Origin of the sequence: Rhizobium sp. NFR03, assembly GCF_900111275.1 — a bacterium.
GTDB lineage: Bacteria > Pseudomonadota > Alphaproteobacteria > Rhizobiales > Rhizobiaceae > Ferranicluibacter.
In genome coordinates this window covers 510,215-623,919 of the sequence record NZ_FOGR01000003.1, presented here as the reverse complement: position 1 = coordinate 623,919, position 113,705 = coordinate 510,215, and the positions used below count along the sequence as shown (strand labels likewise).

General features: G+C 62.5%; 107 protein-coding genes and 1 tRNA gene (2 of these 108 running past the window's edge). 66 read left to right on the top strand and 42 right to left on the bottom strand.

Annotated elements, in window-relative coordinates; translation table 11 throughout:
- Positions 1–453 carry the 5' portion of a L,D-transpeptidase gene (locus tag BSG19_RS12680; protein WP_092988298.1) on the bottom strand. It extends 171 nt beyond the left edge of the window, so the window shows 453 of its 624 coding nt (coding positions 1–453); the start codon lies at positions 451–453; its stop codon lies beyond the left edge, outside the window.
- A 251-nt stretch (positions 454–704) separates the two neighbouring features.
- On the opposite strand from BSG19_RS12680, the gene BSG19_RS12675 reads away from it, so the two are divergent.
- Positions 705–1,226: a DUF992 domain-containing protein gene (locus BSG19_RS12675; RefSeq protein WP_092988296.1), complete on the top strand. Its 522-nt coding sequence runs from the start codon at positions 705–707 to the stop codon at positions 1,224–1,226.
- A gap of 81 nt (positions 1,227–1,307) precedes the next feature.
- Here the strand turns inward: BSG19_RS12675 and BSG19_RS12670 are convergent, their stop codons facing one another.
- From BSG19_RS12670 to BSG19_RS12660, 3 genes are all read right to left on the bottom strand, one after another.
- Positions 1,308–2,432, bottom strand: coding sequence for a pyridoxal phosphate-dependent aminotransferase (locus BSG19_RS12670; protein WP_092988294.1), 1,125 nt, complete (start codon positions 2,430–2,432; stop codon positions 1,308–1,310).
- Between the two features lie 139 nt (positions 2,433–2,571).
- Positions 2,572–2,985 carry a DUF2177 family protein gene (locus BSG19_RS12665; RefSeq protein ID WP_092988292.1) on the bottom strand — a complete coding sequence of 138 codons (414 nt, stop codon included), beginning with the start codon at positions 2,983–2,985 and terminating at the stop codon, positions 2,572–2,574.
- 107 nt (positions 2,986–3,092) lie between these two features.
- Entirely contained in the window at positions 3,093–3,458 is a 366-nt protein-coding gene (locus tag BSG19_RS12660; RefSeq protein WP_092988290.1) for a PilZ domain-containing protein, read from the bottom strand.
- A 275-nt stretch (positions 3,459–3,733) separates the two neighbouring features.
- On the opposite strand from BSG19_RS12660, the gene BSG19_RS12655 reads away from it, so the two are divergent.
- The 5 genes from BSG19_RS12655 (at position 3,734) to BSG19_RS12635 (ending at position 7,093) form a co-directional block, all read left to right on the top strand.
- The gene (locus tag BSG19_RS12655; RefSeq protein ID WP_139274762.1) at positions 3,734–4,087 is read left to right on the top strand and encodes a hypothetical protein; all 354 of its coding nucleotides are present in this window, start codon (positions 3,734–3,736) and stop codon (positions 4,085–4,087) included.
- A 186-nt stretch (positions 4,088–4,273) separates the two neighbouring features.
- Positions 4,274–4,363 (top strand) — tRNA-Ser (locus tag BSG19_RS12650).
- 485 nt (positions 4,364–4,848) lie between these two features.
- Complete coding sequence (locus BSG19_RS12645; protein WP_092988286.1) at positions 4,849–5,091, top strand: hypothetical protein; 243 nt, start codon at positions 4,849–4,851, stop codon at positions 5,089–5,091.
- A 138-nt stretch (positions 5,092–5,229) separates the two neighbouring features.
- Positions 5,230–6,237, top strand: a complete 1,008-nt coding sequence (locus BSG19_RS12640) for a transglutaminase family protein (RefSeq protein WP_092988284.1) — start codon at positions 5,230–5,232, stop codon at positions 6,235–6,237.
- A gap of 34 nt (positions 6,238–6,271) precedes the next feature.
- Entirely contained in the window at positions 6,272–7,093 is an 822-nt protein-coding gene (locus BSG19_RS12635) for a transglutaminase-like domain-containing protein (RefSeq protein WP_092988282.1), read from the top strand.
- A gap of 313 nt (positions 7,094–7,406) precedes the next feature.
- On the opposite strand, the gene BSG19_RS12630 is transcribed toward BSG19_RS12635, so the two are convergent.
- Positions 7,407–8,390, bottom strand: a complete 984-nt coding sequence (locus tag BSG19_RS12630) for a tyrosine-type recombinase/integrase (RefSeq protein WP_244529221.1) — start codon at positions 8,388–8,390, stop codon at positions 7,407–7,409.
- Positions 8,391–8,735: 345 nt separating this feature from the next.
- On the bottom strand, positions 8,736–9,782 hold the full coding sequence (locus tag BSG19_RS12625) for a porin (protein ID WP_092988278.1): 1,047 nt from the start codon (positions 9,780–9,782) through the stop codon (positions 8,736–8,738).
- Between the two features lie 616 nt (positions 9,783–10,398).
- On the opposite strand from BSG19_RS12625, the gene BSG19_RS12620 reads away from it, so the two are divergent.
- Positions 10,399–11,463: a porin gene (locus tag BSG19_RS12620; protein WP_092988276.1), complete on the top strand. Its 1,065-nt coding sequence runs from the start codon at positions 10,399–10,401 to the stop codon at positions 11,461–11,463.
- 122 nt (positions 11,464–11,585) lie between these two features.
- On the opposite strand, the gene BSG19_RS12615 is transcribed toward BSG19_RS12620, so the two are convergent.
- Together BSG19_RS12615 and BSG19_RS12610 are read right to left on the bottom strand one after the other, a co-directional pair.
- The gene (locus BSG19_RS12615) at positions 11,586–12,479 is read right to left on the bottom strand and encodes an alpha/beta fold hydrolase (RefSeq protein ID WP_092988274.1); all 894 of its coding nucleotides are present in this window, start codon (positions 12,477–12,479) and stop codon (positions 11,586–11,588) included.
- A 112-nt stretch (positions 12,480–12,591) separates the two neighbouring features.
- Complete coding sequence (locus BSG19_RS12610; protein WP_092988272.1) at positions 12,592–14,727, bottom strand: lytic transglycosylase domain-containing protein; 2,136 nt, start codon at positions 14,725–14,727, stop codon at positions 12,592–12,594.
- A gap of 319 nt (positions 14,728–15,046) precedes the next feature.
- Between BSG19_RS12610 and dapA the strand changes: the two genes are divergently transcribed.
- A complete protein-coding gene (dapA, locus tag BSG19_RS12605) occupies positions 15,047–15,931 on the top strand; it encodes a 4-hydroxy-tetrahydrodipicolinate synthase (RefSeq protein ID WP_092988270.1) in 885 nt (294 codons plus the stop codon).
- The gene (smpB, locus tag BSG19_RS12600; RefSeq protein WP_092988268.1) at positions 15,931–16,407 is read left to right on the top strand and encodes an SsrA-binding protein SmpB; all 477 of its coding nucleotides are present in this window, start codon (positions 15,931–15,933) and stop codon (positions 16,405–16,407) included. Before dapA ends, smpB begins: the two co-directional genes overlap by 1 nt.
- 212 nt (positions 16,408–16,619) lie before the next feature.
- Here the strand turns inward: smpB and BSG19_RS12595 are convergent, their stop codons facing one another.
- Both BSG19_RS12595 and BSG19_RS25720 read right to left on the bottom strand, forming a co-directional pair.
- Positions 16,620–17,198, bottom strand: coding sequence for a LabA-like NYN domain-containing protein (locus BSG19_RS12595; protein WP_092988494.1), 579 nt, complete (start codon positions 17,196–17,198; stop codon positions 16,620–16,622).
- 249 nt (positions 17,199–17,447) lie between these two features.
- Complete coding sequence (locus BSG19_RS25720) at positions 17,448–17,633, bottom strand: hypothetical protein (protein ID WP_139274761.1); 186 nt, start codon at positions 17,631–17,633, stop codon at positions 17,448–17,450.
- Positions 17,634–17,698: 65 nt separating this feature from the next.
- Here BSG19_RS25720 and rpoZ point away from each other — a divergent pair, with 65 nt between their 5' ends.
- From rpoZ to BSG19_RS12530, 13 genes are all read left to right on the top strand, one after another.
- Positions 17,699–18,103: a DNA-directed RNA polymerase subunit omega gene (gene rpoZ, locus BSG19_RS12590; protein WP_092988266.1), complete on the top strand. Its 405-nt coding sequence runs from the start codon at positions 17,699–17,701 to the stop codon at positions 18,101–18,103.
- Positions 18,104–18,404: 301 nt separating this feature from the next.
- On the top strand, positions 18,405–20,633 hold the full coding sequence (locus BSG19_RS12585; protein WP_092988264.1) for a RelA/SpoT family protein: 2,229 nt from the start codon (positions 18,405–18,407) through the stop codon (positions 20,631–20,633).
- Between the two features lie 138 nt (positions 20,634–20,771).
- The gene (locus tag BSG19_RS12580; protein WP_092988262.1) at positions 20,772–20,924 is read left to right on the top strand and encodes a DUF3563 domain-containing protein; all 153 of its coding nucleotides are present in this window, start codon (positions 20,772–20,774) and stop codon (positions 20,922–20,924) included.
- Positions 20,925–21,355: 431 nt separating this feature from the next.
- Complete coding sequence (locus BSG19_RS12575; RefSeq protein WP_244529220.1) at positions 21,356–21,955, top strand: DUF2062 domain-containing protein; 600 nt, start codon at positions 21,356–21,358, stop codon at positions 21,953–21,955.
- Between the two features lie 31 nt (positions 21,956–21,986).
- Complete coding sequence (gene acpS / locus BSG19_RS12570) at positions 21,987–22,406, top strand: holo-ACP synthase (protein ID WP_092988260.1); 420 nt, start codon at positions 21,987–21,989, stop codon at positions 22,404–22,406.
- 163 nt (positions 22,407–22,569) lie between these two features.
- Positions 22,570–23,313 carry a signal peptidase I gene (gene lepB, locus BSG19_RS12565; RefSeq protein ID WP_092988258.1) on the top strand — a complete coding sequence of 248 codons (744 nt, stop codon included), beginning with the start codon at positions 22,570–22,572 and terminating at the stop codon, positions 23,311–23,313.
- Positions 23,313–24,023 (top strand): ribonuclease III, encoded by a 711-nt coding sequence (gene rnc, locus BSG19_RS12560; RefSeq protein WP_092988256.1) that lies wholly within the window; start codon positions 23,313–23,315, stop codon positions 24,021–24,023. Before lepB ends, rnc begins: the two co-directional genes overlap by 1 nt.
- Before the next feature lie 105 nt (positions 24,024–24,128).
- The gene (gene era / locus BSG19_RS12555; protein ID WP_092988492.1) at positions 24,129–25,121 is read left to right on the top strand and encodes a GTPase Era; all 993 of its coding nucleotides are present in this window, start codon (positions 24,129–24,131) and stop codon (positions 25,119–25,121) included.
- 118 nt (positions 25,122–25,239) lie between these two features.
- Entirely contained in the window at positions 25,240–26,241 is a 1,002-nt protein-coding gene (locus BSG19_RS12550; protein WP_092988254.1) for a glutathione S-transferase family protein, read from the top strand.
- A gap of 75 nt (positions 26,242–26,316) precedes the next feature.
- Positions 26,317–28,635 carry a Tex family protein gene (locus BSG19_RS12545; protein WP_092988252.1) on the top strand — a complete coding sequence of 773 codons (2,319 nt, stop codon included), beginning with the start codon at positions 26,317–26,319 and terminating at the stop codon, positions 28,633–28,635.
- A 66-nt stretch (positions 28,636–28,701) separates the two neighbouring features.
- On the top strand, positions 28,702–29,697 hold the full coding sequence (gene galE, locus BSG19_RS12540; RefSeq protein ID WP_092988250.1) for a UDP-glucose 4-epimerase GalE: 996 nt from the start codon (positions 28,702–28,704) through the stop codon (positions 29,695–29,697).
- 199 nt (positions 29,698–29,896) lie between these two features.
- The gene (locus tag BSG19_RS12535; RefSeq protein WP_280142404.1) at positions 29,897–31,063 is read left to right on the top strand and encodes a nucleotide sugar dehydrogenase; all 1,167 of its coding nucleotides are present in this window, start codon (positions 29,897–29,899) and stop codon (positions 31,061–31,063) included.
- Between the two features lie 497 nt (positions 31,064–31,560).
- Positions 31,561–32,265, top strand: coding sequence for a sugar transferase (locus BSG19_RS12530; protein ID WP_092988248.1), 705 nt, complete (start codon positions 31,561–31,563; stop codon positions 32,263–32,265).
- A 228-nt stretch (positions 32,266–32,493) separates the two neighbouring features.
- Here the strand turns inward: BSG19_RS12530 and BSG19_RS12525 are convergent, their stop codons facing one another.
- Positions 32,494–33,189 carry a metallophosphoesterase family protein gene (locus BSG19_RS12525; protein ID WP_170865948.1) on the bottom strand — a complete coding sequence of 232 codons (696 nt, stop codon included), beginning with the start codon at positions 33,187–33,189 and terminating at the stop codon, positions 32,494–32,496.
- 357 nt (positions 33,190–33,546) lie between these two features.
- On the opposite strand from BSG19_RS12525, the gene BSG19_RS12520 reads away from it, so the two are divergent.
- A complete protein-coding gene (locus BSG19_RS12520) occupies positions 33,547–34,758 on the top strand; it encodes a polysaccharide biosynthesis/export family protein (RefSeq protein WP_244529219.1) in 1,212 nt (403 codons plus the stop codon).
- Between the two features lie 289 nt (positions 34,759–35,047).
- Positions 35,048–37,318, top strand: coding sequence for a polysaccharide biosynthesis tyrosine autokinase (locus BSG19_RS12515; protein ID WP_170865947.1), 2,271 nt, complete (start codon positions 35,048–35,050; stop codon positions 37,316–37,318).
- 152 nt (positions 37,319–37,470) lie between these two features.
- On the opposite strand, the gene BSG19_RS12510 is transcribed toward BSG19_RS12515, so the two are convergent.
- Complete coding sequence (locus BSG19_RS12510) at positions 37,471–38,484, bottom strand: NAD-dependent epimerase/dehydratase family protein (protein WP_092988239.1); 1,014 nt, start codon at positions 38,482–38,484, stop codon at positions 37,471–37,473.
- A 327-nt stretch (positions 38,485–38,811) separates the two neighbouring features.
- Here BSG19_RS12510 and BSG19_RS12505 point away from each other — a divergent pair, with 327 nt between their 5' ends.
- From BSG19_RS12505 to BSG19_RS12475, 7 genes are all read left to right on the top strand, one after another.
- The gene (locus BSG19_RS12505) at positions 38,812–40,101 is read left to right on the top strand and encodes a glycoside hydrolase family 5 protein (RefSeq protein ID WP_170865946.1); all 1,290 of its coding nucleotides are present in this window, start codon (positions 38,812–38,814) and stop codon (positions 40,099–40,101) included.
- A 53-nt stretch (positions 40,102–40,154) separates the two neighbouring features.
- Positions 40,155–41,417, top strand: a complete 1,263-nt coding sequence (locus BSG19_RS12500) for a polysaccharide biosynthesis protein (RefSeq protein WP_092988235.1) — start codon at positions 40,155–40,157, stop codon at positions 41,415–41,417.
- Between the two features lie 351 nt (positions 41,418–41,768).
- Positions 41,769–42,557 (top strand): WecB/TagA/CpsF family glycosyltransferase, encoded by a 789-nt coding sequence (locus tag BSG19_RS12495; RefSeq protein ID WP_210185388.1) that lies wholly within the window; start codon positions 41,769–41,771, stop codon positions 42,555–42,557.
- A gap of 257 nt (positions 42,558–42,814) precedes the next feature.
- Positions 42,815–43,933 (top strand): DUF1972 domain-containing protein, encoded by a 1,119-nt coding sequence (locus BSG19_RS12490; protein ID WP_092988231.1) that lies wholly within the window; start codon positions 42,815–42,817, stop codon positions 43,931–43,933.
- Positions 43,934–43,979: 46 nt separating this feature from the next.
- Positions 43,980–45,113: a glycosyltransferase gene (locus BSG19_RS12485; RefSeq protein WP_092988229.1), complete on the top strand. Its 1,134-nt coding sequence runs from the start codon at positions 43,980–43,982 to the stop codon at positions 45,111–45,113.
- On the top strand, positions 45,110–46,042 hold the full coding sequence (locus BSG19_RS12480) for a glycosyltransferase family 2 protein (RefSeq protein ID WP_092988227.1): 933 nt from the start codon (positions 45,110–45,112) through the stop codon (positions 46,040–46,042). Before BSG19_RS12485 ends, BSG19_RS12480 begins: the two co-directional genes overlap by 4 nt.
- Before the next feature lie 27 nt (positions 46,043–46,069).
- Positions 46,070–46,789 carry an acyltransferase gene (locus tag BSG19_RS12475; RefSeq protein WP_092988225.1) on the top strand — a complete coding sequence of 240 codons (720 nt, stop codon included), beginning with the start codon at positions 46,070–46,072 and terminating at the stop codon, positions 46,787–46,789.
- Positions 46,790–46,815: 26 nt separating this feature from the next.
- Here the strand turns inward: BSG19_RS12475 and BSG19_RS12470 are convergent, their stop codons facing one another.
- Genes BSG19_RS12470 through BSG19_RS12455 form a run of 4 tightly spaced genes read right to left on the bottom strand, consistent with a single transcriptional unit; the run spans position 46,816 to position 51,186 of the window.
- On the bottom strand, positions 46,816–48,003 hold the full coding sequence (locus BSG19_RS12470; RefSeq protein ID WP_092988223.1) for an endo-1,4-beta-xylanase: 1,188 nt from the start codon (positions 48,001–48,003) through the stop codon (positions 46,816–46,818).
- Positions 48,000–48,926, bottom strand: coding sequence for a glycosyltransferase family 2 protein (locus BSG19_RS12465; protein WP_092988221.1), 927 nt, complete (start codon positions 48,924–48,926; stop codon positions 48,000–48,002). Before BSG19_RS12465 ends, BSG19_RS12470 begins: the two co-directional genes overlap by 4 nt.
- Positions 48,927–48,929: 3 nt before the next feature.
- On the bottom strand, positions 48,930–50,282 hold the full coding sequence (locus BSG19_RS12460) for an O-antigen ligase family protein (RefSeq protein ID WP_170865945.1): 1,353 nt from the start codon (positions 50,280–50,282) through the stop codon (positions 48,930–48,932).
- Entirely contained in the window at positions 50,269–51,186 is a 918-nt protein-coding gene (locus BSG19_RS12455) for a glycosyltransferase family 2 protein (protein WP_092988490.1), read from the bottom strand. The genes BSG19_RS12460 and BSG19_RS12455 overlap by 14 nt, the downstream gene beginning before the upstream one ends.
- A 72-nt stretch (positions 51,187–51,258) precedes the next feature.
- On the opposite strand from BSG19_RS12455, the gene BSG19_RS12450 reads away from it, so the two are divergent.
- The 5 genes from BSG19_RS12450 (at position 51,259) to BSG19_RS26065 (ending at position 57,767) form a co-directional block, all read left to right on the top strand.
- Positions 51,259–53,319 (top strand): SGNH hydrolase domain-containing protein, encoded by a 2,061-nt coding sequence (locus tag BSG19_RS12450; RefSeq protein ID WP_092988217.1) that lies wholly within the window; start codon positions 51,259–51,261, stop codon positions 53,317–53,319.
- Positions 53,320–53,526: 207 nt separating this feature from the next.
- A complete protein-coding gene (locus tag BSG19_RS12445) occupies positions 53,527–56,067 on the top strand; it encodes a phage head spike fiber domain-containing protein (RefSeq protein WP_092988215.1) in 2,541 nt (846 codons plus the stop codon).
- Between the two features lie 94 nt (positions 56,068–56,161).
- Positions 56,162–56,365 carry a hypothetical protein gene (locus BSG19_RS12440; RefSeq protein WP_092988213.1) on the top strand — a complete coding sequence of 68 codons (204 nt, stop codon included), beginning with the start codon at positions 56,162–56,164 and terminating at the stop codon, positions 56,363–56,365.
- Positions 56,365–57,591: a hypothetical protein gene (locus tag BSG19_RS12435; protein ID WP_092988211.1), complete on the top strand. Its 1,227-nt coding sequence runs from the start codon at positions 56,365–56,367 to the stop codon at positions 57,589–57,591. Before BSG19_RS12440 ends, BSG19_RS12435 begins: the two co-directional genes overlap by 1 nt.
- Before the next feature lie 11 nt (positions 57,592–57,602).
- Positions 57,603–57,767, top strand: a complete 165-nt coding sequence (locus tag BSG19_RS26065) for a hypothetical protein (protein WP_170865943.1) — start codon at positions 57,603–57,605, stop codon at positions 57,765–57,767.
- An 81-nt stretch (positions 57,768–57,848) separates the two neighbouring features.
- Here BSG19_RS26065 and BSG19_RS12430 read toward each other — a convergent pair whose 3' ends face one another.
- The 3 genes from BSG19_RS12430 to BSG19_RS12420 all read right to left on the bottom strand — a co-directional run bounded on the left by BSG19_RS12430 (position 57,849) and on the right by BSG19_RS12420 (position 61,297).
- Positions 57,849–59,270: a family 16 glycosylhydrolase gene (locus tag BSG19_RS12430; RefSeq protein ID WP_092988209.1), complete on the bottom strand. Its 1,422-nt coding sequence runs from the start codon at positions 59,268–59,270 to the stop codon at positions 57,849–57,851.
- 235 nt (positions 59,271–59,505) lie between these two features.
- The gene (locus BSG19_RS12425) at positions 59,506–60,489 is read right to left on the bottom strand and encodes an acyltransferase family protein (RefSeq protein ID WP_092988206.1); all 984 of its coding nucleotides are present in this window, start codon (positions 60,487–60,489) and stop codon (positions 59,506–59,508) included.
- Positions 60,490–60,583: 94 nt separating this feature from the next.
- Positions 60,584–61,297, bottom strand: a complete 714-nt coding sequence (locus tag BSG19_RS12420; RefSeq protein ID WP_092988204.1) for a class I SAM-dependent methyltransferase — start codon at positions 61,295–61,297, stop codon at positions 60,584–60,586.
- Positions 61,298–61,576: 279 nt separating this feature from the next.
- Here BSG19_RS12420 and recO point away from each other — a divergent pair, with 279 nt between their 5' ends.
- The 5 genes from recO to BSG19_RS12395 all read left to right on the top strand — a co-directional run bounded on the left by recO (position 61,577) and on the right by BSG19_RS12395 (position 67,554).
- A complete protein-coding gene (recO, locus tag BSG19_RS12415; protein ID WP_092988202.1) occupies positions 61,577–62,365 on the top strand; it encodes a DNA repair protein RecO in 789 nt (262 codons plus the stop codon).
- A gap of 107 nt (positions 62,366–62,472) precedes the next feature.
- A complete protein-coding gene (locus BSG19_RS12410; protein ID WP_092988200.1) occupies positions 62,473–65,262 on the top strand; it encodes a DUF2339 domain-containing protein in 2,790 nt (929 codons plus the stop codon).
- Positions 65,259–65,465, top strand: a complete 207-nt coding sequence (locus BSG19_RS12405; protein WP_092988198.1) for a hypothetical protein — start codon at positions 65,259–65,261, stop codon at positions 65,463–65,465. The genes BSG19_RS12410 and BSG19_RS12405 overlap by 4 nt, the downstream gene beginning before the upstream one ends.
- Positions 65,466–65,567: 102 nt before the next feature.
- Entirely contained in the window at positions 65,568–66,629 is a 1,062-nt protein-coding gene (locus BSG19_RS12400; protein WP_170865942.1) for an acyltransferase family protein, read from the top strand.
- A 52-nt stretch (positions 66,630–66,681) separates the two neighbouring features.
- Positions 66,682–67,554, top strand: coding sequence for an MOSC domain-containing protein (locus BSG19_RS12395; RefSeq protein ID WP_092988194.1), 873 nt, complete (start codon positions 66,682–66,684; stop codon positions 67,552–67,554).
- On the opposite strand, the gene BSG19_RS12390 is transcribed toward BSG19_RS12395, so the two are convergent.
- Complete coding sequence (locus BSG19_RS12390; protein WP_092988192.1) at positions 67,444–67,926, bottom strand: VanZ family protein; 483 nt, start codon at positions 67,924–67,926, stop codon at positions 67,444–67,446. The two genes, BSG19_RS12395 and BSG19_RS12390, sit on opposite strands and share 111 nt — an antisense overlap.
- A 183-nt stretch (positions 67,927–68,109) precedes the next feature.
- Between BSG19_RS12390 and BSG19_RS12385 the strand changes: the two genes are divergently transcribed.
- The 6 genes from BSG19_RS12385 (at position 68,110) to BSG19_RS12360 (ending at position 74,682) form a co-directional block, all read left to right on the top strand.
- A complete protein-coding gene (locus BSG19_RS12385) occupies positions 68,110–69,348 on the top strand; it encodes an MFS transporter (protein WP_092988190.1) in 1,239 nt (412 codons plus the stop codon).
- A gap of 188 nt (positions 69,349–69,536) precedes the next feature.
- Positions 69,537–70,610, top strand: a complete 1,074-nt coding sequence (nadA, locus tag BSG19_RS12380) for a quinolinate synthase NadA (RefSeq protein ID WP_092988188.1) — start codon at positions 69,537–69,539, stop codon at positions 70,608–70,610.
- 30 nt (positions 70,611–70,640) lie between these two features.
- Positions 70,641–72,239, top strand: coding sequence for an L-aspartate oxidase (locus BSG19_RS12375; RefSeq protein WP_092988186.1), 1,599 nt, complete (start codon positions 70,641–70,643; stop codon positions 72,237–72,239).
- A gap of 41 nt (positions 72,240–72,280) precedes the next feature.
- Positions 72,281–73,189, top strand: a complete 909-nt coding sequence (gene nadC / locus BSG19_RS12370; RefSeq protein ID WP_092988184.1) for a carboxylating nicotinate-nucleotide diphosphorylase — start codon at positions 72,281–72,283, stop codon at positions 73,187–73,189.
- 111 nt (positions 73,190–73,300) lie between these two features.
- On the top strand, positions 73,301–74,014 hold the full coding sequence (locus BSG19_RS12365; RefSeq protein ID WP_092988489.1) for a sulfite exporter TauE/SafE family protein: 714 nt from the start codon (positions 73,301–73,303) through the stop codon (positions 74,012–74,014).
- A 218-nt stretch (positions 74,015–74,232) separates the two neighbouring features.
- Positions 74,233–74,682, top strand: a complete 450-nt coding sequence (locus BSG19_RS12360) for a superoxide dismutase family protein (protein WP_244529242.1) — start codon at positions 74,233–74,235, stop codon at positions 74,680–74,682.
- 17 nt (positions 74,683–74,699) lie between these two features.
- Here the strand turns inward: BSG19_RS12360 and BSG19_RS12355 are convergent, their stop codons facing one another.
- The 9 genes from BSG19_RS12355 to BSG19_RS12315 form a co-directional block, all read right to left on the bottom strand.
- Entirely contained in the window at positions 74,700–75,566 is an 867-nt protein-coding gene (locus BSG19_RS12355) for a mechanosensitive ion channel family protein (protein ID WP_092988180.1), read from the bottom strand.
- Positions 75,567–75,646: 80 nt separating this feature from the next.
- Positions 75,647–76,624: an NUDIX hydrolase gene (locus BSG19_RS12350; RefSeq protein WP_092988178.1), complete on the bottom strand. Its 978-nt coding sequence runs from the start codon at positions 76,622–76,624 to the stop codon at positions 75,647–75,649.
- Entirely contained in the window at positions 76,614–77,162 is a 549-nt protein-coding gene (locus BSG19_RS12345; RefSeq protein WP_092988176.1) for a tyrosine phosphatase family protein, read from the bottom strand. Before BSG19_RS12345 ends, BSG19_RS12350 begins: the two co-directional genes overlap by 11 nt.
- The gene (locus tag BSG19_RS12340; protein ID WP_092988174.1) at positions 77,159–77,779 is read right to left on the bottom strand and encodes an HD domain-containing protein; all 621 of its coding nucleotides are present in this window, start codon (positions 77,777–77,779) and stop codon (positions 77,159–77,161) included. The genes BSG19_RS12345 and BSG19_RS12340 overlap by 4 nt, the downstream gene beginning before the upstream one ends.
- Complete coding sequence (locus BSG19_RS12335) at positions 77,776–78,636, bottom strand: CAF17-like 4Fe-4S cluster assembly/insertion protein YgfZ (RefSeq protein ID WP_092988172.1); 861 nt, start codon at positions 78,634–78,636, stop codon at positions 77,776–77,778. Before BSG19_RS12335 ends, BSG19_RS12340 begins: the two co-directional genes overlap by 4 nt.
- A 161-nt stretch (positions 78,637–78,797) precedes the next feature.
- Positions 78,798–79,598 (bottom strand): hypothetical protein, encoded by an 801-nt coding sequence (locus BSG19_RS12330; RefSeq protein WP_092988170.1) that lies wholly within the window; start codon positions 79,596–79,598, stop codon positions 78,798–78,800.
- A gap of 157 nt (positions 79,599–79,755) precedes the next feature.
- Positions 79,756–80,025: a hypothetical protein gene (locus BSG19_RS12325; protein WP_092988168.1), complete on the bottom strand. Its 270-nt coding sequence runs from the start codon at positions 80,023–80,025 to the stop codon at positions 79,756–79,758.
- A 124-nt stretch (positions 80,026–80,149) separates the two neighbouring features.
- Entirely contained in the window at positions 80,150–80,620 is a 471-nt protein-coding gene (locus tag BSG19_RS12320) for a TIGR02301 family protein (protein ID WP_244529218.1), read from the bottom strand.
- A gap of 23 nt (positions 80,621–80,643) precedes the next feature.
- Complete coding sequence (locus BSG19_RS12315; RefSeq protein WP_092988166.1) at positions 80,644–81,099, bottom strand: NUDIX hydrolase; 456 nt, start codon at positions 81,097–81,099, stop codon at positions 80,644–80,646.
- Positions 81,100–81,244: 145 nt separating this feature from the next.
- On the opposite strand from BSG19_RS12315, the gene BSG19_RS12310 reads away from it, so the two are divergent.
- Entirely contained in the window at positions 81,245–82,045 is an 801-nt protein-coding gene (locus BSG19_RS12310) for an SOS response-associated peptidase (RefSeq protein WP_092988164.1), read from the top strand.
- A 46-nt stretch (positions 82,046–82,091) separates the two neighbouring features.
- On the opposite strand, the gene BSG19_RS26060 is transcribed toward BSG19_RS12310, so the two are convergent.
- The gene (locus BSG19_RS26060) at positions 82,092–82,268 is read right to left on the bottom strand and encodes a hypothetical protein (protein WP_170865941.1); all 177 of its coding nucleotides are present in this window, start codon (positions 82,266–82,268) and stop codon (positions 82,092–82,094) included.
- Positions 82,269–82,828: 560 nt separating this feature from the next.
- Here BSG19_RS26060 and cysS point away from each other — a divergent pair.
- From cysS to cimA, 5 genes are all read left to right on the top strand, one after another.
- Positions 82,829–84,286 (top strand): cysteine--tRNA ligase, encoded by a 1,458-nt coding sequence (gene cysS / locus BSG19_RS12305; RefSeq protein WP_092988162.1) that lies wholly within the window; start codon positions 82,829–82,831, stop codon positions 84,284–84,286.
- Positions 84,287–84,515: 229 nt separating this feature from the next.
- Positions 84,516–85,001 (top strand): GFA family protein, encoded by a 486-nt coding sequence (locus BSG19_RS12300; RefSeq protein WP_092988160.1) that lies wholly within the window; start codon positions 84,516–84,518, stop codon positions 84,999–85,001.
- Entirely contained in the window at positions 84,998–85,489 is a 492-nt protein-coding gene (locus tag BSG19_RS12295) for a GFA family protein (protein ID WP_092988158.1), read from the top strand. Before BSG19_RS12300 ends, BSG19_RS12295 begins: the two co-directional genes overlap by 4 nt.
- Complete coding sequence (gene pip / locus BSG19_RS12290) at positions 85,486–86,463, top strand: prolyl aminopeptidase (RefSeq protein ID WP_092988156.1); 978 nt, start codon at positions 85,486–85,488, stop codon at positions 86,461–86,463. Before BSG19_RS12295 ends, pip begins: the two co-directional genes overlap by 4 nt.
- Before the next feature lie 3 nt (positions 86,464–86,466).
- A complete protein-coding gene (gene cimA, locus BSG19_RS12285) occupies positions 86,467–88,083 on the top strand; it encodes a citramalate synthase (protein ID WP_092988154.1) in 1,617 nt (538 codons plus the stop codon).
- A 1-nt stretch (position 88,084) separates the two neighbouring features.
- On the opposite strand, the gene BSG19_RS12280 is transcribed toward cimA, so the two are convergent.
- The 3 genes from BSG19_RS12280 to BSG19_RS12270 all read right to left on the bottom strand — a co-directional run bounded on the left by BSG19_RS12280 (position 88,085) and on the right by BSG19_RS12270 (position 90,784).
- Positions 88,085–88,387 carry a type II toxin-antitoxin system RelE/ParE family toxin gene (locus tag BSG19_RS12280; RefSeq protein WP_244529217.1) on the bottom strand — a complete coding sequence of 101 codons (303 nt, stop codon included), beginning with the start codon at positions 88,385–88,387 and terminating at the stop codon, positions 88,085–88,087.
- Complete coding sequence (locus BSG19_RS12275; protein ID WP_175386282.1) at positions 88,384–88,659, bottom strand: ribbon-helix-helix domain-containing protein; 276 nt, start codon at positions 88,657–88,659, stop codon at positions 88,384–88,386. The genes BSG19_RS12280 and BSG19_RS12275 overlap by 4 nt, the downstream gene beginning before the upstream one ends.
- 127 nt (positions 88,660–88,786) lie before the next feature.
- The gene (locus BSG19_RS12270) at positions 88,787–90,784 is read right to left on the bottom strand and encodes a bifunctional 2',3'-cyclic-nucleotide 2'-phosphodiesterase/3'-nucleotidase (RefSeq protein ID WP_092988152.1); all 1,998 of its coding nucleotides are present in this window, start codon (positions 90,782–90,784) and stop codon (positions 88,787–88,789) included.
- Between the two features lie 305 nt (positions 90,785–91,089).
- On the opposite strand from BSG19_RS12270, the gene rarD reads away from it, so the two are divergent.
- On the top strand, positions 91,090–92,046 hold the full coding sequence (rarD, locus tag BSG19_RS12265) for an EamA family transporter RarD (RefSeq protein ID WP_092988486.1): 957 nt from the start codon (positions 91,090–91,092) through the stop codon (positions 92,044–92,046).
- A 65-nt stretch (positions 92,047–92,111) separates the two neighbouring features.
- Here rarD and BSG19_RS12260 read toward each other — a convergent pair whose 3' ends face one another.
- Positions 92,112–92,732 (bottom strand): LOG family protein, encoded by a 621-nt coding sequence (locus BSG19_RS12260; protein ID WP_092988150.1) that lies wholly within the window; start codon positions 92,730–92,732, stop codon positions 92,112–92,114.
- A gap of 254 nt (positions 92,733–92,986) precedes the next feature.
- Between BSG19_RS12260 and BSG19_RS12255 the strand changes: the two genes are divergently transcribed.
- The 4 genes from BSG19_RS12255 (at position 92,987) to pssA (ending at position 98,844) form a co-directional block, all read left to right on the top strand.
- The gene (locus BSG19_RS12255) at positions 92,987–94,885 is read left to right on the top strand and encodes an Ig-like domain-containing protein (protein ID WP_092988148.1); all 1,899 of its coding nucleotides are present in this window, start codon (positions 92,987–92,989) and stop codon (positions 94,883–94,885) included.
- 196 nt (positions 94,886–95,081) lie between these two features.
- Complete coding sequence (locus BSG19_RS12250; protein WP_092988485.1) at positions 95,082–96,968, top strand: ABCB family ABC transporter ATP-binding protein/permease; 1,887 nt, start codon at positions 95,082–95,084, stop codon at positions 96,966–96,968.
- A 182-nt stretch (positions 96,969–97,150) separates the two neighbouring features.
- Complete coding sequence (locus BSG19_RS12245; protein WP_092988146.1) at positions 97,151–97,849, top strand: phosphatidylserine decarboxylase; 699 nt, start codon at positions 97,151–97,153, stop codon at positions 97,847–97,849.
- A gap of 146 nt (positions 97,850–97,995) precedes the next feature.
- Positions 97,996–98,844, top strand: a complete 849-nt coding sequence (gene pssA / locus BSG19_RS12240) for a CDP-diacylglycerol--serine O-phosphatidyltransferase (RefSeq protein WP_092988144.1) — start codon at positions 97,996–97,998, stop codon at positions 98,842–98,844.
- 24 nt (positions 98,845–98,868) lie between these two features.
- Here pssA and BSG19_RS12235 read toward each other — a convergent pair whose 3' ends face one another.
- Entirely contained in the window at positions 98,869–99,771 is a 903-nt protein-coding gene (locus BSG19_RS12235) for a LysR family transcriptional regulator ArgP (RefSeq protein WP_092988142.1), read from the bottom strand.
- Between the two features lie 91 nt (positions 99,772–99,862).
- On the opposite strand from BSG19_RS12235, the gene BSG19_RS12230 reads away from it, so the two are divergent.
- Complete coding sequence (locus BSG19_RS12230) at positions 99,863–100,498, top strand: LysE/ArgO family amino acid transporter (protein ID WP_244529216.1); 636 nt, start codon at positions 99,863–99,865, stop codon at positions 100,496–100,498.
- Between the two features lie 3 nt (positions 100,499–100,501).
- Here the strand turns inward: BSG19_RS12230 and BSG19_RS12225 are convergent, their stop codons facing one another.
- The 6 genes from BSG19_RS12225 to alr all read right to left on the bottom strand — a co-directional run bounded on the left by BSG19_RS12225 (position 100,502) and on the right by alr (position 106,889).
- On the bottom strand, positions 100,502–101,248 hold the full coding sequence (locus tag BSG19_RS12225) for an SDR family NAD(P)-dependent oxidoreductase (RefSeq protein WP_092988140.1): 747 nt from the start codon (positions 101,246–101,248) through the stop codon (positions 100,502–100,504).
- 3 nt (positions 101,249–101,251) lie between these two features.
- Positions 101,252–102,772, bottom strand: a complete 1,521-nt coding sequence (purF, locus tag BSG19_RS12220; protein WP_092988138.1) for an amidophosphoribosyltransferase — start codon at positions 102,770–102,772, stop codon at positions 101,252–101,254.
- A gap of 139 nt (positions 102,773–102,911) precedes the next feature.
- Positions 102,912–103,529, bottom strand: coding sequence for a CvpA family protein (locus BSG19_RS12215; RefSeq protein WP_092988136.1), 618 nt, complete (start codon positions 103,527–103,529; stop codon positions 102,912–102,914).
- Positions 103,530–103,726: 197 nt separating this feature from the next.
- Positions 103,727–105,130: a DNA repair protein RadA gene (gene radA / locus BSG19_RS12210; RefSeq protein WP_092988134.1), complete on the bottom strand. Its 1,404-nt coding sequence runs from the start codon at positions 105,128–105,130 to the stop codon at positions 103,727–103,729.
- Between the two features lie 250 nt (positions 105,131–105,380).
- A complete protein-coding gene (locus BSG19_RS12200) occupies positions 105,381–105,686 on the bottom strand; it encodes a type II toxin-antitoxin system ParD family antitoxin (protein WP_092988131.1) in 306 nt (101 codons plus the stop codon).
- A gap of 57 nt (positions 105,687–105,743) precedes the next feature.
- Entirely contained in the window at positions 105,744–106,889 is a 1,146-nt protein-coding gene (gene alr, locus BSG19_RS12195) for an alanine racemase (protein ID WP_092988129.1), read from the bottom strand.
- Between alr and BSG19_RS26055 the strand changes: the two genes are divergently transcribed.
- From BSG19_RS26055 to BSG19_RS12180, 4 genes are all read left to right on the top strand, one after another.
- On the top strand, positions 106,888–107,037 hold the full coding sequence (locus BSG19_RS26055) for a hypothetical protein (protein WP_170865940.1): 150 nt from the start codon (positions 106,888–106,890) through the stop codon (positions 107,035–107,037). The genes alr and BSG19_RS26055 overlap by 2 nt on opposite strands.
- Positions 107,037–107,894: an AraC family transcriptional regulator gene (locus tag BSG19_RS12190; RefSeq protein WP_092988127.1), complete on the top strand. Its 858-nt coding sequence runs from the start codon at positions 107,037–107,039 to the stop codon at positions 107,892–107,894. The genes BSG19_RS26055 and BSG19_RS12190 overlap by 1 nt, the downstream gene beginning before the upstream one ends.
- A 94-nt stretch (positions 107,895–107,988) precedes the next feature.
- Positions 107,989–108,699, top strand: a complete 711-nt coding sequence (locus tag BSG19_RS12185; protein WP_244529215.1) for an AzlC family ABC transporter permease — start codon at positions 107,989–107,991, stop codon at positions 108,697–108,699.
- On the top strand, positions 108,696–109,028 hold the full coding sequence (locus tag BSG19_RS12180) for an AzlD family protein (RefSeq protein WP_092988125.1): 333 nt from the start codon (positions 108,696–108,698) through the stop codon (positions 109,026–109,028). Before BSG19_RS12185 ends, BSG19_RS12180 begins: the two co-directional genes overlap by 4 nt.
- A gap of 42 nt (positions 109,029–109,070) precedes the next feature.
- On the opposite strand, the gene BSG19_RS12175 is transcribed toward BSG19_RS12180, so the two are convergent.
- On the bottom strand, positions 109,071–110,573 hold the full coding sequence (locus tag BSG19_RS12175) for a replicative DNA helicase (protein ID WP_062600827.1): 1,503 nt from the start codon (positions 110,571–110,573) through the stop codon (positions 109,071–109,073).
- A gap of 311 nt (positions 110,574–110,884) precedes the next feature.
- Between BSG19_RS12175 and BSG19_RS12170 the strand changes: the two genes are divergently transcribed.
- The 3 genes from BSG19_RS12170 to BSG19_RS12160 all read left to right on the top strand — a co-directional run.
- The gene (locus BSG19_RS12170; protein WP_092988123.1) at positions 110,885–111,334 is read left to right on the top strand and encodes a MarR family winged helix-turn-helix transcriptional regulator; all 450 of its coding nucleotides are present in this window, start codon (positions 110,885–110,887) and stop codon (positions 111,332–111,334) included.
- Between the two features lie 152 nt (positions 111,335–111,486).
- The gene (locus BSG19_RS12165) at positions 111,487–113,022 is read left to right on the top strand and encodes an MFS transporter (RefSeq protein WP_244529241.1); all 1,536 of its coding nucleotides are present in this window, start codon (positions 111,487–111,489) and stop codon (positions 113,020–113,022) included.
- A gap of 44 nt (positions 113,023–113,066) precedes the next feature.
- Positions 113,067–113,705, top strand: partial view of an HlyD family secretion protein gene (locus BSG19_RS12160; protein ID WP_092988121.1) — the 5' portion only. 429 nt of this gene lie beyond the right edge of the window; 639 of the gene's 1,068 nt are visible here — the first part of the coding sequence; its start codon is at positions 113,067–113,069; the stop codon falls past the right edge of the window.

Sequence of the window (113,705 nt, the reverse complement as noted above, 5' to 3'; positions counted from 1 at the left end):
GAGGTAGATCGCGCGGGCGCCCAGCGGGTTGTTGGGGCCACCCGGCAAGCCACCGGCATATTTCAGGTTCCGGGCAGGATCGCGCCTGATCATGTTGGGCGTCGGCGTCCAGCTCGGCCACTCCGCCTTTCGCCCGATATAGGCATTGCCGGCCAGCGCATAGCCTTCGCGTCCGACACCGATGCCGTAGCGCATGGCGCGGCCGTTCTCAAGAATGTAATACAGCCGGCGCGCGGGCGTATCGACAACGATGGTGCCCGGCGCGTAGGCCGCGGGATAGGCGACTTCCTGCCGGCGCAACTCCGGCTCGATCTGGTCCAACGGAACTGCGGGAAGGGGAAAACGCTCGTCCGGAAGAGCCGCATAGTTCAGCCGTGCGATCGAACCTGTGTCTGCACAGCCAGCGAGAAGAGCGGAAAAGCCGAGCAGCAGGCCGCGGCGGGAAATGGACATGAACTGGCCCCGATTGTGGTGATTCTGTGGAGGCCAAAATGCCGAGTTTATGGTTAACAGCTGGTAAAGACGCGCCACCGCACGTTGTCTGCACGGCCTTCCGGTGAAACGTGACGGTCTGTCATGCTTTGTGACATACCGGTCACAGGGCTCGGCGGATCGTTTCGGCCTCTCGCGCGTTATGAAGGGCCAAACGCATTTCCGCCCTAACTCGGGTCGATGTCCGTATCTCGTTCTGACAGGAGAGAATCATGAACAAACCCCTCGCCAGCATCGTCTGCGCTGCAGCCATCGCTTCCGGCACCCTGCCGGTCATGGCAGCCGACCTCGCCCCCGCACAGTCCTATTCCGATTCCGGCGCCCGCAATGGCGTGAAGATCGGCTATCTCGATTGCACCATTGCCGGCGGCGCCGGTTACGTTCTCGGCTCGTCCAAGGAGGTCACTTGCGCCTTCAAGTCGACGATCGACGGCGAGCCTGTGGATGATTACTCGGGCGCCATGCGCAAGCTGGGCGTCGATCTCGGCTTCACCACGGAAGGCCGCCTGATCTGGGCCGTTCTCGCCCCGACGGCCGGCTATCACCACGGTTCGCTCGCTGGCCTCTACCAGGGCGCGTCGGCTGAAGCCACGGTTGGTCTCGGTGTCGGCGCCAACGTGCTTACCGGCGGCACCTCGGGCTCGATCCACCTGCAGCTCCTGAGCCTTCAGGGGCAGGTTGGCCTCAATGTCTCGGCTGCGGGAACCTCGATGACGCTGACCTCGGTCAACTGACCATCCTGAAAGACCGATAGAAAGAAGCGCGTGGCTCAGCTGCGCGCTTCTTTGTTTGCGGCGACGGGCACTTCAGCGTGTTCAGGCCCTGGAAAGCCTGTCGAGAACACGCGGCAGGGCATCCGCAAAAGCCTGCATCTCCACCTCGGGCCCCGCGCTGACCCGGATGCACCTGTTGAGCGGGGCAGCACCCGGCATGCGGATGAACACGCCGGCCTCGTCCATCAATCCATCCACGATAGCGCGCGCAAACGCCGCATCCCGGCCACAGTCGATGGCCACGAAATTCGTTGCCGATGGCAAAGCCCTGAGCCCCGCCCGTCCTGCGATGTCCGCAATCGTTGCCCGGGAGGCTGCAATGCGCGCAACCACGCTTTGCAGGTATGCCTGATCTTTCAATGCGGCTTCAGCCGCCGCCGTTCCCACGCGGTTCATGCCAAAGTGGTTGCGGATCTTGTCGAAGGCGGCTGCCGTTCCCGGCGTGGAGATCGCATAGCCGACCCGCGCCCCTGCAAGGCCGTAGGCCTTGGAGAACGTCCGCGTTCGGATCACGTTCGGCCGGTCGATGAGGGACGTCAGATCGGGAAGCGTGCTCGCTGGCGCCGTTTCGCCATAGGCCTCGTCCAGCACCAGCAATGTCGTTTCCGGCAACGCCTTCGCGAACTGAACGATGCTCCCGGCATCCCACCAGCTACCCATGGGATTGTCGGGATTGGCAAGGTAGACGAGCGGCGCATCCTCGCGCCGCACGGCCTCCAGCAGACCTTCGAGATTTTCCCGGTCGCTACCGTCGTAAGGCACGGTCACCAGCCGGCCGCCATGACCCGCAACGTGGAAATTGAATGTGGGATAGCCGCCGAGCGATGTCACCACCGGCATGCCGGGCTCGACGACCAGCCGCACGATCTGCCCCAGCAGCCCGTCAATGCCTTCGCCGATTGCCAGATTGTCCGGCCGCACACCGAGGTGACCGGCCAACGCCTGCTTCAGATCGAAGTTTTCCGGATCATTATATTTCCAGATGCCGGAGAGCGCTGCCGTCATCGCCTCGATAACGCTCGGTGCCGGCCCGAAGCCGCTCTCGTTCGCCCCGATTCGCGCCGTCAGTATCGCGTTTCGTTGCCGCTCGATGGCTTCCGGTCCGACGAAAGGCACTGTAGCCGGCAAGGAGCGGGCAAGCGGTGTAAAGCGGGAGAAAGCTGACATGGCGGGGTCCGGTGATCATGAAGGTCAGCCACCCTAGCAGAAACCGCGCCGCCGGAAACGATGCGCCGCCGCGATCACCAGCTATTAGAAGGCCGTCGTCCTTGTCGCACAGGCGCGAAGCGGAACGATCCGACCACGATCAGACGGAAGCATCACCCAGCCAGCGCACGGCCATCAGACCGCAAGCTGCGCCAAGCGCTGTGAGGAAGGTGCCCCAGATCATGTCCACGACGCTCAGCATTGCGGGCCAGTTCCGCAAGGTCGACAGGTTGGTGATGTCGTAGGTGCCATAGGCAGCCAGACCCAGCACCGCGCCGTAGCCAATCGCCGTCATCAACGATCCCGCCCGCAGGCCCGGGAGAACGGCGAGGATGACGATGGCAGCGGCGAAGAACAGGTAGAACACGGCGGCGACAGCCAGATTCGGCTGTGGCGACATCAGGTCGCCGAGCTGGTCGCGATAGAACGTCCGAGCGACCAGACCCAGCCACACGGCATCGACGACGAGGAAAGAGAGAAGGGTGCCGGCATAGGCAATCAAATAGGTCTTCATCGTCGCGCTCCTGTTTGGCACGTCTACGAAGGGCGCGCGAAACCGGATTACCGCCATTTTGTGTAATCAGTGGCTCACAATGACGAAGCAGGCCTGGAAACCGTGATTTAACGTGTGGCAATACTGTTATGTGCGAAATCCATGCGGATCAACTGGCGGATGAACTCCTGCGTGAGCTGCATGTTGAAGCGGACACCGAGTTCCGAGCCCACGCGGTGAACGACCGTGCTGCCGATCTCTTCGGAAAAGCCGACGATCTCCACGAAAAAATGCTGGGGCAGGGAGACCGCCGGATTGAAATCGATCATCGCGCCGCCGATCGAAATATGGCGCAGCAAGCCATTATATTTCGTCTTCGGCTTCAGATGTTGTCCGACAACGAGAATTCGGCACGGCCGCTCTACGAAAAAGTGCTTGTAGGTTGCAGTTGTCTGCCCCGGACGGGCCTCTGCCCTATGCATGATCATGGACATCAGATTGCTCCGGTAAAGGGTCACTCGATTGGTGTTCGACCAAGCTATAGGTCGTCAAGCTTGTTTCGGCCTTGCGGTCGCCACCGCCGCGCCCGCGCCCGGAACGAAATTTTCTCCTTCAATTTCAATGGGTCCACTTACGTTCGTTTGTACTGACACGTTGAATGGTAAGCTACGGGTTCCATTTTTCGGGTAGCTCCGTTAGAAAGGATGCAAGAGGAGATTTTCCAGCAGGGGTGCGGTGCTTGTCAGTGCTGCGTCTCAAGGTAGGGCCCATGAAAAAATTTCTCTTCCGGAACGAACTGACGTCGGGCGACAAGCTCTCGACAGCCGATCTGCAGAATTTGTTGAACGGCTTCCTCCTCTTCGACGAAGCAGATTATGTCCGCGCCAATCCTGACGTTCGCCAAGCCGTTCAGCGAGGCGAATTCCCTTCAGGTTTTGCGCACTTCCAGGAACGCGGCAACATGGAGCGCCGCTTTCCCGGCTTCAACGGCTTCAAATGGGACGATTACATCAAGGCCAATGCCGACCTTGCGCATTTTCGCAACGACCCCAATCCGGAAGCCTGTGCAAAAACGCACTTCAAGGAAAGTGGATATACGGAAGGCCGCCGGCTCGAGCCCTGACGGACAGGCGTCGCGCACCTGACGAAATGCGCTGCGACCCACGTCTCAAAGAAGAGAGCTGCGCACTCGCGTGTCTCTCTCCACGTCCAACACATCACCTGTTTACGACAGATCCACGAGATCATTGCAAGAAAGACCAAATAGCCCTTGATCCCCAAGTGGATTGATCCTATCAGGGGCCTCGACGGAGAGGTGGCCGAGTGGTCGAAGGCGCTCCCCTGCTAAGGGAGTATACCCGGAAGGGTATCGTGGGTTCGAATCCCATCTTCTCCGCCACTAAATTCTCCGACATAGTCAGCGCACAAATGCCATCGCGATATTCGCGGCCGCTTCCAGTGGTATACCTGAATTATACCGACTGCTGAGCAGCATGGCTCTATGCATCCTGTACGGCTTGAACGAAATAGGCTTTGTCCGTGTCCCGCTGCTGATTCTGACCTTGGCGCTGACGATCATGAAGCTGCCGGTGCAGAGCGGGGAGGGATAGTGCGCAGTGCTTGCCTCTGTGATTTTCAGCGGACCTCACCTCGTAGGGTCAGGATCTTGCCTGCTTGCGCTGCTGACGCTCGGCTAACGGCTCTCTCGGGCCGCTCACGACACCACTTGATCGTTTAGCCGGTTGGCGCCACATAAAGCGTGTCGCGCGAATCTGTGCAGCCGTATGCGGCCACGACATGCGTCAAGAGATAAGGACCTGAGCGTCTTCAGCGAATTCGAAAGATCGCGCACGCTTTTCGGGAGAGGCGAATAGGATCAGCGTGATGAGAGAGCCCAGACTTCTTCCGGATGCCATCGAGGCCGGTGCGATCGAGCTTGTCGATCGGGTTGCAACGCGCCATCGCAAGACCCGTAAATATGGCAGCGTCACGATCATCGTGCCCGATGTCGTTCATGACGGGATGCCTGCGGGAGATTATGAAGTGGTCATCCGCCGAAAGGTATCGGCACTTGGCGACCGGCTGAAGACGCTCGACAATCCCTGGATGCGGTTCTTCGATCAATAGAGTGGATGGGGACGTTGTTTCGCGCGGGCACTGGCGGAAGACGGTGGTCCGCTTATCGGCTCGGGAAACCATCAGAATTTCCTGATTCTCGGGAGCTTTCCCAGCGACGAATGCGGGGCGAGGTGCTAACGTCGGCTAATGGTTCTCTTCTCGGTTCACCACAAGACGTCCTATCGTTACAAACGGCCGGTTGGCTTCGGCGAGCACCGGCTGATGTTTCGACCGCGCGACAGTTTCGACCAGACGCTTCTGGAAGCATCGCTCCATGTGTCACCGGAGCCGAGCAACGTCCGCTGGATCCATGATGTATTCGGCAATTGCGTGGCACTGGTCGCCTTCGAAAAGCCGGCGCGGGAACTGACGTTCGAGACTCTGATCCGGCTGGAACATACGCCGCATGTGCCGATCGACTTCGAGATCGACGAGGAGGCGCGAACCTTCCCGTTCTCCTACGATCCGGAAGAGGCCTTCGACCTTGAACAGACGATGAAGCGGCATTGCCCCGACCCGGACGATCAGGTCGGCAAATGGGCGCGTCAGTTCGTGCGGGTCGGCCGGCCGACGGAAACCGGACATCTGCTGATGACGCTCTGTTACGCGATCCGCGAGGGCTTCGTCTATGCCCGGCGGCAGGAGCACGGCACTCAGCAACCTCTGGAGACCCTGCGCCTGCGCAAAGGCACATGTCGCGATTTCGCGCTGCTCATGATGGAGGCCGCTCGTTCGCTCGGTCTCGCAGCCCGCTTCGTGACCGGTTACATCTACGTCCCGAGCCGGGACGGGCAGCGCACGCTGGGCGGGGGGTCGACCCATGCCTGGTGCCAGGTCTACCTGCCCGGGGCAGGGTGGGTGGAATTCGACCCGACGAATGGCATTGTCGGCAACCGCGATCTGATTCGCGTCGGTGTGGCGCGTACGCCCCGGCAGGCGGTTCCCCTTTCGGGTAGCTACGATGGCAAGAAGGGCGACTTCGACAGCATGACCGTGCAGGTCAATGTCGTCAGCGAGGCATCGATGACGTCTGGCGACACGTCCTCCGCCGATCCTCACGCAGAAGCCAACCTGCCAATGTCCGAAGAGATGGAGACCCCGGAACGCGAGCGCTCGAAGCACACCGCGTCAGAGGCCATTTCCCGTTCAGCATGACCCTCCCGGCATCTCACACTGAAGGATAGAGCATTTGAAGATTAAAGCGGGTTTCCACATCAGCTATGAATGCCAACAGGACACCGCAATGTTGCTGGTGCTCAACATTCATCCCTCCCGGCGCGTGGACCTGCTGACGGATCAGGTTTTACAGTTCGACCGGCCGATCGAGGCCTGGGAATATATCGACGGTTTCGGGAACGCTTGCAGCCGGATCGTCGCACCGGCTGGAATAACCACGCTCTCGACTGCATTCGAGATCTACGACACCGGTCAACCCGATATCATTCCGTATGATGCCGTGCAGCATTCGATCAAGGATCTGCCCGATGACGTGCTCGTGTACCTGCTCGGCAGCCGCTACTGCGACACCGACCGCCTTTCGAACTTTGCCTGGCAGACGTTCTCTCATGTGCCGCTCGGCTGGCCGCGTGTGGCGGCAATCATGGAATTCACGCACAACCGCATCCGGTTCGATTATCAGCGGGCCGATTCGACGCGGTCGGCCTTTGGCGGCTTCACCGATCAGACCGGCGTTTGCCGCGACTTCGCCCATCTCGCCATCACCCTCTGCCGCGCCATGAATATCCCGGCGCGCTACTGCACCGGCTATCTCGGCGATATCGGCGTCCCGGTGGACGTCAATCCCATGGACTTCAGCGCCTGGTTCGAGGTCTATCTCGGCGGACACTGGCATACTGCGGATGCCCGGCACAACAAACCGCGCATCGGCCGCATTCTCATGGCAACCGGACGCGATGCGACGGACGTCGCGCTCTCCACTGCCTTCGGACCGGCGACGCTCGTGCGCTTCGACGTGGTAACGGACGAGATTCCACACGATTCTGCCCAATAGGCTGCGGGGCGGCGGAAGCGTTCTGACATATATCGCAAGGGTTGGGCCGTGCGAGGGCCGGCATGTCCATGCCTCGGTCGGACACCATCGAAACAGGACGACGGATTAACAGACGCATCTTGTCTGTTCGCTGCGGACAGGCGTGATGCCGTGTTCTCAGGACATTGGATTGAGGCTGAAGGTCGATCTGGTGATCAGCCTCCTTTTCCGTCGGCAAAACCCTCAATGCCGGCGTCTGGATGCGTGGCGGCTGCAATGATTGTGGCGGAGCAAGGCGGTTCGCGGCATGTCCTGTTGTGGAGATCGGGCCTCTTCAGCATGTCTGCTCCGAGGCCACCTGTTGCGGCATCCGCTTCGTCCTTGTGGCGGCAGAGGCCTTTTTATTCGCCCGCTCCAGGACCGGTACGCAAAGATCGAGGTCGTGGGAGGCGAGATGGGCATAGCGCATCGTCATCTGCAGCGTCTGGTGGCCGAGCCACATCTGGACACGACGGATATCGATGCCGCCACGCACCAGCCGCGAGGCGCAGGTGTGGCGAAGCACATGCGGCACGAGATCCGGATCATCGAGGAAGCCGGCATCCTGCTTGGCCAGCTTCCAGACCGTGCGGAACTGCTGCTGGTCGATCCCCGAGAACGGCCCCAGACCACGCGTCGTGGCATGGCCAATGGCTTTGCGCGCCCGTGTCGTCAACGGTACGGAGCGACTGCGCCCGGATTTGGTGATCCAGAACGTTGCCATGGAGCCTTGGAGGTCGTTCCATCGAAGGCCGAGAGCCTCGCCAAGGCGCGCGCCGCTATCGACCAGAAAGATGCAGAGCCGTTGATAGAGCTCATTGCGTGCACCAATTGCTGCGAAAAGCCTCACCTCCTCGTCATGCTCTAGAAATCGCACGCGCCCGGCGCGTTCTTTCTGGCGTGTGAAGTCGGGCAGAACGCTGACGTCGCCCATCTTGTGTGCCTTGCGCAAAAGCTTGCTCAGCGCCGACATTTTGCGGTTGATGGTCGCATTGCTGTTGCCACGTTTGCGCAACGCGTTCACCAGACGGTCGAGCATGTCCTGAGAGAAGCCGGTAAACTCCTTCTCCGGCATCATGTCGTAGAGATCGTGGATGAAGGCGACGACATTGGCCTTGTGCTTTCCACTTTCCCAGAGCGTATCGCCATAATGGCCGAGCAGGGTGACGAGCGTATGCGTGGCCGGCGGTTCGACGTCGCTCCCGGCGCGCAGCGTGTAGGAGAGTCCGGAAAACGAGCCGGCGCCATAAGGCTCCGCAAGGAAAGGTTTGCCGTTCATATCCATAAATGCCGTCTCCAATGACGCGCCGTGCGAGGGCGCCTATGCAGGTTCTTTCTGCTCGCCCGTTGAGAGCGGGGCAGGACGATGGACGCAGCCCGGCAGCGACGGCATCGCGACGCGATGCAGACCTTTCGGGCGGAGAAGCGGTGCCGCTTCAAATATTCGGGAGTTCACGCGACAGAACTTCGTCCGCGTGAATGGATAGAATATGCCTAATACAGCGCATACTTATTTTCAAAATTCCAAAACCACAAGGCCCGCAGTTCGTGAGAACTGCAGGCTTTATGATTTTGATGTCAGACCTTCGAGTGGGAAGGTCTGACGACGTCGCGGGTGCGTGACTTAGAAGTCGCGCTGCAGGCGGAGGAAGCCAGTCCAGTTGTCGTCGTCACTCAGAGCATCAGCCGCACTTCCATCAGCCTTTGTGTAGTTGACGGTAGCAAGCGTCTTCAGGCCTTCAGTGATCTTGTAACCAGCCGTTACACCGACCTTCCAAGCTTCCAGGTCGCTGTTGAAGCCGACATCACCGAAGTACTGAGCAGCCGGGGTGATCGTCAGCTTGTCAGTTGCCTTGATGGCGTATTCAGCAGCAACGGTCCACTCGGACGTGTACCAGTAGTAGGTGGGATCGGTCGCATAGATACCTGCAACACCAAGCGTACCCGGGCCGATGTCAGCCGTGACGATAGCGCGGAAGGCAGCTTCGTCGACGTTTGCATCGTAGCTGCCGATAAGCTGTGCGTTGAGGCCACCGATCGTGCCGCCAACGAGAGCACTGATACCAATGTTGTCGTTGCCCTTGCCGTCCGGGTTGAGGCTGCCTGGAAGCTCGCTGGTGTCAGCACCTTCGAGGTCTTCTACAGCAACGCCAACGCGATAGGCGCCGCCGTCATAGGTGTAGCGAATACCGTTGAGCGTTGTATCGTTGTCGCTCAGGACGTCCGTTTCGCCAGAAAGATCGTCATCCCACCAAGTGTAGTAGTTACCGACGTCGAAGCCAGCAAAGTTGATCCAGGCCGCGCTGAGGTAGGCGCCTGAATGGTCGCTCACGTTGACCGCGTTGGTTTGAGCGCGCAGAACGATGTAGGACGACAGCGTGCCGAATTCCGTATCGTTCTTGGCGTCGAATTCGAGCTGGGCGCGCGTAGCAGTGCTCAGTTCGTTGTCGTCGATCGCATCGTCGAAATTGAGCTGCGTACGGACGTAGCCGCCGATCTTCAGGCAGGTTTCCGTGCCCGGGATGTAGAAGTAGCCGGTGCCGAAAGCGTCGCAAACGCGAACGTATTCCATTGCTTCCGGTTCAGCAGCGACGATGGCGTCGGCAGCGTGTGCGCCGGATACTGCTGCGAGAGCGGCAGCGGAGCCGAGAAGAAGGCTCTTAATGTTCATTTCTGACCTCCAGTCAAAAATGAGTCTCGGCTTACCAAACGTCGCTCCCGCAGGCCTTTGAGGATTTTGCTGCTCCCGTCGAGCACATCGCACCTGGGCGGCGATCCGGGGCATGCCGATGTTTCTTCGACGTCTGCCGGCTGGAGGGGCGGCTTCCGGAAAACGATTCTCAGGGAATCATCTGCCGGAAACGATTCTCGAAGCCGGTCAGGTGACGCGCTGCATCCGCTCGAAGCACGCCATGTCATCAGCTGGATGCGCTGCAGCCTATGCGGAATGCCCTCCAGCCCCTGTTTTGCACCGCTTTTGACATGTTTCGCGCAAGCTGCGGCCGGGCTAAGCTCTTCGCAACAAAGGATTTTCTTAAGGTCTTCTTAAGACTTTAGCGCCCGGATGGCCATTTTGTGTCGTTTCAGCAACAGGACATGCGGAAGGGCTGACGAAAGGAGGCGGGATAGCAAGTTGGTGATTGCGCCATCGGCCGGGTCAGGTATTTTCAAATCCAGAAGCACGGGCGGTTGATCGCCAACTTCTGAAGTGTTGGGGATGGGGCAGGGAACGCTGTCCTTCAGCAAAATACCCAGACCCGTTTTAAACTTTTGACTGGAGGTCAGAAATGAACATTAAGAGCCTTCTTCTCGGCTCCGCTGCCGCTCTCGCAGCAGTATCCGGCGCACACGCTGCCGACGCTATCGTCGCTGCTGAACCGGAAGCAATGGAATACGTTCGCGTTTGCGACGCTTTCGGCACCGGCTACTTCTACATCCCGGGCACGGAAACCTGCCTGAAGATCAGCGGTTACGTCCGTACACAGCTCGAGTATGACGATGCTCGCGGCAACGACAACGAACTGAACGCCTTCACGCGTGGCCAGCTCGAAATCACTGCCAAGAACGACACGGAATACGGCACGCTGTCGTCCTACATCGTTCTCCGCGCTCAGACGGACAACGGCAACAACGTCAACAGCGACTCCGGCGCATACCTCGATGCAGCCTGGATCAACATCGCTGGCTTCGACGTTGGTAACTACTACACCTGGTGGGACGACGATCTCTCCGGCGAAACGGACTTCCTGAACACCAACGACACGACACTGAACGGCGTTCGTTACACCTACGACGGTGGCACGTTCCGCGCTGGTATCGCTGCTGAAGAACTCGAAAGCGCAACCAACACGTTCGGCGTTCCTCAGGACGGCGAAGGCAACAACGACATCGGTCTGAGCGGTCTGCTCGGCGGCACGCTCGGTGGCTTCAACGTTCAGGCTATCGGCAGCTACGACTTCAACGCTGAAGAAGCTGCTTTCCGCGCTCTCGTCACGGCTGAAATCGGCCCGGGCACGCTTGGCCTCGGCGGTATCTACGCAACCGACGCAAACTACTACTGGGATGTATCCGAGTGGACCGTTGCTGCTGAATACGCCATCAAGGCAACTGACAAGCTGACGATCACCCCGGCTGCTCAGTACTTCGGCAACATCTACCGCACCGGCAGCTCCGCTGCATTCAACGACGTCGATGCATGGCGCGTTGGTGTAACGGCCGGCTACAAGATCACCGAAGGCCTGCGTACCCTCGCTACCGTCAACTACACGGATGCCGAAGGTTCGAACAACCAGGTTACCGGCAGCGACGACAACCAGTGGACTGGTTTCCTGCGTCTGCAGCGCGACTTCTAATATCACTTGACCTCACGGTCATTGATGGAAAACCCGGCAGTGATGCCGGGTTTTTTCGTTTGAAGACGAGACAAGGCGCATGACGACAGTGCCAGTACGGCATTCGTCGCCTCGATCGCAGATTATCCGACCGCCGCCATGAACCTAGAGATCGGCTCGATGACGCCGGGGAGGTGGAGGAGGGGGGCATGCCCCTGGCCGGGCACCGTCAGCGCCTGCATTCCGGAATGGCGACGGGCCATATCCGAAACGGTGTTCTGCGAGAGAAGTGACGATGTCTCGCCGCGGATCACCATAAGTGGCTTCTCCCGCAGGCGATCGAAGAGGGGCCAGAGATCGGCAGGAGGCGTTTCCGCCGAGAGTTCGAGGAGCGGTGCAACGAGCGCGGGGTCGAAGTCGGGCACGATAGCGCCGTCCGTCTCGCGATAGAGGCTTTCGGCCATGTCGTCCCAGTCGGCTGCCTCCAGCGCCGGAAAGGCAGGTCCGTGCAGCATCTTCAACGCCATGGCGGCCGCGCGCCAGGATGTGTAGCGTCCTTCGTCGTTGAGATAGCGCGCGATGGCGAGTAGCCCGCCGATTTCGATCACGGGTCCGATATCGTTGAGAATGTTGGCCTGTGAAAGCCCGGGCGCCATGCCGGCCAGAAGGTGGAGGATCAAGCCGCCGCGCGACGTTCCGACGAAAATGGCCGCATTGATGTCGAGCGCGCTGCAGATCTCCAGAACGTCGCCCGCCTCGACGGAGAGCTGGTAGCGGCTCGGGTCCGCGTCCCAATCAGACCTCCCACGCCCGCGATAATCGATCGCGATGACGCGTCGCGGCATTTCCGGATCGCTTGAGACGGTTCGGGCAAAGCCATGAAAGTCGCGGGAATTACGGCTGAGCCCGGGAAGGCAGACAACGGGCAGGGGAATGTTGCCATCTGAGCGACGGCGAATGGCGGGATACTCCGCTGCAAACAGCGTCAGCCCATCCCGGACCCGAATGAAATGCTCGCCGATTCCGTTCCTGTCCATATCGCCTCCCTTCGCGGAGGTCCGTTTCGCTCCGCCGTTTCACACGTCTCTTCTTATAGGGGGGACCCATGCGAAGGCAAAATGAAGGCAGGAGAGCCGAAAGACCGGCCGATCAGGACGACTGGCGTCCCATGCGGAGATCCTCGACGATATCGGCGCTTTGCCCGAGGCGGGATTTATAGACCTGATAATTCTCCATGACCCGCTGCACGTAATTGCGCGTTTCGGCAAACGGGATGCGTTCGATCCAGTCGACCACCTCGTCGATCGATTTGCCACGCGGATCGCCATAGCGGCCGATCCATTCGGGCACGCGGCGAGGACCCGCATTGTAGGCGATGAAGGTCAGAATGTAGGAGCCGCCGAAATCATTGATCTGCTCGCCGAGATAATGGGCGCCAAGCGTCGCATTATATCCTGCGTCCGTCGTCAGCCGCTCCTTGGAGTAGGGGATGCCGTGGCGACTGGCGACGAGCTTTGCCGTCGTCGGCAGGATCTGCAGCAGGCCGCGGGCATTGGCCGGCGATACCGCAGCGGGGTTGAACGCGCTTTCCTGCCGCGCAATGGCATAGGCGAGCGCCTTGCCGGAGCCTGAAATGTTGGCCGTGCCCGGTATGACGCCGAGGGGAAAGGCGAGGGCTGCCACATCGATGCCGCGGCCGAAGGCGAGCTTGCCGACCTGAAGCGCAAGGCTGTGCGTCCGCGTCTTCTCTGCGCGGGACGAGAGAATCGCCAGCTCGCCCGGATTGGTGAGGTTGTCGGCAAGAGCGAGATAGAGCCCGTCCGCGCGCCATCCATGACCGGCTGCTTCCAGCCGCGCGATTGCGCGAACGGCTTCCCGGCTCTCGAACCGCGTTCGGTCATCGGCCGTCGGGCTGGGATAGGTGACGTTCAGCGTCTTCCGGCCGAGCTTCGCGCTGGCCAGCTGCCCGTAGAACGTGCCGGACAGCGCGGCTGCTTTGGCATAGTAGGCCTTGGCCTGGCCGGGACCGCCCTTCTCGGCGGCGCGACCGAGCCAGTAATAGGCGCGCGAAACCGAGATCGGGCGGTTCGATGCCTTGAGGATGCGCTCGAAATGGACCGCTGCGGTCTTCCCGTCCTGAAGACCGCGCAGCGCGTACCACCCGGCATGGAACTCCGCATCGACCACATCGGCGGCATCCGTGGCCGCATGCGCGGCGGCAACGCGGTAGGCGCCACGGAAATCTCCGGCATCGGCGAGTCCCCGGCTGATGATCCGCTGCTCTACCCACCATTCCCCCGTATCGATCAGCCGTTCGGGGTCCTTAGGCAATTGCGACAGTAGCTTTGCTGCTGCGTCGTACTTCTCCTGCTTGCGCAGTTGCTCGATCCGCACGAACAGAAAGGCCGGGTCGTTGCGCCAGGACGGATCGACGGCGGCAATCAGCGCGTCTGCATTCGCAGCCTTCTTCGACATGGCGATCCAGGCGCGATAGAGCGATTGCGCCTTGCCGAGATCGCTGAAGCGCGTCGCCTGCTCGAAGCGACCGCGATAGAGCAGCATTTCCATGCGGCGCTTGTGGTCCGCCGTCGTCAGCAAGCTCGGAAATTCCGCAAGAACTTTGGTTTCCATCGCGGCGTCCAGCGTCTTCGTCGCCCAGAGCCCGCGAAGTCGGGTCGCGGCCTGCTGCGTGTCGCCTTTGGCAACCAGCGCCCGCGCGAGGATCAACGTGCCTTCCGATGTCTCCGGCGCTGTGCTTCCGAAGGCCGCCAATATGTCCTTCGGCGAGGGGTTCTCCCGGTAGAGCGCCCGTTCGGAGCTGGCACGCAGTCCGCTCAGGCCGGGCCAGCCCTTGAGTTCCTGCTGAGCACGCGCGATTTCGTAAGAAGGAATACCCTTCTGTGTCGATTGCGCGATGGCCCAGGTCAGAATGTGCCGGTCGAGCGTATCCTCGCCCATGGCATCGCGCACGGCGATCGCACGTACGGGATCGCGATTGGCAAGAGCATCCAGACCGTCCTTGAGAGCTGCAACGGAAACAGGAATGCTGCTGCGCGGGATCGCGCCGGTAATGCCGCCGTCCGTCATGCCGCTGAAGGCAGCCGGCGCCTTGGGAACGGGAACAAACGCCTCTGCGGCGGACGAAACGGCCGTTGCGCGCGCGCGGGGAAGGGGGACGCTGGCTGGTTCCGCCTGCGCGGCGAGACCCGGAACAAGGAGTGCGCCGAGGCCAAGCGTGGAGACACCCAACGCGACGAGCAGCGTTCTGTGGATGGCACCACGCATGAAAACTTTCCCGCCCATGATCAACCCGCCGTTTTGCAATCCTACCTCATTTGGCAAGCGAGATCCTAACGAAAGATTAAGTCGGTCCAGGAACTGGAAATTGTCCGGAACCATCATTGTGTCGTCATCAAAAAATCAGCGTGAACTGCCTGAACCGCCTCAACCCCCGAGGCCACTTCATACGTTCCGCTCTGCATCGTCGCGACCAGTCAATGCTTGCCGCCGGAGATCGGTGCGATTAAGGTGCCGGCAATTTTCTAACCGTGAAATGCGGCCGAAGCATGGGTCTCCAGTGCCCGCGCGCCGTCAGGAGTCGTGCATGTTCAAGGGATCCATTCCCGCTCTCGTTACCCCGTTCACGCCAGCCGGCGCCGTGGACGAAGCTGCATTCGTCGATCACGTCCAGTGGGTCATCTCGGAGGGTAGCCATGGTGTCGTTCCCGTGGGAACGACAGGCGAATCCCCCACTCTTTCGCATGCCGAGCACAAGCGCGTTGTCGAACTCTGCATCGAGGCCGTCGGCGGGCGCGTTCCCGTCATCGCCGGTGCCGGGTCCAACAACACCCGCGAGGCCATCGAGCTTGCCCAGCATGCCGAAAAGGCTGGAGCCGATGGTATCCTCGTCGTGACACCATATTATAACAAGCCGACGCAGAAGGGGCTTTTCGCCCATTTTTCCGCGATCGCCGAGGCGGTCAAGCTTCCGCTCGTCATCTACAACATTCCAGGTCGCTCGGTCATCGACATGACGCCGGAAACCATGGGTGCCCTGCGCAAGGCCTATCCATCGATTGTCGGCGTGAAGGATGCGACCGGCAAGATCGAGCGCGTATCCGAGCAGCGCATCACCTGCGGTGCGGATTTCGTCCAGCTTTCCGGGGAAGACGCGACGGCACTCGGCTTCAACGCGCATGGCGGCGTCGGCTGCATTTCGGTTACGGCCAATGTCGCGCCGCGCCTTTGCGCCGCGTTCCAGGAGGCGACGCTGGCTGGCGATTTTGCCAAGGCGCTCGCCTATCAGGACCAGCTTATGCCGCTGCATAAGGCCATCTTCATGGAGCCGGGCGTTTGCGGCTCGAAGTTTGCACTGGACCGGCTGCGGGGCATGAGCCGTCATGTCCGCTCGCCGTTGATGTCATCGCTCGAGCCCGCTACCGAAAGCGCGATCGAGGCAGCGCTCGTGCATGCAGGGCTGTTGAACTGATGGCTCCGAAGGGCAGCGAGCGAACCGTTCGCAAGATCGTCGCCGAAAATCGCAAGGCGCGATATAATTACGAGATCCTCGACACGTACGAGGCCGGTCTGGTGCTGACCGGCACCGAGGTGAAGTCGCTGCGGGAGGGCAAGGCCAATATTGCCGAGTCCTACGCGACGGACGAGGGCGGCGAGATCTGGCTGATCAATTCCTATCTTCCGGAATATCTGCAGGCCAACCGTTTCAATCACGAGCCGCGCCGCCGCCGCAAGCTTCTCCTGTCGAAGCGCGAGGTGAACCGTCTTCAGGGCGCCGTGAACCGTGAAGGCATGTCGCTGATCCCGCTGAAGATCTATTTCAACGATCAGGGGCGCGCCAAGCTCGAGCTGGCGCTCGGTAAGGGCAAGAAGCTGCACGACAAGCGGGAAAGTGAAAAAGAGCGTGACTGGAACCGCCAGAAAAGCCGTCTTCTGAAGGACGGCTGACGCTCGCAGTCATGGAGATCGGCGCCCGGTGTGCCGATCTTTTGCAGTGTTTTGCGACGCGAAAGCGATTCCGCTATCATTGGAACGCCAGAGCATTTCCAGCCGAAGCGTCATCGCTTCGGCGTCGGATGATGCTTCGAAAACAAATGACCAGGGTCTTTATGGTGAGCCCGTGTTCACCGGACATACCCTACTGTCCTTCAATGCTCGTATCAGTTCAGGTCGTCCTGATGCGCCGGCTCGACGGCGCGCGATGGCCGTTCGGACGGGTCGCGTCCGATTTCAGCCTTGAGACTGAGAAGGTCGATGAAATGGTCCGACTGGCGACGCAGGTCGTCGGCGATCATCGGCGGCTGGGTCGACATGGTGGACACCACGGACACCTTCCGCCCCTTGCGCTGCAAAGCCTCCACAAGCGTCGTGAAGTCGCCGTCTCCCGAAAAGATCACGAGGTGATCCACGGTTTCCGATTGCTCCATGGCATCGATGGCAAGTTCGATGTCCATGTTACCCTTGATCTTCCGGCGCCCGAGCGAATCGGTAAATTCCTTGGCGGGCTTCGTCACGACCTTGTAGCCGTTGTAGTCCAGCCAGTCGATCAGAGGGCGGATCGACGAGTATTCCTGATCCTCGATCAGCGCCGTGTAATAATAGGCCCGCAGAAGATAGCCCCGCTTCTGGAAAGCTTTCAAAAGCTTACGATAATCGATGTCGAAACCAAGGCTTTTCGAGGCGGCGTACAGGTTCGCGCCGTCGATAAAGAGGGCTATTTTTTCGCGAGGATCGAACATCGGCATTCCTTCAGTCCGGCGAGGGCGCAAATCTTTTCCATCTATCATCAGACGGAAAAACAAGTGCATGCCGGGGGCATCATGATTATTGTCCTTATCGTACCGGGGATCGAGAGAAAAGTTCGATAGAGGACAAACCTCGTTCGAGCACAAATTTTCCCGGCTCACTAGTCACGATCGCTGATGGCCGCATCAACATGGAAAACGAAGCCCTAAATTTGCGGTAAACTGTTTTCTTTTCATGCAAGCCTAATGTTGCAATTGGACATTTGCAATTTCCGCGATATGGCGGCGTAGTAATACTACTGGTGTCGTCACCCCTTTATCGCGCGTGCCGTCATGAAAAACTTGAATTTTCAGGCCAATGGCTGTATCCGGCAACCAATCCGTTCTCGAGAGCCGGAATGCCGCTTCGGCGTCGATCGCTCTCGTCATCAATATCTGCGCGGGCGGGGCGGCTTTTGCCGCCTCCGGCGCTTGAAACCATCGAAGGATACGCAATGGCCCGCGTTACGGTCGAAGATTGCATCGACAAGGTCGACAACCGCTTTGAGCTCGTGCTCCTTGCCAGCCACCGTGCGCGCCTGATCTCCCAGGGCGCGGCGATCACCATCGATCGCGACAACGACAAGAACCCGGTCGTGGCGCTGCGCGAGATCGCCGACGAGACGCTGTCTCCGGGCGACCTCAAGGAGGACCTGATCCATTCGTTGCAGAAGCACGTCGAGGTCGACGAGCCCGAAGCAGATCCGGCGTCGATCACCGGCGGCAGCTCGGCCACCTTCGCCGACGCTTCCGAAGACGATGACCAGCCAGAGGCCGTGACCTTCGACCGTATGACGGAAGAAGAACTGCTTGCCGGCATCGAGGGTCTCGTTCCCCCGGAGAAGAGCGACGACTACTGATCGTTCGACCGGGATCGCAGAGCCTTGGAAGCGCCGGCATCGTCCGGCGCTTTGTCGTTTTCATCGTCATGAACGATCCTGCGGTCGCCTCGCTGAGGTGCCGCTGCGGCAATAGGGTGCGAAAATCTGTAACGCGGGCGATTTCGATCGTGGAAAATCTACGGTAGCAACACGACATACTGGAAGAATCGCTTTGGAAAGCATCCAGCATGCTTTCCGTTGCCGTCGCGTCATGATTTAAATGGATTTCCATTGAAGGAGTGAAGCCTCGGAAACACAGCCCCCGCGGAGCCGCACACGCATGATGCGCCAATATGAACTCGTTGAACGGGTTCAGAAATACAAGCCCGACGTCAACGAGGCACTGCTCAACAAGGCCTATGTCTACGCCATGCAGAAGCATGGCCAGCAGAAGCGCGCCAGCGGCGATCCTTATATTTCGCATCCGCTGGAAGTTGCGGCCATCCTGACCGAGATGCACCTCGACGAAGCGACGATCGCGGTGGCGCTGCTGCATGATACCATCGAGGATACGACGGCGACGCGGGCGGAGATCGACGATCTCTTCGGCGAGGATATCGGCGCTCTGGTCGAGGGCCTGACCAAGATCAAGAAGCTCGATCTCGTGAGCCGCAAGGCCAAGCAGGCGGAAAATCTGCGCAAGCTGCTGTTGGCCATCTCGGACGATGTTCGCGTTCTCCTCGTCAAGCTTGCCGACCGGTTGCACAACATGCGCACGCTCGACCATATGTCGGCGGAAAAGCGTGCGCGGATCTCCGAGGAGACGATGGAGATCTATGCGCCGCTGGCCGGTCGCATGGGCATGCACGATATGCGCGAGGAGCTGGAAAACCTCTCCTTCCGGCACATCAATCCCGATGCCTTCGAAACCGTGACGCAGCGGCTGGACGAGCTGTCGGCGCGCAACGAGGGGCTGATCAAGAAGATCGAGGACGAACTGGGCGATCTGCTTGCCGCCAAGGGTCTGACCGGCATCAACGTCAAGGGCCGGCAGAAAAAGCCCTATTCCGTCTTCCGCAAGATGCAGTCGAAGTCCCTGTCCTTCGAGCAACTCTCCGATGTCTGGGGCTTCCGGGTGATCGTCGAGGATATTCCCGCCTGCTACCGCGCACTCGGCATCGTGCACACCCGCTGGCGCGTCGTCCCGGGCCGGTTCAAGGATTACATCTCGACGCCGAAGCAGAACGACTACCAGTCGATTCACACCACCATCGTCGGCCCGTCGCGCCAGCGCATCGAGCTGCAGATCCGCACGCGGCGCATGCATGAGATCGCGGAATACGGCATCGCGGCGCATACGCTCTACAAGGATGGCGCAGAGACGCAGCAGGGCGACGTCAAGCTGTCGCCGACCTCTAACGCCTATTCCTGGCTGCGCCGCACCATCGAGGCGCTGGCGGAAGGCGACAACCCGGAAGAGTTTCTGGAGCATACCAAGCTCGAGCTTTTTCAGGATCAGGTCTTCTGCTTCACGCCCAAGGGCCAGCTGATCGCCTTGCCGCGCGGCGCCACGCCGATCGATTTCGCCTATGCGGTCCATACCAATATCGGCGACACCTGCGTCGGCGCCAAGATCAACGGGCGGATCATGCCGCTGGTCACGCGGCTCGCCAATGGCGACGAGGTCGAGATCGTCCGGTCGGGGATACAGGTGCCTCCGGCCGCCTGGGAGGAAATCGTCGTCACGGGCAAGGCCCGCGCCGCTATCCGCCGCGCGACCAAGGCCGCCATCCGCAAACAATATTCCGGGCTCGGCTATCGCATTCTGGAGCGTACATTCGAGCGCGCCGGCAAGCCGTTCTCCCGCGAGGCGATGAAGCCGATCCTGCACCGGCTCGGCCAGAAGGAGGTCGAGGACGCTATTGCCGCCGTCGGCCGCGGAGAGCTTTCCTCTCTCGACGTGCTGCGCGCCATGCATCCCGACCATCAGGACGAGCGGGTCACGCCGAAGCCCTCGACGGACGACGGCTGGTTCGCCATGCGCTCTGCCGCCGGCATGGCGTTCAAGATTCCGGGCCATTCCAAGGAGAGTGCCACCGCCATCGATGCCGGCGGGCCGGAAGATCTGCCGATCCGCGGCCTTTCGGGCAACGCTTTCGTCCACTTCAGCGCCTCCGGCGCCGTGCCCGGCGACCGCATCGTCGGCATCATGGAGAAGGACAAGGGGATCACCATCTACCCGATCCAGTCGCCGAGCCTGCAGCAGTTCGACGACGAATCGGAGCGCTGGATCGATGTGCGCTGGGATCTCGACCAGGCGAACAACACCCGCTTCATGGTGCGCGTGCAGGTGAACGCGCTGAACGAGCCGGGAACGCTGGCCGATATCGCCCAGTCGCTGGCCACCGGCGACATCAACATCCGCGCCATCACCATGGGGCCGATCGCCGCCGATTTCAGCGAGTTGCTGCTCGATCTCGAGGTTTGGGATCTTCGCCAGCTGAACCATATGCTGACCCAGCTGAAGGACCTGCCGGTCGTCTCCACGGTGAAGCGCGTCTTTCTCTGAGCAATGTGCCTGCGATATGGGCGGACGGCAATAACGGTATGCGCCGTCCGCATGGCTGCCCGCCGAACCCCGCGCTGGTGGAAAGGCAACGATACGCTTATGTTCTGGCTCGGGAGGTAAACGAAGAAAGGTTTACCAATGTTCAAGCAGATCAAGAAGCTTACCGGCGCCCTGCGCCCCCTGTCGGCCGCAGAACGCGAACTGAGCTACCTCAATGGCTCGTCCGACCGCATCGACCTGGAATATCGCCAGCGTCAGATCGACCGCGGCCTCTTCCGCAACGGCTTCTGAGCCCGTTCATTCGAACCAGGCAGACATCCGAGCCTTGCGCCTCGTGCAGGGCTGACCTGCGCAAGCTGCGTTCGAGCGGCGTAGGAAAGTAAAGCCTCAACCTTTTCCGGCAGGACGCGGCCATGATGGCGGCTCACCCGGAAATGCTCGAACGATGACGGTTCATGATGATCCGACATCGACGAGCGGTCGGGGATCGTCGTGCGGTGCGCCCTTTGCGGGGCCTGCGTCCGCCGCGATCTCCGTTTCACAGATGCATCGCCGGGACTTCGCGGATCGATCGCTATCGGCATTGCCGTCGCCGCCGTCCTCGCAGTTTTTAGTCCAGACCATAGGCAAGACAGGATGCTGGTGCCGGGCTCGGGATCGTCCGCAAGCAACGTGACCTTGCGGAAATGCTGCACCTGCGTCGAGATTGCTCCGAATTGCCATTGTACGGCCACACGGGCATCGTCTATCACGGCATCATGGTATTCAAACGTCGTCAGCCCGCATCGTTCTCAGCCCGGCTCCGCGAGCTGGTCTGGCCGCGCAAGGGGTTCACCCGCGGCCTGCGCTATCTGGCGCTGCGCATCCTGCGCCTGTCCTCGTCGCCCCATTCCATCGCCATGGGCGTTGCGGCCGGGGCCGCATCGTCGGCCACGCCCTTCGTGGGCTTTCACATTCTGCTCGCGCTTGCCGCAGCCTACCTCTTGTCCGGCAACCTAATTGCGGCCGGTATCGCAACGACGCTCGCCAATCCGTTGACGATCCCCGTCATTCTCGCGACGAGCTACGAGATCGGCACGGCGATCCTTGGCTCGGGCGCCCACGCGCCGCTCGATGGCGAGGATATGTTGCACATGCTGACGCATCTGCAACTTGCCGAGCTTTGGGGTCCTGTGCTGAAGCCCCTGTTGCTTGGCAGCCTGCCGCTGGCGGCCGGCAGCGCGGTCGTCTTCTACATCGGCTCCTTCTATGCGGCCCGGCTGTTCCAGTCCCGGCGCGTGTCGCGTCTCGCCGAAAAGCTCAAGGCGTCGCAAGCGGCGTAGTCCATCAACTCTTTGCATCCATCAGGTTTTCATGATCATCGGCCTTGGCAGCGACCTCATCGACATTCGCCGCATCGACAATTCGCTCAACCGTTTCGGCGAGCGCTTTATCCAGCGCTGCTTCACCGAGGTGGAAATCGCGAAATCCGAAGGCCGAAAAAACCGGTCGGCGTCCTATGCCAAGCGTTTCGCGGCGAAGGAGGCCTGTTCCAAGGCTTTGGGAACCGGGATCGGGCAGGGTGTTTTGTGGAAGGACATGGGCGTCGTCAATCTGCCCGGCGGCAAGCCGACGATGGTGCTGACCGGCGGCGCCGCCCTTCGCCTGGCGAGCATGCTTCCGCACGGCCATCGCGCCGTCGTGCACCTGACGATCACGGACGACGATCCGCTGGCGCAGGCCTTCGTCATAATAGAGGCGCTGCCCGTTGCTCCGGAAGACGTTAGCGGCTAGAGGATGGCCACGTCGAGGTTGGCGGCGCCTGACGGAGCGCGCGTTCGCAAGAGCGCTTGAGCCCGATCGGGCCCAGGCTCGACGCGGGCGCCACGGACCCTGCAGACCAACGGCATTCAAACGACAACAAGCGCCGGTCAGCGGCAAACAAGGATAGACGGGCGTGGCAGAAAAAATCGCAAAGAAGGAAAGTGGCCTCTGGGAGAACGTGAAGGTCATTATCCAGGCCTTGCTTCTGGCCCTCGTGATCCGGACCGTGCTCTTCCAGCCCTTCACGATTCCTTCCGGCTCGATGATGCCGACGCTGCTCGTGGGCGATTACATCTTCGTCAACAAGTTCGCCTACGGCTATTCGAAATACTCGCTGCCGCGCTCGCCCGATCTCTTCAGCGGCCGCATTTTCGGCAGTGACCCGAAGCGCGGCGATATCGCCGTATTCCGTTTCCCGCCCAATCCCGAGATCGACTACATCAAGCGCGTCATCGGCCTGCCCGGCGACCGGGTGCAGGTGCGCAACTCCATCCTTTACGTCAACGATAAGGAAGTCGCCCGCGCGCCCGACGGCGTCTTCCGTGCCGACGACCAGTACGACACCGGCGCCGACGTTCCTGTCTTCCGCGAGACGCTCGATAATGGCGTCAGCTTCGACACGCTGGACCAGTTTCCGGATTCGCGTGGCGATAACACCCGCGAATTCGTGGTGCCGGAAGGTCATTACTTCATGATGGGCGACAACCGCGACAATTCCGCCGACAGCCGTTTTGACGTCGGTTACGTGCCGGCGGAAAACCTCGTCGGTCGCGCCAGCCTGATCTTCTTCTCGCTCGGGCATGACACCTCCTTCCTGGAAATCTGGAAGTGGCCGGCAAACCTGCGCTACGACCGACTGTTCAAGGTCCTGAAGTAATGAAGCCGCGCGATCTGGGGTTGCAGGAGCGCGAGCGCCTGGAAGAAACCCTCGGCTATGTCTTCACCGACAAGGTCCGGCTCGACCGCGCACTGACGCATTCGAGCGCCCGCAATTCCGGCGGTTCGGACTATGAGCGGCTGGAGTTTCTCGGCGATCGCGTGCTTGGTCTCTGCGTCGCGGAGCTGCTGTTCCAGACGTTTAAAACGGCGAACGAAGGCGAGTTGTCGGTGCGGCTGAACCAGCTGGTCAGCGCGGAAAGCTGCGCCGCCATCTCCGACGACATCGAGCTCCACCGCTTCATTCGCGCCGGGGCCGACGTCAAGAAGCTCTCCGGCAAGCATGTACTCAACATCCGCGCCGACGTCGTGGAAGCCCTTATCGCCGCCATCTATCTCGATGGCGGGCTGGACGCTGCTCGCGGCTTCGTGCTCAAGCACTGGAAGGCCCGCGCGACGCGCGCCGACGGTGCCCGCAGGGATGCCAAGACGGAGTTGCAGGAGTGGTCGCATGCGAAGTTCGGCGTCGCGCCGCAATATCGTGTGGACGACCGATCCGGCCCGGATCATGATCCTCGCTTCACGGTGACGGTGATCATTCCCGGCGTTGCACCCGAGACGGGGATCGACCGCTCGAAACGGGCCGCCGAACAGACCGCCGCGACCCGCATTCTGGAGCGGGAAGGGGTCTGGGCAACGACCGGCCCTTGACCACGGACGCCTGATCCCTCCCGACACGAACCTTTTTCAAGCCTCTGGTCGCGGAAGCGATTGCGGTTCATACTCACGCCGGCAGACACGCCGGCCCTCAACGAATTGACGGATATGATGACCGAAGATCACAAGGATTCTGCCGCGAGCGGGCAGGACGCAGCAGTCGAAGCCGAAACGGCAACGGATGTTTCGCAGGATAAGGGGCCGACGCATTCCGGCTTCGTCGCCATGATCGGTGCCACGAACGCCGGCAAGTCGACGCTCGTCAACCGGCTGGTCGGCGCCAAGGTGTCGATCGTCAGCCACAAGGTGCAGACGACGCGCGCCATCGTGCGCGGCATCGCCATCCACGACCGCGCGCAGATCGTGTTCATGGATACGCCCGGCATCTTCAAGCCGCGCCGCAGGCTCGACCGTGCCATGGTGACCACCGCCTGGGGCGGTGCCAAGGACGCGGATTTCATCATGCTGCTGGTCGACAGCGAGCGCGGGCTGAAGGGCGATGCGCAGATGATTCTGGAGGGGCTGAAGGAGGTCCACCAGCCGAAGATCCTCGTGCTCAACAAGATCGATCAGGTCTCCCGCGACGTGCTGCTTCAGCTGGCGTCCGCCGCCAACGAGGTGGTTCCCTTCGAGCGGACCTTCATGATCTCCGCGCTGACCGGCTCCGGCTGCGAGGATGTCATGGACTATCTGGCGGCAGCACTGCCGGAGGGACCCTGGTACTACCCGGAAGACCAGATCTCCGATCTGCCCATGCGCCAGCTGGCCGCCGAGATCACCCGCGAAAAACTGTTCCTGCGCCTCCATCAGGAGCTTCCCTATTCCTCGCATGTGGAAACCGAGGGCTGGGAGGAAAAGAAGGATGGCTCGGTTCGGATCGAGCAGGTGATCTATGTGGAGCGCGACAGCCAGAAGAAGATCGCGCTCGGCAAGAATGGCGATGCGATCAAGGCGATCTCCATGGCGGCGCGCAAGGAAATCTCAGAAATCCTGGAGCAGCCGGTCCACCTCTTCCTCTTCGTCAAGGTGCGCGAAAACTGGGGCGACGACCCCGAGCGCTTCCGCGAGATGGGGCTGGAATTCCCCCGCTGATGTAAAACGACGGAGAGACCATGCGATTCGGTGAACGCTCCGTCCCGTCCTGCGCGGCTTTTCCGGTCTCGTGCTCCATGGCATCTCAAGATGCAGATCAGGTGCAAGGAGACGGACGATGCCGCAACTCGTAAACGGGGTTTGGGAAAAAGGCGACGTTGCCGCCGGCGAGATGAAAGGCGGCGCCTTTCACCGCGAGCCGACCAGCTTTCGCAGCTGGATCACCCCGGACGGCAGCCCGGGACCTGAGGGCCAGCCGGCGCTCAAGGCCGAGCCCGGACGTTTTCAGCTGTTCGTCGCCTATATCTGCCCCTGGGCCTCCCGAACATTGATGATGCGCAGCATCAAGGGCCTGACGGACGTCATTCCCGTTGCCATATCGGAGCCGGAACTCGGAGAGAACGGCTGGACCTACGACCCGCCCGCCGATGCCGGGCCTCGCGTCGGCCGTGTCCGCTACCAGCACGAACTCTATACGGCGTCCGATCCCCATTACACCGGCAAGGTTTCCGTGCCCGTCCTCTGGGACCGCGTTGAAGGCCGTATCGTCAACAACGAGTCCGCCGACATCCTGCGCATTCTAAACGCTGGCTTTGACGATCTGACGGGAGACCGTGGCGATCTCTACCCGGAACGCCTCCGCCCCGAGATCGACCGCTGGAACACGCTGATCTACGACACGCTCAACAACGGCGTCTATCGCGCCGGCTTCGCCCGCACGCAGGCAGCCTATGAAGAGGCCGCCAGAGGCGTCTTCGCCACCCTCGATACGCTTGAGGCGCATCTGTCGAGGAACCGCTATGTCGCCGGCCGCCATCTGACGGAAGCCGATATCCGCCTGTTCGTGACGCTGGTGCGCTTCGACGCGGCCTATCACGGCGCCTTCAAGTGCAACCTGCGCCGCATCGCCGATTACCCGCATCTTCAGGCCTATCTCCGCGACATCTATCAGTGGCCCGGCATCGCGGAGACCGTGCGGATCGACCATATCAAGCGCGGTTATTATTCGATCGCTCACATCAACCCGACAGGCATCGTGCCGCTCGGGCCGGATCTCGATCTCATCGGCCCGCCAAGCCGGGACGGGCTTACGGGCGAGGGGATCGTGCAGCGCGCCTGACCACGCTCTCGCGCTTGGCGTTCCCGCTCGATCTCTCTATGGTCCGCCCGATTCGGAAACAGGAGATCGCGCCTCATGTCGCAGCCAGCTCAGACGTCCAGGCGGACGGTTCCGCCGATTGCCCTTCTGATCGCGCAGGAGATCAAGGCGACACAGGCGCAGGTCGTCTCGGCCGTCGACCTTCTGGATGGCGGGGCGACGGTGCCCTTCATCGCCCGCTACCGCAAGGAAGTCACCGGCGGTCTTGACGACACGCAGTTGCGCACGCTCGCCGAGCGGCTGGTTTACCTGCGAGAACTGGAGGCGCGGCGAAACTCCATCGTCGAGTCGATCCGTGGTCAGGGCAAGCTGACCGACGACCTCGAGCGCAAGATCGCCGCCGTTACGACGAAGGCCGAGCTTGAGGACATCTATCTCCCCTACAAGCCGAAGCGCCGCACGAAAGCCGAGATCGCCCGCGAAAAAGGGCTCGGACCGCTCGCCGAATCGATCCTTCTCGATCGCCGCATTGCGCCCGCCGAGCGCGCCGCCTCCTTCCTCACGGTCGACGTTCCGGATGTGAAGGCAGCGCTCGAAGGCGCGCGCGACATCGTTGCCGAAGGCATCGTGGAGAATGCCGACCTGCTCGGCCGTCTGCGCGGCCATATGCGCAATGGTGCCTATCTCCGCGCAAAGGTCGTCGCCGGCAAGGAAGCGGCCGGCGCCAAGTTCTCCGATTATTTCGACCATTCCGAACGCTGGGCGACGGCGCCCGGCCATCGGGCGCTGGCCATGCTGCGCGGCTGGAACGAGGAAATCCTCTCGGTCGATATCGTCGTGGACGAGGCCGATCCGTCTCCCGTGAAGCCCGTGGAGAGCATCATTGCGGCTGCCTATCAGCTCGGCAGCCTGCCCGGCGACCAGTGGCTGATGGAGGTGATCCGCTGGACATGGCGCGTCAAGCTCTCCATGTCCCTGTCGCTCGATCTGATGCGTGAACTGCGCGAACGGGCCGAGGAGGAGGCGATCCACGTCTTCGCCCGAAACCTCAAGGACCTGCTGCTGGCGGCCCCGGCCGGCTCCCGCGCCACGATGGGCCTCGATCCTGGCATTCGCACCGGTGTGAAGGTGGCCGTCGTGGATGGAACCGGCAAGCTGCTGGAAACGACCACCGTCTATCCCTTTCCGCCGAAGAACGATGTGCGCGGCGCGCAGGCCGAAATCGCCAAGCTCGTCGCCCGGCACAAGGTTGAGCTGATCTCCATCGGCAACGGTACGGGCAGCCGCGAGACCGAGCGGCTGGTCGCCGATATGCTCGCGACCTTGCCGGGCCAGAAGCCCACCAAGGTCATCGTGTCCGAAGCCGGCGCCTCGATCTACTCGGCCTCGCAGGCTGCAGCCGACGAGTTTCCGACGCTCGATGTCTCGCTGCGCGGTGCCGTCTCCATCGCCCGCAGGCTGCAGGACCCGCTCGCCGAACTCGTGAAGATCGAACCGAAATCCATCGGTGTCGGGCAATACCAGCATGATGTCGATCAGGGACGCCTGAGCCGCTCGCTGGATGCCGTGGTGGAAGATGCGGTGAATGCCGTCGGCGTCGATCTGAACACGGCATCCGCGCCGCTTCTGTCGCGCGTGTCCGGCCTCAGCCGCTCGACGGCGGAAGCGATCGTCGCACATCGCGACGCGATCGGACCGTTCAAGACCCGCACGGAGCTGAAGACGGTCCCGCGCCTCGGTGCACGCACCTTCGAACAATGCGCCGGCTTCCTGCGTATTCCCGGCGGCAAGGAGCCGCTGGATGCCTCCTCGGTCCACCCGGAAGCCTATGGCGTCGCCAAGAAGATCATTTCCGCCTGCGGCCGCGATGTCCGCGCCGTCATGGGCGATTCCCAGCTTCTGAAATCGCTCGACCCTAAGGCCTTCGTGGACGACCGTTTCGGTCTGCCGACCATTCGCGACATCCTGTCGGAACTCGAAAAGCCCGGCCGCGACCCGCGTCCGAGTTTCAAGACCGCCACGTTTGCCGACGGTATCGACGACATCAAGGACCTGAAACCCGGCATGCTGCTGGAGGGCACGGTGACCAATGTCGCAGCCTTCGGCGCCTTCGTGGATATCGGCGTCCATCAGGATGGGCTCGTGCACGTGTCGCAACTCGCCGACCGGTTCGTGAAGGATCCGCATGAGGTGGTGAAGGCCGGCGACGTCGTGAAGGTGCGCGTGACGGAAGTGGACGTTCCGCGCAAGCGCATCGGTCTCACCATGCGCAAGGATGGCGGCGAGGCGGGCGGGCGGCCTGCATCTCCGGCGGAGCCCCGGCGCGATCATCGCCCGAGCAAGCAGGAGAAGCCAACGCCGGCAGCCACCGGCGCGCTGGGCGAGGCGCTGTTGCGGGCGGCAAAGCGGACGTAGCGCGCGACGCTTGTCATTTTTCGGCAGGCGTTTCATACCTGATGCAGGAACCGACGTGAGGAAAGCATGGCAGTATTGGTAACGGGCGGTGGCGGCTATATCGGCAGCCATATGGTATGGGCGCTTCTGGAGGCGGGGGAAGAGGTCGTCGTCATCGACCGGCTTTCCACTGGTTTCCGCTGGGCGATTGCGCCGGAAGCGCAGATGTACGAGGGCGACATCGCGGATGCGGCGCTGCTGTCGCGGATCTTCTCGGAAAACACCATCGATGCCGTCATCCACTTCGCTGGATCGATCGTCGTGCCCGACAGTGTCAGCGATCCGCTCGGCTATTACGAGAACAACACCGTCAAGTCGCGCGCGCTCATCGCCAGCGTCGTCGAGGCCGGCATCCCGCATTTTGTCTTCTCCTCCACGGCTGCCGTCTATGGCACGCCGGAGGTGCTGGAGCCCGTGACGGAAACGGTGCAGCTGCGCCCGGAATCGCCCTATGGTTCCTCGAAGCTGATGACGGAAATCATGCTGCGCGACGCTGCCGTGGCGCACGACCTGACCTATACGGTGCTGCGCTACTTCAACGTGGCGGGTGCCGACCCCAAGGGGCGGTCCGGCCAGTCCTCCAAGACATCGACGCATCTGATCAAGATCGCCTGCGCCGTGGCGCTCGGCAAGCGTCCGTCCATGAGCGTTTTCGGCACGGACTACCCGACGCCGGATGGCACCTGCGTGCGCGACTACATTCATGTCTGGGATCTGGTGCAGGCGCATCTGAAGGCTTTGCAGCGCATGCGCGCCGGGGGAGGCTCCCTGGTGGCCAATTGCGGTTACGGCCACGGTTTCTCGGTGCTCGAGGTTCTCGATACCGTCAAGCGGGTCAACGGGTCGGATCTTGCCGTCGAGTTTGCTGCCCGCCGCGCAGGCGACCCGGCGATGATCGTCGCGAACCCGGCTCTCGCCATGAAGGAACTCGGGTGGGTGCCGGAATACGACGATCTCGACGTGATCGTCCGTCACGCCCTGGAATGGGAAGACCGTCTCTCGCGGCGGAACGCCGCCGACTGATGTCATCGGTCGAATCGTAGCAGTCCCCTGGCCGCCGAATGGATCTCCTCAGCATGTCTGCATGCCGAGAGATGTCCGATCGTGCCTGCAACATGCGGGACGTCATGAAGTTGGTTGTCGCGGACCATATTTTAGGTGTCCATTCCCCGGCATATTAGGATATGTCGTTAAAGGGTCGTCTTTTTTTGGAAAGTGAGTGATGATGAAAGTTGCAGTTGCAGGTCTCGGCTATGTCGGCATTTCGAATGCGATGCTGTTGGCGCAGCATAACGAGGTGGTCGCCTACGATACCAACATCGACAAGGTGAACATGCTGAATGCGGGAACGTCTCCGATCGTCGATCCCGAAGTTTCGGATTATCTCGGCCGCTCCCTGAACTTCCGCGCGACCGGCGACAAGGCCGACGCTTACGCCGGGGCCGACTACGTCATCGTGGCGACGCCGACCAACTATGACCCGGTGACCAATCACTTCGATACGCGCTCCGTAGAAGCGGCGATTGCCGACGTGTTCGCCGTCAACCCGACAGCCGTCATCGTCATTAAGTCCACGATCCCGGTCGGTTATACGCAGCGCCTGCGCGCGAGCCTCGGGCGTGACAACATCATCTTCTCGCCGGAGTTTCTGCGCGAGGGCAAGGCCCTGCACGACAACCTTCACCCGTCGCGCATCGTGGTCGGCGAGCAGTCCGATCGGGCGAAGACCTTCGCCGACATGCTGCTCGGCGGCGCCATCAAGAAGGATGTGCAGATCCTCCTGACGGATTCGAGCGAGGCCGAGGCGATCAAGCTCTTCTCCAATACCTATCTTGCCATGCGCGTTGCCTATTTCAACGAACTCGACACCTATGCGGAGCTTCACGGCCTGAACGCGCGCCAGATCATCAACGGCGTCGGCCTCGACCCGCGGATCGGCACGCACTACAACAATCCGTCCTTCGGCTATGGCGGCTATTGCCTGCCCAAGGACACCAAGCAGTTGCTGGCGAACTACAGCGAGGTGCCCCAGGCGCTGATCAGCGCCATCGTCACCGCCAATACGACACGCAAGGACTTCGTTGCGGAGAGCATCTTGCGCCGCAACCCGAAGAGGGTCGGCATTTATCGGCTGGTTATGAAGGCCGGCTCGGACAACTTCAGGGATTCGTCCATTCAGGGCATCATGAAGCGGCTGAAGGCGAAGGGCATCGACGTCGTTGTCTTCGAACCTGCCCTCCCAGGCGAGGACTTCTTCAAATCGCCCCTGATCCGCGATCTCGAGACCTTCAAGCAGACGTGCGACGTCATTGTCGCCAATCGCTACACGCCGGAACTGAAGGATGTCGAGGCGAAGGTCTATACACGCGACCTGTTCGGCTCCGACTAAAGGCGATGTAGTCCGTCTGAAGGTCTCGGTGAGACGGGAAAGCGCATGTCGATTACGGCATGCGCTTTCGCGCTTCCGCTGATATATCCATCATGACGGCAAGGTGATGCTGTGCAGGATGACGCTCCAGGCTGCGATCGAAAAGCTGAAAGCGGCGGACAGGCTCTTGAGGCGAAGGGACATCGGGCTCTCCAGATTATTTCCGGAACCTAGGCGCACGTACCTTATGACGCCGTTAAATCCGGCACACATGCCCTCCAAACCTCACAATTCCAGAAGACACAGCTAAAAAACGGTTCATTTTCGAGCGCTCTGGCTCAAGGCCTGCGGCAGTCGCATGCTTCGGCGATCAAAGCCGTGAAATGCGACCTATCAGCTATGCGTCCAGTGCATGGCAGCCGTCCATAGTTAATCAAGAGTATATTTCTTAGTGACTCCTGATTTAGAGTGGGGCATATTGCAATGCAGCATAGGGATGCATTCGCGCGGAGGTTGGCATGAAGGAATTTGGTGCGATGACATATGTGGCCGCAGTTCCGACGTCGCCCGCCGCATATCGCGGCCCTCTGACGAGCGTTGGATATTCCGGAAGCCGCACGGCCCATCTGGTGGCCAAGCGTGCACTGGATATCGTCGTGTCGTTCACGGCCCTGGCGATCCTGCTGCCGTTCTTCGTTCTGGTTTGCATTGCAATCCGGCTCGAAAGCAAGGGTTCGCCGATCTTCAGTCAGGTCCGTTGGGGCGTGAATTGCACGCGCATCCGCATCTACAAGTTCCGCAGCATGCGAACCGATCTCTGTGACGCCACAGGCGTCGCGCAGACGACGAAGAACGATCCGCGGATCACGCGTCTCGGAGCCATCCTTCGCAAGACCAGCATCGATGAACTTCCCCAGCTTGTGAACGTGCTTCTCGGGCATATGTCGCTGGTTGGCCCGCGTTGCCACGCTGTTGGAATGCTGGCGGCAGATCGTCCCTACGAAGACCTCGTGCCCCATTATCATGACCGTCACCGGATCAAGCCGGGCCTCACGGGTCTTGCCCAGGTCCGCGGTCTGCGTGGCCCGACAACGGACGCCGCCAAGGCCCGCGCCCGCATCGCCTGCGACATCTACTACATGCACAACTATTCATTCTGGATGGATATGAGCATCATCGGCCGGACGGTCATGTCCGAGCTGCGCGGCGGTAGCGGTTTCTAGGGCTCAGGAGCCCGGCAGGATACCTTCCATCTAAGCGAGACGAGGCGGACCCGTGGTGTTGTCACGTGTCCGAAGAAAATCACCTGTTTCAGTGGAATGATGTGTGTAATGGGCGCCTTTCAGGCGCCCTTTCTCGTTTTGCCGTCACACCCTACAGCTCGTTCCACGAACCGCTCAATGATGACAATCACATTGTCGGCGCGTCGCAAAAGAGTGGCGGCAAAACAGTCAGATGAGGCTGACGCTACCCTTGGCGATCTTGAGGACGGTCAGGTGTCCGCTTCGGTAGGCGCCTGTATCGAGAGCGATGCGATCCTCACGAAACTCGGGCTCCCGAACGATCGTGTGCCCGTGGACGACGACAACCGGCATTTGTGGACCGTTGGTCAGGAAGGGCTCCCGGATCCACATGAGGTGTTCGTCCGTCTGCAGTTCGAGCGGGCGTCCGGGATAGAGCCCGGCATGAACGAAGATATGTCGCGGACCGATGCAGGCTGCGACCGGAAGCAGTTTCAGGAACAGCTTGTGCGAGTCCGGGACGTGCAACCGCACGGCTTCGGCCAGTTTGCGAGGCGAGGCGGAGAGCCGATCGATATCGGCGTCATACATGCCGTAGGAGCGCAAGGTTTCGCGTCCCCCCAGAGACATCCAGCCGCGCGGGTCCGCCTGCGCACTGAGAACGGCATGAAAGATCTGGTCGTGATTGCCGCACAGCATGATCCGGTGCGTTCTCTTGATGGGGTCTTCGATCAGGTGCTCAATCACGCCGGCCGAGTCGGGTCCGCGGTCCACATAGTCTCCGAGGTAGATGATGATCGCGATGTCCTCGCCATCCTCGCGATCGGCCGCGATTCGTCGTTCAGCCTCGTGGAGGGCATGCAGACAGCCGTGAATGTCCGGAATGACATAGATGTTGCCAGTCATATCCCATTGTCGGAGATCCAGTCGCTGCCGGGAGGCGGCGGCTTTCTCACTACGCTGTGAATTCTGTTTCCAAGGGGTCCACATTATTTAAGGCATCCCTGTACATCGCACGCCTGTCAAGATAGTCGTGTACCCAGAACGTTAAATGCCTAAAATCTCACGATCTAAAGTCATTGACCTTAATTTAATGAATGCTTAATCAGGTTTCTTCATCTTTGCGTTAGAGAACGCTTGTGGAGTGCGTGATTCTGGAAGTGCCTGGGCATGCTGGATGGTGCCGAAACGCCTCCTCAACAGCCTGCTCATCGTAATCTACTAAAGGTCGCTGGTCTGCACGACCTCTTGCAGGAGAGTTTCTTGTCATACCGTCTGTGCATCAGCGCTATTGCCTTATCGGCCACGACGTTCCTTGCCGGCTGCACTGCGCTGCCGAGTTCGGGACCGTCCTCGGAACAGGTCGAACAACAGGCCGCCCTCAAAGTCGTCAACACGCGGTCGAAGTCGGGGAAGCTTCCCGGTGTCGATTACGCGCTTGTGGATATCAGTGCGGCTGTTCTGGCCAACGTTGCGCAGGCGACGACACCCACCCTGCGGGGTAGTTTCGGCACGCGTCGTGGCGGCGCGCCGAACCTTCCCTTGGGGGTTGGCGATATCATCAGTGTCACCGTCTTTGAATCCCAGTCCGGCGGTCTTTTCATTCCGGCCGATGCCGGTTCGCGCTCCGGCAATTTCGTCACCATGCCCAGTCAGACGATCGACCAGAGCGGTCGCATCTCCATCCCCTATGCCGGTCGGATCCGCGTTGCCGGCCGGACGACCACGGCGGTGCAGGAGGAGCTACAGCAGCTTCTGGCAAATCGCGCCATCGAGCCACAGGTGGTCATCTCCAAGGTGTCCAGCCGCTCGGCTCAGGTTGCCGTCCTCGGTGACGTCAACAGCCCGGCAAAGGTCGAGCTGACGGAAGCCGGCGACCGCATTCTCGACGTTATTTCTCAGGCAGGCGGTCTGAGCACACCGCGTCTGGAGACCTATGTGACGCTGCAGCGGGGTTCGCGGACGGCCACCGTTCTCTACGATTATTTGGTCAACACGCCGGCTGAGAATATCTACGTCATTCCTGGGGATACCGTGATCGTCAATCGCGAGCGGCGTACCTTCCTTGCCTTCGGTGCTGCCGGCCAGAACGGACGCATCGATTTCGAGGATGCGGACCTGACGCTTGGCGAAGCTCTCGGCAAGGCCGGCGGTCTTCTCGACAATCGTGCCGATCCCGAGCAGGTGCTTCTTTATCGCATCGTCGATCGCAACTTCCTGAAGCAGTTGCATGTCGATGTCAGCCGCTACCCGAGCGATCAGATCCCCGTGGTGTTCCGCGCCAATCTGCGCGACCCCTCTGCCATGTTCATGATCCAGAAGTTCCCGATGCAGGACAAGGACATCGTCTACGTCACCAATTCAAAGGCAACGGAGCTGATCAAGTTCCTCGACGTGGTGAACTCGGTCTCCTCGACAGCATCCGGCGTTTCGACCGATGTCGTCAAAACGCGCGATGCCGTGAAGGACCTGTAGGAAGCAACATGCGCAACGGCGTCCGGCAGGGTCGGGCGCTGCTTTCCCGAGATGAGAACAGCCCTGTTCGTGTGAGATGAGCGGGAAGGTTAGATGTCGGTCAGAAGACAATGATGCAAATACAGATGCACGATGGTCGATGGATCTCTCTGAAAAGTGAACTGTAAGTCAAAGACTACATATTATTAAAATTGCTGCGCCGCACAAAACATCTGGTTTTGCATCGTGCATCTGCCATGATGATTGGGAAACAGTTGTTCCGGCGTTGCATCATCAAGGCGTACAGACATTGGATAAGGCCCAAACAAGCGAGTTCCTTCCCTCTCAGAACGAGACGGGAATCGACCTCAACGAGATCGTCTCCATCATCAAGCGGCAGTGGAGGATCGTGGCGCTGTGCGGCGTCCTGATGCTGTTTCTCGGCGCGGCATTCGCCTTTACGGCCACGCCGAAATACACGGCATCCTCGACGCTCTTCATCGACGGCGACAACAAGCAGATCGCCGATCAGCTTCTCTCCGACGGCAATCGCAATTCCGGCTACCCGACCCGGGACGATGATGCGGCGGTGCTGAGCGAGGTGGAGATTCTGCGCTCGGAGCGTGTTGCGACACTTGTGGTCGAACGGCTCGATCTTGCGAACGATCCGGAATTCCAGAAGCAGGCGCCGTCGCTGGTGTCCACCGTCGCAGCAACGCTCAAGTCCATGGTCGGATCGGGCGAGCCGCCAAAAACGCAGGATATCGAGGACCTGAAGCAGAGCATCAAGGATGCCCTGATGCGGAATACCTCCGCATCCCGCGTCGGCCGAACCTACATCCTTGAGGTCGACTATATCTCGCAGTCGCCGGAAACTGCGGCGAAGATCGCCAATGCCATTGTCGATGCCTATCTCGAAGACCAGTACAATTCGAAGTTCGATGCAACGCGGCGCGCCAGCGACTGGCTGCAGACGCGGATCGAGGCGCTTCGTCAGAAATCGCTCGAGAGTGACCTCATCGTTCAGAAATTCCGTGCGGACAAGGGGCTGATAGCCACCGGCGGGGAACTCGTCACCGAGCAGCAGCTGACGCAGATCAACACCAACCTCGTCAAGGCGCAGAATGCGGCAGCCGATGCCAAGTCCAAGTACGACAGCGTTCAGGCAGTCGTGGCGAGCGGCGACATCCGTTCGGCGGTCGTAGGCTCGCTCGATAGCCCCGTGATCAACAAGCTTCAGCAGGAGGCGCTCGACGTCTCCCGGCGCGAGGCTGAAATCTCGAAGCGCTTCGGCCGCGATCACTATCAGGCCGTTCTCCTGCGCTCCAAGCTTCAGGAATATGACGAGGTCATGTTCAAGGAGCTTCGCCGTATTGCCGACACCTACCGGCAGGAATACGAGGTCGCGTCCGCCAGCCAGAAAGCCCTGGAGGGACAGGTCGCGGCCGCAACGACCACCTCGGCCGTCGCCAACGACGATCTCGTTCAACTGCGGGAGTACGAGCGCGCGGCGGAGACCTACAAGACGCTCTACGAGACCTATCTCCAGCGCTTCCAGGAGGCCAGCCAGCGGGAGAGCTTCCCTGTGACGGCAGCGCGCGTGGTGACACGGGCAGAGCCTCCGCAGGATGCGAGCTATCCGAAGAAGCCGCTGATCCTTGTGCTCGCTCTCGTCATGGGTTGCGGCGTCGGCGCGGCAATCGGTGCCTATCGCGAGTTCGGGGAACGGTTTTTCCGCACGGGCGAGCAGGTCCAGAAGGAACTCTCCATGGAGTTCATCGGCCAGATCCCGTTGGAGAAACACGAGTCAGGCGGATCAAAGCTGGATGTGTCCCGCGTCGGGCACCGCGGGGTCTTGAGCAAGTCGAATCTCGATCGCTACATCATCGATCATCCGCTTTCGTCCTTTGCCGAGACGATCCGTGGCGCCAAGATTGCGGCGGACTTCAAGGCAGGCAACAAACCCGGTCGCGTGATCGGGATCGTCTCGGTCCTGCCGCGGGAAGGCAAGTCCACCGTGGCCGTGAATTTCGCCCAGCATCTGGCCAAGCAGGGTTCCCGGACCCTGCTGATCGACGCCGACTTGCGCAATCCGGGCGCAACCCGCGCCATCGGTGCCAACGCCCGCAGCGGCCTCTACGAGGTTCTCAGCGAAAGCCAGTCGGTGGAAGACGTTCTGTTGACCGATGTCGAAACCGGCTTGGTCTTCCTGCCGACCATCATCAAACAGCGTATCCTGTTTTCTGCAGAGCTGTTGTCGTCGGGTGCGATGAACGATCTCCTGGCCTCGTTTGCCAAGACCTTCGATTACATCGTGCTCGATCTTCCGCCTCTCGGCCCGGTGGTCGATGCGCGAGCCATCTCCAGCAAGATCGACAGCTTCCTGATGATCATCGAATGGGGCGAGACCGCACGCCGGATCGTTCGGACCGCGGTCCAGACGCACCCTGCCATCATGAAAAAATGCGCAGGTGTCATTCTCAACAAGGTCGATCTGAGCAAGGTCAAGCTTTACCTTCACCAGGATGAGAACTTTTACCACAACAGTCGCTACGGCGATTACTATCTGGAAAACAAGTAGCGAAAACCCGGCCGGCGCTTCAGAAGGAAGCGCCGGCTAATCGACCGTTATCCAACCGCTCCGGCGGCTACCCGTTCGCGATATCTTCGATCAAACCATCCGCGGTCGCAGCGCGGTCGACAGATCGGGTTCGGAGACGTGCGAGGAGTGCCTCAGGCCTGCGGATAATGTTCGTCGTACCAGTCGACGAACCGGCCGATGCCTTCGGCAAGCGTTACCTTCGGCTGAAAGCGGGTGAGCGCCTTGAGCAGATCGGGCGACGCGTAGGTGCGCTGCATGTCGCCGGGCTGCATCGGCAGGATGTTCTTGACGGCGGTAAGGCCGAGCCGCTGCTCGATCGTTTCGATGAAGGTCAGAAGTTCGATCGGTTGTCCGCCGCCGATATTGACGGTGCGGAAAGGTGCGTGATGGGACAGACTATCGACAACCGCGCCTCCGCGAAGGCGTGATGCTTCAGAGGGAATGGCCTGCGACAGCTGAAGAATGCCATCCACAAGATCGTCGATATAGGTGAAGTCGCGGCTCATGCGCCCTTCGCCATAGACGTCGATCGGCCGTCCCTGGCGAATGGCTTCGACGAACTTGAACAGGGCCATGTCGGGGCGTCCCCACGGGCCATAGACCGTGAAGAAGCGGAAGGCTGTCGTCGGCACCGCAAAGAGATGGGCGTAGCTGTGCGCCATCAGTTCCATGGACTTCTTGGTGGCTGCGTAGAGGGACATGGGCTCGTCCGCGCGATCCTGCTCCTCGAACGGCACCTTTTCATTGGAACCGTAGACCGAAGACGTCGACGCGATGAGCAGGTGCTGGGGCTGGATGTCGCGTGCGATGTCGATGACGTTAAACGAGCCAACAAGATTGGAATCGATGTAGGAGCGGGGCTCCTTCAGACTGTAGCGAACGCCGGCCTGAGCCGCCAGATGGATGATGACATCGGGCCGCGCCGTCTCTGCGGCCGCAGCCAGCGCGGCGCGGTCCTCCAGCCTGCCGACAACCGGGACGAAGCCTTCGAACCGTTCGAGCAGGGCATGCCGCTTTCGCTTCAGTTCCACGTCGTAATAGGGCGTCATCGCGTCGAACCCGACGACCGAATGCCCTTCGCTGACAAGGCGGTGAGCGAGGTGAAAGCCGATGAAGCCAGCGGTTCCGGTAATAAAATAACGCATGTGCATCCCATCAAGGCTTACAAAGACACCGTTGCCGGATCGGAAGGTCCGATCCTGTGCCACGCCATGGGCCTTTAACCCGCATGAGGCGACCTGTCGACATGGTGCAAGGCCGGACGCCGCTTGAAGATAAAAAATATCTAATGTAGACGACGTTAAGGTGATGTCCGGCCGGTTCAGGGAGCCTGCCTGGCAAAGGGACGCGGATGCGTCGCGACAAGGTGTCCGAGAGGTTCCGATGGAGTGCAGTTTGGACCATCCAGCTACCCCGAGGTGTCACCGGGCCTTTCTGCCGAGCGGATGGGGCCCTTTTCCGGTGCAGCTTCCATGACGGGCGAAGCGCAACTTCCCGCGATCGGCACTCCACGAAATGATGCGTGGCGCCGTATGCTGGCTGTCATCCTCGCCCTGTTCGTTGCTCTCTCCCCGCTCGTGGCGCCCGTTGCGACAGCGAGTGACACGCGGCCCGCTTTCCGCGTGGAGAAGGGGGTGAACGTCTTCCCGTTCCTCTGGACGCCGACAGCCCGGAAAAATGGACGGTTTCTCGGTGCAGGCTACGTTCCGGTCGAGTCCTATTTCCCGCTTTCGAACTTTTCAAGCATCAAGGCGATGGGCTTCGACCATGTCCGCCTTCCGGTGAATGTCGGCCCTCTCGTGCTCGCAAATGCGGATGAGCTTCAGGCGCGCGCCGACTACGTCTTTGCCCAGGTCGATGCCATCTCGGCCCTCGGCCTCAAGGTTCTTGTGGATATCCACACGCCGGACAAGGGTCGCAACTCTCCTTACGATGCCCGCTCACTGGTCGAGGAGCCGGGAATGTTCGACGCGCTGAAACGTGTCGTCGCTGCGTTCGCCGAGAGGACGGCCAGCCGTCCCGCGGATCGGGTGGCACTCGAACTCTTCAATGAACCGCAGGTCGAATGCCGGACACCGGGGCTCTGGGAAGGCTATCTGAAGACGCTGGTCTCTGTGGCCCGCCATTCGGCCCCGAATCATACCCTCATCGTCACCGGCTCATGTGGCGGCGGGCTCTTCGGGCTTCTTCGGCTCGATCCCTCGGGTTTCGACGATCCAAACATTCTCTACTCGCTCCATTACTATTCTCCGCCCGAATTCATCTTTCAGGGTTATGCACCGGTGACCCAGGATCTCGCCTCCCGGTATCCACCCGTGTTTCGATGGCCGGCCAATGCCGAGGGAGCGAGCGAATCGATCGCTGCCTTCGGCCAGCACGTTGCCGAACTCTGGAGTGAGCCTTCGTCCTGGGGCCACCTCCTCTCGCAGCTCTGGAAAATCAGCGTCTACTACTACCGTGGCTATGATGCCGGCGACGTGGTTCAAGACTTTGACAAGGCGATCGCTTGGGCCGAACGCTACGATATACCCCCGACGCGCCTGTATCTCGGCGAGTTCGGCGCGCCGAGACCCAAGCCCGGTCTCCTGCCCGAATACAACGCAGATCGGCTCGCCTGGCTGTCTGTGGTGCGCAAGCAGGCCGAGGCGCGTGGAATCCCCTGGGCCTACTGGTGTTACGGCAGCTATTTCGGCCTGTTCGACGAGGTTAGCGGTCAACAGGATGCCGATATGCTCGTCTCGCTGGGTTTGAACCATCCCTAGCGCGCAAAAAGGCGGCCCCGCCGCTTCAAACCATTCCGGATCTTGAGGATTTCATGACGAAGCCCGTCTTACTGCTCCGGTCGGTCGTGGCCAAAGCCAGCCGTGTCAGCCTGTCGATGGCAGGAACGCTGGCGATCGCCGGGTCGAACTTTCTGCTCTCCCTCGTGCTGATCCCGCTGCTTGCGCCAGCGGACTACGGCTTCTTCATCTTCGGACAGGTGTTGACGGCCTTCAGCTACAGCATCGTCAATGCCATGGGCGGAACGCCGCTGTCGATCTCCCTGAACAGGGGGACGCCGGACTGGCAACCGGAATATCTGGCCATCATGAAGGTGGATGCAATTCTGTCCGTGCTCGCCGGCCTTGTTGCTGTCGGGTCCGGCTTTCTCTTCGGAATGCCGCTGCCTGTCACCCTCTTCATGGGTCTGTTCACCTTCGCGGCGGCGCTCCGCTGGGGGTTTCGTTGCGCGGAGTTCGCGCGTCACAGGGTCAAATCGACCGGTATCTCCGACCTGATCTATGCCTGCGTCGTCGTCACCGGCTGCGCCATCATGCATGTCCAGTATCTGGGCGATACGCTCCTCGTGGCAAGCATCACGGTGGCGACGGCTGCCAGTCTGTCGGCGGTGTATCTCTGGCTGACCCTGGAGAAAGTTGGTGGCAGAAGCCGGCTATCGCACTATGGCAGGGTCTGGAGGGGGCAGTCACGATGGGCGCTTCTAGGAGTCATCACCACGGAAATGACCTCCAACGGCCATGCCTATCTGGTGACCTTCATGGCCGGACCGCAAGCCTTCGCACCCATTGCCGTGGCGGCGCTCTTCTGGCGTCCGTTGACGGTCGTCCTGCCATCGCTGATGCTCATCGAGCGGCCGATCATGGCGCGGCAGCTCGCCAAAGGCGACGTGGAAGGCGCGCGGGGAACGGCGAGATCGTTCCTGCGCATCGTCCTGACGATTCTTGCCGGCAATGTCGTTCTGGCGGTCGCCGTCGCCCTCATCTTCCACGACAAGGTCGTGAACCTGCCCTATGAGCCGAGCACCCTCTATGTCGCCTGCGGCCTCTGGTTCATCGTGGTCCTCATCCAGTCGATGCGTATTCCCGCAAGCAGCCTCATCCAGGCGGCGGGGCAGTTCAAGCCGCTTGCAAAAACCAGCCTCATTGCCGCACCCGTGACGATGATGGTCGCGGCAGGCATCATCTACACGATCAGCCCTATCGCCTCGATCGTCGGCATCATCGCAGGCGAGGTGGTTATGACGACGCTCGTCTTTCGTCTGACGCGACGCACGTCATTGCTCGCGCAGGCCGTTTGATGTTTTGGTTGTGGAGAAGCATGGTATCCTCAACCTAAGAGAGCGCATTGATACGGCCTCAAGCATGCGACAGCAGCCCTTTAACGAACTTGGCGGATACCCCACCTTACATTCAAGAAATCTCTTTTAGGTATGTTTAACCTGGGTTAGGTATCGTGATGCGCGAGAAAGAAGGGTCCCGGCAATGCACTGTCAGAACGCCTCGTTGTCAGGGCCAACCCGTCAGAGGGGCGAGTTCTCCCGAATTTCCGCACGCTTTGTCGCCTCTCACCATTCATTCATCGACGGGAAGAATGTTGCAGGATGCCAGAAAGCGTGAGTGTCCTTCCAGCTCCCTCCAAAGAACGCATCGTGCCAGAACAAGCAGAATATGACGACTCGGTAATCGTTGCCGGGGTCAAGGTCACGCGGAAGAGTCGTGCCGAACTGACCGACCATGTCGTGCAGACGACGCTGGACGCAACGCCCCACCCGCCGCGCCTCCTGTTCGATATCAACGGACATGCGGTCGGCCTCTGCCGGTCCGATCGCCGCTATGCGGAAAGCCTGAAACGCGCTGATGTCGTTCATGTCGATAGTGAACCACTGGTCATAGCATCACGCCTGCTCACGACGACCCCCGTCCGAGGCCGCAGCGCAACCACCGACCTTTTCTACGATTTCGCCGAAGGCTTCCAGGCGAACGGCATCTCCTGCTACTTCCTCGGCGCGACCGACGCCGTCATCGAGGAATGTGTCGCCCGCATGAAGTTCCTCTACCCGGACCTGGTGATCGCCGGTTATCGCAACGGCTATTTCGACGAGGCCGCACTGCCGGCCATCGTCGCCGACATCAACACGACGAAGGCGGATATCCTGTGGGTCGGCCTTGGCAAACCGAAAGAGCAGTTCGTTTCGCTCGCAATGCGGGAGTCCTTCGAAGGCCGCTGGATCGTCACATGCGGTGGTTGCTTTGATTTCGCTGCAGGCCATTACCAGCGTGCACCGATATTCCTGCAGAAGATCGGGCTGGAATGGCTGCACCGTATGGTGCTGCGCCCGAGGCAGCTATTCTGGCGTTATCTCACGACGAATCCCGTCGCGCTTTATGCCGCACTGCGGTACACCCGTCGCACCGAAGCGTCCGCTCCTAAAGCGTAAGTCTACTATTACCTATTGAAAACGTTGGAAAATAAACCTTTCGGACAAATTTTTTTTGCATTGCAACGAAACTATGCGATAGCTTCCTACTAAATGAGATTAGAATATTCGGATGCAGGCATGCTGATCAAGCCTGTTCATTCGAGAACGGTCTTTAATGACCCTCCCTGAGGTCGTGGCACGTGCGCACCGCGCTGCTCCCGACGTCTTGACGAGCATGTTCTGTCTTGGTTCGAAGTGTTACAGGGAGCAATCGTATGGTCGAACAGTCGAAGACTGTCGATACGAGCCGCAAGGTCGTGAACATTCTTGGTATTCGTGGCATTCCTGCAGCTCATGGCGGCTTTGAGACCTTCGCGGGGCGCCTTGCTCCCTATCTCCTCGAGCAAGGTTGGACGGTAAACGTCTATTGCCAGGAAAATGGAACGGCCGACTACGAAGATGATTGGAACGGCATACATCGCATCCATATTTCCAGCGACGCGACAGGCTCGAAGGGGAGCGTTATCTTCGACCGGAAGTGCGTTGCCGACGTCTGCCGACGGCCGGGGATCGATCTCGTCCTTGGCTACAACACCGCCATCTTCAACACGCTGCAGAGGCTCAGGGGCCGCAAGGTCCTGATGAACATGGACGGCGTGGAGTGGCGCCGGGACAAGTGGTCGTTTCCGGTGAAAATCTGGCTGTACGCCAATGAATTCATCGGGGCCAACATCAGCAATGTCGCCATCGCCGATCACCCGGAGATCGCACGCCACTTGCGCCGCCACGGCTGCAGCAAGGCGGTCATGATTCCCTATGGAGCCGACAAGATCGAGGCCGCGCCCGAGGACCTGATCGAGCGGTACGGCCTGAAGAGCGGCCAGTATCTCATTTCCATTGCGCGCGCCGAGCCGGAGAACTCGATCCTGGAGATCGTGAGCGCCTTTTCGAGCAAGAGGCGCGGCCTCAAGCTCATGGTTCTCGGCAATTTCTCGCCGGACAATGCCTATCACCGCAAGGTCCAGGCTGCGGCGTCGGACGAGGTCATCTTTCCCGGCGGCATCTACGAGCCCGAGATCGTATCGGCTTTGCGCTATCATGCACTGGCCTATCTTCACGGCCATCAGGTCGGCGGCACCAACCCCTCGCTCGTCGAGGCGCTTGGCGCCGGCAACCCGATCATCGCCCATGACAACCGCTTCAATCGCTGGGTCGCCGGCGATCGGCAGTTCTATTTCGACAGCCAGCCAGCGCTCGAAGCGCTTATCGATCGCATCGGCTCCGGCCTCGACCTCAAACAGGCAGGGGCTGCCGCCTCGGCGCGGCATCAGGCGGAATTCACCTGGCTGAAGGTGAACGCTGCCTACGAGGCGCTGCTTTCGAAGTGCCTGTGACCATGAAGACATCGATCATGACCCAAGACAGGCCGGGGAGCCGCGTTTGAAAATTCTCTGCGTACATCCGAACGTCGAACTTTACGGTTCGGACAGGAGCTTTCTCCAGGTCCTCGAGGCCGTGAGGGCCGCCGACCCAGACGGCTCGCTCGATGTGCGCCTTTTGGGTGAGGGGCCGATCACGCCGCATGTCGAGCGCGCCTCGACCCGCATTCTCAACGGACCCATGTGGGTCCTGCGGAAAGCTGACCTGAAGCGGATCGTGCTGACGGCGCCCGTCAGTTTTCCTCTTGCCGTGCTGCGGGCCCGCAAGGTGATCCGCGAGTCGGGATGCGATCTGCTCTATATCAGCACGCTGGTGCCGTTCGACTATCTGGTCGCCGCCCGTTTCTTCAAAGGCCCGACGATCTGCCATGTCCACGAGATCCCGACGGGCAAGGCGATGGCGATCTTCTCGCGTGTTCTCGCCTTCAGTCGCAGCCGGGTCATCTTCAATTCGAAGGCCACGAGCGATGCCTTTGCCGTCCCGGCAAAGGCATCGCAGTCGGTTATCTATAATGGAGTGGCGGCGCCCGCAGTGCAGTCCGAAATCCCGGCTTCCGGACCGCTCAAGGTCCTCCTGATCGGCCGCTTCAACGCCTGGAAGGGCCAGCAGGTCTTGGTCAAGGCAATCGCGGCCTTGGCTCCTGAAATTCGCGATCGCGTTGAGGTTCGTCTGGTCGGTGGCGTTTACGGCGGGCAGGATCACTTCGTCGATGATATCAGGACGCTGATTGTGGCGTCCGGCCTGGAGCGCTCCGTTACCATCCATCCGTTTGTCGATGACCCGTCCGAGCATTTCCTCTGGAGCGACGTCGTGGCGGTTCCCTCGACGCTTCCCGAACCCTTCGGTCGCGTCGCCATTGAGGGGATGAGCTATCATCGGCCCGTCATCGCCGCCGACCACGGAGGCCTCTCGGAAATCGTCGCGCCTGGCGAGACCGGGTTCCTGGTGACGCCGGGGAGCGACACTGCGCTGGCAACGGCCCTGACCGCGCTCGTTATCGACAGGCCCCTCTGCAAGGCGATGGGGGATCGTGGTTTCGAGCGATTCGAGGCGCTTTTCTCCGAGGAAGCCTATGGCCGGAGCATGGTGGCGGCCTTCGGACTGGACACACCAAGAAGCGGATCGCGGACATGACCATCGACAACCTCTTCATCGGCTTGATCACCTTTCGGCGACCTAAGGGGCTTCGTCGGGCGCTGGAAGGCATCGCTGCCCTGACCTTCGAAACCACGCCGCCGCCGATAACCGTGATTGTCGTCGACAACGATCGGGATGGTCCGATGGCCGGACTGATCGAGGAGATGCGCCCGTCGTTTCCCTTTCCCATCACCTATGCCGTTCATCCGGAATCGGGCATTCCCTTCGCACGCAACCGTGTGGTTGCAGAGACGAAAGGCGCGGATGGGGTTATTCTCTTCATTGATGATGACGAATATCCGGAACCTGAGTGGGCGGACCAGTTGCTGACGAAATACCGCGCCACCGGTGCCGAGGCGATCCTTGGGCCGGTCATCTCGGAATTCGAGACGACTCCACCGCAATGGGTGTCGCAGGGCGGCTTCTTCGTCGCTCAGGATTTTGCCGATGGCGGTGTGGTTCCCTTCGGAAACACAGCCAATATCCTGATCGACCTGAAGGTCTTCAAAGCCTTCGGCCTGCAGTTCGACCCCCGCATGCGGTACACGGGCGGAACGGATACCCTGCTCGGCATGATGATCCACAAGAAGGGCGGGCGGATGCTTTGGGCAAGCAATGCCCGGGTTCGCGAGATCGTCCCTGGATCGCGCGTGTCATCGAAGTGGCTGATCTCGCGCAAGTTCCGCGAGGGCAACACCTATGTGCTCTCCGAAAAGCTGTCGGGATGCTCGACCAAGCGGCAGGTCTCCCTGTTCCTATCGGGTATGGCACGTATTGGCGCAGGCGCGATCCTGTCCGTGGCGGCGCTGCCATTCGGCACGGCGACGAGGGTCAAGGCCGTCTCGCGCGCCGCACGCGGTCTCGGCATGCTGAACGCATTCGCCGGACGCAGGTACAACGAATACAAGACGATCCACGGATCGTAAGGGCCACGCGCCAAAAGGAAACGGACAGTGGATGCTTTCCTGCACCGCATTTTCGCGGCTCTTCTGCGGCTGGTCGGCAAGACCTATGCGATGTCACCCGAGCTTCCCGCCGGCTTCCTGGTTCACACGCTCGTGCGCCGGCTCACCTGGCTTTTGCGGGCGCTACTCCGGGGACGGTACAAGGTCTTCATCGGCCCGGGCGTGAAAATGCGCGGCGGCAGCCGCATCAGGATAGGCCGGTTTTCCACCATCGGCGCCCACTGCCAGCTCGATGGCTACGGGCGCGAGGGGCTCGTGCTCGGTGAGCGCGTGAACATCGGCGACTATACGATCATCGGCATCACCAACCACCCGAGCCAGCTGGGCAAGGGCCTGAAGATTGGCTCCGACAGTGGCGTCGGGCAGTATTCCTATTTCGGCGCGCTCGGCGGCATCGAGATCGGGAGCAACGTGATCATGGGGCAGTATGTCTCGTTCCATGCCGCGAGCCATGTTTTCGACCGTACGGATATCCCGATCCGCATGCAGGCTTCGACCGATCTCGGCATCCGAATCGATGACGATGTCTGGGTCGGCTCCAAAGTGACGTTTCTCGATGGTGCCCATGTCGGTGCGCACAGCGTGGTCGCCGCCGGCGCCGTGGTGCGCGGCACCTTTCCGCCCTATTCGGTCATCGGCGGCGTGCCGGCAAAGCTGCTGAAGAGCCGCTTGAGCGATACGTCGCTGAACGAGACACCCACGACCTAAATCGATCACTCCGCGTCTTGTCTCCGTCAGGACTCTCGGAGAGCACCGGCGATCGCGTCCCAGAGTGGTTTCTTCGCAAGGTTGTCATCGAGAGGCAGCGGGCGAAGCGTCTGGCCCTTCGGCGGTTGTTGCTTAGGATCTTCCGGAACCCAGAAATAGCGGTCGCTGAGACCCCAGCTGAGAATGCCGGCAAGCGCCTTGCAGTCCAGGGCGACATCCAGAAACCGGCGGCCGAGAGCTGCGACGTCCGCATCGCGCAAAGCGGGATCGGAGGGTCCCTTCCGGTCGGTGATGTCGAATTCGGTGATCGTAACCTTCAGCCCCATCCCGGCGATCTCTGCGAGAAATCCGGCAAAGACATCTTCATCGAACGCTGTGTCGAACGCGATGAGATGTCCCTGGATCCCCACCATGTCGATGGGAACATTGCGGGCGAGGAGCCCTTCGAGCAGAAGCAGCATGGCCCTGCGGCGAGCGCCGTACCAGCTTCCCGACATCTCGACGCCATAGTCGTTGTAGGCGAGAACGGCATTGGGCGCGACGGCGCGCGCATGGTGAAAAGCGTCGTCAATATAGGTGTCGCCGAAGGCCTTGAACCAGGGCGAGCTGATCCTGCGGCCGAGAAAGTCGCCCTCTTCAGGCGCGACCGCCTCGTTCACAACGTCCCAGACGGGAATGCGGCTGCCGTATCGTCGCATTGCCGTCTCGATATAGTCGAACATATGCGTCTTCATGGAGGGCTCTTCCGTGAGAGCCGCCTCCAGCCATGCAGGGTTCGCAAGATGCCAGACCAGCGTATGCCCGCGCATCAGCATGCCGTGCGCCTGCGCGAAGTGCGAAAGCCGGTCGGCACCGCTGAAGTCGAAGCGACCGGGTGAGGGTTCGGTGATGATGCGCTTCAACTCGTATTCGGGAACGATAGCGTTGCAATCTGCGACGACCGCCGCCGTGAAATCGGGATCCTCGGTGATCTGCCCGCTTTTCATCGCGCAGCCGTAGAAAAGCCCGCGCCGGGCGGCGAGGTCGCGCAGGCTTTCCGTGCTCTTCTCAGCGGAGCGTGTGGTTCTTTCGGGCGAGGGGAGGATGGGATCATTCGCGAGCGCGTACCCGGCGGGGGAGACGCCGGTGCCTGTGCCTGCATTGCCTCCGGCTATGCTCCCGGCGATACTGAGCCCCGCGCCTGCGAGGAGCTGCCGTCTGAGAAATCCTGTCATGCGGTTGTCTTTCGTCTGCGCCCGACTGCCCGGTCCGCAAGACGGCGATAACCGTCGCCGTTCAAGAGCAGCTGGAGCGCGACCCGAAGGGCGAGCTTCGGGGCGTAGGCGCCGCTGATGACGGCTTTTCCGTAGAGGCGCCAGGCTTTAAGCGGTTCCGTCCGCACGAGCGTCTTGGCGACATGCCAGCCGCAATAGCCTGCATAGGCGCGATGCGAAATCTGACCGCGCAGGTCGTCAAGCCATGCAAACCGCGCCCGGCTCGCCGCATCTGAGGACGATAGACGATCGGTGCTCCTTTCGTCCGACCAGACGGCGCCCGGCGTCGGGGCCATGACGAAGCGGCATCCAGCCAGCGAGAGCCGAATTGCAATATCGGTGTCGTCTCCGAAGCCGACATCCGTTCGATAGGGCACGGCGAGTGCCCAGGAGCGGGGAACCACAAGGGTGCTCGTCTGCACGAACCCGCCGCGGCAGACGAGATAATCGGCCATGGCCTCGCCGTCCCGAATGCCACGGTGCGGCTTCACGAAGGTCCGGTTATCTCCGCGGTCGGCGATGACCTGCGTGTAAGCGGCTGTGTCCGGCTGAGCTGCGAGAAGCCCGACCATGGTCGCGAGATGGTGGGGCAGGAAGCGATCATCCGAATCGAGAAAGGCGACGAGCGCGCCCCGGGCCTCCTGAACGCCGCGATTGCGCGCCGATGACGCACCCTCGTTCTCCTGCCGGACGAGCCGGATGCGGGGGTCGCCGACGGCTTCGATGGCAGCGTGGCAATCGTCCGAGGACCCGTCGTCGACGATGACGACTTCGAAGTTCTGGAACGATTGCGCCAGCACCGATTCCAGTGTCGCGGCGATACGGTGCGCCCTGTTGAAGAGCGGAATGACGACGCTGACCTGCGGGTTCATGCGCGTGCGCATTGTCTAATTGTCCAGAACGATGCGCGGACCCGTGCCCGGTATTCGCTTCCGGTGGAGGAATGCCACCTGAATGGCGATCAGCATGATGACCCAAACCTGTCGGTCGCGGTTCATGATGTGCGTTTCCAGAAGATTGTAGATAACGGCGAAGAGCCAGATCCCGAAGTAGAGCCCGTTGATCTTCCTCCAGACCGGGTCGGCCATGACGAAAGAATAGAACGGCACGACGACGAACATGATGACCGTCAACACCAGACCCGGCACGCCGGTGGTCACCAGCATTTCGAGGTAGCCGTTGTGCGAATGGGCGATGCCGAAGAGCCAGGGCATGTCGCCGCCGATGCGCAGGATCGGCGAATCCTGTCCGATCAGCCAGAAGGATCCGAAGCCGGCACCGGTCATCGGATACTCCTCGACATAGCGCAGCACGATGTCCCAGATGGCCACGCGGCCGGTGAACGAGGTCGGATCGTCGAAAATCTGCGCGAGCAGAGGCGTGAAGATCATGGCGAAGACGGCAAGCCCCGCAATGAACAGGAAGATGCTTGCGAAGAGAAGGAACTTCTGCCGTTCCGTGCGAAAGGCGTGGTTGTACATGATGCCGGCCAGCAGGCAGGGCATGACGATGCCGAGTGAGGTCTTGCCGCGGGTACCCAGCAGAAAGATGATGGAGAGCACCAGAAGAACCGCCGACTTCCAGCTGCGTGTGAGAAAGGCGTGATACCCAAAGACGATGGCCGAAAGCGCGGTCACCGCCGAAGCGATGTTCTTGTGCGGCATAAGCCCGTGCCATGCGCCGATAAGGGCTGTATCCAGCTCCCCTTCGGAATGAATGGCATAGCCCGGCAGGAGAACGACCGAGAGCATGTTGGCGACGACGAAGAAGGCGAGGATCCGGTAGAGCAGTTGGGTAACCCGAAGCGGCCCGAGGGCGGCGACGATGGTGATGGTCGCGAAGATGATGATGGTCGCGAGAATGGCGCGGCGCAGTGAAATATCCGGAACGATGGCCCAGGAGGTGCTGCAGAAGCACCAGACGATGACGATGAAGACGGACAGAGGAAAAGGCGCGACGACGTTGCTCAGCCCGTGGCGCGCGGCGATCAGGAAGAGCAGGACGGCAATGCCGATATAGAAGATCTGCCGGCTGGAATCGCCTTCGCCGCTTTCAAGTACAAGGCTCGTCATGTCGCTGACGCCGGTATTGACCGCAATCAGTGTTCCGTCGGTGAAAACATAGGCCAGGAAGGCACACAGCATCAATTCGAGAACGCGCCGGAGCCACAGCGGCTCTCTGGAATGTGCCGCGCTACCAAACACCGGCGTCGAATAGGCCGGGACGTTACTTGTACTCATGGACCCTGCCTCCATAGAAACCGTAAAACTTCCCGGCCGCGCGCGCTGCCGAGAACAATCCGTCGGCACGGTGCTTCCCGCTCACCGCCCGCAGTGGCAGAAGCGCGAGGCTGACCGCGAGGCCGAGAACGGCCTTGCCCATCGTGCGCATGCGACCAAGGCGCCCTGCGCCGTGGCGCAGCTGAATGCGGGCATCGGTCGAGCCGATGCGCAGGCCTCGCTGCAGAAGCCATCGCGCCCGCGTGCGCTCGCGTGGCACGCTCTCGAAAATCAGGGCGCCGGGCGCCCAGGCAAATTGCCGCCCGCCCGCCTTCAGCCGCGTAAAAAGCTCGACATCCTCGCCGCCGGTGAGGTTGAAGGCGAGATCGAACCAAGGGGGGCCGGCAGTCTCGATGCATGTGCGCGTCAGGAGCACGTTATTGCTGGCCCAGATGATCGGGCAGAGGCCTTCGGGCCGCGGTTCCGGCTGAAACAAGCGGGCGCGACGCACCCAGCTTCTGTGATTGTCTTCAAAGATCGACGCGACGGGAGCGCCGACGATATCCGCGCCGGTGGCTATCTGCACGCGCAACAGTTCGCCAAGCCAGTTTGCATCCGGCCATTCGTCGTCATCGATCATTGCCAGATGGGTGAAGTCTTCATGGGCAAGGGCGTGGGCAAAAAGCGCGTTGCGGACATGGGCGAGCCCCTTGGCGGAAACGGTTATGGCTTGCAGGGGAAAGGGATAGGAACCGGCCGAAAGTGCCGCAACGACCTCGCCGCCCTGCCGCCCCTCGGCATCGTTGTCGGCGACAAGCACCGCGACCGGCACCGCGATATCCAGCTGAGCGATCCGTAACAACAGACGTTCAAGCTCGGCGGGGCGCCGGTAGGTCGGAATGGCGATGAGCACGGCGGTCCTCATGCGTCTCTACCAAATGTCAGGCAAACGTCTTCCATGTCCGAGCGCAAATTCCGTCGATAAAACAAATTTCATATGTATCTAATTGAGTTACACGATAAACTCGATGAGGCAAGTGTCAAACAAATGCTGCCACGCCTTCCTTTGCGCTGGAGACTGCTTATGCTCTTGGAACACGATGTTTCGACGCGAACCTTATCGCGCCCGGAGCAAGGAAGAGCCCTGCATGATTCGGGAATTTATCGCGGTGATATCGACGGATTGCGCGCAGTGGCGGTCCTCATCGTGCTTCTGTTCCATACGGGGATCAGTCCGTTGCGTGGCGGCTTCGTCGGGGTCGATGTCTTCTTCGTCATTTCGGGTTACCTGATCACCAAGGCCGTCTGGCACGAGCTGCAGCACGGGACGTTCTCTCTTGTGAGCTTTTACGAGCGGCGAACACGGCGCATTTTCCCGGCGCTTGTCGTTACCATTGCGGTCACGCTCCTCTGCGCGCCGCTGATCCTGTTTCCCAGCGAGCGCATGACGACGATCTGGACAGGGCTTGCTGCCCTGACATCGTTCTCCAATATCTATCTTGCCTTCGAAACGCTTGGAAAGTCCGGCTATTTCGCAGCTGATGCCTATAGCCAGCCGCTGGTCCATACCTGGTCGCTCGGCGTTGAGGAACAGTTCTACCTCGTCTTCCCGCTGATTCTCCTTGCCGTGTCCGGTCTGGGTCGCTGGCGCGCCGGGGCCGTGGTTGCCGCCACCGCGCTGGCAAGCTTCCTGTTCGGCGTCTGGTTGACGGGTGCCAACCGCGATCTCGCATATTATGTGCCACTCTCACGTGCCTGGGAGCTCATCGCCGGCGCCCTTCTTGTTTTCGCGCCATTACCCCGTCTGCCGGCGCGTATGCGTGACGGCGTGGCGATCGTCGCCCTCGCATTGATTCTCGCCAGCGCCTACCGGTTCCATGGCGGCTTGCCGTTCCCCGGCGTCATCGCGGTTGCGCCCGTGGCCGGTGCTGTGCTTCTGATCGCGATCGGCAGCATGGGCGGATCCTGTGTCACGCGGCTCCTCGCGCTGCCGCCCTTCGTCGGAATCGGCAAAATCTCCTATTCTCTCTATCTCTGGCACTGGCCGATCTTCGTGGGCGTTGCGCTGGTGACCGGACGGGCGCCCACGGTGCCGGAAGCCGCCGGCCTTGTTCTGGCGAGCCTTGTCGCCGCCTATCTCTCATGGCGCTTCGTGGAACAGCCTTTCCGAAAACGCCAGATCGGCCGCACGGCGCGGTCATTGTGGATGCAGGCCGGGGCGGCCTGCTGCCTCTGCTGCCTTGTCGGCCTCGGTATCCTGTATGCCACGGCCAAGGCACCTCAGACGGAGAGCGATCGCCTTGCCGCCTACATCACCTACGACGACCGGGCGGTTTACCGGCGCGGAACCTGTTTCCTGATAGGCTACCAGCAGACAGTGGCGGATTTCGCCTCGCCGGATTGCCTCGCGCCCTCCACGGTCAAGCCGAACATTCTCGTGATGGGCGACAGCCATGCCGCCCATCTCTCAAGCGGGTTCGATGCCGCCTTGCCGAAGGCGCATGTGATGCAGGCCACATCGAGCGGATGCGAGCCTCTGGTCGGCGCGAGGGGCGATCCGAGTTGCATCGAGCTGATGCAGACAATGTTCGAGCAGTTTCTGCCGCAGAACAAGCCGGATGTGCTCATCCTCTCCGCGCGCTGGGCAGACTACGATCTGCCACTGATCGCCGAAACCCTTCGGCAGGTGAAGGACAAGGCGGGCACGGTGGTCGTCTCCGGCCCCATCGTCGAATATCAGCGGCCGCTGGCGCGCCTCCTCGCTCAGGTGGCGAGCGGCCGTAGCGAAGCGCTTCTCGTCGATAGCCGGATGACGGATCAGGCGCAGCGGGACCGTGACCTTCAGGCATTGGTCGAGGCTGCCGGAGCCGTCTACGTCTCGCCCTATCGTCTCCTCTGCCCGAACCCGGATGCCGCCTGCACGACGATGGCCGGCGATGTCCCCCTGCAATGGGACTACGGGCATCTGACGGCGGAAGGCTCGAAGGCCTTGGCACAAGCCATCATCGCCACAGGCGCCATCCCCGGGGCACAAACATGGCAGGTGAAGGCGCCATGACGTACCGATAGCGGGGAAGACCGAAGGGATATGGCCATCTGTTTTCGCGGATCGGGCAGAAATTGATGAGCCATATCAAAGAGACTGCCGTTTTTACCGGAGCCTGTTTTTCCCCGCGCGGTGCCAGAGCCCGATAGTGCCCATTGACCGGAGCGAGACCAGCGGCGGGACGACCGCAGTGCAGGCAGGCGCGGCGGAGACACGACAATGGAAAGGGATAGCGGCACCATGTTGACCATCGGCAGACGACAGTTTCTTGCGGCGGCAGGTCTTGCCGCCGCGGCAGGCGCGGTTGGCCCGCGGGTAGCCCTAGGTGCGTCCGTCGCATCTCTTTCCAATATTGCGAGCCGGGGACAGATACCGAATGCGACAGGTGGCGCCAGCGGCGCCAAGACCCGCATGAAGGTTGCGACCCGCTTCGTGGTCGGCGCCGGCGGCGCTCTGTCGGTCGCACCGGTCTTTTCCAACTTCAGCATCGCCAATGCGTCGAAACGGGAAATCGACGGCGAGGTCTCCTACACGATCGTCAAGGTGTCGGCATCCTCGGCAGGCAGAACGGTGCCGTTCTTCTTCGACGGTCAACGATCCCAAACCGTCGCAGCCGGAGCCGTCGAGGTGCTGCCGGAGGCCGTATCGGCCGAGGCATTCGGTTTGACGTCGTTTGCGCCGGGAACCGTCGTGTACATCCGCGTCCTGGTCGATCTCGAGCCCAAGGGCATCATCGCTGTGCAGGGCAATGCGACCTATCTCCCCGGCGAAAGTCAGGTTCTGTTCGATCCGCGCCACGGGGGTGACGATATCGACGAAGCCGGCTGGCAGATCCCGCAGGACGCCGATCTCTGGGTGGCCGCGCCGTGCCCGGTCATGCTGGTCGGCACGCCCGCGCAGCCCGTCACCTCCGTTGCCGGCATCGGCGACAGTATTCTGGACGGTGCGGTGGACATGGCGGGAGATGGCGAAACCGGAGGAGGCTGGGGGCGGCGGGCCGCCTTTGCCGCGGGGCTCCCTTATCTCTCCGTGACGCGGGCCGGCGACAAGGCGCAGTTCGTGCGCGGCATGTCGCAGAAGTCGCTCGCCCTCGTCCGGCGGGCGGGCGCTACGGCTGCCATCGTGGCACTTGGCAATAACGACATTCGCGATGGCCGCGCGGCCGATCAGGTGACGGACGACCTGCGGGCGATCTGGAACAGCCTGCGGAAGGTCGGTGTTCGCCATATCACCCAGGCGACCGTCCTTTCCGAAACCATCTCTTCGGATGCCAATACAAGCATCGAGGGCCAGAAAAGCAAGCAGGGCTTCGGGCCGGCAAGCGTCGTCGCCGAGGTGAACGAAGCCATCGCAACGGCCCGGCGGGATGAGGCAAGCAAGGGAAAGACGGCTGACAAGGGAAAGACGGCTGGCAAGGCGCGTGTCGCCGGAGAAGCTCCCGATGATATCATCGACATTACCGTCGCCGTGCAGACGAACCACGCATGGCATGTACCCCTCTTTGAAACCGTGCTCGCCGCACCCGTTTCAGCCTGGGCCGGTACGCTCGTGCTGCGCGATGCGCCCCGTCAGGGCGATCATCTTGTGTTTCTGCCTGTCGTGCCTGCCGGGGCAAGTGAGGGTGCGGAACTGAACTGGCCGCATGTGACGACGGTCTCCGCGACGTCTCCCGCCACCGCGATCCTCAACGGCGGACCCGGCGCTGCCCACGACGCCGGCACACCGGTTCGCGCAACCCTTTCGGCGGACGGCATTCATCCGCAGTCGGCAGGCCATGTCGCCATTGCCGCCACGGCATCGCCAGCCTTCCGCCGAATGGCTGCGAACGCCGTGAGCTCGACCGGCAAACGCGGCATCGAGATCGATTTCGTCAACGATATCGCGCGTATCGATGGCGTGCGCGTTGCTCCAGAAACCCTTCTCTCCTGCCGGCGGAAGACGCCGGGTCTGGCGCACACCGACGCCGGCTGGCAGAGCGTGCCGGCCGATCTGCCGAGACGCGCCGATGGCGGGGGACTGCTGGTCGAGCCAGCCGCACGCAACCTGATCCGCAACAGCGGCATAACCGATATCCCGGCGGCCGGCGGAGCTTTGCCCCGGCACTGGAGCGTCCTTGGTGGCGACGGGCTCACGCTGTCCGTTCTGCGCACCGGCACGGAAGCCGGCATTTCCTTCATCGACCTTGCATGGGACGGCGTGCCCGAGACGGATGGCGTGATGCTGTTTTTCGAGGAGGAAGGCGAGATCCCGGTGACGCAGGATACCGCAGAGGATGGCTGGACACTTTCCTGTTTCCTTGCGCGAATCGGCAGTGGAGATGCACCGCGGCCGATGCTGGGATTGACCGAGCTGGCGTCATCCGGCGAACCGCTTGCGCGGCATTCGACAGAGGCTGCTGCCGGGCGGGTTCTCCTCAGGCAGGCCTGCACGGCTGTCGTCTCCACATCGGGCACCACGAACCTGCGCCCATATCTCTTCATTCCCTGCCTGGTCGGCCAAGCGAGCCGTTTCGCTTTCCGGATCGGCTTGCCGCAGCTTGAAAAAGGGTCGGTGCCATCTTCCATCATACCCACGACCGGACAGGCGATCGTTCGGGAGGCGGATGAGGTCGTCATCACACTTCCCCCAGGCCTCCACGACATTGCGCTGACCTACGAGGATGCAAGTACGCAGGAGGTTTTCGGCGTTCAGGGGCCGTACACGCTGCCGCCCGATGCCGGGAACCGGCGGATCACCCGCCTCGCGGCGCGACCGGGCTAGACATCGTTCCGGCAAGCGGGGTGCCCGCTGCCGCACGCCTCTTCATACGCCGTCTACCGGGGTCGCATTGTTCGAACACAAAAGGAGACAGTGCATGCACCAGATTTCTCTCGGCCTATCCATCGAGCGGGCCAGCGTGTCCGGCTTCGCCAGCATGATGCCGCTGACCGCGCGGGACGGCTCCGTTCTCACGGACCGGGCCGGCTCGGCGCTGACGGGGCGGATCACACTGACCTCCGCCACGGGTATCGCCCTCACCACGGCCACGCAGATCGAACTCACCAGCAAGGACGCCTGATGACCTATTTCGCAACCTACCTCGGCAGCGTGACGTCGACGGAAAAGACGGAGGTCGAGACGGCGCTTCGTCTCAGCGTCTTTGGCGACGCGCCCTTCACGGTCAAGCCGCTCGGCAATGGCCGTAACGGCGTGATGGATGCCAAGTATGACGACACGACCGGCTATATCTTCCATCTGCGCGCCGGCCCGAACTCGGGTGCGCAGACCGGCGCGATCGGCATCGGCACGGACGAAGGCCTCGGCGGCGGTCTGCTGATCAGCCACAAGAATGCGAACTGGGGCCTGAACATCGTCAACAATCCCGGGGCAGGCCTCGGCGCCTACCTCATCGGCTATGCTTCCAACCCCGCTCTGCAGATGGACCTCTACGCCGGCGCCGGCGGCATCAAGCTGCAGGCAAAGACCGGCGCCGGCTTCAAGGACGGCGTCTCGAATACCGGCTCTACCACCTTCACATCCGCCACGGCCGCTTTCACGGCGGCGGACGTTGGCCAGACGATCGCGCAGTTGACCTCGGTCGGCGCATCGAGCCCGTTCGGCAGCATCCCGGCGGGCACGACGATCAGCGCCGTCGTGGACAGCCAGACGGTGACGCTCTCGCAGTCAGCCGGAGCTTCAGGCACCGGCATCCGCTTCCGCGTCGGCGGGCGCGCAGTGGCTGCAAGCCAGCCGGTGCTGAGCCTGTTCGATGCCGACGGCACGACGCTACGCGGGGCGATCCAGTACGGGCTCTTCGACTGGCGCACGCCGGTGAAGGTCACGAACAACGCGCCGGCCACCGTGGCGCTGACGGCGAAGGGCGCATCCGGCCAGACGGCCGATGTGCTCAACATCCTCAACAGCGCTGATGCGCAGCTCTTCCGTATTCAGTCGAGCGGGCGGATTACGGCAGCCTATTCCAGCTTCTTCTCCAATGCCGGCAAGACCGACCAGCCGGCCATGCAGCTTTCCGGCTATGCCCCGACCCTGCCTGTGGCGCAATTCAGCCAGGAAACCGCGTCCGGCACCGGTGACTTTTTCCAGATGCTGAATTTTTCCGATCAGGTCCTCAGCCGCGTCAATTACGGCGGTTATGTCATGACACGGAAAACCGCCGCACCGGCCGCGACCGACTTCGTCAATACGGAACTGACCTTCTGGTACGACGAGGCCAATGCGAAGTTCAAGATTACCGCCAAAAACGCAGCCGGCGCTCTGGTGTCCGGTGAAGTGGCGCTGGCCTGAGGGAGATGACGATGATGCAGGGACAGGGTTTGATGATCGTGATCGATGCGTTGGGTATGGAGCTGGATGCGCTGAAGCGCGAAGTTCTGCGGCTGCGTGCCGAAGTCGAGCGGCTGAGGGGCGATCAGGGGATCGCTCGCGAAGGGGATGACGACACGGCCATAACCGGTCGCTGACGGAAGGACGTCAGGAAAGAAGACGACAAAGGCCGCGCCTATCGCATGCGCGGCCTTTGTCTGTCGTCATGACACCTGGTGTTACATGATCGAGCCATCGGCTGGCAGCGAGTACACCTTGATGTAATCGATGTTGAACTGCGATCCGTCCGCGAAATCCTTGTCGGATGGCGTGCCGGCCCATCCGCCGACGGACTGGTTGACGAGAAGATACATGTCGGAATGCATGTCGTCCGGGGTCTTCGTCGAGGCAACCTTGGTGCCGTCGAAGGTCCAGGTCAGCTCGTCCTTCGTCCACAGCAGGCCATAGGTGTGGAAGCCTTCGGTGCTCTGGGTATGAACCTGGGTGGAGACCTTCGTATGTTCGCCGGTTTCCTGGGTATGCGCGGTGGCGAAGTAGCTGTTGGTGCCGCCGATCGCCTCGAAGACGTCGAGTTCGGGCGGCCAGCTGCCATCCGTCGGCAGCAGCCAGAAGGCAGGCCATGCACCGACATCGTCCGGCAGATCGGCGCGGATCTCGAAGTAGCCATAGGTCTGGGCAAAGCTCGAATGCGTCGTCAGCACGCCGGACGTATAGTCGTAGCCGATGGTCTTCAGGAGATCCGCGGGCGTTTCCGCGGCGTTGATCGTCAGCACGCCGTCCTTGATCGAGAACGGATTGACGCTGGAGGTCGGGGCGTAGGAGGGGTTGACGTACCACTGCTGCTCGCCGGTGCCGAGGGATGAGCCCTTGTCGCTGGCATACCAGAACTTCGTGTCCCAGGTGCCGCCGTTCTTGCCGGTGTTCAGGCTGAGCTTGTCGAAGTTGTCGCTGAAGGTGAGCTTCATGCCGGCCTTGGAGACGTTCAGGTCGAACTGATCGGCCGTCAGGCTGCCCACCTTCGTGTTGGAAAGCGTCAGCGAGGCACTGTCGGTGATCTTGATCACGGTATCGGTGCCGGACTGCCGGGCGTTCTTCAGGACGTCCGCAAAATTGGTGAAGGTGTAGTAGGCGATGCGGACGGTATCGGTCGCGCCGAGATCCGTGATCGTGTCGTGACCGCCGCCGCCGGTGATGATGAACGTGTCGTCCCCCGCGCCGCCGGTCAGGACGTCGTTGCCGAGGGCGCCCCAGAGCGTCTGGCTGCCTTTACCGCCCGTGATGATGTTGTCGAGACTGTTGCCGAAGGCGAAGGTGTCGTCTGCGTTGACGATCAGGTTTTCGAGGTTCGGGTTGGTCAGCTGGTAGCTGAAATACGTGCTGACGGTGTCCGTTCCCTTTCCGGCCGCCTCGTAGACCAGATTGTCGGCCGACGCGAGATAGTAGATGTCATCGCCGGCGCCGCCCATCAGGGTCGCGTTGAGACCGACTTTCCCCCAGATCGAGTCGTCCTTCGCCGTGCCGGAGAACCATCCTCCGGTCTTGTTGAAGAGCGTGTTGGCCTCCGTCGCGGCAGCCCATGCATTGGAGTCGTTGCTGTAATACAAAGTCTTGCCAGCAGCATTCTTGATCGATTTTGCCATTGTCATCTCCAAAATCCGAGGAAGAAGGCCTGTGGCAGTACATTGCCAGCAGGTGATGCAGCAAAATCTAATAGTCTCCAGTGAAGATAAGCCGTTTGCGATTGTTCAACTTTTACGCATCCGCGGATTTATCGGCTTCGGTGCGGATAGCGGACCATCATGGTGACGGAAGTCTGAATCTATCGGTCAGGAAGCAGATGTACTGCATCCCGCGAACGGATTCGGATCGCGGACCTCAGGTCCTGATGGCTGGTTCGCGGGATAGCACACGGCGCACGATACGGGCAGCCGGGCGCTCGAAGAGATGGAGTGACAGGAAGGATACGATTGTTGACACGACGAGGACGACGATGCCGGCCACAAGACCGTGACCGAGCAACTTGGCAACGAGCGCAATGACCAGCCCGTGCAGGAGATAGAAGGAATAGGACGCGTCTCCGAGGAGGGCGAGAGGACGCAGGATACGGGGCCAGCCGCCGGCCTCTTCGAGGCTGAGGCAGCCGAGCACGAGAAGGGCTGCGCCGCCGCCCCACACAACGAACCGCCAGCCTTCGTTATCAGGCGTTACCTGCGATAGTGCGGCGATGGCGAACCAGATCACCCCGCCTGCCGTGATGGCAAGACCCGGAACCAAACGCTTCACCCGCGGCAGGATGGCGATCAGCATGCCGAAGAGAAATTCCACCAGCAGCGGAGAGGTCCAGGTGATCGGCGCGGCCTGCTGCGGGTCGAGCAGCAGGCCGACGACGACCAGAACGAGAATGGCGCCGATGGCCGCAAGCACCGGCCTTGCCGTCAACAGGCAGAGCATGAAGACGGCGTAGAAGAAGATTTCGAGGTTGAGTGTCCACCCCACCTTCACCAACGGCCAGATGATGCCGTCGATATCCCGATAGGGAATGAAAAAGAGCGACATGGCGAGGCGAGGGATGTCGAAGGTGAAGTTGGAGAACAAGCCCGGCTTCAGTGCCAGCGCGCACATGAAGAGCGTGACGGCCCAGTAGAGCGGCACGATCCGCGCCACGCGCCGCACGGCGAATGTCGAGGGCGTCTCCCGTGCGCCGATGGTCGCCATGATGAAGCCGGATATGACGAAGAAGATATCGACACCCGCAGCGCCGATCGCCACCTGCTGCGGATAGAGGTGCACGAGCGCCACCATCAGCACCGCTATGGCGCGCAGGCATTGAATGGATTGGTAGGAACCCATCTTGGACATGGCGATATCTCCTTGGGAGAGTCCCGGGGATGCACCGTCGAACCCGGTCAGGGCAGGGCGGTGAAACGGCTGGACGCTGCAGGCCGACCCGAACTCAGGCGCCCTTGATGACCTGGGCTGCGATCAGCCCTTCCTTGCCGTCCGGCATGCGCTCGATCGGCGATCCTTCGCGAAGGCTGCGATAGATGTCGTGGTCGTAGCGAATGGGGAAGGCGCGCCATGACGCGATGCTGCCGTAGCGCGAGAGCGTCTGGCGGAGAGCGTCCTCCCAGATCTCGATCGGCTCTGTCGGCCGCGCCTTGTGGTTTACCTCGACGATGATGAGGAACGAGCCGCCGATCTTGAGGACCCGGAAGATTTCGCCGATCGCGGTGTCGAGGTGATCGACATGGTCGAGAGAATTGAAGGAACAGACGACATCCCGCGATCCGGTGGCGAAGGGAATCTTTTCGACGGGCGCGCAAACATAGTCCATCTTGTGCTTGTCGATGCCGAGCGTGCGGTACTGCTCGACGAGCGGATCGAGGCCGGTCCGCGTGCCTGCCATGTCGGCCCATTCGAGGCTGCCGGCCGGGCCGCAACCAACGTCGAGCAGCGTCTTGCCTTTGTACCAGTCTCTCTCGAGCGCGAAGAAGTCAGTATAGAAATACTCGTAGTGATCGTTGTCGAGCTTGCGCTCCTCACCATAGAGTCCTTTCCAGAAACGCATCTCCGAATAGCCCTTGAACCATAGAAGGAAAGGCGTGGGGATGATCGGCCGGACGGCGCGAAAGATCGGCTTGGCGACGCGTTTGATGGTCGGATGCATGGGGACTCCGGGTTGCAGGTTCAATTGCCCATCAGGCTATCCTTATTTTGAACCCATTACATTAGTTTCCTCGGTCATATCTTCAGACATCGTTAACCCCAAGCGCCAGACGATCTCCAACGGAGGCGACCTTTTCGAATTCCTTTGGCAAGCGCAGGCAATGTTCTGCGGCTCTTCCCAAAGCGGCGCTCGCGTCTTACATCACCTCCGGTACCCGCGACGCGCAACGATGCGTCGGCTCGAAAAAAGCCAGCCCTCCTGCTTTCCGGAACGTTTCCAATGCAATGGACCGATGAGGCGATCATTCTCGGCGTTCGCCGACACGGAGAGACCTCCGTCGTCGCCGAAGTCATGACGCGTGCGCGGGGACGCCATCTTGGTCTTGTGCGCGGCGGGCGGTCGCGGGCGCTGCAGCCTGTGTTGCAGCCGGGAAATTCGGTCGAAGTCACCTGGCGGGCGCGGCTCGACGAGCATCTCGGCGAATTTCGCATGGAGCCGGTCGAACTGCGCGCCGCGCGCCTGATGGAGACGGCAACCGCCGTCTACGGGGTCCAGGCCATGGCGGCGCTCTTGCGGCTCCTGCCGGAGCGCGACCCGCATCCTCATCTCTATACATCGCTGTCCGTCATCCTCGATCATCTGCACGACCCCAAGGATGCAGGCGAACTGTTCGTGCGGTTCGAGATCGCGGTGCTCGAGGACCTCGGTTTCGGTCTCGATCTCGCACGATGCGCCGCCACCGGCGACCGGGAGGATCTGGCTTTCATCTCCCCGAAGTCCGGCCGCGCCGTCAGCCGCACGGCGGGCCTTCCTTATGCCGACCGAATGTTCGCCTTGCCGCCTTTTCTGGCGCTCGAAGGCAAGGCGGCCGACAGGCAAAGTCTGGAAGACGCGCTGCGGATGACGGGTTATTTCCTGCATCGCCATGTCTACGAGCCCCGTGGGATCGAGATCTCGGCTGCGAGAAACGGCTTCGTTCAGGCGGCTATGAAAGCGCTTGGCACGGCCCGGACAATGCCCGATGCATCCGCGACCGGGGAAAAGCCACTCGACATCCTCCTCCCGTGAGGAGAATCACGCTGTCCCGTCTTGGTTTCCGTCGCAATGACGGTAAGTTGCCGTCTTCCTTATCGCTCCGCCGGCTCCGGCCGCAGGCGACTGCATGACGGGTACCCATGACCGACCTTCTTGTCCTCGCCGCCTTCATCCTCTCGTTCATAGCCTTTGCCCGCACCCGGCAGGCAAATGAGCGGTTCACGCGCGACATCGCTTTCCTCCAGTCGGAGATCGCCCGCCTTTCCGCGGAGCGCCCGTCCATCGAAAGCGTTCCCGGCGCGGCCGTGACGGATGTTCCTGTGCTGGAGACGCAGGCGACGGAGGCGGGCGACGGCGAACGACGGGAAGCGATGGTCGAGGCGGAAGCGGCGGGAGAAGAAGCCGTCCCCGACCTGGAGGAGACAGAGCCGCAGAAGCCGCGTGAATCCTTCGAAAGCTGGCTCGGTGCCCGTTGGGCCGTCTGGGTCGGCGGCATCGCGCTGGCGCTGGGCGGTATTTTCCTCGTCAAGGTGTCGATCGACGCCGGGCTGCTGAGCCCCGCCGTGCGGCTGGTGCTCGCCGCCCTGTTCGGTGCGGCGCTCATGGCTGGCGGCGAGATGATCCGCCGGCGTGGTCCCGCAGATGGCGAACAGCGCTTCGCCAATGCCATGATCCCCGGCATCCTCACTGCGGCCGGCGCCGTAACGCTGCTCGGTGCGATCTTTGCGGCACACGCGGTCTACGATTTCATCGGTCCGACGACGGCCTTCGTCCTCATGGGGCTGGTGTCCTTCCTCGTTCTCGGCCTGTCGTTGCGCCACGGACAGGCGCTGGCCGGCCTCGGCCTTGCCGCCTCGCTCGTCACGCCGCTGCTGATCGATGCCGACGATCCCTCGCCATGGAGCCTGTTCACCTTCCTGTCGCTCGTCTGGCTCGCGTCGACGGCGACGGCGCGGATCGGCCGCTGGCGGATCGTCCCGGCCTTCGCCAATATCGGCCTTGCCCTCTGGGGCACCGTCTATCTGATCGCGGAAGACCCGGCCGTGACACTGCCGGTTTCGCTGTCGCTGCTCGTCCTCATCGCCGGTCACGCCTATGTCTGGCCGGCGGGGGCCGACGATGCGGAACCTGAGGAACGGGAACCTACGGAGGAAGCGCTTCCTGTTGCCGAGGACACGGCAACGGGTGCCGGGGAGACGTCGGAAACACCGGTCACCGCGCCGCGTCGCACACCGTGCTGGCGCCGCCTGCTGCTGCCGCGTCATGCCCCCATCATTCTCACCGGCGCCTTTGCGGTGCTGATGACGGGGCTTTCGCTCATCGGCCCGCTGACGGAGACCGACGGCAATCCCACCTTCGAATTCCTGGCGGTCACTGCCGCTCTCGGCCTTCTCGGCGCACTGCGCGCCCGGGCTGTCACCGCTTCGCTGACGGCCGGTCTCATGGCGATCCTCGGCGTCTCGACGCTGGCGTCGCTCCCGCTTCTGCTGGAGCTTTCCAGCATCGGCGTCGTCGCCGAAAGGTCGTTCGCGACATCGCCGGTCGCAGCCCTGAGCCTTGCTGCTATCTTCATCGGCCTCTGCGCCTTCGCGCTGCATCGCCATCCGGGCAGGCACCGGTTCGCCATCCTCTGGTCCGGCCTTGCCGCCATCACGTCGGTTGCCTGCATCGGGCTCTCCTTCCTGATCATCGGCACCTATTCGTTCGATCCTGTGCACGGGCTCGCCGCGACGGTGGCTGCCATCGCCTTCCTCGCGCTTGCGGACATCTTCACACGCCGCAACCCGTCCTTCCCGATCCTCGCTCAGGGACTGCTGCTTGCCGGCGCGCTCGGTCAACTGGTTATCGCTGCACATGCGCTTTCCGACGGACTGTGGACGGTGCTCGCCATGGCCGTTTTCGCCGTCGCCTTCATTGCCGCCACGCGGGTGCGAAGCTGGGCTGCGCTGCCGTGGGTCGGAGCGCTCGGCTTCGTGTTCGTCCTCGCCCGCATCGGCTGGGAGCCGACCATCGTCGGTCCGCTTGCGCTCGGCCGGACGCCCGTGCTGAACGCGCTTCTGCCGGGCTACGGCATACCCGCGCTCTTTGCTCTCTGGTCTGCCTATACCCTTCGGGACTGGCCGTCCGATCGCCTGCGCAACATGCTGCAGGCCATCGCCAGCCTGTTCGGCCTGCTCACGCTTGCCATTCTCGTGCGGCACGCGATGAATGGGGGTCAGCTGCAGGGCGGTGCGCCCTCCCTGTCTGAACAGTCGATCTATACGCTGCTGGTCATCGGCGCCTCCGCCATCCTCATGCGGCTCGACCTCAGCCGTCCCGGCTCGTTCTTCCGCTACGGCAGCATCGGCCTCGGCGCCGTCTCGCTGCTGATGACGCTCTTCGCCCATCTCGTCGGGCTCAATCCCTACCTCACCGGCGAGTTGCTCGGACCCTATCCCGTGTTCGACCTGCTGTTGATCGGTTATCTGCTGCCGGGCATCGCCTATGCCGCACTGGCCCGCATGGCCGTCGGCCGGCGTCCGCCCGCTTTCGTTGCGGCGCTTGCAACGGCCGCGGCCGTGCTCGTCTTTGCCTGGGCGACCTTGTCCGTTCGCCGCGCATGGCAGGGTCCAAGCATCGCCGACTGGAAGGGCTTTCTGGCAGGGGAGACCTACACCTATTCGGTCGTCTGGCTCGCACTCGGCGTCCTGCTGCTCGTCGCCAGTCTTCGCTTCCATAGCCGCAGCATGCGCATCGTCTCCGGTGTGCTCGTCTTCGTGACGGTGCTCAAGGTCTTCCTGTTCGACATGGCCAATCTGGAAGGCCTGCTGCGCGCACTGTCCTTCATGGGCCTCGGCATCGTGCTGATCGGTATCGGCCTGTTCTACCAGAAAGTCCTGACGTCGCGGCCGAAACCCTCAGCCGACGTCCTGCCCGGAACGGGCGCATGACGCAGACCTCATCGGCGCTCGCGGCGGCCTTCGCGCCGTTTGCGGACCTTGCGGAAAGCCTCCTTGCCGAAGGCGCAACGGGGGAGGACGGCTCGCATGATGCCGCGCACCGTTCCGGACATGCTGATGCAGGACATCGGCTGATCCGCTTGGTGGACGTGCAGGCTGCAATCCTCCGTTCAAACGTTAACCGCGTCATATGAAAGAAGAATGGAATATTTGACTTGATCGCCTTCCGGTGGTGTTCTGCTGGTGTCTTTCACCCTTTCAGAACGTAACCGGAAACGGCTGCCGGCGGGATGTTCATGAGCACCACGAGACATATAGCCAGCCTTGACGGCCTGAGAGGGATCGCCGCCTTCCTGGTGGTGACATCGCATGTCGCCCTGCTTTATCCCGAAATGCCAGGCTGGTTCTCGCTGAATATCGGTGCGGAGGCGGTCCAGATCTTCTTTGCGCTCAGCGGGTTCCTCATGGCGAGCCTTTATGCGGCGCGACCGCTGGATCGGTTGACGGCAACCGATTATCTGGTTCACCGCTTCGCCCGCATCTATCCGGTCTATCTTGTCGCCGTGCTGTTCGTCGTGCTCCTGTCGCTCGTTCCCGGCCTCGATTACATCCATCCGATCCATGGCCCGGTCGAGATTCTCAGGCACGTCGTCCTCCTTGGATCGACCGGCGTGTTCTGGTCCGTTCCGCCGGAAATCCAGTTCTACCTCGTCTTCCTGCTGGTCTGGCTGTGCCTTTCCAATCCGCGCAGATACCGGTTTCTCGCGCTGTTGCTGGCCGTCTGCCTGGCTGTCGATGCCACCTTCGACTTCCCCGGACCGGGCATCCTGCTGCCGTCGAAGATCCATTTCTTCATGGCAGGCGTTGCCGCCGGTCTTCTCTTTGCTTCCGGCCGCTTGCGCCCCAAAGGCCCGATCGTCGGCATCGCCACGCTGGGGCTGCTCGGGTTCGTGTTTCTGTCGAAGATACTCATGTGGCGCGATGAACAGGAAGGCTGGGGTCTCGGAATGGCGGTGACCGCGGGCCTGATCGTCTTCCTGACGGCGCAGGAGAACGTCCTGTCGAGAGCGCTGCTCGCAAGTCCGCCGCTGCGGTTTCTCGGCAAGATCAGCTTTTCGCTCTATCTCTTCCATGTGCCGGTCATGTTTCTGTCGATGAAGACGCTTGGCATCTTCGTTCCCGGACCCGTTGCGGTCGTCCTCTCTCTTGTCTTCGCGATTGTCTTTGCGACCTATTCCTACCATCTGATCGAGGACCCGGTTCGCCGCAGACTGGTGGAAAGCTGGAAGCGGAGTCGGGCGCGGCGAGCCGTTGTCCTGCAGGGCGAGCCGAGCGCAAGAATCGCATCGACGGCGTGACCTTCCGACGTCTACAACAGAGCTTTTCCGACTCTGCTGAAGGACCGTGCGAATGCCCGTGAATGTTAAGCCCGTGAACACCAAGGTCGTCGCACTCAACATCCACCCGCTGAAAAGCGGTCGGGCCATTCCCGTCGATCATGCCGAGGTTCGGCTGGATGGCTTTGCAGGCGACCGCCGCTTCATGCTCGTCGATCCCGAAGGCACCTTCATCACCCAGCGCGAATGTCAGACGCTTGCCCGGATCAAGGCGACGCCGCAAGAGGCTGGCGTGGATCTCGAGATGGGCGACGCTCGCCTCTCGGTTCGGTTTGCGGGCGACCGGCGCATGGGCGTCCGCGTCTGGGCGAGCAGCGTCGATGCGGCCTGCGCGGACGATGCGGCCAACGAGACCCTGTCCGGCTGGCTCGGTCGCCCGGTCCGGCTCGTGCATATGGATGAAAAGGCCGAACGCACCGTGGGCGCCGAGTGGGCCGGGGAACCTGCGCCGGTCGGATTTGCGGACGGTTTCCCGATCCTCATCACGACCATCGGTTCGCTGGAAGCGCTCAACCGGACGCTCGCATCGAAGGGCGAGCCCATCGTCGGCATGGATCGCTTCCGCACGAACATACTCCTCGATCACGATACGCCTTGGGAGGAGGATCTGTGGGAAACGGTCGAGATCGGCGGCATCCGGTTCGACCTCGTCAAGCCCTGCGCGCGTTGCATCATGACCACGCAGGACCAGATGACCGGCGAACGCATCGGCGGCAATCCGATCGAGGCGCTGCGGGTGGAGCGCATGTCGGCCGACCGCAGGGTTCCTGGCGTGCTATTCGGCTGGAACGCGGTACCGCGCGGCACCGGGCGCATCACGCTCGGCGATGCCGTCAGCATCGTCTCGACCCGAACCGAACGCTGGCCCATGAAGCATCGCGCCTGACCCGATTTCGAGGCCATGCCTGCCGGCCAGCCAGTGCCGGCGGGCGACCAGCGCCAGCTTGCCGGCCGCAAGGCCAATGATGCTGCCGAGCGACTTCACCAGCGCATCGGAAAACCGCGCGTGCCGCGTCGGCGAGATCCATTGCAGCATCTCGATGAAGAAGGCGGCGGCGATGAGAAACAACGCAAGCGAGATCCACCGCCGTGGATAGGCAATGGCGAAGATGCCGCCCGCAAGTGCGAAAGCCGCCGCCCGGTCGAGGCCGACCATCGTCACGGTATGCGGCCGCCAGCCAAGAGGCGAGATCGTTACCGCGACGAGGACGAGAAGGGCGGCCCATGCGGCAGCGCGGAACAGGGAGCGAAGTGTCATCAAATTGTCATAGAACCAGTCGGTCCTTGTTGCAACGCACACACCCGTGAGGCCGCCGCGCCGGGACCTGCGCATCAATTGCATTGATCCAGGGGTCACGCGAATTCACTTTCGGTGCGTCGTCCGCTCACCTAAGCTGAAAAACCCGCATCGCCTTATCGGCACATCTTCCGGAGCCCGATCATGTCCGCCGCAATCCCGTCCGCTGTCGCCAGCACCCCGCGTCGCGGCCTGCCGTGGCTCATCATTCTCTCAGGGTCTCTGGTGGCGATGCTGACCTTCGGACCGCGCTCGGCGATGGGCTTCTTCCAGCTGCCGATGCTTGCAGATCTTGGCTGGGACCGGACGACGTTCGGCCTCGCCATGGCCTTGCAGAACCTTTGCTGGGGCCTCAGCCAGCCCTTCTTCGGCGCCATGGCCGACAAGTACGGCACCTGGCGGGTGCTCGCGATATCGGGCCTGCTCTATGCGGCGGGACTGGTCATCATGGCCTTTGCAACGGCCCCTGTCTGGCTGCATGTCGGCGGCGGGGTGCTGGTCGGCCTTGCCGTCGGTGCCGGGTCCTTTGGTACCATTCTTTCCGCCTTCGCCCGCAACGTCACGCCGGAGCAGCGCTCCATGGCTTTCGGCATCGGCACGGCCGCGGGGTCGGCCGGCATGTTCCTGTTCGCGCCGTTGAGCCAGGGCCTCGTTTCCACCTTCGGCTGGTCCGACAGTCTCGTCTATCTCGGCCTGATGATGCTGGTCGTACCGCTCGTCGCCATCCCCTTGCGCGGTAACGCCACCTCCGGGTCGCAGGCCCAGTCCGTCTACAAGCAGTCGATCGGGGAGGCGCTGAAGGAGGCGCTCGGACACAAGAGCTACCTCCTCCTCGTGTCGGGCTTCTTCGTCTGCGGCTATCAGGTGGCCTTCATCACCGCGCATTTTCCGGCCTATATCGGCGATATCGGCATCGATGCCCGATACGCCGTCATCGCGCTCGCCCTCATCGGCTTCTTCAACATCATCGGCTCGCTTTGCGCCGGCGTCATCGGGCAGCGCTATTCCAAGCCCTATTTCCTCTCGCTGATCTATATCGGCCGCTCGATCGTGGTTTCCGCGTTCCTGCTGGTGCCGCAGTCACCGCTCACCGTCGTCGTCTTCGCCATCGCCATGGGCCTGCTCTGGCTCTCGACGGTGCCGCCGACCAATGCACTGGTGGCGATTATGTTCGGCACGCGCCATCTCGGCCTCCTCGGCGGCATCGTCTTCCTCTCGCACCAGATCGGCTCCTTCCTCGGCGTCTGGATGGGCGGCTACCTCTACGATCATTTCGGCTCCTACGATCCGGTCTGGTGGATCGGCGTCGTGCTCGGCCTGTTCGCCGCCCTTGTGCACTGGCCCATCGAGGAAAAGCCTGTGGTCCGCCCCGCTGTCGCATGATGACAGGGGCTTATGCTCGGAATGATAAAAAGGGTTGTTGATGGCTTGATATTTGTCACAAAACTTTCTAATTCAGCAAGACCGGCAAAGCCGGTTTTGTTTTGACCCCTTTATGCTCAATATGAGTATATGACTGTCGTGGTGGAGCGGCGGAAAGCGAGGATGGCATGACCCAGGTATTTCAGGGGATGAACGGTCTATCGCCGGACGGCGCATCGCCGCCGCGTCCGCCCACAGCTGCCGAGCGCTACGGGGTCGTGCCCATGCCGGACCTCACTTTTACGCCCGAGATCGCGCGGGAGACCGAGCACCTCTACCAGAAGGTCCGCGACTTCATTCCGGCCTTCGAATGGCCGGTCTACGCACCCTATGTCGCAGCCATCAACCGGCTGAAACGGGAGCGCAACGCGATCATTCTCGCGCATAATTACCAGACGCCGGAGATCTTCCACTGTGTGGCCGATATCGTCGGCGATTCCCTGCAGCTGGCCCGCGATGCGACGCGGGTGGATGCCGAGATCATCGTGCAGTGCGGCGTGCACTTCATGGCCGAAACATCGAAGCTTCTGAACCCGCAGAAGACGGTGCTCATTCCCGATTCCCGTGCCGGCTGCTCGCTGTCGGAATCGATCACCGGTGCCGACGTGCGCCTGCTGAAACAGCGATACCCCGGCGTGCCGGTCGTGACCTACGTCAACACCTCCGCCGATGTGAAGGCCGAGACCGATATCTGCTGCACCTCGTCCAACGTGCTCGCCATCGTCGAGAGCCTGGAGAGCGACACGGTACTCTGCATTCCCGACGAATACCTGGCGATGAACGTCGCCAAGCAGACCAACAAGAAGATCCTGACGTGGAAGGGGCATTGCGAGGTGCATGAGCGCTTCACGGCCGGCGAACTCCTCGCCTACAAGGCCGCCCATCCCGGCATCGAGATCATCGGCCATCCCGAATGCCATCCGGACGTGATCGCGGTCTGCGACTTTGCGGGCTCCACCGCCGGCATGATCAACTACGTCAAGGACAAGCGCCCGCCAAAAGTGCTGCTGGTCACCGAATGCTCCATGGCTTCCAACATCCAGGCGGAGGTCGAGGGCGTAGAGTTCGTCAAGCCGTGCAATCTCTGTCCGCACATGAAGCGCATCACGCTGCCGAAAATTCTGGACAGCTTGCTGACCATGACGGACGAGGTTCTGATCGACCCCGAGATTGCCGACCGCGCGCGGATGGCCGTCGAGCGGATGATCAACCTCAAGCAGTAGTACGTTCAAAAGCCGGCGGAGGAGACTGCCATGCTGACCGATCATTTTCGTCCTCAATCCTTCAACGGCATCGATGACATCGTCATCGTCGGCGGCGGGCTCGCCGGCCTGTTCTGCGCGCTGAAACTCAGCCCGCGCCCGGTCACGGTGCTGGCCGCAGCGCCCATCGGCCACGGCGCGTCTTCGGCCTGGGCGCAGGGCGGCATCGCCGCCGCCATGAGTCCGGGCGACTCGATCGATAGCCACGTGGCCGACACGCTGACGGCCGGCGCCGGCATCGTGGACGAGAAGATGGCCCGCCGAATGGTGTCGGAAGGTCCGGCGCGCATCCACGATCTCCTGGCCTATGGCGTGCCCTTCGATCGCGATCTGGAAGGCCACCTGTTGCTCTCGCGGGAGGCTGCCCATTCGGAGCGCCGCATCGTGCGCGTGAAGGGCGATATGGCCGGGCGCGCCATCATGGAGGCCCTGATCGCCACCGTCCGGGCGACGCCGTCCATCCGCGTCGTGGAAGGCTATGTCGTCGAGGAGTTGATCCGCGAAGGCCGCTTCATTGCCGGCGTCGTCGCCCGGCCGGATGCAGGCCAATCGCGCAAGCGCATCTCCTTCCCGGCGCGCGCCGTCGTGCTCTGCTCGGGCGGCGTCGGCCACCTGTTTTCCGTCACCACCAATCCGCGCGAGGCGAGCGGGCAGGGCGTTGGCATGGCCGCGCGCGCCGGCGCCATCATCGCCGATCCCGAATTCGTCCAGTTCCACCCGACGGCGATCGATATCGGCCGCGACCCGGCGCCGCTCGCAACGGAAGCCCTGCGCGGCGACGGTGCGCACCTGATCGACCGCAACGGCCGCCGCTTCATGCTGGACATCCACCCGGACGGTGAACTCGCACCACGGGACATCGTCTCGCGCGGCGTCTTCGCCGAGGTTGCCGCCGGCCGCGGCGCATTCCTTGATTGCCGCAAGGCCGTGGGCGCGCATTTCCCGCAGGCCTTCCCGACTGTCTATGCCTCCTGCACGGCGGCAGGTATCGATCCGGTGACGCAGCCGATCCCCGTTGTGCCTGCCGTCCACTACCACATGGGCGGTATCCTCACCGATGCAGAGGGCCGCACCTCGATCGACGGTCTCTGGGCTGCAGGCGAGGTGACGTCCACCGGCGTGCATGGCGCGAACCGTCTCGCATCCAATTCGCTTCTCGAGGCTGTCGTCTTCGCCGCCCGGATCGCCGAGAACATCCAGGGCATGCTGCCGGCACCGCGCCAGGGCAACTGGGCCGGAAATGCCGGCGAGAGCGACGACCTCGTGACGGTCGAGGACAGCCCTCAGCTGGGTGAACTCCGCCGCACCATGTCCGCTTATGCCGGCGTTATCCGCGACAAAGCGGGCCTCCTCACCGCCGCCCGCACCATCGCTGCGCTGGAGCGCGACACGCCGCGTCTACGGTTCGCCAATATCGTCACGACCGCCAAGCTGATCGTTGCGGGCGCTCTCATGCGCGAGGAGAGCCGCGGCGGACACTTTCGCTCCGACTTCCCAGAACCGAGCGTGCAATGGCAACACCGGACCTTCATGACGCTGGACGAGGCCAACCGCATCTTTGCCGATGCAACGGAAACCGCCACAGCCTGACGATACCAGCTTGCCGAAGCACCCTTTTCGAGAGACCGACGATGACCGCTCTGCCGCCCTACCTTCCCACGCTCATGGTCGAGGATATCGTCCGAGCAGCTCTCCTTGAAGATCTCGGCCGTGCCGGAGATATCACCACGGCCGCCACCATCGCCCCGCATCTGACAGCGACCGCGAGCTTGAACGTCCGCGAAACCGGCGTCGTGGCCGGCCTCGACCTTGCCCGCGCCGCCTTCCGTCTCGTGGACCCGTCGCTGATCTTCGAAGCGCTGGCCGGTGACGGTGACCGGGTTGCCGGCGGCACGACGATTGCGCGCATCTCCGGCCCGGCGCGCGGGCTCCTGTCGGCGGAGCGGGTGGCGCTGAATTTCCTCATGCATCTGAGCGGCGTCGCGACCACCACGGCCCGTTACGCAGATGCCATCGCCCATACGGCAGCCAAGGTCTGCTGCACGCGCAAGACCCTGCCGGGCCTACGTGCCGTGGAAAAATACGCCGTGCGGCTCGGTGGCGGGTCGAATCACCGCTACGGTCTCGATGATGCGATCCTGATCAAGGACAACCATATCGCGGTATCGGGCGGCGTAGCGTCCGCCATCCGCGCAGCCCAGGCCTATGCCGGTCATCTGGTCCGCGTAGAGGTCGAGGTGGATGGGCTGGAACAGATGGGGCAAGCGCTGACGGCCATGCCCGATGCCATCCTCCTCGACAATATGGGTCCGGACCGTCTGCGCGAGGCGGTCGCGCTGAATGCCGCGCATTGGGGGCTCTCTTCGGAAGACTACGCGAGCGACCGGAGACGCACGCGCCTCGAGGCTTCGGGAAACGTCGATCTCAAAACCATCGCCGCCATTGCCGAGACGGGTGTGGACTATATCTCCACGTCCAAGATCACCATGGCGGCGCCGACGCTCGATATCGGTCTGGATATCGGGATCGACACGCCTTAACAGAACTGCGCGGACATCTCACGGCCCGGTATCCGACCAGGAAACCTGTCGGTCGCGAGATGGTTTGCGCTGCATGAACGACAACGGAGACGACATTTGAGCGATATCTGGATGTTCATCCTCATCGGCTTTTTCGCGCAACTGGTCGATGGCGCGCTCGGCATGGCCTTCGGGGTCCTGTGTACCACCGCACTTCTCGCCTTCGGCATGCCGCCGGCGGTGGCAAGCGCCATGACGCATATCACCGAAGTCTTCACCACGGCAGCCTCCGGCGCCTCCCATGTCTGGCAGCGCAATGTCGACTGGAAGCTCGTGATGCGCCTTGCACCGGCCGGCATGATCGGCGGTATTCTCGGCGCCTACGTTCTCTCCAATATCGACGGCAAGGTCATCGAGCCCTTCATCTCCGTCTACCTTATCCTCATCGGCATCTACATTCTCATCAAGGCGTTCCGGCCGATGTTCCAGCGCGACGTCCACGACTGGACGGTTCCGCTGGTCGGCTTTGCGGGCGGGGGTCTCGATGCTGCGGGCGGCGGCGGCTGGGGACCGATCGTCACGACATCGCTCATCGGACGCGGCCACGACCCCAAGAAGGTCATCGGCTCCACCAGCCTTACCGAGTTTGCCGTCACGCTGACGATCTCCGCGACCTTTATCGTCACGCTGGGCTGGTCGCAGCTCGACGCGGCGGTAGGCCTCATCATCGGCGGCGTTCTCGCGGCCCCCATCGGCGCCTATATCGTCAAGCACCTGCCGGTCCGACCGCTGATGGTCGCGGTGTCGCTGATCATCATCGCCACGTCGGTCGTCCGCTTCTTCTAGCAAGGGCGGAACGGTCGGCGTCACGCGCTCGTGTAGGAACCTCGGTCATCGCGGGACGTTGCGTCCATGCGGTTCTTCGAATGCGCGAAAAAGGAACCCGGAGATCGGGACCACAGGGAAGGAACATCATGACATCGGCGCTGATCACTTTTGCTGCAGCTACACTCTCAGCCACGCTGGCAGCCACCGTCGTCGCAGCGGTCCCCGCTGCCGCGCAAATGCAGTCCCAGACCGCCACCGCGAGTTTCGTCGGCAAGGACGACAAGGAAACCGGCCGCGCGCTTCTGACCGCCGGAAAGAACGGCGTGCTGATGGAGGTCGAAGTCACGGGCCTGCCGGCCGGCACGTGGGTCGCGTTTCATGTGCATGAAACCGGGAAGTGCGACCCGGCGCACGCGCACCAGTCGGCAGGCGGGCATTTCAATCCGGACAAGACGGAACACGGTTTCCTCGCCGCAAACGGCCCGCATGCCGGTGATATGCCGAACCAGTATGTGGGTTCGGACGGCACGCTTCGCGCTCAGGTCTTCAACAGCATGGTGACGCTGGACGACAAGGCCAACGGCATTCGGGGACGTGCCCTGATGATCCACGCCAAGGCCGACGACAATCGCAGCCAGCCATCGGGCGACGCAGGCGATAGGCTCGCCTGCGCCGTGATCAAGTAAATCCGGCCTGTTTCGGATTATGGATCGAGAGGGCCGGGGTCATCGCCCCGGTTTTCTTCCGTCTGGTCGTCGGGCTGGGCATCGGCTTGCGGCTTCACCGCAAACTCGTCCTTCACCCGCTTCAACATGCTGCGCGTCGTCGCCCACCAGTTCGGCGTGGAAACCCAGTAACGCAGCGTCACGGTCGCCCCGTCGCCCGCAAGTTCGGAGATGAATACGGCCGGTGCAGGGTTCGTCAGCACGTTGTCGTTGCCACGGGCGATATCGAGAAGCCGCTGCATCGAATCGTCGATGTCCTGATCTGCCCCGACCGAAATCGCCAGATCGTGTTTCCGCGTCGGCAGGCGGCTGAAATTGCGGACCGGCGTGTTCCAGAGCGTCGAATTGGGCGCAAGACGATAGACACCGTCGGAGTCCACCAGTTCGGTTGCGAAGAGCCCGATTTCCCGGATCGTGCCGGTGACGCTGGACGTCTCGATGGATTCTCCCACCCGGAAAGGACGTAGAACCAGCAGCATGATGCCGGCGGCGATATTCTGCAGCGTGCCCTGCAGCGCAAGGCCGACGGCCAGACCGGCAGCACCCAGCGCCGCGATGATCGAGGCTGTCTGCACGCCGAACTGCCCGAGCACGGTGACGAAGACCAGTACCAGCAGGGCATAGCGGATGATGTTGGAGAAGAACCGGGCCAGCGTCTCGTCGATGCCATGCACGCGCTTCAGGCCGGCATAGGCCCAGTTGTGCAGCAGCCGGGCAATGAGCCAGCCGGCGCAGAGCAGCACAAGCGCCCCGACGATCGAGAACGAATACTGCACGGCCAGAGCGGACGCCTGACTGAGTGCCGTGCGGGTGGCAAGGATGACATCTGGCTGTTGTGGTTCCATGAAAGGCCCTCTTCGTTGGAAGGAGGGGACATGGAGCGGGAGGCCCGCGGGTCAACCGTTTGGGCTGTCCTTGGTACGCTTCACCGGCTACCGAGCTTTAGCCCCGGCGCCGGTCTCTCGTCGAGGATCTGCCGGCGAAACCGGAAGAGCGCGGCCGGCCGGCCACCGGTCGCAGAGGTGGTCATGCCGGTCGGCTCCACGAGCGCGGCACCTTCGACAAGCCGGCGGAAGTTCTGCTTGTGCAGGTGCCGCCCAGAAATGGCTTCCACCGCGCCTTGAAGATCGGTCAGCGTGAATTCCGGGGCCATGAGTTCGAAGATTACAGGGCGGTATTTGATCTTTCCCCGCAGCCGCGCCACGGCGGTCGCGACGATCCGTCGGTGATCGTGCCGCATGGCCTGACCCACGGGCTCGAAACGCCGGCCGGCGTCGATGGTGTCGCGCCCTTGCGCATCGCTCGCCGCCTCCCCAACCAGCCCCGCCTCGTAAAGCAGCTCGTAGCGCTCCAGCACGCGCTCCTCGTCGAAGGGAAAATCGTCCAGCCCGAAGGCGAGCCGTATGCGGCTGCGACGGCTGGCGGGGTCCGCGCGTTCCCACGTTGCGAGCGCCGGCAGGATGACGCGATCGAGAACCGCCGGGCGCCCGTGCCGCCAGTCCTCCCAGGGCAGGTAGACATACCACTCCCGCCAGTCGGCTCCGGCCTGCGACAGGCGCACGGTCGTCTCGGCGTCGCTGCGCGTCAGGGCGAGGTAGCCGACGGAGACCATGTGCAGTCTGTCTTCATTCGCCAGCCGCTGCCGGCCGCGATCGCCGAAGGTGTAGAGCTGCTCGATATAGCCGAGATCCAGCGCCGTCTGCTGCTCGACGCGCGCCCGCAGGCTGGTTTCGAAGGTGCGATGCGTTGCGGGGTTGAACGGGCCGAAGGGCAGGGCATCGCGCCCGCCATCGCCGCCCTCGCTGACGACGAGAATGCGCGGTGTCCGCTCGATCATCGCGACGATGGCCGCGTTGAGGCCGATCTCGACGGTCATGCCACCCAGCATGGCTTCACCCGGCATCGGCAGGCACCATGGCGGCCTCGGGAAAAGGATCGAACACGAAGGGCGTATTGCCATCCGCATCCTTGCCGCGGCCGATGCGCTTCATGGCGGTGACCAACCGGCCGTTGCGGCCGAGCATGGCGTCGCCGATGGCAATCAGGCGCGAATTCGGCGTCGCGAACGGCGATGCCATGCGCAGCCGGTCTGCCAGCGCATCGTCGTCCTGATCGGGCGCGATGGCGAGTGCGGCAATGGCGGCGGCGGCCGGCGAGCGGGAAACCCCCATCCAGCAATGCACGAGCAGCGGCGTCTCCCGCTTCCACCCGCGCGCAAAGGTGACGATGCCATCGACATGCTCCTCGGCGGGGGCGATCAGCTTCTCATTGCCGGCGAAGGTGATGTCGTTCAGCCCGAGCGTGAGGTGTCGCGTCGCGGCGATGACGCCCGGCCGGTGAAACGTGTGTCCCACGGCCATCAGGCTCAGCATGTCGAGACAGCCGTGCCGAACGGCCATTTCGCCGATCCGCGCCAGCGGCGAGACGACGATGACGCTCATGTTCCCGCCCTTTCCGACACGCGAGCGCCGGCCCGCTCCGCCTCGATCGCCTCGAACCGCGCGATGAACAGCCCCTGCGCCTCCAATGCGGGCAGGGGTTCGATCGCCAGCATATCGCGGGTGATGCCGCGCGGCTGCCCGAAGATGCGGCGTGCCTCTTCCAGCGTGAAGCCTGCCAGGACCGTCGCCTCGAAGAAGGCTGCGATCTGGTCGGCCTTCTTGATGCGCTCCTTTACCGCCTCCGGCGTGATCGGCGGCAGGCCGAACCGCAGATGGATCGCGCCTTCGAGCCGCTTCTCGACCGCCTTGTAACCGCCGCCGACCACGGCCTTGAACGGGGATATCATGTCGCCGATCACATATTCCGGCGCATCGTGCAGCAGCGCCATCTGGCATTCCGCAGCGCTCGCCTTGCCGCTTCGGCGAAAGATGTCCTCCACGATGAGCGAATGCTGGGCGACGGAAAAAGCATGCGGCCCATCCGTCTGCCCGTTCCATCGCGCCACGCGCGCCAGTCCGTGCGCGATGTCGGAAAGCTCGACATCGAGCGGCGACGGATCGAGCAGATCCAGCCGCCGGCCGGAAAGCATGCGCTGCCAGGCCCGTGGCGACATCAGGCGCCGGCCTCGGACGGTTCGGCAGCGGCATCGGGGGAAGGCACAGGGAAGGCAAGGCCGGTCCAGGCGGGAAGTGCGAGCGCCACCTTGACCTCGCCTGCCAGCATATCGGTCTGGCTTGCCAGGGCGTCACCGGCCTTGTCGATCCGCACGATGGCGAGGCCACGGTGTCCGGCCACGCTGCCGAGCGTACCGATCGACTTGCCGCCAGCGGTGATCGCCGTTCCCGGCGCCGGCAGGTCGGACACACCCTCCACCGTCACGACGCGCCGCCGTGCCGTGCCGCGATGCTGCATACGGGAGACGACTTCCTGTCCGACATAGCAGCCCTTGCGGAACGAAAGACCGCCATTCTTGTCGAGAAGGATGTCGTGCGGAAAGGCATCCTGCAACGCATAGTCCGCGCCGGAGACGGCGATGCCGGCCGCAATCCGCGCCGCATCGACGCGACCCTCGGTGTCGGGCATGCCTTGGGTGCCATACATCCGGTAAGCGGGAGTGCCCGTGTTCGCAAAACGCACATCGACAAGCGCACCCTCGGCCGCATCGAAAGATACGGCGACATCTGTTTCGGTCTCCAGTGCAAGCGCGATGGGCGCGCGAAGCTTGTAAAGGGTCAGCCGCTTCAGGAGGGCAGGCGCCTGCTCCGCGCTGGTCTCCAGCCGCAATCCCGTCTCCGTCCGGCTCACCAGAAAGTCGAAGAGGATCTTTCCCTGCGGCGTCAGCAAAGCGCCGGGGCGCACTTCGTCCGCTGTCAGTTGCATCAGATCGGTGGTGATCAGCGCCTGGAGAAATTCTGTCGCTGCCTCTCCGGATACGGTGACGAGAGCGCGATCGGGAACGGCGAAGAGAGACATGGTCGATCCTCAGAGGGCTGGGATGCCCTGCGAATGAAAACGGTTGAGCGCCTGCGCAGGCTGCACACGTGCGATCACGTGGACCGCCGCGGATCGTCCAGAGGTAGGCGTTCGCCCGGCGCACTGCAAGCGTTTCGGCACGAGCGGAACGGCCGCTCGGGTCAGTCGCCGCCGATGAAAAACTTCCACTGCCCGTCGGGCGTAATTCCGATGCGGTAGAAGTTGTAGCTGCCGAATTCCTGCATGGATGCGACGTCGCCGGCCGTGACGAGACGCATCAGGTCCACCTTTTCCGGCGGCGTCAGGCTGTCGAGAGACTTGGCCGCGAAATAGGGCCAGACATACATTTCGTCCGGCGTGCCCTTGTCGATCACGGTAAAGCCCGTGGACAACACGTCCAGCATGATGGCGAGAATTTCGAGCCCGTCCGCATCGCCGGAAAGCCCCTTTACCGCAGCGACGGGGTCGGTTTCCTCCTCGCTGTCGCCAATGGCCGTTGCCGTCTCGCCCTTGCCGAGCAGCGGACGCAGGCGTTCGATATCACCGGAGGCAGCAGCCTCGACAATGAGTTCGCGCATCCGGGCGACGGGTTTCGGGATCTTGGAGATATCTGTCAGCACCTCCACAGGCCCATCACCGGCCTCGGCAGGCGTCGCGCCCGGCCGCTGCCCCTGATTTTGGCCGGGAGTCTCGCCCTCGGCCTTGCCTTGTCGCGGCGACGTCGTCGGCTTGTTCACCAGCGGGTCAGGCATCGGAATGCCGCCGGGAGAAATCGAGTCGTCCTTGCTGGGCTCTGCGGGCGCTTTCGGTTCTTCCGCCGCCGCATCGCCAGGAATCGTGCGCAACTGGCTCAGCGCGAAGGCCGGTGCCAAGGGCATGAGGCAGGTCGAGGCGAGAAGGGCGGTGAACGCTAGTGCACCAAGAAGAGCGGATGGGGTTCGGCTGTTCGACGAACGTGTCATGGCACTCTCGTTACGGCTGGGGCGTCGGCTCATGCATCTCGCCCAAAACTGTGCAGCGGTCTCAGGACGACGACTTGCATAACTAGAATCTAAAGCGGATTGCGTGAAACCCTGATGATGCAGAACGATTCAAGCGGCGCTCCGCATCGGGCGGTTGCTACTGAAGCGAACGCTGCGGAGAAAACTCGCCGGCCAGCATCCGCTCGCGCAGCGAATTCAGCATGGCTTCGGCCCCGTCTTCGCCATGCAGGCGGATCGTCTCGCGCATGGCGAGCGCGATGGCGGCGTCGGCGATGATCTCCGGCTCGATGCCATCGGCCATGCCGTCTGCCCAGGCCTCGTTCTGATGTTCCAGGGCCGCCTGCATCTTCTCGTGGACGATCATGTCGTCTATCTCGTTGAGGCTCTGTTCCATCGATCGTTCCATGCAATTTACGCTCTCACATCGCGCCGCATCGGAATCGCGGCGCCACTTGTTACCATGGTCTTAACAAGACTAGCAGTCTTTTACCGAAACGACACGGCCCGTTCGAAAAAAGGTTAACGGAGCCCTAATTTCCAAAGCGTGAGACGATTTCGGCAGCCAGTGTTGCCCCTTCGTCACGGTAGCGCTTGTCGGCCAGGACGGCGCTCGGGGTACAGCTTGTATAGACCGAGGCGAAACTGCGATAGCCCCTGTTGAAGGCGGCAGTGAGCCGCGCCTTGCGATCCGGCTCCCCGCCGGCCTCCCGGTCGATCAACGCCTGCATGTCGGATCGCCATTCCCCGGCTTTTGCATCCGCGCAAAGCGTCCGCAGATAGGTGACGGACCCCACGATCTCCGCCATGCGCATCAGCCTTGCGTCGTATGGTGCGGGCTTTACCGCATGCGCATCGCCGCCGGGCGTAGGCGCGGTGGCAGGCGGCGGCGTCTGGGCCTGTGCGAGAGACGGTGGCAGGCTGCACAGCAGGAGAGGGCCGGCGATTGCGAGGCACAAGGGAAACTTCGGTGTCATGGCGGCGAAAATGCCCGGTTCCGTCATTTTCGCAAGTCCCACCGTGTCCCTCATGCCCCTGTTTCTCTCGCCTCTGTTCCACTCGTTCTTACCGCTTCGAGCCGTTCGATGCACTCGCGCACGCTTGGCGGGGCCGGCAGGTCGGCGATCTCCTCGGCCGTGTACCAGCCGAGACTTGCGGCATCATCTCCCGCCACGGCTTCGGCGTCGATATCGGCCTCGACGCGAAACACCGACAGGAAAAAGTGCCGGCCGGCTGCGCCATCCGCCCTGTCTGCCGGCAGGTCATAGGTCGCGAACAGCGCAGGCGCCGAGCCTGTGATGCCGGTTTCCTCGAAGAGTTCCCGGACCGCCGTTTCCGCCGGCGTCTCCCCCGGCTCCGCCCGTCCGCCGGGAAAGGCGAACATCTCCGCAGACGGTGGCTTGGAGCGTCGTACGAGCAGATAGCGATCGTTGCGCGTAACAACGGCGGACGAGGCGAGGGCAGGCCGGGGAGAGGCGGTCATGGCGGTTCCGTTATGGTTTTGCGGACGAATCGATCCTACATCAGGCAGGGGCATGAGCGCGACCAAATGAAAGGCGCGGCGGCCCGGAGTGTTTAAGGATCGGCCGGGTGCGCGGCAGCGGCGGTAAGAAACAGGGGTCGACATCATGTGCGGACGCTATGCGCTGACGGTAACGCCCGAAGAGCTGGAGGAGGCGCTGGCCGTCATCGACGCCGGCGACTTTCCGCCGCGCTACAACATCGCGCCGACCCAGCCGATCATCGTCATCACCGCAGCAGACCGCACCGACCCGCGCAGCAACACGCCGCCACGCCGGACAGCGCTCGTGCGCTGGGGCTTTCTGCCGGGCTGGGTCAAGGACCCGAACGAATTTCCGCTGCTCCTGAACGCACGCGCCGAAACGGCCATCGAGAAGGCCTCTTTCCGTGCGGCCATGCGTCACCGCCGCGTGCTCGTGCCGGCGTCAGGCTTCTACGAGTGGAGACGCCATCCCAAGGAAAGCGGTCTGCCGTCACAGGCCTACTGGATCCGGCCGAAATCCGGCGGCCTCGTCGCTTTCGGCGGCCTGATGGAAACTTGGGCCTCTGCCGACGGCTCGGAGATGGATACGGGTGCGATTCTCACGACCCGTTCCAACACGGCGATGTCGTTCATTCACGAACGCATGCCCGTGGTCATCCGGCCTGAAGACTTCGCCCGATGGCTCGATTGCAAGACGCAGGAGCCGCGCGACGTTGCCGACCTGATGGTGCCGGCCGACGACGACCTGTTCGACTTCGTGCCGGTTTCCGACGCCGTCAACAAGGTCGCCCATACGACGCCCGATATCCAGACCCCTATCGACCTCACGGCACTGGCGCATGCGCCTTCGAAGCCGGACAGAAAGAAGCCCGCACCGGCAGGGCCGCCGGACGATGGAGACGGCCCTCAGCTCACGCTTTTCTAATAACGCCAGTAACGGCAGGCCTTGTGAGGCGCTTCCTGGCGAGCGATCAGTGCTCGCGCCAGTCGCGAACGCGATCGGCAGACTTTGCCGGCTGCGCCGATGCCTTGGGCTTCTGATGCAGCGCCGCGGCAGCGACGGCCTTCAGGCCCAGCGGGCGATAGCGGTCGATCAGCTTTTCGTTCTTGGCTTCGGCCTCGGCCGTGTCGGTCTTGCGTTCCGTCATGTCACTCTCTCCTGATTAAGATTCCGTCCCGGGTCGGGCGTCGCTTGGAAGAAACCGTCTTTCGACGATTACAACCTGCAGCACCTCGTTTGTTCCCGGAGATCCGAACGTCTCGCATTGTCCCCGCAAGCTCGAATCTCCTGAAATTCTGCGGCTTTCAAACGTTTCAATCATGACAAATTCATGTCCATCCTGCGAGCATTTTGCGCGCTAAAACATGCTGCAATGCAACCGGTTTCATGCTGCGGCGCAACCGAGCTGTCCACGTGATCCGATCCCTCGATCCAGTGGCCAAGTCTCGAGACGTAAGGGTGAACCCCCTTGACCAAGGGGGCGGTAATAGCGATAAAGCCGCCATGAAAACGGATACCTGCATTTTCTGCGGCTCGATGATTTGCTAGCGCTTGTCGCTGGCCCTTTCCGTTTCGTCTCCTTACCCAAGACCAAGATGACAACGCGAAGGCCGGCAGGCCGGCGCGCGTGATCTGCGGCGGCTTGCCGACAGATGCATCATTCGGGACGCTGACGACGAAAAAGCACTGAAGAGGGAGACGATACGCATGACGGACGTGCCGGCACTGAGGCTCTATAATACGCTGACGCGCGAAAAGACCGATTTCGCGCCCATCGATGCCGGCAATGTCCGTCTCTATGTCTGCGGCCCGACCGTTTACGACTTCGCACATATCGGCAATGCGCGCCCGGTCATCGTGTTCGACGTGCTGTTCCGCCTGCTGCGCCATCTCTATGGCGAAACGAACGTCACCTATGTCCGCAACATCACCGACGTCGATGACAAGATCAACGCGCGCGCGCTGCGCGACTTTCCGGATCTGCCGCTGAACGAGGCGATCCGCGCCGTCACGGAGAAGACCGAGACGCAGTTCGTGGACGATGCACGTGCGCTGGGTTCGCTGGAGCCGACCGTCCAGCCGCGAGCGACCGAGAACATCGCCGAGATGATCACGATCATAGAGGCGCTGATCACGCGCGGGCATGCTTACGTTGCCGCTGGCGAGGTCCTGTTCGACACGACGTCGATGGCGGATTACGGCGCGCTCTCGCATCGCAATCTCGATGAGCAGCAGGCCGGCGCCCGCATCGCCGTCGATGCGCACAAGAAAAGTCCCGGCGATTTCGTGTTGTGGAAGCTGTCCTCCAACAACGAGCCCGGCTGGGAAAGCCCATGGGGCCGGGGCCGTCCGGGCTGGCACATCGAGTGCTCCGCCATGAGCCACCGCTATCTCGGCGAAACCTTCGACATTCACGGCGGCGGGCTCGATCTCATCTTTCCCCACCACGAGAACGAGATCGCCCAATCGCGTTGCGCTCACGGCACGACAAATATGGCAAACGTCTGGATGCATAACGGTTTCGTGCAGATCGAAGGCCGCAAGATGTCGAAGTCGGACGGCAACTTCGTCACGATCCACGACCTGCTGCACACGGAGAACTTCGGCGGCCGGACATGGCCGGGCGAGGTCCTGCGCCTCGCCATGCTGATGACGCATTATCGCCAGCCGATCGATTTCAGCCTCAAGCGGCTGGAAGAGGCGCAAGGCATTGTGCGCCGTTGGGCCGATGCGAAGGTTCGCGTTACAGCGCTTCTGGCAGAAAGTCCGGAAACGACCGCCTGGACCCTTCCACCTGAAAGCCCTGTTCTTGACGATCTCAACCTCTACCCCGTCATCACCGGCATGAACCAGCTTGCCGCCGGGGCAGTGAAGGGCGATCTGGATGCGGCAGCCGCGTTTCTCGGGCTTCTGGATCTGATGGGCTTCGAGGACATCGAGCACCTGAGCCAGCAGGCGACGGATCTCGACCTCAGCCTTGCCGACGAGGACAAATGGGCCGGTGTAGCCCAGCGGATCGAGGAACGGCTGGCGCTCCTGAAGGCCCGGAACTTCGCGGACGCCGACCGGATACGGGATGAGCTTCTCGCGCAAGGCATTCAGCTGAAGGATGGCAAGGACGCGGCCACCGGTGAGCGGGTAACGACCTGGGAGGTCAAGCGCTAGAGTCTCAGCTCTCGTCACCCTTGCTTTTGGCGTTTGATCGGCATGGAATGCTGACGGGACACAGACAGCCGGCGAGACACGGCCGTTGAACTCTGGCGCGGGAGGAGAATGCGATGATCCGTTCGTTCATGCGATGCTTGCACACAGCGATTCAGACGATGAACAACCGGCGCCTCACCGTTGACATAGCAGCGTTTTCTCATATTCCTGACCTGAGAGGAATCGTATCATGACCGATGATCGTCACGCCGGCGGCTGCCAGTGCGGTGCCGTCCGCTTCCGGGTGGAAGGCGCTCTCGGCGACGCCTCGGTCTGCCACTGCCGCATGTGTCAGAAGGCATCCGGCAGTTTCTACATGCCGCTGGTCTCCGTGCGACAGGCAAAGCTCGTCTGGATACGGGGGCAGCCAAAGCACTTCCAGTCCTCCAACCATGTCCGCCGCGGCTTTTGCGCCGATTGCGGCACGCCGCTGACCTATGAGGCGCCGGATGGTGCGGCGCTGGCCATTGCCACCTTCGATGCCCCCGAGGGGATCGCGCCCGTTATCCAATGGGGCACGGAGGCCAAACTCCCCTGCGTCGACGGCATCCGCGACCTTCCCGAGCAGGACACGATGGCCGACATCACGGCCGCGCCCTTTCTGAGTACGCTGGTGTCCTATCAGCACCCCGACCACGAGACCGACGATTGGCCACTGCTGGAGAGACCGCAATGAGCGACGACGTGAGAACAGATGGCCAGAGAACCGGCGGCTGCCAGTGCGGCGCCGTGCGCTTCCGCATCGAGGGCAAGCTCGGTCGCCCGTCGATCTGCCATTGCCGCATGTGCCAGAAGGCCTTTGGCGGCTTTTTCGGCCCTTTGGTCACCACCCCTGAAAACGGGCTGACTTGGAGCCGGGGCGAACCCGCATGGTTTCAGTCGTCCATCAATATTTCCCGTGGCTTCTGTGCCTCCTGCGGCACGCCGCTGGCCTATCGCCATCCCGGCGGGCTCGAAATCGCTATCGGCGCCTTCGATGATCGCACCGATCTCGCGCCGCAGATACAGGTCAATGTCGAGGCCCGCATCCCCTGGGTCACCACGATCTTCGACCAGCCGGTGCATAGCGATCCCGACTACTACGCCCAGCAGGAATCCGTCATTTCCTTTCAGCATCCCGATCACGATACGGCCGACTGGCCAAGCCATGGACTGAGCCTATGACCTTCCAGCACGAAGCCGACAGCCTGCGCGGCCTCTATCCGCCGATCGAAGCCTATGCCTCCGGCCATCTCGATGTCGGCGACGGGCATTCGATTTACTGGGAGCGATGCGGCACACCCGGCGCCAAGCCCGCCGTGTTCCTGCATGGCGGACCCGGCGGCACCAGCGGCCCGAACCACCGTCGCCTGTTCGACCCCGCGCTTTACGACGTGCTCCTCTTCGACCAGCGCGGCTGCGGCAAGTCCACGCCGCATGCGGGGCTTGAGGCGAACACGACCTGGCATCTGGTGGCCGATATCGAGCGCCTGCGCGAGATGGTCGGTGTGGACACATGGCTCGTCAACGGCGGTTCCTGGGGCTCGACGCTGGCGCTCGCCTATGCCGAAACCCACCCGGAGCATGTTTCCGAACTCGTGCTGCGTGGCATCTACACGCTGACCAAGGCCGAACTCGACTGGTACTACCAGTTCGGCGTCTCCGAGATGTTCCCGGACAAGTACGAGCGTTTCGTCGCGCCCATTCCCCAGGAAGAGCGCCACGAGATGATGCAGGCCTATTACCGCCGGCTGACGGGCGACGACATGGAACTGCGCCGTAGCGTGGCCAAGGTCTGGAGCACCTGGGAGGGCGAGACGATCACGCTTCTGCCGCAGCCGGATACGAGCAGCAAGTTCGCCGAAGACGACTTCGCCGATGCCTTCGCCCGGCTGGAAACGCACTATTTCGTGCATGCCGGCTGGATGGACGAGGGCCAGCTCGTGCGCGATGCCCACCGCCTCCACGGCATTCCCGGCGTCATCATTCAGGGCCGTTACGACATGCCATGCCCTGCAAAATACGCCTATGCCCTGCACAAGGCGTGGCCGCAGGCGGAATTCCATCTGGTCGAAGGCGCCGGCCATGCAATGAGCGAGCCCGGCATCCTCGACCGCATGATCCGCGCCACGGACACCTTCGCCGGCAAGGAAGCCTGATCCATGAAACGCGAGCGCATCTTTCTCTTCGACACGACCCTTCGCGACGGCCAGCAGACGCCCGGCGTCGACTTTTCCGTCGAGGACAAGATCGCGATCGCCTCCATGCTCGACGATTTCGGCATCGACTATGTCGAGGGCGGATATCCCGGTGCGAACCCGACCGATACCGCCTTCTTCGCCAAGCGCCGCACCCGCAGCGCCCGCTTCGTCGCCTTTGGCATGACCAAGCGCACCGGGGTGTCCGCCGCCAACGATCCGGGGCTTGCGGCTCTTCTGCAGTCGGCAAGCGACACGATCTGTCTTGTGGCGAAGAGCTGGGATTATCACGTCGCCGTCGCGCTCGGCTGCACCGATCAGGAAAATCTCGACAACATCGCGGCCTCCGTGGAGGCCGTCGTGAAAAGCGGCCGCGAGGCCATGGTCGATTGCGAGCATTTCTTCGACGGCTACAAGGCGAACCCCGGTTACGCGCTCGCCTGCGCCCGCGCCGCGTACGATGCCGGCGCGCGCTGGGTCGTGCTCTGCGACACCAATGGCGGAACGCAGCCGGAGGAGATCCGCACCATCGTCGCGGCCGTCATCGCCGCCGGCATTCCCGGCGATCGCCTCGGCATCCATGCGCATAACGATACGGGGCAGGCGGTTGCCAATTCGCTGGCCGCAGTCGGGGCCGGCGTTCGCCAGATCCAGGGCACGCTGAACGGTATCGGCGAGCGCTGCGGCAATGCCAACCTCGTCACGCTCATCCCGACGCTCGCGCTGAAGGACATCTATGCCAGCCGCTTCGAGACGGCTATCGATACCGACAGGCTGCAGGAGCTGACAAAGCTGTCCCACGCCTTCGACGAGTTGCTGAACCGCTCGCCCGACCACCAGATGCCCTATGTCGGCGCGTCGGCCTTCGCCACCAAGGCGGGCATTCACGCCTCCGCTCTGCTGAAGGACCCGCGCACCTACGAGCATGTGACGCCGGAGAGCGTCGGCAATCTGCGCAAGGTCATGGTATCGGATCAGGGCGGCAAGGCCAATTTCATCAATGCCTTGAAGCGTCGCGGTATCGCGGTCGGCAAGGACGACCCGCGCCTCGACAGACTGATTTCCATCGTCAAGGAGCGCGAGGCGACGGGCTATGCCTATGAGGGCGCCGATGCGAGCTTTGCCATCCTCGCCCGCCGTATCCTTGCCCACGTGCCGGATTTCTTCCACGTCGAAAGCTTCCGGGTCATGGTCGAGCGCCGCTTCGACGCGAACGGTCAGCTGAAGACGGTTTCCGAAGCCGTCGTGCGCGTCCTCATCGACGGCGAGGAGACGCTCTCTGTTGCCGAAGGTCACGGTCCCGTCAACGCGCTCGATCTCGCATTGCGCAAGGATCTTGGCAAATACCAGCACGAGATCGCCGACCTCGAACTCGCGGACTACAAGGTCCGTATCCTCAATGGCGGCACGGAGGCCATCACCCGCGTCCTCATCGAATCCACCGATGGCACCGGCGCCCGCTGGTGGACCGTCGGCGTCTCCGACAACATCATAGACGCCTCGTTCCAGGCGCTGATGGACAGTATCGTCTTCAAGCTGCTGAAGAATCGCGACGGCGCGGTGGCGGCTGCGGCGGAGTAGATCAGTCCTCGGAAACGCGAAGATCGCGGCCTCGATGGAAGATGCGAATGATCGTGACTTGCTCGTTCTTAACCTGAAAGACGATGCTTGCCCGGCGACGAAAGCCAACGACGCGGAGCCCAGGTCTCAGGTCTTCCCTCGCGAAACCTCGCTCCGGAAACAGGGCGAAGCCGAGGCAATAGCGATGAATGTCGCTCACATATTTAAGCGTAATGGCGGTCCCGGCGCGCGGTGCAAGGTAGTCGAAGAGTTCTGTAAGATCGGTGTTGGCCTCAGGCGTGAACTGGACAGGCAGATCGCTCACGTCTTGTCATCGAAACTGGATCTGTCGATGTGGTCCTTGATCGCCGCCCAGGATGCGGCCGCACTCATCGCGCGGCCGGGCTCCCTTGCCAACGCATCGACAGTCGGCAGAACTTCGTCGTGGAGCCAGCTTTCGAATGCGGCGTCCTGCACAGCGATGGTCATGAGACCTTCGCGGATCACATCGCTCTCCGTCGCATATTCGCCGGAGGCGACCTTCTCCTTCACCAGCGTTGCCATGTCGTCCGGAAGAGTGATGCGAAATGCCTGCATGCCCTCGGCTCCTTGATGTTCTCCAGATACTTTATCGCATCACGTCTGAAACGGGAATGGGTCTTGCAGACGGTCGCGTGGCACCGGACATCATGGGCGCTGCGGAATAGGTCTTGTGGATATAGCCTCACAAAACCAGCCGGAACCGCGCAAACCCATCCGCGCCATCCCCCGCATCCTCGATCGTCGCTGCCTTGACTTGGCCCAGCAGCGGTCTCGCCTTCGGGCCGGTCTCGAAGAGGGCCGTCGTGCCGGGCAGGGGCTTGAAGCGCCAGTTGGCGTCCGCCGTCGGGTTGATCGTGCCCTGATCGTGAATGTAGCGGACGATGACGTCGCGGTTGGTGTCTGGGGCGGCGAAGACGACCTTGTCGCTGGCGATGTCGGGGAACTTGCCGCCGCCGCCCGCCCGGTAGTTATTGGTGGCGACCACGAATTTCTGTGCGGGATCGATGGGTTGACCATTGAACTTCAGGTCCGTGATGCGGTGCGCGGTCTCGTCGGCGAGCTTGCCGTCGGTATCGAAGCGCGTCGGCTGCGACAGGTCGATCTCGTAGGTCACGCCGTCGATCACGTCGAAATTATAGGACGGGAAGCCGGAGCTCAGGAGCGGCTGGTCTTTCTCGCCCGGCTTCAGCCGGTTGAACATGCCGGCCGACATTTCCAGCCAGTTCTTCACCTGCGCGCCGGTAACGACAACCGCCTGCACGGTGTTGGGATAGAGATAGAGATCGGCGACATTCTTGATGGCAATATCACCGGCGGGAACGTCGGTGTAATAGTCCGCGCCGCTGCGACCGCCCGCCTTGAAGGGGGCTGCGGCCGAGAGAACGGGCAGGTCCTTCCACGCCGTCTCCTTCAGCATGTCCTTGATGTACCAGGTCTGCGCCTGTGAAACGATCTGCACCGAGGGGTCGTCGGCCACCAGTGCGAAATAGGAATAGAGCGGTGCCGAAGTCTTGCCGACGGGCGTTCGGACATAGGCAAGGGTCGCTTCGTGTTCGGCCTTGGCGGCGCTCAGAACATCGGCGCGGTCGTTGACGTCGGCCACGACCTTCTTGTCCTCGCGGTGGTAGATCGGCCGGGCCTCCGTGGTGAAATCCACGACCTTCCAGCTCTTGCCGTCCTTCTCCAGCAGCAGGTCGATCAGCCCGAGATGCGAGCCCCAGAAGCCCGCCATCACGGCCGGTTTGCCCTGAAGCGTGCCTTTGACCGGGTCCACGCCTGCGATGCCGTCAAAGCTCTTCGGGCCGGGGAAGACCAGATGCTGGTGCCCGGTCAGCACCGCGTCGATGCCCTCGACGCCGGCGAGATAGAGGGAGGCGTTTTCCATGCGCTCCGTCTGCCCGGTGCCGTCGATGCCGGAATGCGACAGCGCGACGATGATGTCGGCGCCCTCTTCCTTCATCACCGGAACCCAGGCGCGGGCGGCCTCCACGATGTCGCGCGTCTGCGCCTTGCCTTCCAGGTTCTTGACGTCCCAGAGCATGATCTGCGGCGGCACGAAGCCTATCAGCCCGACCCTCAGCACGCTCGCCGCACCGCTGCCGTCCGTCACGGTCTTTTCGATGATCGTATAGGGCTTGAAGAACAGCGCGTCCCTGGTCGGGTTTTCGGCCAGCGTCCCCTTCGTCAGGTTGGCGCAGACATAGGGAAAGTTCGCGCCGGAAAGCGCCTTCTCCATGAAGTCGAGCCCGTAGTTGAACTCGTGATTGCCGAGCGTGCCTGCCTCGTAGCCGAGCAGGTTCATGGCCTTGATGACCGGATGGACGTCACCCTCCTTGAGGCCTTTCTGGTAGGCCATGAAGTCGCCCATCGGGTTGCCTTGCAGGAAGTCGCCATTATCGACAAGCAGGGTGTTGCCGGCTTCGGCGCGAATGGCGTCGATGATCGACGCGGTGCGCGAAAGACCCAATGTCTCGTTCGGCTTGTCGCCGTAGTAATCGTACGGGTAGACGTGAACGTGGATGTCGGTCGTCTCCATGAGGCGCAAATGCGTCTGGTTGGCGCTCGCGCGCGCAGCGAAAGGATGCAGGACCACAAGCCCGGAAGCGGATGCAAGCCCGCCCAGAAAGGTGCGGCGGGTCACGTTTGGGGAGGGGAGGAATGGCGCTGAGGGGGAGGACATGACGTTCCTTTCGTGCCGGATCACTTCGGAGGGACCATATACCAAAAGGCGGGCTTGGCGACCTTCGGACGGGGGCGGACGGCTCATTGTGACGAGAGAACCCGCCGCCCGAAATCTCGCAGGCAAAAGCGACGGTCGTGTGTCACCAGAATTCGTTGATGGTTCAGGGAAATGAATTGGAGCGTCCGCGCCTTTTCGCGTAAGCCGCGCCCTGATGCGACATGCGTCACGCGGGCTTCGCCTTTCATGCGGGGCAGAGCGCAAGCAGGGCGCAAAGGCCGGAGGAGGGCCGCGACATGGTTGAGATGACAAGCAAGGCGGAGGCGTCAACCGGTGCTGTTCCCGCGGTCGCCGTTCCCGGAAGCGGCGACAGCCCGCGCGGGTTTCTGCTCGCCGCCATCGCCTATGCCTGCTGGGGTTTCCTGCCGCTGTTCATGAAGGGCATCGGCCATATTCCGGCCGCCGAAGTCGTCGCCCACCGCATCGTCTGGTCCGTGCCCCTCGTCGGCGCGTTCATTCTGTGGCTTGGCCGCACCGCGGATCTGAAGCTTGCCCTGCGCTCGCCGCGTATGCTGGCCATGGCGTCGCTGACGGCGACGCTCGTCACGTTCAACTGGGGCATCTACGTCTGGGCCATCAGCGTCGGGCGCACGCTGGAGGCGGCGCTCGGCTACTACATCAATCCGCTCTTCTCGATCTTTCTCGGTGCGGTGCTGCTGAAGGAAAAGTTGAACAGGGCGCAACTGGTCGCGATCGGCTTTGCGGTGGTCGCCGTGGCGATCATTGCCGTGGATGCCGGCGGGCTGCCCTGGGTGTCGCTCGGGCTCTGCGTCTCCTGGGGCTTCTACGCCTTCTTCCGCAAGACCCTGCCGGTCGGGCCGAACCAGGGCTTCTTTCTGGAGGTCATGTTGCTCTCCGTGCCCTCGCTCGCCTATATTTTCTATCTCGAAGGGTCAGGGCAGGGGCATTTCACCGATACGGGCATCGCGGATGTGCTGTGGCTCGTCTCCTCCGGCGTCGTCACCGCCGTGCCGCTGCTGTTCTACGCCAACGGCGCCAAGCTGCTGCGCCTCTCCACCATCGGCATCATGCAGTATATCGCGCCCAGCATGGTGTTCCTCATCGCCGTTTTCGTCTTCCACGAGCCCTTCGGCCTGGTGAAGCTCATGGCGTTCGGGCTGATCTGGATGGCGCTGGTGATCTATACCGGGTCGATGCTCGTGCAGAGCCGGAACGCCCGGCACGCCGCCCGGAAGGCTTGACGGGCCGCGGTTCCAGGCCCAAGGTTCCGGGCAAGGTGAGCCACCTCTTCGAGGCGGCTGTTACGTCACATCTTTTCGATAATCTCGCTTTCGCCGTCGCGGTTCACCGTGCCTGCCCAATGCGCCAGAAGCGCGGGCACCACCTCGTCAGGATCGTCGATGACCAGCGGCTGCACGAGATGGGCCGTGTGGATGAAGCCACTATCCGCCATGTGGTGAATGAGCTTCATCAACGGGTTCCAGAAACCGTTGATGTTGACGAGCACGATCGGCTTGCGGTGCCGCCCGAGCTGCGCCCAGGTCATGATCTCGACGATCTCCTCCAGCGTGCCGATGCCACCCGGCAGCGTCACGAAAGCATCTGCGCGCTCGAACATCTTGTGCTTGCGCTCGTGCATGTCGGCGGTCACGACCAGTTCGCTCAGCTGACCCAGCGAGTGCCGTGTGGCCTCCATATCGATCAGGAACTGTGGTATGATGCCCGTCACACGGCCGCCGCCGGACAGGACGCCGCTGGCAACGGCCCCCATGATGCCCTTGGTGCCGCCGCCATAGACGAGATGCAGATGATGCTCTGCAATGGATTTTCCGAGCCTGCGGCCCGCATCCATGAATTCAGGCTCACGTCCGGGCTGGGACGCGCAATAGACGCAGATGGATCGAATCGGAACAGTTTGATCGCTCATGAGGGAAGCAGACATCCGGTCCCGCACCGCGTCAAGGTACGGAACAGGCAAAACGTGCAAAAAGGTCCGGGCGAAGCCGCAGAACATGCATCGCTGCTTGTGGAAAAGGCTGGATATCGCTAGCAATTTCAAGAGATGCGCGGGGTGCGGAGCCGCATGCGCGCGAGACGATATGGCCCATGGTCGGGCTGCAGAACACGGCAGGCGTTTTCGGCGATCATGATCGGCCGAAACCTCCGTGGTGGAGAGGGTGCATGAGGAAGAATACGGCAGGACTGGTCGCGCTCGTCGTGCTGGCAGTCGCCACGCTTTTGATGATCTTCGTCGTGTTGCCCAATGTCGGTGACGAGGCGGCACCGACACGTGCCGAAGGCACGCCTCCGGCCAGCCCCCCTGCGACCGCCGAGGCTGCGCCCGGCGCGCTTCCGGGCAATGGCGACACCACGACGGCCGATGCCAAGGGCAACCGCCCCGGTGCCGGCGATGCCGCAAGCGCTACGAGTGCGCCGGCCTCCGTTCCCTCCACGCAGCCGGGCACCGTCGCGCCAAATGCGGCGCAGCCGGCGCCCTCCGGCGACCCTGCACCGACCGAGACGGCCGATGGGACGGACGCGCCGCGCTTCGACGTGCTGCGCGTTGAGCCCGATGGCTCCACCGTCATCGCCGGACGTGCCGAACCCAACAGCAAGCTTGAGATCGTCAACGGCAATGCGGTCGTCGGTACGGCCGATGTCGGCAATACCGGTGATTTCGCGGCCGTCTTCGACAAACCGCTTCCGCCGGGCGACTATCAGCTGACGCTGCGCAGCACGACACCTTCCGGCGCCGTCACCGCGTCCGACGAAGTCGCCACCGTCTCCATTCCCAAGGTCGATAACGGCCAGCTTCTTGCCATGGTGACGAAACCCGGGCAGGCAAGCCGTATCCTGACCGCGCCGGGCGAGCTGTCGGCACCTGCAACGACGCCTGCAACAACACCGGCAACGCCACCTCCGGCGGCATCGCCGGGTGCGGCGCCAGCTGCGGGCGACCAAGCGGCTCTTCAGACGCCTGCGCCATCGACATCCGTTCCCGCTCCCGTGAACGGCACCTCTTCGCAGGGCACCCCGTCCTCGCCGGTTGCCGTATCCGCCGTGGAAATCGAAGGCCGCAAGCTGTTCGTCGCCGGCACGGCCCGTCCGGGCTCGACCGTGCGCGTCTATGCGGACGATCAGGTGGTTGGCGAGGGCAAGGCGGATGCGCAGGGGCGCTTCGTCATCGATGGTGAAATCGCGCTTTCCGTAGGCCAGCACGTCATACGGGTCGATATGGTCGGCACCGATGGAAAGGTGCAGATGCGTGCGGCCGTTCCCTTCGAACGTCCGGAAGGCGACCAGATCTCTGCCGTCGCCCAAACGCCCGCAAGTGGCTCCGATCCCGCCTTCGACGGCGCCATCTTCGATGCCTCGCGCATGGAGGCCGCCAAGGCGTTCGCGCTTCTGAAGGGGCTTTATGCCGACGGCAAGCGACCCGGTCTCGACCAGCTTGCAGCCGCGCGCTCCGCCACCGAAATCGCGCTGACATCGCTTGCAGGCGTCAAGCCGGTCGCTGGCATGCAGGCCGATGTGACCGACCGTGTCAATGCGACCACGAAGGCAGCCGGGGAGGCGCTTGCGATCCTCAAGCCGCTGCCGCGTGATGCTGCATCCGTCGGTGCGGCGCTCGGCCGTCTGGACACCGCCATGGCCCGTGTGCTGGAAACCGCGCCTCGCGTTGCGGCGAACAACCCCGCCGGCATGACAGAGCAGAGCACGACAGTTCAGCCCGCGCCGGTTCAGCCCATGACGGGAGAGCCTGCGGCAGGCCAGCCCGTTGCGAACACCGCTTCCCCGTCCTCGCAGACGGCGAGCGGTGAGCCGCAGACGGTGCAGCAGGCGCCGCTCCAGCAGAGCAAAAGCTCGGTGATCATCCGCCGTGGCGATACGCTGTGGCAGATCTCCCGTCGCGTCTATGGCGCCGGCGTGCGCTACACCACGATCTACGTCGCCAACGAAGAGCAGATTCTCGATCCCGACCGCATTCTGCCGGGTCAGGTCTTCGGCGTGCCGGACACGGCGATGCCGGATGCGGAGTCGGAGAAAATCCACCGCCGGCATATGCAGCACGCGCCCTGACGATTTCGCGCTTCGCCGTGAGACGCCTTGCGGCAGCAAGCAGAGCCATGTCGGCAAGGCCATTGCCGCGGCCGCCGGGGAAGCCTATGTGATGATCGACGCGAACGGCGCCTTCCGCGGGAGGGCGCCGTTCGCACGTTTGACCGGCGCTCCCGCCGTCGGCCGCACGGCCCTGCCGGCTGGAAATCGAAGAGACATGACGGACCAGAAGAAGACCGTGTCGGCCGATGCCGGCAATCCGCTCCAGACCATCCTCAACCTGTGGCCCTATATGTGGCCGAGCGACCGCGCCGACCTGAAGATGCGCGTGGTCTGGGCAACGGTGATCCTGCTGATCGCCAAGGTCGTGCTGCTGCTCGTCCCCTATTTCTTCAAATGGGCGACCGACGCGCTGAACGGTCGCGCCGACATGACCGGAGTGCTTCCGGCTGTCATGACCGGCGCCCTGATGCTGGTCGTGGCCTACAATCTGGCGCGTCTCCTGCAAGCCGGGCTTAATCAGTTGCGCGATGCGCTCTTTGCCAGTGTCGGCCAGCATGCCGTGCGCCAGCTGGCCTATCGCACCTTCGTCCACATGCATCAGCTCTCGCTGCGCTTCCATCTGGAGCGCCGCACCGGCGGACTGTCGCGCATCATCGAACGCGGCACGAAGGGCATCGAGACGATCGTCCGGTTCACCATTCTCAATACCGTGCCGACGCTGATCGAATTTCTGCTGACGGCGGCGATCTTCTGGTGGGGCTATGGTTTCTCCTACCTGCTGGTCACCGCCATCACGGTTGCGGTCTACATCTGGTTCACCATCAAGGCGAGCGACTGGCGCATTTCCATCCGCCGCTCGATGAACGACAGCGACACGGACGCCAACACCAAGGCGATCGACTCGCTGCTCAACTTCGAGACCGTCAAATATTTCGGCAACGAGCAGATGGAGGCGACGCGCTTCGACCAGTCGATGGCGCGCTACGAGAAGGCGGCAACGCAGGTCTGGACCTCGCTCGGCTGGCTGAACTTCGGTCAGGCTCTGATCTTCGGCCTTGGCACGGCCGTCATGATGATCATGTCCGCGCTCGCGGTGCAGCGCGGCGAGCAGACCATCGGCGATTTCGTCTTCATCAATGCCATGCTGATGCAGCTCTCGATCCCGCTCAACTTCATCGGTTTCGTCTATCGCGAAATCCGGCAGGGCCTGACGGATATCGAGCAGATGTTCGATCTTCTCGAAGTGCAGGCCGAGGTGGTCGACTGTCCCGGGGCGCGCGAACTCGCCATCGACAAGGGCGCTATCGTGTTCAAGGACGTGCATTTCGCCTACGATCCGGCACGCCCGATCCTGAAGGGCATCAGCTTCGAGGTGCCGGCCGGCAAGACCGTCGCAGTCGTCGGCCCTTCCGGGGCGGGGAAATCCACCTTGTCACGCCTTCTTTACCGGTTCTACGACGTGCAGCAGGGGTCGATCACCATCGACGGGCAGGACGTGCGCAGTCTGACGCAGAAGAGCCTGCGCGCGGCGATCGGCATGGTGCCGCAGGATACGGTTCTGTTTAACGATACCATCGCCTACAATATCCGCTACGGCCGCATTTCCGCCTCGCAGGCAGAGGTGGAGGCCGCCGCCGAGATCGCGCAGATCGGCACTTTCATCGAGACGCTGCCGGAGGGCTACGACGCCATGGTCGGCGAACGCGGACTGAAGCTGTCGGGCGGCGAGAAACAGCGCGTGGCCATCGCCCGCACGGTGCTGAAAAGCCCGCCAATTCTCATCCTCGACGAGGCGACCTCGGCGCTCGATACCCGCACGGAGCAGGAGATCCAGGCCGCGCTCGATATCGTCTCGCGCAACCGGACGACGCTGGTCATCGCCCACCGCCTCTCCACCGTCATCCAGGCAGACGAAATCATCGTTCTCAAGGACGGCGTCATCGCTGAACGCGGCACGCACGGCGAGTTGATCGACCGCGACGGGCTATACGCCTCCATGTGGAGCCGTCAGCGCGAAGCGACCCAGGCCGCCGAACAGCTGAAGAAGGTGCAGGACGAAGACGACCTCGGCATCGTCACCCGTCGCCCTCCGGCGGTATAACAGGGTTTCCGCAGTCTTGGGCGTAAACGTCGGGAGATCCTGTTCCTCGCCGCGGGTTTCGTGCGTTGCGACGCTACCGTTTCGGCAACGATGCTCCATATCTTCCTGATAACAGCGATTGTTGCCGCAGGGGACATTTCCCTATAGGTGCAGGAGCGGAGTTTAATGGAGACGCTGCCCTCATGAGCCTGATCACGTCCGTTCGCAACACGCTGGTGCCGATCAACAAGGCCGGTTATCCGTTCATTGCCGGGTTCTTCGTCGTCTCCCTTCTTCTCGGCTTCCTGTGGGAGCCGCTGCTCTGGATCGGCTTCATCCTCACAGCATGGTGCGCCTATTTCTTCCGAGACCCCGAGCGCGTAACGCCTGTTGATGACGATCTCGTCATCAGCCCGGCCGATGGGCGCGTCTCGTCCATTGCTCACATCGTTCCCCCGGAAGAGCTCGGCCTCGGCTTCGAGCCGATGCTGCGCATCTCCGTCTTCATGAACGTCTTCAATTGTCACGTGAACCGTGCCCCGATGCGCGGCACCATCACGCGCATCGCCTATCGCGCAGGCCAGTTCGTTAATGCCGAACTCGACAAGGCCAGCAGCGAGAACGAGCGCAACGGCCTCGTCATAGAGACGGCGCATGGCGCCATCGGCACCGTGCAGATTGCCGGTCTCGTCGCCCGGCGCATCATCTGCTGGTCGTCGCAGGGCGAGCAGCTGCAGGCCGGTCAGCGGTTCGGTCTCATCCGTTTCGGCTCGCGCCTCGATGTCTTCCTGCCTGCCGGCGCCGAGCCGCGTGTGAGCCTTGGACAGCTCGCCATTGCCGGCGAGACCGTGCTGGCCGAATTCGGTTCCGAAAAGGGTCCGACCCTCGGCCGCCGCGATTGATCCCTGAGACGAGGTCACCCGATCAGGTCGCTTTGATCAGGTGACATGCGATGGTGCTGGAAGCCTTCTGCCGCAGCGCTATGTTGAACTGCAATTCTTCTGCTGGGACGATGTGTCCCGCCTGTGCTCCCGAGGACCCAAGCGCCATGGATACGACGCCGTTTCCCCCCTACGAACCGAACGGGCCGAACGACGACGAGGCGCGCGGGCCGCGCCTGCGGGAGATCCCGTTGCGTCTGCTCATACCCAACCTGATCACGGTCCTTGCCATCTGCGCCGGCCTCACCGGCGTGCGGCTGGCCTTCGAAGGCCGCTTTGAACTGGCAGTCGCCATGGTGCTGGTGGCGGCATTCCTCGATGGTGTGGATGGACGTATCGCGCGGCTCCTGAAAGCGACGTCGAAATTCGGCGTGCAGATGGATTCGCTCGCCGACATCGTCAATTTCGGCGTAGCGCCGGCCTTGGTCCTCTTTGCCTATGTGCTGGACGAAGCCAAGTCGATCGGCTGGATCGCGGCGCTGATCTACGTCATCGCCGCCGGCCTGCGGCTGGCGCGCTTCAACGTGATGGCGGAGCGCGACATCAAGGCGAAATGGCAGTCGGAATATTTCGTCGGCGTTCCCGCGCCCGCCGGCGCCATGCTGGTGCTCCTGCCGGTCTATCTCGGCCTCATCGGCATCGAGCCCAACCGCACCATGGGCATCATCTTCTCGGCCTATACGCTGCTCATCGCCTTCCTGCTCGTCAGCCGCCTGCCGGTCTGGTCCGGCAAGTCGGAAAACCGCGTCCGGCGCGATCTCGTGCTGCCGGTGATCCTCGCCGTGGTCATCTATGTCGCGACCCTGATGAGCTTCACCTGGGAAACCATGGTCATCACCGCTATCGCCTATCTCGCCACACTTCCCTTCGGCGCCCGCGCGTGGAAGAAGAAGTACGGCAGCAAATGGCCGGAGCACCCGGAGGGTGTGCGGGACGACGGCCTGCCGGGGCAATAAGCCTGCGGCCGATGGCCGTGAGCGTTACGAGGGGTGAAGCACGGCCCGCGCCGTATCGACCACCGCCCGCGTCAACGCGGTCAACTGGTCGCCCGCAAGCCGGTTGATCTGCCAGTACAGCGGGACATCCAGCGGCGTATCGGGAACAAGCGCGACCAGCCGGCCGCTGGCCAGGTGGTCGCCGACGAGGATCTCCGGGTTCATGCCCCACCCCATTCCCGAGAGGCTCGCTTCGACGAAGCTCTGCGTCGAGGGTAGCCAGTGCGTGGGGCATACCGGCTCCTCGCCGAGCGCCTGCCGGAGCCAGCGGCTCTGAAGCCTGTCCTTCTGGTTGAAGGTCAGCGCCGGTGCCTGAGCCAGGGCGGTCGAGGTCAGACCCTGCGCGAAATATCGTTCCACGAAAGCCGGGCTTGCTGTCGCGTGATAACGCAAGGCGCCGAGAGGCGTCCGGCGACAGCCTGAAACCGGCGCTTCCAGTGACGTCACGGCCGCCAGCACGCGCCCCTGTTGCAGCCACTCCGCCGTATGGTCCTGATCGTCAACCGCGATGTTCAGAAGATGCAGTGATGCGCGGGAGAACGTCGATGCCGCTGACAGGAACCACGTGGCGAGGCTGTCGGCATTGGTGGCGATGTGCAGGGTGATCCGGGCGCCCGGCGAAAGCGGATCGGCAAGGGCCGGCAGGTGGGTCAAGAGCTCGCTCTCCAGCATACCCACCGTCTCCATATGCCGGCAGAGCCATGCGCCCTTCTCTGTCGCCGCGCAGGGTGACCCGCGGATGATGAGCGCCGTCCCCAATCGCTCCTCCAGCGTCTTCACCCGTTGGGAGATGGCAGACGGCGTGACGTTCAGCAGGCGAGCCGCCTTTTCGAAACTCCCCGTCTGCACGACGGCAGACACCGCCCGAAGCGAGGTATAGTCGAGCAACGTTAGCTCTCCTTCATTATGGTTAGAATCTTTAACTATCCTAATCCGGTGGCGGAAGCTATCGAGGTTCACGCAACCTCGGGAGATATCGATGCCGCCTGCCTCACTGCTCGACGATATGACCGTAGGCGCCTTTACGACCGGTCTCGCAATGGGCCTCACTCTCATCGTGGCCATCGGCGCGCAGAACGCCTTCGTGCTGCGGCAGGGTCTGCGCAACGAGCATATCTTCGCCGTCTGCCTCGCCTGCGCGGTGTCCGATGCTGCCCTGATCGCCCTTGGTGTCACAAGCTTCCGGCAGATCGCGCAGATCCTCCCCGGAATCGACCCGTTCATGCGCTACGGCGGTGCCGCCTTCCTGTTCGTCTACGGTGCGCGCAGCCTGCTGTCGGCCGTTCGTGCGTCCGGTGCTCTCGATATCGCCGGCCAGACGGGACGTGGCCTCGGTGTTACGCTTGCGACCTGCCTGGCGCTGACCTGGCTCAACCCGCACGTCTATCTCGATACCGTCGTTCTGCTCGGCACCATCTCGACGCGGTTTCCCGGCGCGCAGACCGCCTTTGCCGTCGGCGCGATGTCCGCCTCTTTCCTGTTTTTCTTCTCGCTCGGCTACGGTGCCCGCCGCCTGCGGCCGCTCTTCGAGAAGCCGGCGGCGTGGCGCATTCTGGAGGCGATCATCGGCATCGTGATGTTTGCGATCGCGCTCAGACTCGTGATGGGACTGTAGAGACTAATCCGGCAGGCGATAATCCACGATCCGCTTCTCGCGGACGATGAACAGCTTGCCGGTCTCCGTCTGATCCGGGCCGACGAGCGGCAGGAGCGCGCGGGCGACTTCGGAGGGATGCGGAACCGTTTCCGGATCCTCGCCGGGCATGGCCTGCGCCCGCATCGCTGTGCGCGTGCCGCCCGGGTCGACCGAGAGAATGCGCAGTGGCAGGCGTTGGGTTTCCCCGGCCCATGTTCGCGCCAGCGCCTCGACGGCCGCCTTGGAGACGGAGTAGGGGCCCCAGAACGGTTTGCACTTGTGCGCGGCCGACGAGGAGAGGATGAGCGCCCGCCCGGCATCCGACTGGACCATCAATGGCTCAACCGTCCGGATCAGCCGCCACGTCGCCGTGACGTTGATGGCCATGACCTTCTCGAACACTTTCGCTTCGACATGGCCGATCGGCGAAATCGTACCGAGCACGCCGGCATTGGCGACGAGGATGTCGAGCCGGCCCCAGCGCTCGTGGATGGCCGCGCCCAGCCGGTCGATTGCGTCCATGTCGCCCAGGTCGAACGGCACAAGCGTGACCGGCAGCCCGCCATCGGCCTTGACCGCATCATCCAGTTCCTCAAGCCCGCCGACCGTTCGCGCACAGGCAATCACCTGCGCGCCGGCACGGGCGAGCTCGAGAGCCGTGAAATAGCCGATGCCGCGCGAGGCTCCGGTGACGAGGGCAATGCGCCCCTTCAGGTCGATCGGACTCATGCTTCAGCCGTTGCTCGCCATGACGGACAGCTTGCGCACATTGCTGGTCGCTTCGCGGTCGAGAAGGCGCGTCGGATAGTCGCCTGTGAAGTAATGATCGGTGAACTGCGGCGCCTTGGGGTTGCGCGGCTCGCCGCCGACAGCCCGGTAGAGGCCATCGATGGACAGGAACTCCAGCGAGTCCGCGCCGATGAAGGCGCACATGGAGGCAAGGTCCGCATGCTGGTTGGCCAGCAGCTTCTCGGCGTCGGGCGTGTCGATCCCGTAGAAGTCCGGATGGTAGATCATCGGGCTCGCCACGCGGATGTGTACTTCCAGCGCGCCGGCCTCGCGGATCATCTGGACGATCTTCAGCGATGTCGTGCCGCGCACGATCGAATCATCGATCAGCACCACGCGCTTGCCCTCGATCATGGCGCGGTTGGCGGAATGTTTCAGCTTCACGCCGAAGGCGCGGATCTGCTGGGTCGGCTCGATGAAGGTGCGCCCGACATAATGGTTGCGGATGATGCCGAGTTCGAACGGGATGCCGCTCGCCTGCGCAAAGCCGATCGCAGCCGGGGTGCCGCCATCGGGAACCGGAACGACCACATCGGCCTCGACGGGCGCTTCCTTGGCAAGGTTGATACCCATGTTCTTGCGGGCGACATAGACGTTGCGGCCGCCGACGACCGAATCGGGCCGGGCGAAATAGACATATTCGAACAGGCAGAGCCGCTCCGGCATCGGCGCTTCCGCCTTGCGCGATTCGATCGAGATCGAGCCGTCCGGCTGGATCTCGCAGATCACGACTTCGCCGTTCTCGACATCGCGGACGAACTTGGCGCCGATGATGTCGAGCGCGCAGGTTTCGGAGGCGAAGATCGGCTTGCCGTCGAGCTCGCCCATGACAAGCGGGCGGATGCCGTAGGGGTCGCGCGCCGCCATGAGCTTGGTGCGGGTGATGGCGAGCATCGAATAGCCGCCCTCGACCTGGCGGATCGCATCGACGAACCGTTCGCCGGAGCCGGCATGCTTGGAGCGGGCGATGAGGTGCAGGACGACTTCGGTGTCCGACGTCGACTGACAGATGGCGCCATCGGCGATCAGCTGGCGGCGCAGCGTCAGGCCGTTCGTCAGGTTGCCGTTATGCGCGATTGCGATGCCGCCCACCTCGAGTTCGGCAAAGAGCGGCTGCACGTTGCGCAGTGCCACTTCGCCTGTTGTCGAGTAGCGGGTATGGCCGATGCTGATGAAGCCGGGCAGCTTGGCAAGCGTTGCGGGATCCGTGTAGTGGTCGCCGACGAGACCCATCCGCTTCTCGGTGTAGAACTGCCGCCCGTCGAAGGTGACGATGCCCGCTGCTTCCTGTCCGCGATGCTGGAGCGCATGCAGGCCGAGCGCCGTCAGCGTGGCTGCGTCCTCATGCCCGAGAATACCGAAAACGCCGCACTCTTCGTGCAGCGTATCGCCGTCGATCTCGTCATGGATCTCGCGCGCACGCAGGCTGGCGGCGGCAGAAGCGGTGGAATGGGGCAGGGTCATCGCGGTATCACCTTTTTCTCGGCGGGTGCGGTTGGCATATCGTAGCGCGTCATCGTGTCTTCAACCAGCTTTACTGGCGGAACGGGCAATGAAACGACAACAGCCCGCAAAGCGGGCTGGGATGTCTGGCGCAGCAGCGTCAGTTGTTGGTCGTCGGCGAAGCAGGCGCAAGGGCCGGAGCATCGTCCGACGGCACCGGCTCGTTCGGCGGCGTCGTGCCGTCCAGCTCTCCCTCGGGCGTTGGCTTGCCGGTCAGGCGGTTGACGACGGTGGTGCCGACATCTTCCGGAAGTAGGGCCACCAGCTTGGCGCCGAGATTGTCCAGCAACGGCTTCGACTTTGCCTGGATGACCCATGTCGGCTGCTGCTCGGGCTTCACGATCCAGTTGAAGAACAGCATGGCGACGACGATCAGGAGCACGCCGCGCGCTGCACCGAACAGAAAGCCAAGCGTACGGTCGAGTGCGCCGATGCGGCTGTCGATGATGAAATCCGCAATCCGCATCGTGATGAAGGAGATGATGATCAGGGCAACGAGAAAGATGACGCCGGCCGAACCGGCCGTGGCGATGGCATCGCTCGTCGTGTACTGGGCCGCGTAGGGCTTCAGGTAGGGATAGAGGAAATAGGCGGCTGCTGCGGCGCCGAGCCAGCTCGCGACCGAAAGCACCTCGCGCGAGAATCCGCGGACCATCGCAAGGACGGCCGAGAACAGCGCGACACCGATCACGATCCCGTCGAGAATGGTTATGGGCATGGTCGTCCTACTCCGAACAAGCGCCAGGCGGGGTCCGCACCGGGGCATCTGCAGTCACCGCGCTTGAACCCGGCTCCGATCTATGGCGGAACCGGACGGAGCATGTATACCGAAACGGCGGCCGTGTCCCGATATGCTTTGGCCCGATATTCTCGGGAATGGCCGAAAGGCCGGCTTGACGGGGTTCCGCCGTCCGGTCAATCGTCCTCATCCGTCTGCCGTAGGGCACCCTTGGAGCCGGCGATGCGCGCGACCAGATCCGGCAAGCTTTCCATCTCGCCCAACGCCATGCCCGAGCCCTTGGGCAGGTCGGGGGAGGCGGAAGGCAGGACAGCTTGCGAGAAGCCGAGTTTCTCGGATTCCTTCAGACGCTGGGCCGTATGCGCAACCGGCCGGATGGCCCCGGACAGGCTGATTTCGCCGAAATAAACGCAATCGGTGGGAAGGGCAAGACCGGCAAGCGAGGAAACCAGTGCGGAAGCGACGGCAAGGTCGGCTGCAGGCTCCGCGATACGGTATCCTCCGGCCACGTTGAGATAGACGTCGTGTTGTCCAAGCCGCACGCCGCAATGCGCCTCCAGAACCGCGAGGATCATCGACAGCCGCGCCGAATCCCATCCGACCACGGCCCGGCGCGGCGTTCCGAGCGAGGTCGGCGCCACCAGCGCCTGCACTTCCACCAGCACCGGCCGCGTGCCCTCGATGCCGGCAAACACGGCAGCACCCGGGGATTTCGCGTTGCGCTCCCCGAGGAAAAGCTCCGACGGATTGGTAACCTCGCGCAGCCCCTTGTCGGACATCTCGAACACGCCGATCTCGTCGGTCGGCCCGAAACGATTCTTCACCGTGCGCAGGATGCGGTAGTGATGCCCGCGGTCGCCCTCGAAGTAGAGAACGGCATCGACCATGTGCTCCACGACGCGCGGGCCTGCGATCTGCCCTTCCTTGGTCACATGGCCGACGAGCACGACGGTGGCGCCGGTCTGCTTGGCAAACCGGATCATCGCCTGCACACCGGTTCGAACCTGTGTGACGGTGCCGGGCGCCGAATCGACGACATCGCTCCAGAGCGTCTGGATGGAATCGACGATGAAGAGATCCGGTCGCTTGCCCTCCGCGACCGTTGCCAGAATATCCTCGACATTGGTTTCGGCGGCCAGCAGGACGTCCGTATCCGCAGCGCCAAGCCTTTGAGCTCGCAGCCGAACCTGCGCCACCGCCTCTTCGCCCGAGACATAGATGATGCGATGGCCGTTTCGCGAAAGAGCTGCGGCCGCCTGCATGAGAACCGTGGATTTGCCGATGCCGGGATCGCCGCCGATCAGCACGGCCGACCCGCGCACGAAGCCGCCTCCAAGCGCCCGGTCGAACTCCGAGATACCGGTCGTGATGCGCGGAGCATCCTCGGTTTCGCCGGAAAGGGTGGTCAGGGCCACCGGACGGCCCTTCTTCGGCGTCTTGCCCGGACCACCGCCGATGCCGCCAAGCGGATCTTCCTCGACAATGGTGTTCCACTGTCCGCAGCCCTCGCACTTTCCCACCCAGCGGGATGTGACGGTGCCGCAGTTCTGGCAGATGAAATTCGTTCTGGCCTTGGCCATTCAGTCGGTATCGCTTTCGGTAAAGGTGGATGCGGAGATGGTTCGGCGGCCGTGGAGGACGCGCGCGACGTTCAGTTCCGTTTCTGTGACGAAAAAATAGATGCAGCGCTCGCGATAGACAAAACATCGGAGACCGGGAACGGCACCGCGGCTCGTGCCGATAAGGCCGAGGCCTGCCATTCTTTCGACGTGATCCGTTAGATCGGTTATGAAGGCGTCGGCTGCAACCGGGTTCTCCTCTGCAATGTACTCAAAAGCGTCCGCCAGGTCTTTCAGTGCGCGACGGCTCATGTTCAGGCGTCGAGCGAACATCTTGTCGTTCCCGTGCGAGTGCGAGGATATGTTTCTTCAAGTCGCCGGCCTTCTCGAACGTGACGTATCGCCCTGCCTTGAAATCGTCCTCGCCGACCTCGATCAGGCGCCGCAGTTCCTCGTCTTCCTCGCGCAGAACCTGAAGTCCGGCCCGGATCACGTCATCGGCGGTGCGGTAGGCGCCCGTCTGTAGCTGCCCTTCGATGAAGGCGCGGTCTTCGTCACTCAAACGGATGTCAGTCATGCTGATCTCCTTTTGTTCTCTTCTAGCGCATCTCGAACGGCTTTCCAAGATACCGCGTCAAACTTCCTCGTCGGCTTCGCGATAGGCGCGATCGTAGCGGTGGCCGAGGCTGGTGAGCAGTTCGTAGCCGATCGTTCCGCCAGCGCGCGCCACATCGTCAAGCGCGATGTTACGCCCGAAGAGTTCGATGTAATCGCCTGCACGGACGGCATTTTCCGGCAGATCCGTCACGTCGAACAGGCTGAGGTCCATGGTGACGCGGCCGACATGGGGCACTTTGTGGCCGTGCAGGAATCCATGGGCGCCGGAGGGCGCGGCCTGTCTCAGGGTCACCCCGCTGCCGGAAACCGACCGGTGATAGCCATCGGCATACCCGACCGAGGCGATGGCGATGCGGCTGTCGCGGACGAAGGTGGTCGTCGCGCCATAGCTGGCCGAGCCGCCTTTCGCCACGGAGCGTACCTGGATGATACGCGCCTCCGCCGTCACCACCGGCGTCATCGGGTTGGCCATGCCGCTCACAGCCTCGCCGCCATAGGTGGCGATGCCGGGGCGGGTCAGGTCGAAATGATAGTCGGGTCCGAGATGCACGCCTGCGGAATTCGCGAGGCTCGCTTCGACACCATCGAAGGCGGCGCTCACCTCGCGGAACGCGGCAAGCTGCCGGGCATTCAGCGGATGAGCGGGATCGTCGGCGCAGGCGAGGTGGCTCATGACCAGCATGGGTGAAAAGCTCGCCGGGCGTGCCGGGTCGGAGGCAAGCGCCATGGCTTCCTCCATGGAGAGGCCGAGCCGGTTCATGCCCGTATCCACATGCAGCACGCAGGGGTGATCGCCATGTTCGGAAAGCGCTGCCATGAAGAAGGCAAGCTGCTCCTCGGAATTGATCACCGGCACCAGTCCGTTTTCGAAGAACAACGGTTCGATGCCCGGCCACAGGCCGGCAAGAACATAGATGCGGCCATCCGGCACGAGCGGCCGCAGGTTCACGCCCTCTTCGGCGTTTGCCACGAAGAAATCACGCGCCCCTGCGCGGTAAAGCGTCTCAGCTGCCGCCTCGACACCGATCCCATAGGCATCCGCCTTGAGCACGGCCGCCGCCCGCGCAGCTCCCGACCGCGCCTGCATCTGTCGCCAGTTGTCGGCCAGCGCCTGCAGGTCGATGGTCAGGCGGTTCGCCGCAGCGGAAAAGACGTCGTCCATGGGTACCTCCGAGGTCGCGCATTCAAGCCTGAAACCAGATAGCCCCGCAGGACTGGCGGAGCAAGCGGAAGCCGCTATTGGCGCTTCGCGTGGCGTCGCGTCACTTTTGTTCAAGATCGCATTCACGTCCTACGCTATCGTTGCCTGATGCAGAACGTATCCCAGGAACAGGCGGCGGAGGTGATGCCGCTTTCGCAGGCCGAGCAGACTGTGTTCTGGCGTGAGCCGAGCCTCATGGGCATGGAGTGCCTCAGCGCGACCTTCGTGACCCACGCCTTTGCGCCCCATGCGCATGATACGTTCAGCATCGGAGCCATCGAGCGCGGCAGCCAGATCGCGACGATTCGCGGCAGCCGCGAAGCGTCCGGGCCGGGCGATCTCTATCTGATCAACCCCGGGGAGTTTCACGATGGCGTGCCGGGAAGCGATGGCTACCGCTACAGGATGATCTACCCGGATGCCGCCCTTCTGCGCGAGATCCTGGAGGATGTTACCGGCCGCACGCTTCACCCGTCCCCGGCATTTTCCCGCCAGATCCTGCACGATGCCCCGCTCGCCGCAGCCTTTCAGCGCGCGCACCGGACGCTTGAGATGCGGGTCGGGGCGCTGGAAGCCGACGAAAGCATCTATACGGTTCTGGCCGCAATGTTTCAGCGTCACGGTAGCCTCATCCTCCAGCCGATCGACACCCGGGAAGCCACGGCCGTTGCGCGTGCACGCGATTATCTGAAAGAGCATTTTCGTCAGGATGTTGGATTGGTGGAGCTGGCGCGCATCGCCGGCCTCAGCCGTGCGCATCTCATCCGGGCCTTCCGACGGGCCTATTACGTCACGCCGCATGCCTTTCTCACGGATTGCCGTATTCGTGAGGCGCGTCGGCTGCTGCGCTTCGGAGCCACGCCTTCTACGGTTGCGTTCGATTGCGGCTTTGCCGATCAGGCTCATTTCACACGCCACTTCAAGGCGCGAACGGGGCTGACGCCGGGGCAGTTTCGCGCCCGGTAGCCGTTCGTCTGTGCAGCCTGTGCGCATCACTTTCGTTCAAGACGATGCTTGAGCTGACACCGTAAGACGCTTTCCGAACAGCGGAGACAGTGTCATGGCGAAAATACGGACAGATGAGGATGACGGCTTCCTGAACGGCATGCGGGCGATCACACCGCTGATCGTTGCCCTGATCCCCATCGGTCTGGTGTTCGGGTCGGTGGCTGCGACCAAGGGGCTCTCGCCGCTTGAAGCAACGCTGATGAGTGTGTTGGTCTTTGCCGGTGGATCGCAGTTCGTCGCCATGGATATCTGGAGCCATCCCGCATCCTGGAGCGCCGTTGGCGCCGCCGCCTTGCTCGTCAATATCCGGCATGTGCTGATGAGTGCGTCGCTCGGGCGCGGGATGCAGGGCTTCTCCCCGACCGGCCGAGGTGTTGCCATGCTGTTTCTGGCGGATGAGATCTGGGCAATGGCCGAGGTTCGCAGCCGGCTTGCGCCGCTGACACCCTCGTTTTTTGCCGGTCTTGTCGTCCCTTTTTATGGAGCATGGGTGCTTTCCACGCTTCTTGGCGCAACGGTGGGCGCATTCCTTGGCGATCCAAGGACGGTCGGGCTCGACTTTGCCTTTCCGGCCGTCTTCGTCGTGCTGGTCATCGGGTTCTGGAAAGACCGGCAGGCGGGTTTCACGCTTGCAGCGAGCGCGGCGGCGGCCTTGCTGGTGCACAGGTTCGTTCCCGGCGTCTGGTACATCGCTGTCGGCGCGGCTGCTGGCCTGGCTGTAGCCACCTTCATCGACGCGGGCGATGAGGCGGCTTCCTCATGACTTCGACTTTGGAAGCCGTTCCGTTCCTCGCTCTGAATGGCGCCACGCTATTGGCCATCACGGCAATGGCCGGAGCTACCGCGATGACGCGGCTCGCGGGGCTCGTGCTGATCGGTCATGTCGCGCTCCGCCCGCGTGTGCGCCGCGCCATGAGTGCCATTCCACCCGCCGTTCTCATGGCGGTGATCACGCCGACGGCATTCGCAACCGGGCCTTCGGAAACGGCTGCGACCATCGTCACCGCTGCCGCCGCAACACGGCTGCCACTGCTGGCCGCGGTCGCAACGGGGGTTTTCACCGTCGCGATGTTGCGGGCAGCCGGCATGTAGAACGCGGTGGGGGAACGCGCTGGTTCGCCCTTCAAAGCCCGATCAATGCTCCTCGTACTGCGTGAACGAGGGGTCGGCGAGGTCGGTGAAGCGGGTGTACTCGGACTGGAAGGCGAGCTTCACCGTGCCGGTCGGGCCGTGGCGCTGCTTGGCGATGATGACGTCGGCGGTGCCTTTCACCTTCTCGAAGGTCTGCTTCCATTCCTCGTATTTCGGGTCGAACTCGTCGCGGGGCTCCATGTTCTTCACGTAGTATTCCTCGCGGAACACGAAGAGCACAACGTCGGCGTCCTGCTCGATCGAGCCCGATTCGCGAAGGTCGGAAAGCTGCGGACGCTTGTCTTCACGGCTTTCCACCGCACGCGAAAGCTGGGACAGCGCGATGATCGGAACGTTCAGCTCCTTGCCGAGCGCCTTCAGGCCCGTCGTGATCTGGGTGATTTCCTGCACGCGGTTCTCGCCGGATTTTCCGGCGCCGGTCATCAGCTGGATATAGTCCACCACGAGGCAGTCGAGGCCCCGCTGGCGCTTCAGGCGGCGTGCCCGGGCGGACAGCTGGGCAATCGAAATACCACCGGTCTGGTCGATATAGAGCGGCACCTTCTGCATCATCTGGGCGCAGGCGACCAGCTTCTCGAAGTCGTGCTCGGTGATCTCGCCGCGGCGGATCTTGGAGGAGGAGACTTCGGTCTGTTCGGAAATGATACGGGTCGCCAGCTGTTCGGACGACATTTCGAGCGAATAGAACCCGACGACGCCGCCATTCTTGGCCTTGTAGGAGCCATCGGCCTGGATCTCCGGCTCGTAGGAGGCGGCGATGTTATAGGCGATGTTGGTGGCGAGCGACGTCTTGCCCATGCCGGGGCGTCCGGCAAGCACGATCAAGTCCGAGCGCTGCAGGCCGCCCATCTTGCCGTCGAGCGAGTGAATGCCGGTGGAAATGCCCGACAGGTGCCCGTCGCGCTCGAAGGCCTGCCCCGCCATGTCGATGGCCAGCGCCACGGCGTCGTTGAACGCCTGGAAACCGCCATCGTAGCGGCCGGTCTCCGCCAGTTCGAACAGGCGCCGCTCGGCATCCTCGATCTGTCCCTGCGGCGGCATGTCCAGTGGTGCGTCGAAGGCGATGTTGACCATGTCCTCGCCGATGGTGATCAGCGAGCGGCGTAGCGCGAGATCGTAGATCGCCCGGCCGTAATCCTCTGCATTGATGATCGTCACGGCATTGGCGGCAAGCTGCGCGAGATATTGCGAGATCGTCATGTCGCCGACCTTCTGGTCGGGCGCGAGGAATGTCTTCACGGTCACGGGATGGGCGGTCTTGCCCATGCGGATGATGTCGCCGGCGACTTCGTAGATCTTGCGGTGCAGCGGTTCGTGCAGGTGCACCGGCTTCAGGAAGTCCGAGACGCGGTAGAAGGCGTCGTTGTTCACGAGAATAGCGCCGAGCAGGGCCTGTTCCGCCTCGATATTGCTCGGAGCTTCCCGGTACTGGGGTTCCATGGGCTGCTGGTTCATCGCCGCCACTCTGCGCGCTGCTTCATTCATCGTCATCTCTCGTCTTGGCCGCTTGAGGTCCTGTGATTGGCTGACCGTGGCACCGAGTCAAGCGGTGGGACGGCCTGTTACCGCTCTCCACAGCCAAAGGGAAGGTACGGTGGAAATCGGTCCCGCCTGCGCCATCTCTGCTTGACCGACCGCCATACACGCCGCGGCAGCGAATCGTTTCGGAAGGATACGCCAAACGCCAGCCGCATGAAACGCAGTGGACGGACATGACCATGGCTTGAAACCGGCGGCATTCTGTATTACTTCGACCGCACATAGTTAGCACACTACTAGTATGGAAAGAGTAGCAGTTGAACGATCTCGCAAATCGCGCCTTGTTCGACGCCTTGCAATCCGTGAACCGGAAGCTCCGCGCCGTCTTCGATGCAAAGGTCAGGGAACGCGGGCTCACGCTGTCGCGGGCGCGGGCGCTCTTCGTGCTGTCGCGCCGCGACGGGCTGAACCAGCGCGAGCTTGCCGAGGAGCTGGCGATCGAGACGCCGACGATCGTGCGCCTTCTGGACGGCATGGAGACGCAGGGCTTCATCGAGCGCCGGGTGGAAAAATCCGACCGGCGGGCCAAGCAGATCCACATGACGCCGATGGGGCGCGCGCTGGCAGAGGAGATAGAGGTCATCGCCTGCGGCATCCGCGCGGACCTTCTCTCAGGCGTCAGCCTCAAGGACAAGGAAACCGCGCTGGCTGTGATGACGGCCATGGCGGGCAACATGACACTGATCGGGCGGGAGAGCGTCTCGTGACCAGCACCAACACGCCCTTGCCGGAGAACCGGACGGCTCCCGAGCCCGATGCCATGGAGAGCACTCCGGTATCTACGCAACAGGCACCCACCCAACAGGCAACCGTGCCGCAGCCGGCCGTGCATATTTCGCGCCGCCGTGCCTCGCTGTACATGTTCACATCCGTGCTGATGTTCCTGACGCAGGGTCTCGGCATGAACCTGCTCAACGCCAATCTCTACCAGTTGCAGGGTGCCTTCTCCGCGACCGTCAACGAACTCGCCTGGCTGTCGGCGGCCTATATGGCGCCTTATGCCAGCCTGTCGGTGGCGCTCTTCAAAATCCGGACGCAATATGGCCTGCGCCGCTTCGCCGAGCTTGGCATTCTATGCTTCGTCTTTGCCGCCTTCGCCAATCTCTTCGTGTCGGATCTGCATTCGGCGCTGATCATCCGCTTCGTCAACGGCGTCGCCGCCGCGCCTTTGTCCACCATCGGCATTCTCTACATGCTGGAGGCCTTCCCACCGGCGAAGAAGCTGTCCATGGGCCTCAGCCTCGCGGTCATGAACACGCTGCTGTCCGCGCCGCTCGCCCGCATCATATCGCCCGCTTTGATGGAGTATGGCGGCTGGCGCGCGCTTTATACGTTCGAGGTGGCGCTGGCGCTGATCGCTCTTCCCTTCATCTACCTGCTGCCCGTCACCGCGCCGCCACGCGCCAAGGTCATCCAGACGCTCGATATCTTAAGCTATCTGATCCTTGCCGGTGGCTTCGGCTGTCTCGCCATCATTCTGTCGCTCGGGCGCTTCTACTGGTGGTTCGAGGCGCCCTGGCTCGGCGTCCTGCTGGCCTCTGCCATCGGCCTCCTCTCGCTCTTCGTCGCTATCGAGATCAACCGGTCACAGCCCATGCTCGACCTGCGCTGGATCTTTTCCTGGCCGAATATCCACATGGCCGGCGTCCTCATCCTGTTTCGCACCGTCTCGTCGGAGCAGACGGCGACCGTGTCGGGCTTCTACCAGCAGATCGGCCTCCTGAACGACCAGACGATGTTTCTATACCTGATCGTGCTTGCAGCTTCGGTCGCGGCCGGGCTGTTCTGCACCTTCCTCATGGTGAAGAAACAGCTCGATCTCGCCCATGTCATCGCGCTGGTCCTCATCGGTGCGGGAGCGTGGCTCGACAGCCAGTCGACCAATCTCACGCGGCCCGAGCAGATGTATGTCAGCCAGGCGCTGGTCGCGGCGGGGGCGGCAATGTTCCTGCCGCCGGTGATGACGACGGGCTTCGGGGCGGCGCTCGCCAAGGGGCCGATCTACGTGGTCAACTTCATCGTGATCTTCCTTTTCACCCAGAGCCTCGGCAGCCTGATGGCCTCTGCCGCCCTCGGCACCTTCGTCACCATCCGCGAGAAATTCCACTCCAACCTGCTGGCCGAGCAGATCATGCTGTCCGACCCGCTGGTCGCCAATCGCGTGACGCAACTCGCCGGCTCCTATGGCAAGGTCATCACCGACAAGACGCTGCTGAATGCCGAAGGTTTGCAGCTCCTGACGCAGCAGGTCAGCCGCGAGGCCTATGTGCTTGCCTATAACGATGCATTCTTCATCATCTTCATCGGCTGCGCGATCTCGCTGGCCATTCTCTTCGGTCACCTGATCTGGCGTCGCCTCGTCGCATCTCCCGACCCGTCAGCCGTTCCCGCCTGATGCCACCATTCTTTCATTGAAGCCGTCTTCAAGCAGAGTCCGCCATGTCCAAGCTCACCCGCTCTCCCGTTACCATCCTCGTCCTTCTCGCTGGCGTCATCGGCGTCTTGCTCGTGCTCTATGCGTGGCGACTTCCGCCTTTCGTTACCTCGGTGGAAACCACCGACAACGCCTATGTGAAGGGCTACGTCACCATCATGAGCCCGCAGGTCGCGGGCTATGTGGTGGAGGTTCCCGTTCGCGACTATCAGGCGGTGAAGGAGGGCGACGTGCTTGCCCGCATCGACGAGCGGATTTACCAGCAGAAGGTGGCGCAGGCCCGCGCGACGCTCGCCGGGCAGAAGGCGGCTCTCGACAATTCGCGCCAGCAGGAAGCCTCAGCCAAAGCCAGCATCGCCTCCAGCGAGGCGCAGGTTCTCGGTGCGAAGGCAGCGTTGCGCCGGGCGGAACTCGCCTCCGAGCGCGTGAGCCAGCTTGCGGCCCGCAGCGTCGCGTCCACCAGCGAGGTCGAATCGGCGCAGGCGACGTTCGAGCAGGCCAAGGCGGCGGAGGCTCAGGCCGAGGCTGCGGTCGAGGTCAACCGCCAGTCGCTCGCCACCATCATCGTCAATCGCGGTTCCCTGCAGGCAGCCGTGGCCGGCGCAGAGGCGTCCGTCGAGCTCGCGGAGATCGATCTCGCCAAT

Bases quoted from the DNA above. Each gene is read 5' to 3' on its own strand.
- BSG19_RS12315 (WP_092988166.1), bottom strand. From the start codon at position 81,099: ATGACCGCCTCTCCCCGGCCTGCCCTCGCCTCGTCCGCCGTTGTTACG.
- BSG19_RS12535 (WP_280142404.1), top strand. From the start codon at position 29,897: ATGATGAAAGTTGCAGTTGCAGGTCTCGGCTATGTCGGCATTTCGAAT.
- BSG19_RS12275 (WP_175386282.1), bottom strand. From the start codon at position 88,659: ATGCAGGCATTTCGCATCACTCTTCCGGACGACATGGCAACGCTGGTG.
- BSG19_RS25720 (WP_139274761.1), bottom strand. From the start codon at position 17,633: ATGACGAGAGCGATCGACGCCGAAGCGGCATTCCGGCTCTCGAGAACG.
- BSG19_RS12500 (WP_092988235.1), top strand. From the start codon at position 40,155: ATGACGAAGCCCGTCTTACTGCTCCGGTCGGTCGTGGCCAAAGCCAGC.
- BSG19_RS12445 (WP_092988215.1), top strand. From the start codon at position 53,527: ATGGAAAGGGATAGCGGCACCATGTTGACCATCGGCAGACGACAGTTT.
- BSG19_RS12345 (WP_092988176.1), bottom strand. From the start codon at position 77,162: ATGAGCGTCATCGTCGTCTCGCCGCTGGCGCGGATCGGCGAAATGGCC.
- BSG19_RS12375 (WP_092988186.1), top strand. From the start codon at position 70,641: ATGCTGACCGATCATTTTCGTCCTCAATCCTTCAACGGCATCGATGAC.
- BSG19_RS12420 (WP_092988204.1), bottom strand. From the start codon at position 61,297: ATGCATCCGACCATCAAACGCGTCGCCAAGCCGATCTTTCGCGCCGTC.
- BSG19_RS12225 (WP_092988140.1), bottom strand. From the start codon at position 101,248: ATGAGTCCGATCGACCTGAAGGGGCGCATTGCCCTCGTCACCGGAGCC.
- BSG19_RS12645 (WP_092988286.1), top strand. From the start codon at position 4,849: ATGAGAGAGCCCAGACTTCTTCCGGATGCCATCGAGGCCGGTGCGATC.
- BSG19_RS12530 (WP_092988248.1), top strand. From the start codon at position 31,561: ATGAAGGAATTTGGTGCGATGACATATGTGGCCGCAGTTCCGACGTCG.
- BSG19_RS12270 (WP_092988152.1), bottom strand. From the start codon at position 90,784: ATGTCCTCCCCCTCAGCGCCATTCCTCCCCTCCCCAAACGTGACCCGC.
- recO (WP_092988202.1), top strand. From the start codon at position 61,577: ATGCAATGGACCGATGAGGCGATCATTCTCGGCGTTCGCCGACACGGA.
- BSG19_RS12395 (WP_092988194.1), top strand. From the start codon at position 66,682: ATGCCCGTGAATGTTAAGCCCGTGAACACCAAGGTCGTCGCACTCAAC.
- BSG19_RS12435 (WP_092988211.1), top strand. From the start codon at position 56,365: ATGACCTATTTCGCAACCTACCTCGGCAGCGTGACGTCGACGGAAAAG.
- BSG19_RS12400 (WP_170865942.1), top strand. From the start codon at position 65,568: ATGAGCACCACGAGACATATAGCCAGCCTTGACGGCCTGAGAGGGATC.
- BSG19_RS12410 (WP_092988200.1), top strand. From the start codon at position 62,473: ATGACCGACCTTCTTGTCCTCGCCGCCTTCATCCTCTCGTTCATAGCC.
- BSG19_RS12480 (WP_092988227.1), top strand. From the start codon at position 45,110: ATGACCATCGACAACCTCTTCATCGGCTTGATCACCTTTCGGCGACCT.
- BSG19_RS12175 (WP_062600827.1), bottom strand. From the start codon at position 110,573: ATGAATGAAGCAGCGCGCAGAGTGGCGGCGATGAACCAGCAGCCCATG.
- radA (WP_092988134.1), bottom strand. From the start codon at position 105,130: ATGGCCAAGGCCAGAACGAATTTCATCTGCCAGAACTGCGGCACCGTC.
- BSG19_RS12300 (WP_092988160.1), top strand. From the start codon at position 84,516: ATGACCGATGATCGTCACGCCGGCGGCTGCCAGTGCGGTGCCGTCCGC.
- BSG19_RS12185 (WP_244529215.1), top strand. From the start codon at position 107,989: ATGGCGAAAATACGGACAGATGAGGATGACGGCTTCCTGAACGGCATG.
- nadA (WP_092988188.1), top strand. From the start codon at position 69,537: ATGAACGGTCTATCGCCGGACGGCGCATCGCCGCCGCGTCCGCCCACA.
- BSG19_RS12310 (WP_092988164.1), top strand. From the start codon at position 81,245: ATGTGCGGACGCTATGCGCTGACGGTAACGCCCGAAGAGCTGGAGGAG.
- BSG19_RS12405 (WP_092988198.1), top strand. From the start codon at position 65,259: ATGACGCAGACCTCATCGGCGCTCGCGGCGGCCTTCGCGCCGTTTGCG.
- BSG19_RS12190 (WP_092988127.1), top strand. From the start codon at position 107,037: ATGCAGAACGTATCCCAGGAACAGGCGGCGGAGGTGATGCCGCTTTCG.
- acpS (WP_092988260.1), top strand. From the start codon at position 21,987: ATGATCATCGGCCTTGGCAGCGACCTCATCGACATTCGCCGCATCGAC.
- BSG19_RS12260 (WP_092988150.1), bottom strand. From the start codon at position 92,732: ATGAGCGATCAAACTGTTCCGATTCGATCCATCTGCGTCTATTGCGCG.
- BSG19_RS12660 (WP_092988290.1), bottom strand. From the start codon at position 3,458: ATGTCCATGATCATGCATAGGGCAGAGGCCCGTCCGGGGCAGACAACT.
- BSG19_RS12460 (WP_170865945.1), bottom strand. From the start codon at position 50,282: ATGAGTACAAGTAACGTCCCGGCCTATTCGACGCCGGTGTTTGGTAGC.
- BSG19_RS12525 (WP_170865948.1), bottom strand. From the start codon at position 33,189: ATGACTGGCAACATCTATGTCATTCCGGACATTCACGGCTGTCTGCAT.
- BSG19_RS12670 (WP_092988294.1), bottom strand. From the start codon at position 2,432: ATGTCAGCTTTCTCCCGCTTTACACCGCTTGCCCGCTCCTTGCCGGCT.
- BSG19_RS12675 (WP_092988296.1), top strand. From the start codon at position 705: ATGAACAAACCCCTCGCCAGCATCGTCTGCGCTGCAGCCATCGCTTCC.
- alr (WP_092988129.1), bottom strand. From the start codon at position 106,889: ATGGACGACGTCTTTTCCGCTGCGGCGAACCGCCTGACCATCGACCTG.
- BSG19_RS12465 (WP_092988221.1), bottom strand. From the start codon at position 48,926: ATGCGCACGCGCATGAACCCGCAGGTCAGCGTCGTCATTCCGCTCTTC.
- BSG19_RS12255 (WP_092988148.1), top strand. From the start codon at position 92,987: ATGAGGAAGAATACGGCAGGACTGGTCGCGCTCGTCGTGCTGGCAGTC.
- BSG19_RS12620 (WP_092988276.1), top strand. From the start codon at position 10,399: ATGAACATTAAGAGCCTTCTTCTCGGCTCCGCTGCCGCTCTCGCAGCA.
- BSG19_RS12585 (WP_092988264.1), top strand. From the start codon at position 18,405: ATGATGCGCCAATATGAACTCGTTGAACGGGTTCAGAAATACAAGCCC.
- BSG19_RS12490 (WP_092988231.1), top strand. From the start codon at position 42,815: ATGGTCGAACAGTCGAAGACTGTCGATACGAGCCGCAAGGTCGTGAAC.
- nadC (WP_092988184.1), top strand. From the start codon at position 72,281: ATGACCGCTCTGCCGCCCTACCTTCCCACGCTCATGGTCGAGGATATC.
- BSG19_RS12350 (WP_092988178.1), bottom strand. From the start codon at position 76,624: ATGCCGGGTGAAGCCATGCTGGGTGGCATGACCGTCGAGATCGGCCTC.
- BSG19_RS12665 (WP_092988292.1), bottom strand. From the start codon at position 2,985: ATGAAGACCTATTTGATTGCCTATGCCGGCACCCTTCTCTCTTTCCTC.
- BSG19_RS12325 (WP_092988168.1), bottom strand. From the start codon at position 80,025: ATGGAACGATCGATGGAACAGAGCCTCAACGAGATAGACGACATGATC.
- BSG19_RS12335 (WP_092988172.1), bottom strand. From the start codon at position 78,636: ATGTCTCTCTTCGCCGTTCCCGATCGCGCTCTCGTCACCGTATCCGGA.
- galE (WP_092988250.1), top strand. From the start codon at position 28,702: ATGGCAGTATTGGTAACGGGCGGTGGCGGCTATATCGGCAGCCATATG.
- BSG19_RS12355 (WP_092988180.1), bottom strand. From the start codon at position 75,566: ATGGAACCACAACAGCCAGATGTCATCCTTGCCACCCGCACGGCACTC.
- purF (WP_092988138.1), bottom strand. From the start codon at position 102,772: ATGACCCTGCCCCATTCCACCGCTTCTGCCGCCGCCAGCCTGCGTGCG.
- pip (WP_092988156.1), top strand. From the start codon at position 85,486: ATGACCTTCCAGCACGAAGCCGACAGCCTGCGCGGCCTCTATCCGCCG.
- BSG19_RS12165 (WP_244529241.1), top strand. From the start codon at position 111,487: ATGTTCACATCCGTGCTGATGTTCCTGACGCAGGGTCTCGGCATGAAC.
- BSG19_RS26055 (WP_170865940.1), top strand. From the start codon at position 106,888: ATGGGTACCTCCGAGGTCGCGCATTCAAGCCTGAAACCAGATAGCCCC.
- BSG19_RS12550 (WP_092988254.1), top strand. From the start codon at position 25,240: ATGCCGCAACTCGTAAACGGGGTTTGGGAAAAAGGCGACGTTGCCGCC.
- BSG19_RS12390 (WP_092988192.1), bottom strand. From the start codon at position 67,926: ATGACACTTCGCTCCCTGTTCCGCGCTGCCGCATGGGCCGCCCTTCTC.
- BSG19_RS12180 (WP_092988125.1), top strand. From the start codon at position 108,696: ATGACTTCGACTTTGGAAGCCGTTCCGTTCCTCGCTCTGAATGGCGCC.
- BSG19_RS26060 (WP_170865941.1), bottom strand. From the start codon at position 82,268: ATGACGGAACGCAAGACCGACACGGCCGAGGCCGAAGCCAAGAACGAA.
- BSG19_RS12655 (WP_139274762.1), top strand. From the start codon at position 3,734: ATGAAAAAATTTCTCTTCCGGAACGAACTGACGTCGGGCGACAAGCTC.
- BSG19_RS12630 (WP_244529221.1), bottom strand. From the start codon at position 8,390: ATGAACGGCAAACCTTTCCTTGCGGAGCCTTATGGCGCCGGCTCGTTT.
- cysS (WP_092988162.1), top strand. From the start codon at position 82,829: ATGACGGACGTGCCGGCACTGAGGCTCTATAATACGCTGACGCGCGAA.
- BSG19_RS12385 (WP_092988190.1), top strand. From the start codon at position 68,110: ATGTCCGCCGCAATCCCGTCCGCTGTCGCCAGCACCCCGCGTCGCGGC.
- BSG19_RS12450 (WP_092988217.1), top strand. From the start codon at position 51,259: ATGTATCTAATTGAGTTACACGATAAACTCGATGAGGCAAGTGTCAAA.
- BSG19_RS12640 (WP_092988284.1), top strand. From the start codon at position 5,230: ATGGTTCTCTTCTCGGTTCACCACAAGACGTCCTATCGTTACAAACGG.
- BSG19_RS12200 (WP_092988131.1), bottom strand. From the start codon at position 105,686: ATGACTGACATCCGTTTGAGTGACGAAGACCGCGCCTTCATCGAAGGG.
- BSG19_RS12545 (WP_092988252.1), top strand. From the start codon at position 26,317: ATGTCGCAGCCAGCTCAGACGTCCAGGCGGACGGTTCCGCCGATTGCC.
- BSG19_RS12610 (WP_092988272.1), bottom strand. From the start codon at position 14,727: ATGCGTGGTGCCATCCACAGAACGCTGCTCGTCGCGTTGGGTGTCTCC.
- BSG19_RS26065 (WP_170865943.1), top strand. From the start codon at position 57,603: ATGATGCAGGGACAGGGTTTGATGATCGTGATCGATGCGTTGGGTATG.
- BSG19_RS12455 (WP_092988490.1), bottom strand. From the start codon at position 51,186: ATGAGGACCGCCGTGCTCATCGCCATTCCGACCTACCGGCGCCCCGCC.
- smpB (WP_092988268.1), top strand. From the start codon at position 15,931: ATGGCTCCGAAGGGCAGCGAGCGAACCGTTCGCAAGATCGTCGCCGAA.
- BSG19_RS12365 (WP_092988489.1), top strand. From the start codon at position 73,301: ATGTTCATCCTCATCGGCTTTTTCGCGCAACTGGTCGATGGCGCGCTC.
- BSG19_RS12625 (WP_092988278.1), bottom strand. From the start codon at position 9,782: ATGAACATTAAGAGCCTTCTTCTCGGCTCCGCTGCCGCTCTCGCAGCA.
- BSG19_RS12505 (WP_170865946.1), top strand. From the start codon at position 38,812: ATGACGGGCGAAGCGCAACTTCCCGCGATCGGCACTCCACGAAATGAT.
- BSG19_RS12440 (WP_092988213.1), top strand. From the start codon at position 56,162: ATGCACCAGATTTCTCTCGGCCTATCCATCGAGCGGGCCAGCGTGTCC.
- BSG19_RS12360 (WP_244529242.1), top strand. From the start codon at position 74,233: ATGCAGTCCCAGACCGCCACCGCGAGTTTCGTCGGCAAGGACGACAAG.
- BSG19_RS12615 (WP_092988274.1), bottom strand. From the start codon at position 12,479: ATGGACAGGAACGGAATCGGCGAGCATTTCATTCGGGTCCGGGATGGG.
- BSG19_RS12320 (WP_244529218.1), bottom strand. From the start codon at position 80,620: ATGACGGAACCGGGCATTTTCGCCGCCATGACACCGAAGTTTCCCTTG.
- pssA (WP_092988144.1), top strand. From the start codon at position 97,996: ATGGATACGACGCCGTTTCCCCCCTACGAACCGAACGGGCCGAACGAC.
- rpoZ (WP_092988266.1), top strand. From the start codon at position 17,699: ATGGCCCGCGTTACGGTCGAAGATTGCATCGACAAGGTCGACAACCGC.
- dapA (WP_092988270.1), top strand. From the start codon at position 15,047: ATGTTCAAGGGATCCATTCCCGCTCTCGTTACCCCGTTCACGCCAGCC.
- BSG19_RS12245 (WP_092988146.1), top strand. From the start codon at position 97,151: ATGAGCCTGATCACGTCCGTTCGCAACACGCTGGTGCCGATCAACAAG.
- cimA (WP_092988154.1), top strand. From the start codon at position 86,467: ATGAAACGCGAGCGCATCTTTCTCTTCGACACGACCCTTCGCGACGGC.
- BSG19_RS12470 (WP_092988223.1), bottom strand. From the start codon at position 48,003: ATGACAGGATTTCTCAGACGGCAGCTCCTCGCAGGCGCGGGGCTCAGT.
- rarD (WP_092988486.1), top strand. From the start codon at position 91,090: ATGACAAGCAAGGCGGAGGCGTCAACCGGTGCTGTTCCCGCGGTCGCC.
- BSG19_RS12230 (WP_244529216.1), top strand. From the start codon at position 99,863: ATGCCGCCTGCCTCACTGCTCGACGATATGACCGTAGGCGCCTTTACG.
- rnc (WP_092988256.1), top strand. From the start codon at position 23,313: ATGAAGCCGCGCGATCTGGGGTTGCAGGAGCGCGAGCGCCTGGAAGAA.
- BSG19_RS12595 (WP_092988494.1), bottom strand. From the start codon at position 17,198: ATGTTCGATCCTCGCGAAAAAATAGCCCTCTTTATCGACGGCGCGAAC.
- BSG19_RS12580 (WP_092988262.1), top strand. From the start codon at position 20,772: ATGTTCAAGCAGATCAAGAAGCTTACCGGCGCCCTGCGCCCCCTGTCG.
- BSG19_RS12295 (WP_092988158.1), top strand. From the start codon at position 84,998: ATGAGCGACGACGTGAGAACAGATGGCCAGAGAACCGGCGGCTGCCAG.
- BSG19_RS12250 (WP_092988485.1), top strand. From the start codon at position 95,082: ATGACGGACCAGAAGAAGACCGTGTCGGCCGATGCCGGCAATCCGCTC.
- BSG19_RS12430 (WP_092988209.1), bottom strand. From the start codon at position 59,270: ATGGCAAAATCGATCAAGAATGCTGCTGGCAAGACTTTGTATTACAGC.
- BSG19_RS12215 (WP_092988136.1), bottom strand. From the start codon at position 103,529: ATGCCCATAACCATTCTCGACGGGATCGTGATCGGTGTCGCGCTGTTC.
- BSG19_RS12425 (WP_092988206.1), bottom strand. From the start codon at position 60,489: ATGTCCAAGATGGGTTCCTACCAATCCATTCAATGCCTGCGCGCCATA.
- BSG19_RS12510 (WP_092988239.1), bottom strand. From the start codon at position 38,484: ATGCGTTATTTTATTACCGGAACCGCTGGCTTCATCGGCTTTCACCTC.
- BSG19_RS12330 (WP_092988170.1), bottom strand. From the start codon at position 79,598: ATGACACGTTCGTCGAACAGCCGAACCCCATCCGCTCTTCTTGGTGCA.